The 112,916-nt window shown below is 49.1% G+C and carries 129 protein-coding genes, 1 rRNA gene and 1 riboswitch (1 of these 131 running past the window's edge); of the genes, 94 read left to right on the top strand and 36 right to left on the bottom strand.

All coding sequences use genetic code 11. The annotated features are described in order from the left end of the window. Both LPW40_RS10665 and LPW40_RS10660 read left to right on the top strand, forming a co-directional pair. Positions 1-270 carry the end of an ABC transporter substrate-binding protein gene (locus LPW40_RS10665; RefSeq protein ID WP_230822229.1) on the top strand. Its footprint begins 687 nt before the window's first position, so 270 of the gene's 957 nt are visible here — the last part of the coding sequence; the start codon falls outside the window, past its left edge; it ends in the stop codon at positions 268-270. Positions 271-273: 3 nt separating this feature from the next. Next, positions 274-1,032, top strand: a complete 759-nt coding sequence (locus tag LPW40_RS10660) for an ABC transporter permease (protein ID WP_230822228.1) — start codon at positions 274-276, stop codon at positions 1,030-1,032. Between the two features lie 19 nt (positions 1,033-1,051). Here the strand turns inward: LPW40_RS10660 and LPW40_RS10655 are convergent, their stop codons facing one another. Beyond that, positions 1,052-1,480, bottom strand: a complete 429-nt coding sequence (locus LPW40_RS10655; RefSeq protein ID WP_230822227.1) for a winged helix-turn-helix transcriptional regulator — start codon at positions 1,478-1,480, stop codon at positions 1,052-1,054. A gap of 172 nt (positions 1,481-1,652) precedes the next feature. On the opposite strand from LPW40_RS10655, the gene LPW40_RS10650 reads away from it, so the two are divergent. Together LPW40_RS10650 and LPW40_RS10645 are read left to right on the top strand one after the other, a co-directional pair. Continuing rightward, entirely contained in the window at positions 1,653-2,183 is a 531-nt protein-coding gene (locus tag LPW40_RS10650; RefSeq protein WP_230822226.1) for a DUF4242 domain-containing protein, read from the top strand. Between the two features lie 54 nt (positions 2,184-2,237). After that, positions 2,238-3,332 carry an acyl-CoA dehydrogenase family protein gene (locus tag LPW40_RS10645; RefSeq protein ID WP_230822225.1) on the top strand — a complete coding sequence of 365 codons (1,095 nt, stop codon included), beginning with the start codon at positions 2,238-2,240 and terminating at the stop codon, positions 3,330-3,332. A 211-nt stretch (positions 3,333-3,543) separates the two neighbouring features. Here the strand turns inward: LPW40_RS10645 and LPW40_RS10640 are convergent, their stop codons facing one another. Genes LPW40_RS10640 through LPW40_RS10630 form a run of 3 tightly spaced genes read right to left on the bottom strand, consistent with a single transcriptional unit; the run spans position 3,544 to position 6,879 of the window. Beyond that, positions 3,544-4,734 (bottom strand): hypothetical protein, encoded by a 1,191-nt coding sequence (locus tag LPW40_RS10640; protein ID WP_230822224.1) that lies wholly within the window; start codon positions 4,732-4,734, stop codon positions 3,544-3,546. Beyond that, positions 4,731-5,930, bottom strand: a complete 1,200-nt coding sequence (locus tag LPW40_RS10635) for a DUF58 domain-containing protein (RefSeq protein ID WP_230822358.1) — start codon at positions 5,928-5,930, stop codon at positions 4,731-4,733. The genes LPW40_RS10640 and LPW40_RS10635 overlap by 4 nt, the downstream gene beginning before the upstream one ends. After that, positions 5,920-6,879, bottom strand: coding sequence for an AAA family ATPase (locus tag LPW40_RS10630; RefSeq protein WP_230822223.1), 960 nt, complete (start codon positions 6,877-6,879; stop codon positions 5,920-5,922). The genes LPW40_RS10635 and LPW40_RS10630 overlap by 11 nt, the downstream gene beginning before the upstream one ends. 153 nt (positions 6,880-7,032) lie before the next feature. Between LPW40_RS10630 and LPW40_RS10625 the strand changes: the two genes are divergently transcribed. Further along, positions 7,033-8,127, top strand: coding sequence for an HAD family hydrolase (locus tag LPW40_RS10625; RefSeq protein WP_230822222.1), 1,095 nt, complete (start codon positions 7,033-7,035; stop codon positions 8,125-8,127). 299 nt (positions 8,128-8,426) lie between these two features. Here the strand turns inward: LPW40_RS10625 and serA are convergent, their stop codons facing one another. The 3 genes from serA to LPW40_RS10610 form a co-directional block, all read right to left on the bottom strand. Beyond that, positions 8,427-10,019 carry a phosphoglycerate dehydrogenase gene (serA, locus tag LPW40_RS10620; RefSeq protein ID WP_230822221.1) on the bottom strand — a complete coding sequence of 531 codons (1,593 nt, stop codon included), beginning with the start codon at positions 10,017-10,019 and terminating at the stop codon, positions 8,427-8,429. Further along, positions 10,009-11,145 carry a pyridoxal-phosphate-dependent aminotransferase family protein gene (locus LPW40_RS10615; RefSeq protein ID WP_230822357.1) on the bottom strand — a complete coding sequence of 379 codons (1,137 nt, stop codon included), beginning with the start codon at positions 11,143-11,145 and terminating at the stop codon, positions 10,009-10,011. Before LPW40_RS10615 ends, serA begins: the two co-directional genes overlap by 11 nt. An 82-nt stretch (positions 11,146-11,227) precedes the next feature. Further along, positions 11,228-12,283 (bottom strand): AAA family ATPase, encoded by a 1,056-nt coding sequence (locus LPW40_RS10610; protein WP_230822220.1) that lies wholly within the window; start codon positions 12,281-12,283, stop codon positions 11,228-11,230. Between the two features lie 128 nt (positions 12,284-12,411). Here LPW40_RS10610 and LPW40_RS10605 point away from each other — a divergent pair, with 128 nt between their 5' ends. From LPW40_RS10605 to LPW40_RS10590, 4 genes are all read left to right on the top strand, one after another. After that, on the top strand, positions 12,412-13,278 hold the full coding sequence (locus LPW40_RS10605) for a DUF368 domain-containing protein (protein ID WP_230822219.1): 867 nt from the start codon (positions 12,412-12,414) through the stop codon (positions 13,276-13,278). Between the two features lie 12 nt (positions 13,279-13,290). After that, the gene (locus LPW40_RS10600) at positions 13,291-14,343 is read left to right on the top strand and encodes a GTPase domain-containing protein (protein WP_230822218.1); all 1,053 of its coding nucleotides are present in this window, start codon (positions 13,291-13,293) and stop codon (positions 14,341-14,343) included. A gap of 37 nt (positions 14,344-14,380) precedes the next feature. Further along, entirely contained in the window at positions 14,381-15,541 is a 1,161-nt protein-coding gene (locus LPW40_RS10595; protein ID WP_230822217.1) for an ABC transporter ATP-binding protein, read from the top strand. 94 nt (positions 15,542-15,635) lie between these two features. Further along, entirely contained in the window at positions 15,636-16,322 is a 687-nt protein-coding gene (locus LPW40_RS10590) for a VOC family protein (RefSeq protein WP_230822216.1), read from the top strand. Here the strand turns inward: LPW40_RS10590 and LPW40_RS10585 are convergent. Beyond that, positions 16,307-16,552 (bottom strand): hypothetical protein, encoded by a 246-nt coding sequence (locus tag LPW40_RS10585; protein ID WP_097040801.1) that lies wholly within the window; start codon positions 16,550-16,552, stop codon positions 16,307-16,309. The genes LPW40_RS10590 and LPW40_RS10585 overlap by 16 nt on opposite strands. A 59-nt stretch (positions 16,553-16,611) precedes the next feature. Here LPW40_RS10585 and LPW40_RS10580 point away from each other — a divergent pair, with 59 nt between their 5' ends. Further along, positions 16,612-17,880: a lipid II:glycine glycyltransferase FemX gene (locus LPW40_RS10580; protein WP_230822215.1), complete on the top strand. Its 1,269-nt coding sequence runs from the start codon at positions 16,612-16,614 to the stop codon at positions 17,878-17,880. Between the two features lie 52 nt (positions 17,881-17,932). Here the strand turns inward: LPW40_RS10580 and LPW40_RS10575 are convergent, their stop codons facing one another. Genes LPW40_RS10575 through LPW40_RS10560 form a run of 4 tightly spaced genes read right to left on the bottom strand, consistent with a single transcriptional unit; the run spans position 17,933 to position 19,879 of the window. Beyond that, a complete protein-coding gene (locus tag LPW40_RS10575; RefSeq protein WP_230822214.1) occupies positions 17,933-18,208 on the bottom strand; it encodes a hypothetical protein in 276 nt (91 codons plus the stop codon). Positions 18,209-18,224: 16 nt separating this feature from the next. After that, positions 18,225-18,536, bottom strand: coding sequence for a membrane stabilizing protein MspA (mspA, locus tag LPW40_RS10570; RefSeq protein ID WP_230822213.1), 312 nt, complete (start codon positions 18,534-18,536; stop codon positions 18,225-18,227). Further along, complete coding sequence (locus LPW40_RS10565) at positions 18,533-19,687, bottom strand: MFS transporter (protein WP_230822212.1); 1,155 nt, start codon at positions 19,685-19,687, stop codon at positions 18,533-18,535. The genes mspA and LPW40_RS10565 overlap by 4 nt, the downstream gene beginning before the upstream one ends. Positions 19,688-19,708: 21 nt before the next feature. Continuing rightward, a complete protein-coding gene (locus tag LPW40_RS10560) occupies positions 19,709-19,879 on the bottom strand; it encodes an SE1832 family protein (RefSeq protein ID WP_230822211.1) in 171 nt (56 codons plus the stop codon). Positions 19,880-19,996: 117 nt separating this feature from the next. On the opposite strand from LPW40_RS10560, the gene LPW40_RS10555 reads away from it, so the two are divergent. Continuing rightward, the gene (locus LPW40_RS10555) at positions 19,997-20,683 is read left to right on the top strand and encodes a phosphotransferase (RefSeq protein WP_230822210.1); all 687 of its coding nucleotides are present in this window, start codon (positions 19,997-19,999) and stop codon (positions 20,681-20,683) included. Between the two features lie 33 nt (positions 20,684-20,716). On the opposite strand, the gene LPW40_RS10550 is transcribed toward LPW40_RS10555, so the two are convergent. Further along, the gene (locus tag LPW40_RS10550) at positions 20,717-21,955 is read right to left on the bottom strand and encodes a helix-turn-helix domain-containing protein (RefSeq protein WP_230822209.1); all 1,239 of its coding nucleotides are present in this window, start codon (positions 21,953-21,955) and stop codon (positions 20,717-20,719) included. Positions 21,956-22,061: 106 nt separating this feature from the next. Between LPW40_RS10550 and LPW40_RS10545 the strand changes: the two genes are divergently transcribed. The 6 genes from LPW40_RS10545 to LPW40_RS10520 all read left to right on the top strand — a co-directional run bounded on the left by LPW40_RS10545 (position 22,062) and on the right by LPW40_RS10520 (position 28,605). Further along, complete coding sequence (locus LPW40_RS10545; protein ID WP_230822208.1) at positions 22,062-23,432, top strand: MFS transporter; 1,371 nt, start codon at positions 22,062-22,064, stop codon at positions 23,430-23,432. Positions 23,433-23,727: 295 nt separating this feature from the next. Next, entirely contained in the window at positions 23,728-24,648 is a 921-nt protein-coding gene (gene ehuB / locus LPW40_RS10540) for an ectoine/hydroxyectoine ABC transporter substrate-binding protein EhuB (protein WP_413776007.1), read from the top strand. 70 nt (positions 24,649-24,718) lie between these two features. Next, the gene (locus tag LPW40_RS10535) at positions 24,719-25,381 is read left to right on the top strand and encodes an amino acid ABC transporter permease (protein WP_097040814.1); all 663 of its coding nucleotides are present in this window, start codon (positions 24,719-24,721) and stop codon (positions 25,379-25,381) included. Continuing rightward, complete coding sequence (locus tag LPW40_RS10530) at positions 25,381-26,082, top strand: amino acid ABC transporter permease (RefSeq protein WP_230822206.1); 702 nt, start codon at positions 25,381-25,383, stop codon at positions 26,080-26,082. The genes LPW40_RS10535 and LPW40_RS10530 overlap by 1 nt, the downstream gene beginning before the upstream one ends. Further along, the gene (locus LPW40_RS10525; RefSeq protein ID WP_230822205.1) at positions 26,079-26,849 is read left to right on the top strand and encodes an amino acid ABC transporter ATP-binding protein; all 771 of its coding nucleotides are present in this window, start codon (positions 26,079-26,081) and stop codon (positions 26,847-26,849) included. The genes LPW40_RS10530 and LPW40_RS10525 overlap by 4 nt, the downstream gene beginning before the upstream one ends. 156 nt (positions 26,850-27,005) lie before the next feature. Then, a riboswitch (SAM riboswitch) is annotated at positions 27,006-27,110 on the top strand. Between the two features lie 121 nt (positions 27,111-27,231). Then, positions 27,232-28,605, top strand: a complete 1,374-nt coding sequence (locus LPW40_RS10520; RefSeq protein WP_230822204.1) for an LLM class flavin-dependent oxidoreductase — start codon at positions 27,232-27,234, stop codon at positions 28,603-28,605. A 444-nt stretch (positions 28,606-29,049) separates the two neighbouring features. On the opposite strand, the gene LPW40_RS10515 is transcribed toward LPW40_RS10520, so the two are convergent. After that, entirely contained in the window at positions 29,050-29,850 is an 801-nt protein-coding gene (locus LPW40_RS10515; protein WP_230822203.1) for a PepSY domain-containing protein, read from the bottom strand. Positions 29,851-29,891: 41 nt separating this feature from the next. Further along, positions 29,892-30,137, bottom strand: a complete 246-nt coding sequence (locus LPW40_RS10510) for a hypothetical protein (protein ID WP_230822202.1) — start codon at positions 30,135-30,137, stop codon at positions 29,892-29,894. 171 nt (positions 30,138-30,308) lie between these two features. Here LPW40_RS10510 and LPW40_RS10505 point away from each other — a divergent pair, with 171 nt between their 5' ends. The 37 genes from LPW40_RS10505 (at position 30,309) to rpsI (ending at position 50,972) form a co-directional block, all read left to right on the top strand. Further along, entirely contained in the window at positions 30,309-30,947 is a 639-nt protein-coding gene (locus LPW40_RS10505; RefSeq protein ID WP_230822201.1) for a YczE/YyaS/YitT family protein, read from the top strand. A 65-nt stretch (positions 30,948-31,012) separates the two neighbouring features. After that, a complete protein-coding gene (locus tag LPW40_RS10500; RefSeq protein WP_230822200.1) occupies positions 31,013-32,347 on the top strand; it encodes an NCS2 family permease in 1,335 nt (444 codons plus the stop codon). 312 nt (positions 32,348-32,659) lie between these two features. Beyond that, positions 32,660-32,968 carry a 30S ribosomal protein S10 gene (gene rpsJ / locus LPW40_RS10495; RefSeq protein ID WP_230822199.1) on the top strand — a complete coding sequence of 103 codons (309 nt, stop codon included), beginning with the start codon at positions 32,660-32,662 and terminating at the stop codon, positions 32,966-32,968. Between the two features lie 24 nt (positions 32,969-32,992). After that, complete coding sequence (gene rplC / locus LPW40_RS10490; RefSeq protein WP_230822198.1) at positions 32,993-33,655, top strand: 50S ribosomal protein L3; 663 nt, start codon at positions 32,993-32,995, stop codon at positions 33,653-33,655. 30 nt (positions 33,656-33,685) lie between these two features. Beyond that, positions 33,686-34,306, top strand: coding sequence for a 50S ribosomal protein L4 (rplD, locus tag LPW40_RS10485; protein WP_230822197.1), 621 nt, complete (start codon positions 33,686-33,688; stop codon positions 34,304-34,306). Beyond that, a complete protein-coding gene (gene rplW / locus LPW40_RS10480; protein WP_230822196.1) occupies positions 34,306-34,578 on the top strand; it encodes a 50S ribosomal protein L23 in 273 nt (90 codons plus the stop codon). The genes rplD and rplW overlap by 1 nt, the downstream gene beginning before the upstream one ends. Positions 34,579-34,609: 31 nt before the next feature. After that, the gene (gene rplB / locus LPW40_RS10475) at positions 34,610-35,443 is read left to right on the top strand and encodes a 50S ribosomal protein L2 (RefSeq protein WP_230822195.1); all 834 of its coding nucleotides are present in this window, start codon (positions 34,610-34,612) and stop codon (positions 35,441-35,443) included. A gap of 61 nt (positions 35,444-35,504) precedes the next feature. Next, complete coding sequence (gene rpsS / locus LPW40_RS10470) at positions 35,505-35,783, top strand: 30S ribosomal protein S19 (protein WP_097040838.1); 279 nt, start codon at positions 35,505-35,507, stop codon at positions 35,781-35,783. A 33-nt stretch (positions 35,784-35,816) separates the two neighbouring features. Next, entirely contained in the window at positions 35,817-36,212 is a 396-nt protein-coding gene (rplV, locus tag LPW40_RS10465; protein WP_230822194.1) for a 50S ribosomal protein L22, read from the top strand. 20 nt (positions 36,213-36,232) lie between these two features. Beyond that, positions 36,233-36,877, top strand: a complete 645-nt coding sequence (rpsC, locus tag LPW40_RS10460) for a 30S ribosomal protein S3 (protein WP_230822193.1) — start codon at positions 36,233-36,235, stop codon at positions 36,875-36,877. A gap of 15 nt (positions 36,878-36,892) precedes the next feature. Continuing rightward, positions 36,893-37,327: a 50S ribosomal protein L16 gene (gene rplP, locus LPW40_RS10455; RefSeq protein ID WP_097040844.1), complete on the top strand. Its 435-nt coding sequence runs from the start codon at positions 36,893-36,895 to the stop codon at positions 37,325-37,327. Beyond that, the gene (rpmC, locus tag LPW40_RS10450) at positions 37,317-37,526 is read left to right on the top strand and encodes a 50S ribosomal protein L29 (protein ID WP_230822192.1); all 210 of its coding nucleotides are present in this window, start codon (positions 37,317-37,319) and stop codon (positions 37,524-37,526) included. The genes rplP and rpmC overlap by 11 nt, the downstream gene beginning before the upstream one ends. An 18-nt stretch (positions 37,527-37,544) precedes the next feature. Further along, positions 37,545-37,808 (top strand): 30S ribosomal protein S17, encoded by a 264-nt coding sequence (rpsQ, locus tag LPW40_RS10445; protein ID WP_097040847.1) that lies wholly within the window; start codon positions 37,545-37,547, stop codon positions 37,806-37,808. Positions 37,809-37,837: 29 nt separating this feature from the next. Beyond that, a complete protein-coding gene (gene rplN, locus LPW40_RS10440) occupies positions 37,838-38,206 on the top strand; it encodes a 50S ribosomal protein L14 (RefSeq protein ID WP_097040849.1) in 369 nt (122 codons plus the stop codon). 30 nt (positions 38,207-38,236) lie between these two features. Further along, the gene (rplX, locus tag LPW40_RS10435; protein WP_230822191.1) at positions 38,237-38,563 is read left to right on the top strand and encodes a 50S ribosomal protein L24; all 327 of its coding nucleotides are present in this window, start codon (positions 38,237-38,239) and stop codon (positions 38,561-38,563) included. A gap of 27 nt (positions 38,564-38,590) precedes the next feature. Further along, positions 38,591-39,130, top strand: a complete 540-nt coding sequence (gene rplE, locus LPW40_RS10430) for a 50S ribosomal protein L5 (RefSeq protein WP_097040853.1) — start codon at positions 38,591-38,593, stop codon at positions 39,128-39,130. 20 nt (positions 39,131-39,150) lie between these two features. Next, positions 39,151-39,336 (top strand): type Z 30S ribosomal protein S14, encoded by a 186-nt coding sequence (locus tag LPW40_RS10425; RefSeq protein ID WP_097040855.1) that lies wholly within the window; start codon positions 39,151-39,153, stop codon positions 39,334-39,336. Positions 39,337-39,366: 30 nt separating this feature from the next. After that, positions 39,367-39,765 carry a 30S ribosomal protein S8 gene (rpsH, locus tag LPW40_RS10420; protein ID WP_097040857.1) on the top strand — a complete coding sequence of 133 codons (399 nt, stop codon included), beginning with the start codon at positions 39,367-39,369 and terminating at the stop codon, positions 39,763-39,765. 24 nt (positions 39,766-39,789) lie between these two features. After that, positions 39,790-40,326: a 50S ribosomal protein L6 gene (rplF, locus tag LPW40_RS10415; protein WP_230822190.1), complete on the top strand. Its 537-nt coding sequence runs from the start codon at positions 39,790-39,792 to the stop codon at positions 40,324-40,326. A 25-nt stretch (positions 40,327-40,351) separates the two neighbouring features. Continuing rightward, a complete protein-coding gene (rplR, locus tag LPW40_RS10410; RefSeq protein ID WP_230822189.1) occupies positions 40,352-40,714 on the top strand; it encodes a 50S ribosomal protein L18 in 363 nt (120 codons plus the stop codon). Between the two features lie 20 nt (positions 40,715-40,734). Next, a complete protein-coding gene (gene rpsE, locus LPW40_RS10405) occupies positions 40,735-41,235 on the top strand; it encodes a 30S ribosomal protein S5 (RefSeq protein WP_230822188.1) in 501 nt (166 codons plus the stop codon). 15 nt (positions 41,236-41,250) lie between these two features. Beyond that, positions 41,251-41,430 carry a 50S ribosomal protein L30 gene (rpmD, locus tag LPW40_RS10400; protein WP_230822187.1) on the top strand — a complete coding sequence of 60 codons (180 nt, stop codon included), beginning with the start codon at positions 41,251-41,253 and terminating at the stop codon, positions 41,428-41,430. Between the two features lie 27 nt (positions 41,431-41,457). Next, positions 41,458-41,898 (top strand): 50S ribosomal protein L15, encoded by a 441-nt coding sequence (gene rplO / locus LPW40_RS10395; protein ID WP_230822186.1) that lies wholly within the window; start codon positions 41,458-41,460, stop codon positions 41,896-41,898. Further along, positions 41,898-43,196, top strand: a complete 1,299-nt coding sequence (secY, locus tag LPW40_RS10390) for a preprotein translocase subunit SecY (RefSeq protein WP_230822185.1) — start codon at positions 41,898-41,900, stop codon at positions 43,194-43,196. Before rplO ends, secY begins: the two co-directional genes overlap by 1 nt. Positions 43,197-43,209: 13 nt before the next feature. Continuing rightward, positions 43,210-43,857, top strand: coding sequence for an adenylate kinase (locus tag LPW40_RS10385; protein ID WP_230822184.1), 648 nt, complete (start codon positions 43,210-43,212; stop codon positions 43,855-43,857). Positions 43,858-44,008: 151 nt separating this feature from the next. Beyond that, positions 44,009-44,227, top strand: coding sequence for a translation initiation factor IF-1 (infA, locus tag LPW40_RS10380; RefSeq protein ID WP_017547668.1), 219 nt, complete (start codon positions 44,009-44,011; stop codon positions 44,225-44,227). A 30-nt stretch (positions 44,228-44,257) separates the two neighbouring features. After that, complete coding sequence (rpmJ, locus tag LPW40_RS10375; RefSeq protein ID WP_017473641.1) at positions 44,258-44,371, top strand: 50S ribosomal protein L36; 114 nt, start codon at positions 44,258-44,260, stop codon at positions 44,369-44,371. 20 nt (positions 44,372-44,391) lie between these two features. Beyond that, positions 44,392-44,757 carry a 30S ribosomal protein S13 gene (gene rpsM, locus LPW40_RS10370; protein WP_230822183.1) on the top strand — a complete coding sequence of 122 codons (366 nt, stop codon included), beginning with the start codon at positions 44,392-44,394 and terminating at the stop codon, positions 44,755-44,757. A 23-nt stretch (positions 44,758-44,780) separates the two neighbouring features. Beyond that, positions 44,781-45,173: a 30S ribosomal protein S11 gene (gene rpsK / locus LPW40_RS10365; RefSeq protein ID WP_097040875.1), complete on the top strand. Its 393-nt coding sequence runs from the start codon at positions 44,781-44,783 to the stop codon at positions 45,171-45,173. An 86-nt stretch (positions 45,174-45,259) separates the two neighbouring features. Continuing rightward, entirely contained in the window at positions 45,260-46,201 is a 942-nt protein-coding gene (locus tag LPW40_RS10360; protein ID WP_230822182.1) for a DNA-directed RNA polymerase subunit alpha, read from the top strand. A gap of 18 nt (positions 46,202-46,219) precedes the next feature. After that, entirely contained in the window at positions 46,220-46,621 is a 402-nt protein-coding gene (rplQ, locus tag LPW40_RS10355; RefSeq protein ID WP_230822181.1) for a 50S ribosomal protein L17, read from the top strand. 140 nt (positions 46,622-46,761) lie between these two features. Then, entirely contained in the window at positions 46,762-47,550 is a 789-nt protein-coding gene (locus tag LPW40_RS10350; RefSeq protein ID WP_230822180.1) for an energy-coupling factor transporter ATPase, read from the top strand. Next, positions 47,547-48,410 (top strand): energy-coupling factor transporter ATPase, encoded by an 864-nt coding sequence (locus tag LPW40_RS10345; protein WP_230822179.1) that lies wholly within the window; start codon positions 47,547-47,549, stop codon positions 48,408-48,410. The genes LPW40_RS10350 and LPW40_RS10345 overlap by 4 nt, the downstream gene beginning before the upstream one ends. Next, entirely contained in the window at positions 48,400-49,197 is a 798-nt protein-coding gene (locus LPW40_RS10340) for an energy-coupling factor transporter transmembrane component T family protein (protein WP_230822178.1), read from the top strand. Before LPW40_RS10345 ends, LPW40_RS10340 begins: the two co-directional genes overlap by 11 nt. A 3-nt stretch (positions 49,198-49,200) precedes the next feature. Continuing rightward, positions 49,201-49,947, top strand: a complete 747-nt coding sequence (truA, locus tag LPW40_RS10335; RefSeq protein ID WP_230822177.1) for a tRNA pseudouridine(38-40) synthase TruA — start codon at positions 49,201-49,203, stop codon at positions 49,945-49,947. A 173-nt stretch (positions 49,948-50,120) separates the two neighbouring features. Continuing rightward, entirely contained in the window at positions 50,121-50,558 is a 438-nt protein-coding gene (rplM, locus tag LPW40_RS10330; protein ID WP_097040886.1) for a 50S ribosomal protein L13, read from the top strand. 21 nt (positions 50,559-50,579) lie between these two features. After that, entirely contained in the window at positions 50,580-50,972 is a 393-nt protein-coding gene (gene rpsI, locus LPW40_RS10325; protein ID WP_230822176.1) for a 30S ribosomal protein S9, read from the top strand. A gap of 147 nt (positions 50,973-51,119) precedes the next feature. Here the strand turns inward: rpsI and LPW40_RS10320 are convergent, their stop codons facing one another. Then, a complete protein-coding gene (locus LPW40_RS10320; protein WP_230822175.1) occupies positions 51,120-51,716 on the bottom strand; it encodes a nitroreductase family protein in 597 nt (198 codons plus the stop codon). Positions 51,717-51,952: 236 nt separating this feature from the next. Between LPW40_RS10320 and LPW40_RS10315 the strand changes: the two genes are divergently transcribed. The 3 genes from LPW40_RS10315 (at position 51,953) to LPW40_RS10305 (ending at position 54,119) form a co-directional block, all read left to right on the top strand. Then, positions 51,953-52,318, top strand: a complete 366-nt coding sequence (locus tag LPW40_RS10315) for a 4-fold beta flower protein (RefSeq protein WP_230822174.1) — start codon at positions 51,953-51,955, stop codon at positions 52,316-52,318. A gap of 191 nt (positions 52,319-52,509) precedes the next feature. Beyond that, positions 52,510-53,340: a 6-bladed beta-propeller gene (locus tag LPW40_RS10310; protein ID WP_230822173.1), complete on the top strand. Its 831-nt coding sequence runs from the start codon at positions 52,510-52,512 to the stop codon at positions 53,338-53,340. A gap of 29 nt (positions 53,341-53,369) precedes the next feature. Further along, complete coding sequence (locus LPW40_RS10305) at positions 53,370-54,119, top strand: arylamine N-acetyltransferase family protein (protein WP_230822172.1); 750 nt, start codon at positions 53,370-53,372, stop codon at positions 54,117-54,119. 50 nt (positions 54,120-54,169) lie between these two features. On the opposite strand, the gene LPW40_RS10300 is transcribed toward LPW40_RS10305, so the two are convergent. The 3 genes from LPW40_RS10300 to LPW40_RS10290 form a co-directional block, all read right to left on the bottom strand. Continuing rightward, complete coding sequence (locus LPW40_RS10300; protein ID WP_230822171.1) at positions 54,170-54,976, bottom strand: aldo/keto reductase family protein; 807 nt, start codon at positions 54,974-54,976, stop codon at positions 54,170-54,172. A gap of 202 nt (positions 54,977-55,178) precedes the next feature. Continuing rightward, complete coding sequence (locus LPW40_RS10295; RefSeq protein ID WP_230822170.1) at positions 55,179-55,316, bottom strand: hypothetical protein; 138 nt, start codon at positions 55,314-55,316, stop codon at positions 55,179-55,181. 131 nt (positions 55,317-55,447) lie between these two features. After that, positions 55,448-55,885 carry an ASCH domain-containing protein gene (locus LPW40_RS10290; protein ID WP_230822169.1) on the bottom strand — a complete coding sequence of 146 codons (438 nt, stop codon included), beginning with the start codon at positions 55,883-55,885 and terminating at the stop codon, positions 55,448-55,450. 116 nt (positions 55,886-56,001) lie between these two features. On the opposite strand from LPW40_RS10290, the gene LPW40_RS10285 reads away from it, so the two are divergent. The 3 genes from LPW40_RS10285 to LPW40_RS10275 all read left to right on the top strand — a co-directional run bounded on the left by LPW40_RS10285 (position 56,002) and on the right by LPW40_RS10275 (position 58,992). Beyond that, positions 56,002-56,604 (top strand): LysE/ArgO family amino acid transporter, encoded by a 603-nt coding sequence (locus LPW40_RS10285; RefSeq protein ID WP_230822168.1) that lies wholly within the window; start codon positions 56,002-56,004, stop codon positions 56,602-56,604. A gap of 462 nt (positions 56,605-57,066) precedes the next feature. Beyond that, positions 57,067-57,933, top strand: a complete 867-nt coding sequence (locus tag LPW40_RS10280; protein WP_230822167.1) for a PPK2 family polyphosphate kinase — start codon at positions 57,067-57,069, stop codon at positions 57,931-57,933. Between the two features lie 186 nt (positions 57,934-58,119). Next, a complete protein-coding gene (locus LPW40_RS10275; RefSeq protein WP_230822166.1) occupies positions 58,120-58,992 on the top strand; it encodes a prolipoprotein diacylglyceryl transferase in 873 nt (290 codons plus the stop codon). 83 nt (positions 58,993-59,075) lie between these two features. On the opposite strand, the gene LPW40_RS10270 is transcribed toward LPW40_RS10275, so the two are convergent. Continuing rightward, positions 59,076-59,792 carry a 3-ketoacyl-ACP reductase gene (locus tag LPW40_RS10270; protein ID WP_230822165.1) on the bottom strand — a complete coding sequence of 239 codons (717 nt, stop codon included), beginning with the start codon at positions 59,790-59,792 and terminating at the stop codon, positions 59,076-59,078. 317 nt (positions 59,793-60,109) lie between these two features. Here LPW40_RS10270 and LPW40_RS10265 point away from each other — a divergent pair, with 317 nt between their 5' ends. The 4 genes from LPW40_RS10265 (at position 60,110) to LPW40_RS10250 (ending at position 65,455) form a co-directional block, all read left to right on the top strand. Continuing rightward, positions 60,110-61,150, top strand: a complete 1,041-nt coding sequence (locus LPW40_RS10265; RefSeq protein WP_230822164.1) for a M14 family zinc carboxypeptidase — start codon at positions 60,110-60,112, stop codon at positions 61,148-61,150. 277 nt (positions 61,151-61,427) lie between these two features. Further along, positions 61,428-62,945: a BCCT family transporter gene (locus tag LPW40_RS10260; protein ID WP_230822163.1), complete on the top strand. Its 1,518-nt coding sequence runs from the start codon at positions 61,428-61,430 to the stop codon at positions 62,943-62,945. Next, positions 62,946-64,949 carry a CocE/NonD family hydrolase gene (locus LPW40_RS10255; protein WP_230822162.1) on the top strand — a complete coding sequence of 668 codons (2,004 nt, stop codon included), beginning with the start codon at positions 62,946-62,948 and terminating at the stop codon, positions 64,947-64,949. Between the two features lie 80 nt (positions 64,950-65,029). Continuing rightward, positions 65,030-65,455: an Ohr family peroxiredoxin gene (locus tag LPW40_RS10250; RefSeq protein WP_230822356.1), complete on the top strand. Its 426-nt coding sequence runs from the start codon at positions 65,030-65,032 to the stop codon at positions 65,453-65,455. 39 nt (positions 65,456-65,494) lie between these two features. Here the strand turns inward: LPW40_RS10250 and LPW40_RS10245 are convergent, their stop codons facing one another. After that, positions 65,495-66,871 (bottom strand): hypothetical protein, encoded by a 1,377-nt coding sequence (locus LPW40_RS10245; protein ID WP_230822161.1) that lies wholly within the window; start codon positions 66,869-66,871, stop codon positions 65,495-65,497. Between the two features lie 192 nt (positions 66,872-67,063). Here LPW40_RS10245 and LPW40_RS10240 point away from each other — a divergent pair, with 192 nt between their 5' ends. Next, positions 67,064-68,401, top strand: a complete 1,338-nt coding sequence (locus LPW40_RS10240; RefSeq protein ID WP_230822160.1) for a hypothetical protein — start codon at positions 67,064-67,066, stop codon at positions 68,399-68,401. A gap of 48 nt (positions 68,402-68,449) precedes the next feature. On the opposite strand, the gene LPW40_RS10235 is transcribed toward LPW40_RS10240, so the two are convergent. Beyond that, positions 68,450-69,628, bottom strand: coding sequence for a M20 family metallopeptidase (locus tag LPW40_RS10235; protein WP_230822159.1), 1,179 nt, complete (start codon positions 69,626-69,628; stop codon positions 68,450-68,452). Between the two features lie 138 nt (positions 69,629-69,766). On the opposite strand from LPW40_RS10235, the gene LPW40_RS10230 reads away from it, so the two are divergent. Both LPW40_RS10230 and LPW40_RS10225 read left to right on the top strand, forming a co-directional pair. Further along, the gene (locus tag LPW40_RS10230; protein WP_230822158.1) at positions 69,767-70,351 is read left to right on the top strand and encodes a 3'-5' exonuclease; all 585 of its coding nucleotides are present in this window, start codon (positions 69,767-69,769) and stop codon (positions 70,349-70,351) included. 77 nt (positions 70,352-70,428) lie between these two features. Next, complete coding sequence (locus LPW40_RS10225; protein WP_230822157.1) at positions 70,429-70,677, top strand: DUF2188 domain-containing protein; 249 nt, start codon at positions 70,429-70,431, stop codon at positions 70,675-70,677. An 86-nt stretch (positions 70,678-70,763) separates the two neighbouring features. Here LPW40_RS10225 and LPW40_RS10220 read toward each other — a convergent pair whose 3' ends face one another. Further along, entirely contained in the window at positions 70,764-72,701 is a 1,938-nt protein-coding gene (locus tag LPW40_RS10220; protein WP_230822156.1) for an aconitate hydratase, read from the bottom strand. A 570-nt stretch (positions 72,702-73,271) separates the two neighbouring features. Here LPW40_RS10220 and LPW40_RS10215 point away from each other — a divergent pair. The 3 genes from LPW40_RS10215 (at position 73,272) to LPW40_RS10205 (ending at position 76,243) form a co-directional block, all read left to right on the top strand. Then, positions 73,272-73,718: a DUF4385 domain-containing protein gene (locus LPW40_RS10215; protein ID WP_230822355.1), complete on the top strand. Its 447-nt coding sequence runs from the start codon at positions 73,272-73,274 to the stop codon at positions 73,716-73,718. Positions 73,719-74,025: 307 nt separating this feature from the next. Beyond that, the gene (locus LPW40_RS10210; RefSeq protein ID WP_230822155.1) at positions 74,026-75,585 is read left to right on the top strand and encodes an alanine/glycine:cation symporter family protein; all 1,560 of its coding nucleotides are present in this window, start codon (positions 74,026-74,028) and stop codon (positions 75,583-75,585) included. Between the two features lie 151 nt (positions 75,586-75,736). Then, positions 75,737-76,243 carry a ferritin gene (locus tag LPW40_RS10205; protein ID WP_230822154.1) on the top strand — a complete coding sequence of 169 codons (507 nt, stop codon included), beginning with the start codon at positions 75,737-75,739 and terminating at the stop codon, positions 76,241-76,243. A gap of 316 nt (positions 76,244-76,559) precedes the next feature. Here LPW40_RS10205 and LPW40_RS10200 read toward each other — a convergent pair whose 3' ends face one another. After that, entirely contained in the window at positions 76,560-78,149 is a 1,590-nt protein-coding gene (locus tag LPW40_RS10200; RefSeq protein WP_230822354.1) for a catalase, read from the bottom strand. 666 nt (positions 78,150-78,815) lie between these two features. Here LPW40_RS10200 and LPW40_RS10195 point away from each other — a divergent pair. From LPW40_RS10195 to LPW40_RS10175, 5 genes are all read left to right on the top strand, one after another. Further along, positions 78,816-80,219 (top strand): anthranilate synthase component I, encoded by a 1,404-nt coding sequence (locus LPW40_RS10195; protein WP_230822153.1) that lies wholly within the window; start codon positions 78,816-78,818, stop codon positions 80,217-80,219. Then, positions 80,216-80,806: an anthranilate synthase component II gene (locus tag LPW40_RS10190; protein WP_230822152.1), complete on the top strand. Its 591-nt coding sequence runs from the start codon at positions 80,216-80,218 to the stop codon at positions 80,804-80,806. Before LPW40_RS10195 ends, LPW40_RS10190 begins: the two co-directional genes overlap by 4 nt. 19 nt (positions 80,807-80,825) lie before the next feature. Beyond that, positions 80,826-81,086 (top strand): hypothetical protein, encoded by a 261-nt coding sequence (locus LPW40_RS10185; RefSeq protein ID WP_097040942.1) that lies wholly within the window; start codon positions 80,826-80,828, stop codon positions 81,084-81,086. Positions 81,087-81,192: 106 nt separating this feature from the next. After that, positions 81,193-83,343, top strand: coding sequence for a DNA topoisomerase III (locus LPW40_RS10180; RefSeq protein ID WP_230822151.1), 2,151 nt, complete (start codon positions 81,193-81,195; stop codon positions 83,341-83,343). A gap of 296 nt (positions 83,344-83,639) precedes the next feature. After that, positions 83,640-84,086, top strand: a complete 447-nt coding sequence (locus LPW40_RS10175) for a YaiI/YqxD family protein (protein WP_230822150.1) — start codon at positions 83,640-83,642, stop codon at positions 84,084-84,086. Between the two features lie 34 nt (positions 84,087-84,120). On the opposite strand, the gene LPW40_RS10170 is transcribed toward LPW40_RS10175, so the two are convergent. From LPW40_RS10170 to LPW40_RS10160, 3 genes are all read right to left on the bottom strand, one after another. After that, positions 84,121-84,432 carry a HesB/YadR/YfhF family protein gene (locus tag LPW40_RS10170; RefSeq protein WP_230822149.1) on the bottom strand — a complete coding sequence of 104 codons (312 nt, stop codon included), beginning with the start codon at positions 84,430-84,432 and terminating at the stop codon, positions 84,121-84,123. 87 nt (positions 84,433-84,519) lie between these two features. Then, positions 84,520-84,741, bottom strand: coding sequence for a helix-turn-helix domain-containing protein (locus LPW40_RS10165; RefSeq protein WP_330166192.1), 222 nt, complete (start codon positions 84,739-84,741; stop codon positions 84,520-84,522). Between the two features lie 14 nt (positions 84,742-84,755). Then, the gene (locus tag LPW40_RS10160; RefSeq protein WP_230822148.1) at positions 84,756-85,403 is read right to left on the bottom strand and encodes a DUF2975 domain-containing protein; all 648 of its coding nucleotides are present in this window, start codon (positions 85,401-85,403) and stop codon (positions 84,756-84,758) included. A 252-nt stretch (positions 85,404-85,655) separates the two neighbouring features. On the opposite strand from LPW40_RS10160, the gene chrA reads away from it, so the two are divergent. The 4 genes from chrA (at position 85,656) to LPW40_RS10140 (ending at position 88,707) form a co-directional block, all read left to right on the top strand. Then, complete coding sequence (gene chrA / locus LPW40_RS10155; protein WP_230822147.1) at positions 85,656-86,873, top strand: chromate efflux transporter; 1,218 nt, start codon at positions 85,656-85,658, stop codon at positions 86,871-86,873. Positions 86,874-86,903: 30 nt separating this feature from the next. Next, a complete protein-coding gene (locus LPW40_RS10150) occupies positions 86,904-87,314 on the top strand; it encodes a hypothetical protein (protein WP_230822146.1) in 411 nt (136 codons plus the stop codon). A 22-nt stretch (positions 87,315-87,336) separates the two neighbouring features. Beyond that, complete coding sequence (locus LPW40_RS10145; protein ID WP_230822145.1) at positions 87,337-88,119, top strand: Cof-type HAD-IIB family hydrolase; 783 nt, start codon at positions 87,337-87,339, stop codon at positions 88,117-88,119. A 120-nt stretch (positions 88,120-88,239) separates the two neighbouring features. Next, positions 88,240-88,707, top strand: a complete 468-nt coding sequence (locus LPW40_RS10140; RefSeq protein WP_230822144.1) for a Dps family protein — start codon at positions 88,240-88,242, stop codon at positions 88,705-88,707. A gap of 42 nt (positions 88,708-88,749) precedes the next feature. Here the strand turns inward: LPW40_RS10140 and LPW40_RS10135 are convergent, their stop codons facing one another. From LPW40_RS10135 to LPW40_RS10100, 8 genes are all read right to left on the bottom strand, one after another. Further along, positions 88,750-89,412, bottom strand: coding sequence for a metal-dependent transcriptional regulator (locus tag LPW40_RS10135; RefSeq protein ID WP_230822143.1), 663 nt, complete (start codon positions 89,410-89,412; stop codon positions 88,750-88,752). 41 nt (positions 89,413-89,453) lie between these two features. Beyond that, on the bottom strand, positions 89,454-90,548 hold the full coding sequence (locus LPW40_RS10130) for a metal ABC transporter permease (RefSeq protein WP_230822142.1): 1,095 nt from the start codon (positions 90,546-90,548) through the stop codon (positions 89,454-89,456). Beyond that, a complete protein-coding gene (locus LPW40_RS10125; protein ID WP_230822141.1) occupies positions 90,545-91,414 on the bottom strand; it encodes a metal ABC transporter permease in 870 nt (289 codons plus the stop codon). The genes LPW40_RS10130 and LPW40_RS10125 overlap by 4 nt, the downstream gene beginning before the upstream one ends. Then, positions 91,414-92,136 (bottom strand): metal ABC transporter ATP-binding protein, encoded by a 723-nt coding sequence (locus tag LPW40_RS10120; protein ID WP_230822140.1) that lies wholly within the window; start codon positions 92,134-92,136, stop codon positions 91,414-91,416. The genes LPW40_RS10125 and LPW40_RS10120 overlap by 1 nt, the downstream gene beginning before the upstream one ends. 11 nt (positions 92,137-92,147) lie before the next feature. Next, a complete protein-coding gene (locus tag LPW40_RS10115) occupies positions 92,148-93,071 on the bottom strand; it encodes a metal ABC transporter solute-binding protein, Zn/Mn family (protein WP_230822139.1) in 924 nt (307 codons plus the stop codon). Between the two features lie 579 nt (positions 93,072-93,650). Continuing rightward, the gene (locus tag LPW40_RS10110) at positions 93,651-95,213 is read right to left on the bottom strand and encodes a BCCT family transporter (RefSeq protein ID WP_413776006.1); all 1,563 of its coding nucleotides are present in this window, start codon (positions 95,211-95,213) and stop codon (positions 93,651-93,653) included. Positions 95,214-95,295: 82 nt separating this feature from the next. Beyond that, a complete protein-coding gene (locus tag LPW40_RS10105) occupies positions 95,296-95,721 on the bottom strand; it encodes a hypothetical protein (protein ID WP_230822137.1) in 426 nt (141 codons plus the stop codon). An 18-nt stretch (positions 95,722-95,739) separates the two neighbouring features. Beyond that, a complete protein-coding gene (locus LPW40_RS10100; protein WP_230822136.1) occupies positions 95,740-96,486 on the bottom strand; it encodes a 3-ketoacyl-ACP reductase in 747 nt (248 codons plus the stop codon). Between the two features lie 94 nt (positions 96,487-96,580). Here LPW40_RS10100 and kynU point away from each other — a divergent pair, with 94 nt between their 5' ends. The 12 genes from kynU to LPW40_RS13710 all read left to right on the top strand — a co-directional run bounded on the left by kynU (position 96,581) and on the right by LPW40_RS13710 (position 108,899). Further along, on the top strand, positions 96,581-97,846 hold the full coding sequence (kynU, locus tag LPW40_RS10095; RefSeq protein WP_230822135.1) for a kynureninase: 1,266 nt from the start codon (positions 96,581-96,583) through the stop codon (positions 97,844-97,846). Further along, positions 97,843-98,466, top strand: a complete 624-nt coding sequence (locus LPW40_RS10090) for a cyclase family protein (protein ID WP_230822134.1) — start codon at positions 97,843-97,845, stop codon at positions 98,464-98,466. Before kynU ends, LPW40_RS10090 begins: the two co-directional genes overlap by 4 nt. Positions 98,467-98,468: 2 nt before the next feature. Further along, the gene (locus tag LPW40_RS10085; protein ID WP_097040981.1) at positions 98,469-99,311 is read left to right on the top strand and encodes a tryptophan 2,3-dioxygenase; all 843 of its coding nucleotides are present in this window, start codon (positions 98,469-98,471) and stop codon (positions 99,309-99,311) included. Between the two features lie 15 nt (positions 99,312-99,326). Further along, positions 99,327-99,647, top strand: a complete 321-nt coding sequence (locus tag LPW40_RS10080) for a hypothetical protein (protein WP_097040983.1) — start codon at positions 99,327-99,329, stop codon at positions 99,645-99,647. Between the two features lie 179 nt (positions 99,648-99,826). Further along, the gene (locus tag LPW40_RS10075) at positions 99,827-100,975 is read left to right on the top strand and encodes an NAD-dependent epimerase/dehydratase family protein (RefSeq protein ID WP_230822133.1); all 1,149 of its coding nucleotides are present in this window, start codon (positions 99,827-99,829) and stop codon (positions 100,973-100,975) included. A gap of 29 nt (positions 100,976-101,004) precedes the next feature. Beyond that, complete coding sequence (locus tag LPW40_RS10070) at positions 101,005-102,138, top strand: glycosyltransferase family 4 protein (protein WP_230822132.1); 1,134 nt, start codon at positions 101,005-101,007, stop codon at positions 102,136-102,138. Between the two features lie 18 nt (positions 102,139-102,156). Continuing rightward, positions 102,157-103,458 carry a pyrimidine-nucleoside phosphorylase gene (locus tag LPW40_RS10065; RefSeq protein WP_230822131.1) on the top strand — a complete coding sequence of 434 codons (1,302 nt, stop codon included), beginning with the start codon at positions 102,157-102,159 and terminating at the stop codon, positions 103,456-103,458. 19 nt (positions 103,459-103,477) lie between these two features. Further along, positions 103,478-104,632, top strand: coding sequence for a UTP--glucose-1-phosphate uridylyltransferase (locus LPW40_RS10060; RefSeq protein ID WP_230822130.1), 1,155 nt, complete (start codon positions 103,478-103,480; stop codon positions 104,630-104,632). Then, positions 104,632-105,327 (top strand): PAQR family membrane homeostasis protein TrhA, encoded by a 696-nt coding sequence (gene trhA / locus LPW40_RS10055; RefSeq protein WP_230822129.1) that lies wholly within the window; start codon positions 104,632-104,634, stop codon positions 105,325-105,327. The genes LPW40_RS10060 and trhA overlap by 1 nt, the downstream gene beginning before the upstream one ends. Before the next feature lie 76 nt (positions 105,328-105,403). Next, a complete protein-coding gene (gene proC / locus LPW40_RS10050; RefSeq protein WP_230822128.1) occupies positions 105,404-106,213 on the top strand; it encodes a pyrroline-5-carboxylate reductase in 810 nt (269 codons plus the stop codon). A gap of 55 nt (positions 106,214-106,268) precedes the next feature. Beyond that, complete coding sequence (locus LPW40_RS10045) at positions 106,269-107,819, top strand: amidohydrolase (RefSeq protein ID WP_230822127.1); 1,551 nt, start codon at positions 106,269-106,271, stop codon at positions 107,817-107,819. Then, positions 107,820-108,899 carry an NAD/NADP-dependent octopine/nopaline dehydrogenase family protein gene (locus LPW40_RS13710; protein WP_230822126.1) on the top strand — a complete coding sequence of 360 codons (1,080 nt, stop codon included), beginning with the start codon at positions 107,820-107,822 and terminating at the stop codon, positions 108,897-108,899. A 68-nt stretch (positions 108,900-108,967) separates the two neighbouring features. Here LPW40_RS13710 and LPW40_RS10035 read toward each other — a convergent pair whose 3' ends face one another. Beyond that, positions 108,968-110,344, bottom strand: a complete 1,377-nt coding sequence (locus tag LPW40_RS10035; protein WP_230822125.1) for an alanine/glycine:cation symporter family protein — start codon at positions 110,342-110,344, stop codon at positions 108,968-108,970. A 243-nt stretch (positions 110,345-110,587) separates the two neighbouring features. On the opposite strand from LPW40_RS10035, the gene LPW40_RS10030 reads away from it, so the two are divergent. The 3 genes from LPW40_RS10030 to LPW40_RS10020 all read left to right on the top strand — a co-directional run. Further along, the gene (locus LPW40_RS10030) at positions 110,588-111,637 is read left to right on the top strand and encodes an Mrp/NBP35 family ATP-binding protein (protein WP_230822124.1); all 1,050 of its coding nucleotides are present in this window, start codon (positions 110,588-110,590) and stop codon (positions 111,635-111,637) included. A 14-nt stretch (positions 111,638-111,651) separates the two neighbouring features. Further along, on the top strand, positions 111,652-112,437 hold the full coding sequence (locus tag LPW40_RS10025) for a KinB-signaling pathway activation protein (protein WP_230822123.1): 786 nt from the start codon (positions 111,652-111,654) through the stop codon (positions 112,435-112,437). A 420-nt stretch (positions 112,438-112,857) separates the two neighbouring features. Next, positions 112,858-112,916 (top strand): 16S ribosomal RNA (locus LPW40_RS10020); the annotation flags it as partial.

Here is a 112,916-nt window from a genome sequence, read left to right as displayed (position 1 = left end):
CTGGCGCAGGATTTTATGAGTGATTATTTAAAAGCGGCCGCTCAGTCTGATGAGAAAGACGAGCATGTTCACCAAGTTTCCTCTGAATTCATGCAAGTGGATGAAGAAGTGATGGATTTATCAATGGATTGGATTTCCTATGATGAGTTAAAGATCGACGAAGATTCATATAATGACTTAAGAGTGTATATGCAGGAGATGGGATTATCTGAAAATCCGCCAACTTACGAGGAATTTGTAGATGTATCACTGTGGGATGAGGTTGGATAAATAATGAAGGTACTGAATAAATCCATGAATGTCATTTATGCTGTCGTGGCCGTCGTTGTTATATGGCAGGTGGCGATTTGGATGACGGATATTGAGGAAGCATTATTCCCGCCGCCATTAACTGTCGCGCAGGCGATTGTTTCTTTAGTTGCTGATGGGTCCTTATTTGAGCATCTGAATATAAGTATGTTCAGGTTTTTAACCGGATATCTTTCAGCAGCAATCATCGCTATACTACTGGGTCTGTTCCTGGGAAGGATGACTCGCTTATGGAATGTCGTCGACCCTGTTGTTCAAGTGCTGAGACCCGTTGCACCAATTGCATGGTCGCCCTTTATCGTCCTGTGGTTTGGTATTGGGAGTGCACCGGCCATAGTAATCATCTTTATCGCCGCTTTTTTCCCGATACTGCTGACTACTGTATCCGGTGTAAAAAGTGTGGATGAAACATATTTGAAGTTAGCCAAAAATTTAGAAATAAAGCAGCCATACTTAATGTGGAAGGTGATTTTACCTGCCGCTTTTCCTTCTATAGCGAACGGGCTTCATATCGGTGTGGGGACAGCTTGGATATTCCTTGTTTCAGGAGAAATGGTCGGTGCCCAATCCGGACTCGGTTACTTGATTGTAGATGCAAGAAACCTATTGCGGTTAGATTTAGTGCTCGCCGGGATAATCTTCATCGGGGTCAGTGGCTTATTGTTGGACAGACTGATCCGCCTGTTGGAAAAATGGATCGAAAAGCAATGGGGGATGGCATAGGGAGCTGAATCAATCGGCATTAGTCCCTCACTTTAACCACAGACAAGTCATTTGTATTTTCATCACAATGCGCACAGTAGTATGTAATTTCAACGCTGTGACCGCATTTTTCATGTACAAGGTTCTTATAGCATTTTTTCAAATGCTGCTCTCCCCAGAGAATCATGGAATTAAAAACATGTTCAAGTTCTCTGCCGCTTTCGGTCAATGTATATTTATAGCGGGGAGGATGGGCGGAATATAAATTGGATTCAATCAGACCAGTCTCTTCCAGGTATTTCAACCTATCTGAAAGCAAGTTGGAAGAGATGCCCTTCAAATTGTTCTTGATACTGGTGAATGTCATATTTCCTACCAAAATTTCATGGGCAATCAGAAGTGTCCATCTATCACCGAGGATATTTAATGTCTGTGCAATATTACAAGGTAAATCATATGTAGTCTTCACAATTATTCCCTCCAAATCTACTGGTAATTTAAATCATATCATAAAAAAGATATTTTAATTCTAAGTAATAAGTTGATTTTTTGAAGTTAGTATAATAAACTAACCTTAAAGTTAAAACCAAGTTAAATAGTATGAATTAAATTACTGAATTTTCTATAAGGAGAGGTCATTGATGCCACTATTTTTAATTGAAGCAGAATTTAACCGCCCGGTTGACAGCAAAAGTGATTTTGAGAAGAAAGTATCGGTTATGCAAGAAATTCTGCAAAAAAATAATCTCAACCTGATTGAAGTGCAGGTTTCTAAAGATTTTTCCAGAGTTTTCTTCATTCTTGAGGGAGAAGATGCCGAGACTGTTGAGAGAAGCTTGAAAGGACAGGATGTTGTCATCCAGCTCGTCAAAGAAGTGAGACTGGTGGGCAAAGACCTTGAAGAAGTGAAAAAACAAGCAGAGCAGGTCAATTACCTTGTCGAGTGGAATATTCCGGCAGAGCTTACTATGGATGATTATTTAAATCGCAAAAAGAAAAATTCTGTTCACTATTCAGAAGTACCTGAAGTTTCCTTTTCCAGAACATACGTGTGCGAAGATATGTCAAAGTGTCTGTGTTTCTATGATGCCCCGGATGAAGAATCTGTAGTAAGGGCACGCAAAGCGGTTAAAACACCAATTGATTCCATTACAGAAATTAATGACGCGTAGATGTTAACGTAATTCATATGTTAGACAGGTAAGTCAAAGGGGGTGGGGATGAGTATGGTTATTGAAGAAAATCAAACCGAAGATGTTTTAGATTCGATTATAAAGTCCTATCTAAAACCGGTGGTTAAGAAAATAGATGCCGATGCATATTATGCAGAAGATTATTTGCTTGAGCTGGGCAAAGCCGGGTTATACAGATCGGATAATTTAACAAAAAATGAATTACTTGCCAGAGAAATATTGATCGTCGAAAAAACTGCTGAAACATGTATGACCACCGCATTCAATTTATGGTGTCATCTCGCTGCTCTGACTTACTTGCGGAACAGTGATAACCAATATTTAAAGAACGAAATATTGCCTTCACTTGAGAGAGGAGATTTCCTTGGTGCAACGGGGCTCTCAAATCCTATGAAGTATTATTCGGGTTTAGAGCCGCTTCATTTAAGAGCCCAAAGACAGGCCAACGGCTATGTGATTTCGGGTGGATTGCCATCTGTTTCAAACTTAAATGAAAATCATTGGTTCGGCGCCGTGGCCTCATTAGATGAGAACAGCGAAGTCATGGTTTTTGTGCCATCTAATGCAGATGGATTAAAGTTAAAAGAGAAAAGGGGTTATATGGGTGTAAACGGAAGTGCGACTTATGGCTGCAGGTTCGATGAAGTATTTATCCCTGACGAGTGGGTAATTGCTGCAGAGGTCTCAGATTTTATAGATAAGATCCGGCCATTTTTCGTTCTTTATCAGACACCACTCGGTTTAGGAGTGATTAAAGCTGCCATTAAATCAATGTGGAAAGCGCCAAAGAGACAAGGGGACATTAACGAGTATCTGCCAGTGCAACCAGAGGATATAAAGCGGCAATGGGACGAATTAAAATATCAATTGGAGATTTTGCTGAGAACAGATGACCTTGGAAATGATTTAAAAGCATTATTGCAACTAAAACTTGATATAAGTAATTTAGCTGTCAAGGCAGCCCATGGGGATATGATGTATTATGGAGGAGCCGGGTATCTGCAGGGCAGTCATCCATCCAGGAGGCTGAGGGAAACTTATTTTCTCTTAAACTTGACACCAACATTAAAACATCTTGAAAAGGAGTTGGCCACATATAAGGATCCGATGCCGAGCTTTCCAGGATAGATTATAAAAATAATAGGGCTTTAATTGACGGTACAGACAATTTAAAGGTTTTTATTTAGAAATTTCCTTAACGTATAAATAAGGACGACTTCAAATGGATTATCAATTTGAAGTCGCCTTTTTTCTCTTTGACAATTACATTCTTATCAACAAAACATGTTGACCATAGAATGGGATAAATGCTTTCTAATGATTTTTTCCATGTCCTATATCATATTACTTTCTTATGAATTATATCTTTAAATTCTTTGATGCACGACTTTAAAAACTGGAGTTCTTCGTGTGTCAATTCTTTATCCTTATAACGCATGGCTTGGTAATGCCCGAGATTTGATATGGAAGTGTGCTCGTGGAGCCGGAGCCGTTTGAACCACTGCTCGATCGTCTCATCGGTGTACCTGCCGTATCCTTTTGAAGCGGCCCATTTCTCAAAATCAAAGTACATCCTGCGGGCTTTGCCGGGAGGCGCTTTTTTGGATGCCGGCGCACTCACGGGCTTATGGTCCACCGTGTGCGGCGTCTCTTGTACATGCATTTCCCGGGTGCGGGCTTCCCGCTTCCTGAAATATGAATAGACGGCGAAGATGACTGCAGCCGCCACCAGCGTGAGGATGATCATCCCAAAGGGGATGCCGAGCACCTGGCCCGCCTCTGAGGTCACTTCATCCGGTGTCTGATAGCCGTCGAGTTCCGCTTCCTCCTCCTGGAAGGCATCTTCCGGGTAATCCAGTTCCACGCCTTCCAGAAAGTCAAAAAACGGCCTCAGCATGAACACCATTGCATTAAGGAGGAAGATGACCGCATAGCTCAAAGTGAACACAGCAAACCGGTACACCTGCATCAGTACAATGCTCAGGGTTATGAAGGCCAGGATGAAGAACGAAGTCAGCCTGATAAAAGGCCGCTTACCGTACCCGCTGTCCAACGCTAATGTAAGGATCCTCCCTGCAACGTATCCTGCAAGTGAGGCGATGAATATGATATTGAAAGTATCGATGTGCGCACCGGTTTCGGGCGTGGAGATCATCGTGATGATGATGAGCCAGAGGAGACCGGCGATCACCGTGCCGGGGGCAACTGATTCATCCAGGCTGTAGTGCAGCTGTTCAAGGCGCCACACCGGAATGGTGCTGATGAGCAGTGCGGATAAGAAATAATCACCGCTGAAGAGCGCGGCAGCGAGGGTTATGGGCACCAGTAAATAAATATATTTCACCGGCAGCCTTGCTGCAATCAGATGGCCTGCGATGTACTGGCTCAGCACAACAGCGAGGAAGAACAGCACATGGTTCCGGTCGCCGGGCAAATTATGGATGTTCAAAAAGAGATATACCGATAACAGCAATGCCATTTCGACAAGGAAGGCATGCAGAAATGAAGCGTGGTATTTTATCCTGCTCACGTCACCGCCTCCTTCCTGCCATATTTGAATGGTTCGAGGCCATGTGCATCCAGCTGGTAGACGGCTGTCCCCTTTTCTATGTAATATTTGAGCTCCGCCATGATGAGAGGATCCGCTTCACCTGTGAAAATGAGGTGGGTGGGCATCTTTTCAGACTGCTTAACGAATTTCAGGAATCGGTCGAAGCTGATCGTGTAGGTGACGGTCTTTATTCTCGCGAGCGCCTCCAGGGCATGACGATAATGGAGTTTTCCGGAACTTTCGTCCAGCGTGAAAAACTGGTGGCGGTCGAAAGTGCGCATATTGGCCATCAGCCTGTACGGTATGCCGTCTTCGGCCATCAACCCGAAGATGAAGGCAAGCTTTTCGAAAGTGACCTCTATATCGGCAGGCGGGGCGAACGACTTATCAGAGCGCAGGTTGATGAGGAAGAGCCATGACATATGCGTCGTCTTCTCATATTCCCGCGTCATCAGTTCGCCGCTGCGGGCGCTCAATTTCCAGTGGACGTCCCTGAGGGCGTCGGTCGTCTCATACGGCCGGCTGCCGGTGATGAGGAGCGGATCGTGGAAAAATGTGTTTTCATCCCTGTATGCGCCCTGTTCAATCTTTGCCTTCAGAGGCCGGTTATGCAGTGCGTAGCGGTCCGGATAAATCAGTATTTCATGATTTGCGGAGCTGGCCTGCTCAAGCTTGATATGACCGAAACCGAATATGCGCGGCACGGCGATTTTGGTTTCGATGATTTTGCTGGTGCCCCTGTGGACGGCTTTGAAGGGGATTTCGATGGTCGTCGATTTCCCGGGAAATACTGAAAAAATACGGGAGGTCTCTGTGACATTCCTGATTTTCAATGCCTCATCATTATAAAAGGAAATATCGTCCCCGGCAGTGATGGTGATCTCTGCGGACAGCACCGGCAGGCGGCCGCGCTGGGTGGCTTGCAGATAGAGAACGTCTTCCTGCCCCTTATATTTCCTGAGTGCCTTCGGCAGCACCTCGACGGTGAGGTGCTTTGCGACATTTCTTTCATAAAATAAATTCAACAGGGCCATTGCGGCGGTGATTCCGATGACGAGCTGCAGCCATGCATTCAGCTGTGCAGTATACAGCAGATCGAAGATGACCATGATGGCGATGATGGAGAAAAGGGCCGATGCCATCTTCGATTCGGTGTGCTGCCTCTTATACTTCATCTCTTTCAACCCCGTATTCGACCGGCACTTCCGTACTCCTGAGGATGCGCTCCATGACCTCTTTTTCCGAAGTAAGCGTCATCCCTTCGATGTTCAAAACGATGCGGTGTGTCAGCACGTAAGGTGCAATGTATTTCACATCATCCGGCGTGACGTAGTCCCGTCCATTGATCAGCGCAGCACCGATTGCCGCCTGCATCAGCGCGATCGTCCCGCGCGGTGAGGCACCGAGTGCGATATGTTCATGGGACCTCGTCCGGTGGATGAGGTTGATGATGTAATCCTTGACCGTCCGGTTGATATGTATTTTTTCAGCTTCAGCCTGCACTTCCCTGATGATATCGAGCGAGAGGACCTGATTGACGGCATCGCGGGGACCGTCCCCCCTGTGCAGGTCGAGCATCATCCTTTCATTTTCGAAAGAGGGATAGCCCAGGTCGATTTTCAGGAAGAAGCGGTCCATCTGCGCTTCAGGGAGGTCGAAGGTGCCCTGCTTCGATTCGATCGGGTTCTGGGTGGCGAGCACGATGAAAGGTGAATCGACCGGATGGGTGACGCCGTCGATCGTGACCTGCCCCTCCTCCATCACTTCAAGGAGGGCCGACTGTGTCCTCGGGGTGGCGCGGTTTATTTCATCGTCAAGGAGGATGTTCGTCATGACCGGGCCGCGGTTCAATTCGAACGCCTGCGTCTTCGGATTATAGATGTTCATCCCCGTTATATCTGTCGGCAGGACATCCGGCGTGAACTGCACCCTTGAAAAGTCGCCGCCGAGCACTTTGGAGATCGACTTTGCGAGCACGGTCTTTCCGGTCCCGGGCACACTTTCAAATAAAATATGCCCCTTCTGGATGATGCTGATGAAGATGAGGTCGATCACCTCCTCCTGTCCGACGAGCACTTTGCCTATTTCCTGCTTCAAATCATTCAGATAACCAGCCACTGACATGTGAATTCCCCTTTATTTGTAAATTTAGTTGATATTATACCAAACATGGGACTATAAAGAATGAATAATTGGATTAGTGTTCGACTTTTTGTCGCTTCTATGAGAAAATTTAGTTAATCATGACGAAAAAACCCGCTTTGAAGGAGGCGCATTATGTCCGTTGTAATTTTTGATGTTGACGGTGTATTTTTGAGTGAGGAAAGGTGTTTTGATGTATCTGCTTTATCCGTGCATGAACTGCTTTTCAATCCGAGGTATTTGAACCTGACCCAGGAAAAATTCAAAACGTCCTATACGGATGAGGAGATTGCAGAAATCAGAAGTAAAATCTTTCTGGATGATGAAGTTTTAAGCCGCTATAAGGAAATGGGACTGAACTCGAATTGGGATATGCTCTATATCACGTTCTCAATCGTGTATATCAATTTACTTAAAGACTCGGGTATCAATATAAGCAATGTGGATATCAACGACTTGTACGGCATCGGTGAGATGCTTGGCGATGTCGAGCCCGATTATGGAAAAGTCCTGGAATTCCTTGACGGCGATGAATACACTAAAGAGACGATTTACGAAGGTCTCGTCAACTATGCGACATCTTTGAAATTTTTGAATGAAGAGGACGACTTCAGGACGAACAGCACACTGTGGCTGCTCGGACAGCACGTCTATCAGGAATGGTACCTCGGCAGTGAGCGTATGAAGGGCAGCACGCTGCCGATTGAGGGCGACAAGGAAGGCTTCCTCCACCAGGAAGAATGGCTTGCGCCGATCGAAGATCTTGAAAAGATGCTTCAGAACCTGATTGACCGGGATCTCACGATCGGAATCGCGACCGGCCGCTCAAGGGAAGAGACGCTCATACCTTTCGAGGCGGCAGGACTGCTTCAGTACTTCAAAGATGAGAGGATTTCCACCGCCTCCGAAGTGAAAGAGGCAGAAGCCGTGGAAGGTGTGGAACGCCAGCTCTCCAAGCCGCATCCGTACAGCTATTTATGGACGCTGTATGCCCAGGATGAAAAATATTTCGAAAAAGCCGTGAAAGGCGAAAACATCTCCGATGAGAAAGTATACGTCGTCGGCGACTCCGTTGCAGACTTTTTCTGTGCAGACAAGATGGAAGTTGAATTCATCGGTACACTCACCGGCCTGACCGGCGATGACATCATTCCGACATTCACCGGACTCGGTGTCGCACGCGAGAACCTCGTGCCGGATGTACTCGCTGTTGAAAATATGGTTAAATGATTGGATGAATAAAGACCGCTGAAGACCTGAATAAGGTCTCCGGCGGTCTTTTATTTGCTCCCAGGGTATTGGGGATTTTCTAATCCGATTTCGATGGGTCTTCAGGCGGTACCAAATCGGATTACGAATCAGAATCCGATCTCCCAGCGCGTTTCGAGGCCTCCAAATCGGAATCCGGTCCCAAATCCGATTTCAGCCCCTATCTCAGAGCCCGCAAATCGGCCGCCCACTCCAGCCTCAGACAACAAAAAAAGAGAAGTTCGCCGTGAACTTCTCTTTTCCATATCATTCATTCAAAATCAGATCTGCAGATCCACCTGTTTAACATCCCTGAAGCCTTTTATTTTACTGAGCTCGTCCAGGGCCTGATCGCTCACCCGTGAGTCGAGTGAGAGTGACAGCAATGCGGCACCGCCTTCGTTTGAACGGCCAAGCTGCATGCTTGCGATATTGACCTGGTGTTTGCCGAGGATCATGCCCATATCGCCGATGATGCCGGGACGGTCGATATGATTGATGACAAGGATATGCTGGGTCGGTTTGATGTCGACCTGGTAATCATCGAGTTTCACGATACGTTCGCCGTAGCCGTCGAGGACGCTTGCCCCGAGCACAAGGGACTCGTCAGCGTTCGTGAGTTCGACTTCCAGATAGTTGTTGTATCCTTTGGTCTTGCCTTTCTTCTCGACTTTATATGTGACATCCTGCTCCTGGAGGAAATAAAGCGCATTGATGATATTGACGCTTTCCCCGAAATGCGGACGGAGCATGCTCGCGATGAACGAGCGGGTCAGCATGCTTGTGTCGTCAACAGCGATATCGCCATGATACTTCAACCGTATCTCATTCGGCGGCTTATTCATCAGCTGGATGCCGACAGAGCCCATATGGCTCGCAATATTGATGTAGGGCTGCAGTTCCTTGTTGATGTTCTCACTCATGCGCGGTGCGTTGACTGCATGTATGATCGTATTGTTTTCAAGTATTTCGATGATTTCCCGGGAAACACTCACTGCGACTTTCTCCTGGGCCTCGATTGTGGACGCACCAAGATGCGGCGTCACAACGACGGATGGATGAGACAGCAGTTCCATATTGGTCGGAGGTTCCTCTTCAAATACATCGAGCGCTGCACCGCCGATTTTATCGGCCTTCAATGCCTCGAGCAGGTCGGCTTCATCGATGATGCCGCCGCGTGCGACGTTGACAAGGCGCAGGCCGGGCTTGCAGTTTTCGAAGAAGGATTTGCCGACGATGCCTTTGGTCTGCGGTGTGAGCGGTGTATGGACGGTGACGAAATCCGCCACTTCAGCGATCTGGTCCACTTCGAGCTTCTCGATTCCGGACTCTTTTGCCTTTTCATCGGAAAGGTACGGATCGAAAGCGACGACATTCATGCCGAACACCTGGGCACGGCGTGCGACCCCGAAGCCGATTTTGCCGACACCGATGATGCCGAGCGTTTTGCCGTAGAGCTCGACCCCCTTATGTGCACCGCGGTTCCACGTACCCTCGGAAAGCTCTTTGTGTGCTTCCGGGATGTCACGAGACAATGACAGCATCATCGCCATCGTATGTTCTGTAGCGGAGATGGTGTTGCCGTCCGGGGCGTTGATCACGATCACGCCGAATTTTGTGGCTGCATCAATATCTATATTATCCACGCCGACGCCCGCGCGTGCGATCACCTTCAAGTTACGTGCGCGCTGAATGATGTTTTCGGTGATTTTCGTCTGGCTGCGTACGACGATTGCATGATAATCGTAGATGATTTCTATGATCTCATCTTCTGTAAGACCGGTGTTGACGTCCACCTGATAATTGGGATGTTCAAGCAGTTCGCTGATGCCATCCTCACTTACCGGGTCCAGGACAAGAACTTTATAAGTCATTGAAAAATACCTCCTGAGCTTCCTTGATTGCTTTTCCATAATAGTCATTTTGTCTGTATTTGGATAATATGCCTTCCAGCGCACCGAGCACGACGATGATATCGGAAGGGAACATATATCCCATATGGCCGATGCGGAGGATTTGGCCTTTCAGGTGTTTCTGGCCGCCGGCTATCGTTATTCCGAAGTTATTCTTAAGTTCATCTTTGATGTGCGAAAGCTCGTCAGACGTGGATTTGAACGCCGTAACGGTAGGCGATGCATATTCATCTTCGACGAGCAGTTCGAGGTCCAGTGCCCTGAGGCCTGCCCTCAGCATATCCCGCATTTTGGCATGTCTGTCATAAACATTTTCAAGCCCTTCCTCCGCAACTGAATCGAGTACGGCTTCAAGTCCCTGAATCAGGGAGACCGCCGGAGTGAAAGGTGTCGTATCTTTATCGAGTGAATCGAAGTACTGGTTCAGATCGAGGTAGAACCTTGGAAGGTCATTGTCTTTCATCTTCTGGCGCGCATTTTGATTCATCGCGACGAATGCGAGTCCCGGAGGCAGCATCAGTGCTTTCTGGCTGCCTGAGATCAGGCAGTCGATCTTCGACTCCGCCATATTGAACTTCATGCCGCCGACGCTGCTCACGCCGTCCACGATGAACAATGCCTCCTCATCATAGTCTTTGACGATTTCACCGAGCTCGGTCACCGGATGGAGCACAGCAGTCGACGTTTCACAAGCCTGTGAGACGACGACCTTAACATCATCCAGTGAATTCAGGAAGTCCTTGAAGTCGGCAGGGTCCGCCGCTTCGCCCCATTCCACTTCGTAAGTGTGCACATTGTATGGATAGGTTTTCGCTATGGCTTCAAAACGCGCACCGAACGCACCACTCACGATGACGACGACATTTTCATCCTTCGCCGCGAGGTTCACCATTGCAGCTTCAAGCGAGCTCGTCCCGCTGGAGGACAGGATGGCGACATCATCTTTCGTGCCGAAAACATCTTTGATCTTCGGCTTGATGCGGCGCATCAGCTCGGAGAAATCTCCGGACCTGTGTCCAATCATGCCTTCTGCCATGCGCTGGTTCACTTTTTCTGGAATCGGGGTGGGGCCGGGTGTCATAAGCATCTTCTTATACAAACTGAATTCCTCCTATGTAATTTACTAAGTTCCATAATATCGCAATTTTACGAAAATATAAAATGATTATTCAATTATCTTTGCCTTCTGCGAGCATTTCGTCGACCAGTGAATGTGCCTCACGGTAAATATCCCTATATGAATCCCCTTTCAATTCATGGGTGACGGCAGTGAGATTGTTATGCTCAATCTCTTCCTTCAGTGCCTGGTAAAGTGTATGGCCATACTCATCGTCCTTTGCCGGCGGAAGCAGCAGGATGAGCGCCCAGTTCTGGAGCTGGATGTAATAATCGAATACTTCGTAGAGCTTCCTTGATGCTTCATTCGAATCGGAAAGCTGCGTCATCACCTTCGCCGTCATGACATCGGTATCTGCGAAAAAGGCTTTACGTGTAGCAGGAGAGTGTATGTGCCTGCGGTTCAGATCGAACTGGCCGATGCCGATTGCATGGAAATCCTTGGCGTCCAGCTCATCTTCGCCCACCTGGTGTGCCTTCAAGTACTCCTTCTTATATTCGACGGAATAACTCGTTGAATAACGGCGCGCGAGATCTTTGACGAGCATCGATTTGCCTGTCCCGGGCGCCCCTAGGACGAGGACGTTCTGGACGAAAAAACGGCGGAACGGACGTGTTACATAATCCCAGTTGATGAGCGCCGCTTCACGGATGTTCGTGCCGCTGATCCGGAGCAGCGCCCTGTCCACAAGCGTGACACTTACCGGAACGTCTTCCCATTCCTGGGAATAAAAGTCCTCGAGCGGCCTGATGTACTCCTCCTCACCGACGTAGAACGTCAGTGAGCCGAAATCTTCGGCATGCTGCGGCGTCCCTTCCCGTATGAGGTCCGCCATCATTTCAAGCCACAGCCTCCACCCTTCAGGATAGCGGGGGATATCCGTTTCATCGAGCTTCAGCACCGTCACATTCTCATCCCCGGCACACAGCTGCCGCATCGCCTTCACCCTGTGGTTCAAAGACATACCGTATTCGTCCCCGCGGTCGCCTGCGTAGCCGCTGACGATGACGAGCGCGTGATCGTTCTCCCTTTTGGCACGGATGATCTGTTCGAAATGGCCCACATGGCATGGTGCGAATGTACCGAAATAAACGCCCAGTTTTTTCATATGTACAACTCCTGTTCATTGATAATCGCATCCACCCTCCATTATACGCATAATTTCTGAAAAATTGAGTCTATTTATGCTACAATCGTTCTATAATGGAATCAATAAATGCATCATGAGGAGACTTCATGATCGAATGGCGGGGCAGAGAGATGTTTAGATGGACGAACCTCTTCAGAGGATTTTTAATGGGGATATGCGAAATCATCCCGGGTGTCAGCAGCGGTACGATGGCACTGCTTTTAGGTATATATGAACAATTTCTCGGGGCGATCAGCCGCATCGTCTCCAGGCACTTCAAGACTGCGGTGTTATATCTGCTGCCCCTTGTCATCGGCATGGGTGTCGCGATACTGACGATGTCGTCCCTGATGGACTACCTGCTGACCGAGCATATGGTTCCGACGCACTGGTTCTTCATCGGCATGGTGCTTGGCGTCATCCCGATGATGTTCAGCATTTCGAGCTATAAAACCGAGTTCAGGCCGGCCCACTACATAGTGATCGGACTGGTGATCGTCCTCCTGTACTGGATGTCGACGGTCAATGATACTGCAGCGCCGGCGGAGAGCATTGAAATTTCGATACCGGTGTTGATAGGATTGTTCTTCAGCGGCATGCTTGCTTCAGCCGTCATGCTGCTGCCGGGCATATCAGGTTCGCTCATGCTGCTGATCCTCGGCGCCTATCCCGTCATCATGAGGGCCATCAGCGAGTTCACTTCCCTCAACTTCGAGGTGCTGCCGATCCTGATTGCAACAGGACTCGGCATCGTCTCCGGCCTGCTGCTCGCGAGCAGGGGGATCCAGTTCCTGCTCAGGAATTACACCTACATCATGTATGCAGCCATCATCGGCCTCCTGTTCGGTTCGGTCTTCCCGCTCTATCCCGGATTGCCGGATGCTGCCGGCACATGGATCGCTTCAATTGTTTCACTTGCTGCCGGATTGTCAATAAGTACATATATGGGCGGCAAAAATAAAGAAACTATATGATGGGGTGACATGATGACACAGCAACATCCGTTGGTGGAAGAATTTCATGATTATATACGCGGGACGATAGATTACCGCATTGCGGTCGCGGGACAGGTGGACGCCGGGAAGAGCGCGCTGATCCATGCGCTGACGGGCGGGGATCCCCATATATCGACGGAAACCGATGCGACAAGGGATGTCGCAGGCTACCGCTACGGCGGACATAGTGAGCTGCTGGATTTCCCGGGCGTCGGCACAACGGAATTCTCGCCTGCGCAATATAAGAAACTGCTGAAAAAGCATAAGGTGAAGCATGTATTGTATGTATTTTCTTCGAAGATCAGGGAAGCGGATGAAAAGGTGATCAGGTTCCTTGCCAAAAATAAAACCAAAATCACTTTCGTATACAGCAAGCTGGATGCACTCATCGACGTATCCGGCGCCTACGACCGCGAACTGCTCAAGCAGGAGAAGAATTCAGAGCTGCATGTTACATTCAAGAAAATCATCAAGGACCCTCTTAAATATCATTTCGTCAGCGTCAAGAACGGTACCGGCATCGATGCGCTCAAAGAAGACATCGACGCGTACTTCGATTCAAAGGATGAAGAATTCCAAAAAAGGCTTGAAGACTCCAGATATTTCGATAAATTCCTCAATAAAAAGAGCAGTACGCTCGGTGCGAGGCTGCTCACTCCGGGCTTTAAGGACCTGATTTTGAGCAGGGAGTTCAAAGCCATCGAACAGAAGACAGCAGGCCATTTCCATCTGGATGAGGAAGATGCCGGGTTCATCGGCATGCCGATGCCGAGAGTCAAAGAATTCGTCAACCAGGCGAAGGATACAGGTAAAGTGGCAGGCAACTACAGGAAGATGATCGGCCCGCTCACGACACTCATATCCACTGTGCTGAAAGTGCGTAAGCTGAATGTCATCACATTCGTCCTCTCGACTTTCGGTGAGGCCGGCATCAGGACGGTCTATCCCGTGCTCCGGGGTGTCTTTGAATACGTCCGCGCCATGAACGATATGGCGGGGGATGTACTGGCGAAGCACTTGAAGGAAGCCGGGGGACAATCATAAGTAAATGCTTTTTATAATATAATAAGGGGATTATAATATGGCAGAGTTGAAGCTCGAAAATATCAGAAAAGTGTATGATAACGGCCCGGAAGTCGTGCGGGACTTCAATCTCACGATCGGCGACGGGGAGTTCATCGTCTTCGTCGGCCCGTCAGGCTGCGGGAAGTCGACGACGCTCCGGATGATTGCAGGGCTTGAGGAAATCACCGACGGTGACCTCTACATCAACGGCAAAAGGATGAATGATGTCGAACCGAAGAACAGGGATATTGCGATGGTCTTCCAGAACTATGCGCTGTATCCGCATATGAGCGTGTATGACAATATGGCCTTCGGCCTGAAGCTCAGGAAGACGCCGAAGAAGGATATCAAGGCACAGGTCCATGAAGCGGCGGAAATACTCGGGCTCACAAAGTACCTCGACCGGAAGCCGAAAGCATTGTCGGGCGGCCAGCGGCAGCGTGTCGCACTCGGCAGGGCGATTGTGCGTGATGCCGGGGTTTTCCTGATGGATGAACCTTTATCCAACCTCGATGCAAAGCTCCGCGTCCAGATGCGTGCCGAGATCACCAAACTGCACAAGCGTCTTGAGACGACGACGATCTACGTCACCCACGATCAGACAGAGGCACTGACGATGGCGACAAGGATCGTCGTGCTGAACGAGGGCAACATCATGCAGGTCGGTACGCCGAAAGAAGTCTATGATCTGCCTGAGAACGTCTTTGTTGCCGAATTCATCGGCTCTCCTGCAATGAACATCTTCGACGGCCGCATGGACGGCGGTGTTCTGACCATCGGGGATGCCCGTTTTGAAATCCCCCGGGATAAAAGGGAGATGCTGCTGGATGAAGGGTACGACGGGAAGCCGGTCAAATTCGGCATCCGCCCGGAAGACATCCGGGATGAGGCGGAATATGTCAAAGCATCGAAAGCAAGTTTTGATGTCGAGATCCGCGTGAGCGAGATGCATGGCTCGGAAACCATGCTCTATGCGGATTATGAAGGTCAGGAATTCATCGCAAGAGTGGATGCCAGGCATAATATAATGGCCGGCGACCGGGTGAAGTTCGCATTCGATATTGAGAATGGCCACTTCTTCGACGCTGAGACAGGGGACAGGATAGTGAGCCAGGATTACCGCGCCAAGGAAGCGGAGCGGCTCAAAGAAGGCCGATCGGACATCATCAAAGTCTGAATGGAAACGGGCCGGTATGGGATGCTGCGGTATTCATGCCGGCTTTTATTGTCAGGAACGGCACGACCATACTAAAAGCTTGAGGGGGCAGAACATGATCCAGTTCGACCATATCATCCATTATGTCAACAGTCTGGAAGCAGCACGGGAAGAGGCGCCGCTCGATATACATTCCGGCGGCGTGCACCAGCGCCTCGGTACGGAGAACCTGTTATCCTATATCGATATGCGCTACATCGAATACCTTGCGATACGGGACCGCGACTTATTTCATGATCATCTGCGTGAAGCGGAGGATTCCTTCGCCAAGGCAATCCATAAATGCAATTATAAGGAAGGGTTCATCCGCTATGCGCTGGCAACCGACGATATCGTAAAGCTTTCCGAACGTTACCGGGCACAAGGGTTCAAGACATTCGGCCCATTGTATATGGAGCGTGTGACCGGCGGGGAGACATTGCGCTGGTCGCTGCTTTATATATTGCACGATCAGCATATGTTTCCTTTTTTCATACAGTGGGAAGAGGATGATGATGCAAGAAGGGAACGCATCAAAGGTTTCGGGGCATCAATGGAGCCGGCGCTGCTCAGGATACGGCAGACCGTGAGGGACACTGCCGAGTGGCAGGCTTTCTTCGATGTCATCGGCATCTGGCAGGGAAATATCGATGACCATACGGTGATCGAGCTAGAAGAAGGCAATCAGCCGGCCATGTCGATCGAAATCGGTACAGCCGGTGAAAGCGGTGAGTATCTGGGTGCGGACTATAAGTTTATATAAAGCATGAAGACGAGATGCGAAAGGGCGATGAGGGCCGTCACGATGCCGGTGAGCTTCAAAGCTTTCGTGCCGCCGACCAGGAGGTACACGATGGATAAAATTAATGAAATCACGGCAAGGATGATACGGACGCTCAACAGCTGGATGAAGCCTGAATCGAAGTACTGACCCATTTCGATCATGCTGACCGCATTGAGCAGTATTAAAATGCTTAATATGATGATTCTCATAAAGTTACGCCACCTTTCATAAATGGAATTATAACAGATTTTTTGGATTGGAGATAATTATGTATAAACGATTGCATTTAAGTGAAGAAGAACATAACCGGTTCATAGAAAATCATCCGAACGGCGACCTGCTCCAACTGACGGACTGGGCGGCGTCCAAGAAGCTGACGGGTTGGTATTTCAGACGGTTCGCACTTGCGGATGAATCTTCGGAGACGAGGGGCGCTGCGACACTTCTGTTCAAGAAGGTGCCTAAATTGAATGCGACGCTGTGCTACATATCCCGAGGTTTCGTATGCGACTATCACGATCATGCGCTTGTCGAGGCGATGCTTCGGGAAGCTGTCGTCATCGCAAAGGAAGAGAAGGCCTACGCGATTAAAATCGACCCGGATATTCCGGTGTCGGAATATGAAGATGCGCTTGAGAACCTTAAGGTCCTCGGCTTCAAGCACCGCGGCTTTCATGACGGCATGAGCAAGGATGCGATCCAGCCGCGCCAGACGATGGTGTCGGACATCGATAAAGATGATGAAGCGCTGCTGCAGAGTTTTGAGCGCAACAACCGCACGAAGGTGCGCAATGCCCTGAAGAAAGGGACGGAAGTGTACAAAGCATCGCGCGGGGACTTGCCAGCCTTTGTCGATCTCATGAAGGAGACGGGGGAGCGTGACGGCTTCCTCACGCGTGACATCACTTATTTCGAATCGATGTATGACCATCTGAATCCGAACGGCCATATGGAACTGTTCCTCGTCCGCCTCAACCCTTCAAAAGTGGAGGATTCCGTAAAATCGGACCTCGCAAAGCTGGATAAGGAAACCGTGAAGGCAGAGAAGAAGAAAGACGGCACTAAAAAAGACAATCAACTGAAGGACCTTCAGAACAGGAAAGCAAAGCTCGAGGGTCAGCTCAAAGAAGCACAGGAGCTGAAGGATGAGCATCCAGAGGGCATCATCTTATCTGGTGCCCTGCTCGCACTGTCCGGGCACAAGGCGTATTATTTATACGGTGCCTCTTCAAACGACTACCGGGATTATCTGCCGAACCATCATATGCAGTTTGTCATGATGCAGTATGCAAGGGATAAAGGTGCAAAAACCTATGACTTTGGCGGGGTGAGCGTGATGCCTGAAGAGGATTCTCCTCATTTCGGCCTCTGGCAGTTCAAAAAAGTATGGGGTACGGAAGTGTCCGAGAAAATCGGGGAATTCGACTTCATATTGAGGCGCCCTTTATATATGGCTGCGGAAGTCGGTGTGCCGGTCTTCCAGAAAGGCAAAATCAGGCTGAACCAGCTGAGGAAAGAGAAAAAAGGCAGGAAATGAAAAGACACCGGGCAGAATGACTCTGTCCGGTGTCTTTGTTGTGTGCGCCTGCCTACAGAAGATAAGGCCTCGCGATGATGAGCATCAGTATGAAGATGATCGATGCGGCGCTCACGACGGAGAGGGAGATGCGCATGGTCATGTAAAGCTTCTCGCTTTCATACATATGGGGCGCATTGCTCCACAGCCGGTAGCTGACGAACGCGCCGAAAAGTGCCGTAAAAATCCATAAATACAGATTCAGCTGCATGATGCTGTCATTGATGAAATAGTTGATGAAGAACAGCAGCTGCATCAGGATCAGCAGAACAGATATGACTCTTCTCATGTTTCCACCTTCCCACTCAATTCATAAGAACCACTATGACCAAAACAGCTGAAAACATTGCTGTGAATGCGTAGATTAAAAATACATGATCACGGTCATCTTTATTTTCCTTGAATGCGGCTATTTCAATGGACAGCATCAGGGACAGGCCGAGCACGAATACGATGACCGCATCCGGATTGGGCAGTGAGAGGCTGTAGACCAGGATCAGCAGAAGGAAAGCGACACCGGAAATCAGCCTCATGGCATCGAGTGTGCGGCTCCTCATCACCATGACGGTGGCGTACCCGATGACGAGATATATAAGCAGCATCAGTATGACGATCATTGAATCACCCGCTTTCCTTTACGATAATACTGGAAGATGAAAAATGTGGCAAATACGGTCACTGCAGCACCAAACCAGAATGGCGTCCCCGGGCTGATGAGGAACAGCAGGTTGAAGACGATCGGGCCGAAGATCCTGCCGAGGCTGTCCATGGAATACGTCGTTGAAGTCATCCGTCCCATTTCACCCGCCTGTGCCTCTTTGGTGATCTGTGAAGTGATGAGTGTCCGGACAAGGGCATTGCCCACCATCAGGAACACGATGCAGAACCCGGCGTAGACGAGCCCGTTCATGAACGGCAGCATGATGAATGCAATCAGGGTGAACACCTGGCCCGCAATCATGAACGGCAGCTCCTGGCCGTCTTTCAATCTGCGGATCACGCCGCCCTGGACGATGGCATTGAATATGCCCCCGATGAAGAATAAAATACCCATCTCCGCCGGAGTGATGCTGATCCTTTCGATGCCGAGCAGCTGGAATGTACTCTCCATGCCGCTGTTGATGAACATGACGAGGAACGTACATACGAGCAGTATGCCGACCGGCTGAAGAAGATACTCCGTCGGCAGGGTGATATTTTTATTGACCGTCGTCGTCGGGCGGTATGTCTCTTCGATTTTGAATATCGCCACGACCAGAGTCACCAAAATGACGAAAGTGGTCATGAAATAAGCGAGGCTCAGACTGATGCCGGCAAGCAGGCCGCCGATGCCCGGTCCGAATATGAAGCCCATGCCGACCGCCATGCCGACGAGCCCCATATATTTCGTGCGGGTTTCCCGCGTGGTGATGTCCGCGACCATGCTTGTCGTTGCAGTATAGAGTGCACCAGAGGCTGCACCACCGAGTATGCGGCTTATGTAGAGTATCAAAAGATTGTCGATGAACACACCGAATATGAAAAAGCTCAATGCGAAAGCGAACAACCCATAAAGCAGTATTTTGCGCCGCCCGTACTTGTCACTGAGGCGCCCGAAATAGGGTGCCGACAGGAAGCTCGCCAGTGAGTAGATTGCAAGCAGCCATCCCATATGAGTCGTGGAGGCATCAAGTTCCGTGACGATTTCCGGAATGACGGGGATGATCATACTGAAACCGAAGTAAATCAGGAACTGAATGATCATGATTACGGTTATCATTCTTTTCATTTCATGCACTTCCTGATTACATTATTTTTGTTGCCTGATTTTATTTTTCGTTTCTGTAATTTCATTTTCTATATCGACGAGCTGTTTTTCGAGGCTGTCGGTATTATGACCGGTCGACTCGACTTTTTCCAGGTCAGCCTGGATACGGACATAATCATGTTTAAGCTCTTTTAATTTATATTCCAAGTCCATGTTCACACCACCTTAAATACTGATTGTATCATATCATAAAGTTCCAATATTAGGGGAATCACTGAATGACATTTCCACTGCGCCTCAGGTATGATTATAAGGAATGGAGGAGAAGTCATGCACACCTTTGAAATCTATGAGGAGTATTACAAGTGGCACCCGCTCGAAGGGCAATCCGCGACTGAAATATACTGTCTTGAATATGGCAAGGATGACCCGCCGAACCAGTACGAACCGACCGAGCCGCTGATCGCCAAATCTTATACGGATGACATCAAGAAGACGCGGCGTGAACATAAACGTCAGCTTTGGCTAGAACTGAACGGTGTGAACGGCGTGCCGAAACCCGTCACGTATTACCAGGAGGACTATGCATACCTTTTCTACATCGCCCTGCCCGGCGTCGGAGCGGATGTATTCCTGAAAGAGGCGGACGATGGAACGCGTGCATCGATTTTGAAGCAGGCGGGACGTTATTTAAGTGCATTACATAAGACGAAAGTGTCAGACTGCCCGTTCATCTTCTATGATGAGGCTGGCGGGATGCACGATGATATCGTCTTCGGGCATGGTGATTTCGTGCTTTCCAATATCATTGTCAATGAAAGCTACATCACCGGCAGCGTCGACGTCATCAATATCGGGATGCGCGACCGTTACATCGATATCGCAAGCATGGCTAAAAGCATCGAATCCCACATTGGGTCTGAATATGTCGATCACTTCTTCGACGGCTACCGAATTTTAGGAAAAGTTGATGAAGGCAAGCTTGAATATTTCAAGGGACACAGAGACGTCCAGTGATATTTACATCGACGGCACGCCGGCTGCGTGCCGTCAATTTTTGAATATGATTTCCCTCACCTGATGGAACTCACCGGTGAATATGGAGTCCCTGATATCGGCGATCGAGTCTTCCAGCTTTTTGAACGCCGCCCTCGCTTCATCCACCCTGCCGCTCCTGAAGAGGCTCAACGGATAGACGGTTGCACGTGTCGCAATCCATATCCTGTCGAGCGGAAACTGCGCGACCTCCCGTTCATATAGGGAGGGGTTGAAATGATCTGCTACATAAGAGTAGTTACCGCTGTGATAATTGACCTCAAGATCCAGCATCTCGACGATATTTGAATAGTTCTTAACATATCTTGGATCCTCGCTTTCGGTCGAAATGACCTTCTCCCTGTACTGCTCCAGCTGCTCCAGATGCCTCTCACTGTCTTCGACAAGTACGAAGGCCAGCATGATCGGCTGTTCTTCACTGAAAATCTCCAGATTATAATAAGCATTCGGATTGAAATCCAAATATTTTTTCACGTTCCTGCTGTATTCCTTATACTTATCATGATCACCGATTGTCCCGTAATAAAATCCGAAAAGTACATTCTGGGTGAAATAATATTTGAAATTCTCATATTCGAACGATTTGTCGATGAGGGCGGTGCCGTATTCTATGAAGTCCGCTTCATCGAATTCGAGTGCGAGCCCGCTTCTCCAGTACAGGTAATCGAGCTCAAGGCCCGGGTCATATTCCTTGAATTCACCGACTTCCCCTTCCAGCTTCAGAAATTTCCTGTAGCCTTCCTCATAATCCCTGCTGTACAGCATCGACAGGGCATCGTTCATCTTATCTTTCAAAGCGAGGTTGCGGAGCCCCGTCTGTTCATAAAATCCGGTGACTTTTTCCGTCACCTGATCGGCCGGTTCATGCCTGCCAGTGTACCGGTAATACATCCGAATAATATGATAAAGCCGCATCCCCGCCTGCGAAGAGGCGATCTTTTCCATATTGGGCAGGATGTTATTCTCCACAAATTCTGTGGGGAAGTCATATAAATTATAGAAGATTTCATGTTCAGCCATCTCCCGTGTCCACTCCTCATCGCCTTCCTGCATCAGGTAACTCACCGGCACCTCCAGTGATTTTGCGATATGTTCAAGCGTCTCCATTGAAGGCTTTGATTTTTCATTCTCGATCAGGCTGAGCATGCCCTTTGTGATTTCACTGCCTGCGAGTTCGGCCAGGGTCATTTTCTTCTCTTTCCTCAATTTCCTTATGCGCTCACCAAGTCCCATTCTGAATCACTCCTTCTTATGTTTAATTATATTAAACTTTTTCTTGACAATCAAGAGGAGATATTTTACACTAAGTTTAATTAAATTAAACAAAGGGTGTGGGAAAATGACATTTACAGAGAAAATGCCATTCCGTGAAAAACAGAACTTCGCCGTATACCTCTTCAGCCGCATGATGCTCGGCATCGGTGATTATGTGTACTTGTTCGCAGTTTCGTACTTCATACTTTACGAAACTGGATCTTCACTGTATTTTTCCATCAATCTTGCGATTTCGATCCTGGTTTCCGTCATACTGCTTCCATTTTCCGGGCTGCTGAGCGACCGGGGCAATAAACGGCGGATCGTCATTACGGGCGAGGTGATGTTCACTCTGGTACTGTTCGGTTTATTCATCTACTCATACTTCGTCGGCATCAGCCTGCCTGCGATTTACACGGCGACATTCCTGATGTCGCTGATCAGCCCATTCATAGAAAATGCCCTGCAGGCGTCGATGACGGAACTCTTCCATAAGGACCGCATCCAGAAGATCATGGGATATGTCTCGGCCATGCTGTCGGCATCCATCATCGCAGGGCCGGTCCTCGGCGGCATCCTTTTCGGGCTCTTCAGCTTTTATCAGATCATACTCGTCTATCTCATGCTGTTCATGATATCCACCATCATGGACTTCCTGCTCAAGTTCAACCTCTACTTTGACAGCAAAAACTATGAGGAGGAAGCAGCGGACGGCAGGACGGTTTCAGGCTTCAAAAAAGACATCACCGAAGGTTTGAATTTCATCAGGAAGAATGACGTATTGAAGCGGGTGCTCATAATGGCGGCCTTCATCAATTTCGTCGGGGCGACACTGTCGATCCTTCCGGAGAAGATGATGATCACAGAGCTCAATTTTGAGCCGGCGCTCGTCGGATATGCCAATGCGTGCCTCGGAGCGGGGATGATCATCGGCGGGCTTCTGCTCGGCAGTGCCAAAAAGATGAAGAACCCGCTCGCCATCGAAAAGAAGGGGCTCATATTCCTGGCCGTACTCACGATGCTCTATCCACTGCCGATCTACCTCGGCATGAGTGTCGTGCCGAACTTCATATATGTCGGCCTGCTCGGATTCATGCTTGCAGTCAGCCTGCAGTTCATCAACATCCCGTTCGGCATATACCTGCAGCTCATCGTGCCGCAGAAGATCAAGGGGCGGGTGCTGTCGACGATGGCACTGGTCGCTTCAAGCCTGATGCCGCTCGGTACCATCATTTACGGCGTGCTTTACGATTTGGGCGGGTATTGGATCATCAATCTCACAAGCGGCGGTTCGATTGCAGTGATCACTGTACTGCTGCTGAATAAAGAAATTCTCAAGAAATCCGGGAAGTCGTACGGAGAAGCGGTGAACGGCGCTGACATCCCTGAGGAGAAAAGGCCGGAGAGGGAAAGGGCGGCAGAACCTCTGCTGCCGGAAGCGGAGGCACATATTTAATATGTGTCTCTATTTATTTCTAAATATTCAGATTTATATAGAAAGTGCATCCGTTATGTTGTAAAATGGAATTAAATCCAATTTGTATGGGAGCTTTTACACTTTAACTGTTACAAATTTGTGTCGCCTATAGTACCATACGGATATGGTTTTATTTTTCCATACAACATATATTGTGTGGAAAGCAGTTTCATTTCCTCAGCACCCATTATTATACATCAAGAACTTACTTAAACACTTGTCTGCAGGCCATGCGGATGAGGCGCAAAACCAAAAATCACAGGGGGAGATCATTTTGAAGAAACTCACGATGTTACTTACTTTGGCCATGGTGCTTGTTCTTGCCGCATGCGGCAACGGAAACGGCGATGGCGGCGGTGAAGAAGGAAACGGCGAAACGGGGGGCGACGAAGGCGAAGGCCGGGTGGCCGAGCTGCAGGAAGCAGGCACGGTCAACGTCGGCTTTGCCAATGAACCGCCTTATGCGTTCCAGAATTCAGAGTCCGGGGAGCTTGAGGGTGCGAGCATAGAAATCGCAAAAGCGGTGTTCCAGGAGATGGGCATCGAGGAAGTGAACGGACACCTGACGGACTGGGGCGAATTGATCCCGGGTGTACAGGCGGGCCAGTATGATGTCATCACCGCGGGTATGGCAATCCTGCCGGACAGATGTGAAAATGCACTGTTCTCAGAACCTGAAATGCAGTACGGTGAAGGGCTTGTTGTCGCAGCAGGCAACCCGTACGATATCCACAGCTATGCTGATATTGCGGATAACCCGGATGTCACGCTTGCGCTGATGGAAGGCACGACGCAGTTCGATTTTGTAGCACAGGAAGGCGTATCGGATGATCAGATCATGTCCGTGTCGGATATCCCGGGCCAGCTGTCTGCTGTCCAGTCCGGAAACGCGGACGTTGCAGCAGCCACGGAAGCGACGCTCAGGGCTGCATATGAATCACTCGGCAGCGATGATGTCGAGCTTGTTGAAGATTTCGAGCAGCCGGACATCGACGGTGTGCCGAGTTACGGTGCAGCAGCATTCAACATGGAAGATGAAGAGCTGCGCGATGCTTATAATGAAGCACTGGAGACATTAAAAGAAGATGGAACGATCGATGGCATTCTGGATGATGCTGAAGGATTCGAAGCGGAAGCGAACAGGGTCGAAGTGGGAGAAATGACTGCTGAGGAGCTTTGCGCAGGGGAAGAATAAAAGATTTATGGGTCCAGTGATTCCGGTGGAAGAACTGGGCCCTTTCATTTGAATACAGGGGAGTGAGTCTATGTTTGAAACGGGCTGGAACATCCTGAACTATCTGACCCAGGGTCTCGGCACCACTTTGAGTATATTTTTGACGGCCACGGCATTTTCTTTTCTGATGGCTTTCATCGCCGGACTTTCGAGGTTATCGGGTAATATCCTCATCAGGGGCGTCACTGCTGTATATGTTGAAGTTTTCAGGGGGACCTCCCTGATCGTACAACTTTTCTGGTTATATTATGCGGTTCCGATGCTGTTTAATATAAACCTGGGGAGCAACTGGTGGGTCGGGGTCATTGCAATCGCATTGAATTACGGCGCCTATATGTCGGAAGTGGTGAGGACATCTGTGCTTTCCGTCGATAAAGGGCAGACGGAGGCAAGCATCGCACTGAACCTGACGCGTTACCAAAGGATGAAGGAAGTCATACTGCCGCAGGCGTTCAGACTGATGCTGCCTGAATTCGGCAACTATTCGATCCAGATCCTGAAAGGGACGGCACTTGTCTCACTGATCGGATTGACGGACATACTGTACTTCGGTGACATCTACCGTTCGACGAACCTTTCAGAAGGGCCGCTTGCATATCTGATGGTGCTCATCATGTACTTCATCATTGCGCTGCCGCTGATCTGGCTGTCCAAAAAAGGTGAGAAAATCGCAAGAAGAGGGGTGGCGAGCTGATGACCTACTGGAGCTGGGAAACATTTTTCGATGCATTTCCAATCATCATCACAGGAATCAACGTGACGCTCGGGCTGACGGTGGTCAGCTTCCTGCTTGCACTCGCTGCGGGGTTCATATGGCTGCTGCTTGAGTCGACACCCTTCAAGGCTTTCAATTTCATCATCTACTGGATCAGGGAATTCATCCGGTCCACGCCGCCGATCGTACAGATTTTCTTCCTGTACTTCGCGTGGCCGATGGTGCCTTATATCGGCATGTCATTCACGCCGTTCGTGGCAGCCATGCTCGCCCTCGGCATCCACTTTTCCACATATATCAGCGAAGTGTACCGTTCCGGTATAGAGAGCGTGGACAAGGGGCAGTGGGAAGCTGCGACGGCACTCAATTTCTCCGTGAAGGACAAGTGGTTCAGCATCGTGCTGCCGCAGGCGATCCCGCCGACGATCCCGATGCTCGGGAACTACTTGATCATACTGTTCAAGGAAGTGCCGCTCGCAGCCACCATCGGTGTCGTCGGCATCCTGAGCATCGCGAGGAGTTACGGTGCCCAGACCTGGTCGTACCTGGAACCGCTGACGATCGTGGCAATCCTGTTCCTGATATTGAGTTATCCTTCCGCACTTCTTGTAAGGGCACTGGAGAAAAAAATGAACCGGCAATTCGATAAAAAGAACACGAAAGTGAAGGTGACGGAATGATGGAGCCAATCGTCCAATATAAAAATGTCCATAAATCGTTTGGGGACACCCATGTTTTGAAAGGCATCAACCTGGATATCAACCCGGGTGAGAAGATCGCAATCATCGGGCCGAGTGGTTCGGGGAAGACGACGATCATCCGGCTGCTGATGACATTGGAGGAGCCGACGGATGGCGATATATACGTCGCAGGCAAGAACTTATGGAAGATAGAGAAGAACGGGAAGAAGATGCCGGCGAACGAGAGACATCTTGCAAGTGTCAGAAAAGACATCGGCATGGTCTTCCAGCACTTCAACCTCTTCCCGCATAAGACGATACTCGACAACTGCGCCATGCCGCTCATCAAAGTGAAGAAGATGAAAAAGAGCGAGGCGCGTGAGATGTCGAAGCAGATGCTTGACCGCGTGGGGCTAGGGGATAAATATGATGCGTATCCATCGAACTTATCCGGCGGTCAGAAGCAGCGTGTCGCGATGGCCCGGGCACTCGTCATGCGGCCGAAGATCATGCTCTTCGACGAAGTCACTTCGGCCCTCGACCCGGAGCTTGTCGGCGAGGTGCTGGAAGTCATCAGGGATCTCGCGGAGAACGCCTCGATGGCGATGGTCCTCGTCACCCATGAGATGGACTTCGCCCTGGAGATCGCAGACCGCGTGCTGTTCCTAGACGAAGGCATCATCGCAGAGTCAGGCACAGCAGATGAAGTCATCAACAAATCCGACAACCCAAGATTGCAGAACTTCCTGAAACGATTCAGGGCATGACGGGACGCGGGGCATGCGGACAGAATTGTTTCCGCGCCCCGCACGCCTTCGTCTTCATACTGCTTTCCAACATGAGGAGGGTGAAAAATGAAAATCGATTACCTACTTGACTTGTCGGATATACTAGAATAGACTGGATATTATAACAATTCAATAATCTTATTCAGAGAAGCGGAGGGACTGGCCCTATGAAGCTTCAGCAACCCTGGCATGTCCAGATAGGTGCTAATTCCAGCGAGAAAACCTCTCGGGAGATAAGAAACATATATCCGGCTCAATGGTCAGATGCCTCTTTTCTCTTCGGGAGAAAGGAGGCTTTTATTTTACGGCATTTTTTTGTTCCAGCATCGGACCAACTATTAAAATCATTGGAGGAGATATCATGAACAACAAAAGAATTTATCTGAACGCCTTTGTAATGAATACACCGGGACATATGTCCGCAGGGCTGTGGACGCATCCGGATAATGATGCTTCAGGATACAGGAAAAGTGAGTATTGGATCAAGCTGGCCAGGCTTTTGGAGAAAGGGAGGTTTGATGCAGTATTTCTTGCGGATGTCCTCGGTACTTATGATGTGTACAGAGGATCAAGAGACCCCGCTGTCCGCCGGGGTGCCCAAGCACCGGTGAATGATCCATCCTACATTGTACCTCTGATGTCTGCAGTGACCAACCATCTGGGTTTCGGTCTAACAGCTTCTGTGACTCATGAACATCCTTATACATTTGCCCGCCGGATGACGACCCTTGACCACCTGACGAATGGACGTGTCGGATGGAATATTGTCACTTCTTACCTGAATAGTGCCGCAGTCAATATCGGACTGGACAAACAGATTGGTCATGATGAACGGTATGATATTGCCCAGGAATATCTGGAAGTATGTTATAAGCTATGGGAAGAGAGCTGGGAGGAAGATGCTGTCGTTGCGGATAAGGAAACCGGGATTTATGCCAATCCTGAGAAGGTTCATGATATCCATCATGAAGGCAAGTACTACAAAGTGCCGGGAGCGCATCTCAGTGAGCCTTCGCCACAGCGTACACCGGTGCTTTTCCAGGCCGGGGCGTCACCCAGAGGAAGGGAATTCGCCTCGAAGAATGCTGAACTTGTCTTTATTAATGCACCTTCGATAGAGGCGGGAAGAGAGACGGTGAAGAGATTGCGGGCCGATTTCGAAAAAAATGGAAGAAAGCCTGAAGACATAAAGATATTGACAATGCTTACACCAATCATCGGGGAAACGGAAGAGAGCGCCCATCAGAAACTGGAGGAATTCAAAAAGCATATCAGCCACGAAGGCGCCTTCGCCCTGTTCGGTGGATGGACAGGCATTGATCTTTCAGAGTTTGATGACGACGATGTCTTGACCTATGTGGAGAACGACTCCATGCGTTCCGTAATAGAAGTGCTGACAAGAGTTGACCCGGACAAGCAGTGGACCATCAAAGAACTCAGGGATTTCATCGGTATTGGAGGAATCAGTGCCTATGTCGTCGGCTCGCCTGAACAGGTTGCAGACGAGTTGGAGCAATGGATGGAAGAAGCTGGAGTGGATGGTTTCAATCTGGCGCATACTACGAGTCCCGGGACGTTCAAGGAGTTCATTGAACATGTTGTTCCAATCCTGCAGGAAAGAGGACGGGTGCCAAAGGAATATGAAGGTGCAACGTTGAGAGATAATCTATTCGGTCAAGGGGATAGACTACCTGAAGATCATCCCGGGAAAAGCACAAGGAAGGTCCGCTTCTAATAAAATTCTCTGCATATTATTGCCGGTATCCATTTGATGCCGGCTTTCGTTTTGTAAACAGAATAAGCCTGCATCACCAAAGATTCAACTCTCCATTTCAGATTGTAAATTGCTGATGACGTTGAGCGTATGTCCCGCCCATTTCTGTTTCTGTTTGCATCTAGATATATCCTGAAAATCCGGACAGGACGGCGATCGAGACTTCCCATGTCCGTATAAGCGCCGGGAATCCGGATAGCACCCCGCGCCAGGCCCCCTCCGTCCGGATAAACGCCGGGAATCCAGATGGCGCTCCGTGCCCGGCAGTCTCCGTCCGGATAATCGCTGAAAATCCAGATAGCGCGCCGCCTCAAGCCTCCTCCATCCGGATAAGTGTCGAAAGCCCGGCCGGCGCAGCACAAAAAAAGAGCAGGACCCCCATGACCCTGCTCTTCAAACTCAATATTAGTCGTCTGTTTCAAGAATTTCGCCGGATTCGGCATTGATCTTCACTTCTGCATCGCCGCCGGCATCCGTGTTCATGAGCTCGATTTCGTATTCAAGTTGGCCGTCATCTTTATCGAGTGTCCAGCCTTCGAGTTCACCGCCGACTTCGTCCATTGCAGTCCGGACTGCTTCATCGTGCGGGATGGCGTCTTCATATGCAAAGACGTCATTTGCGTCCATGCCGTCATTGCTTTCTGTTTCTTCACTGATGACGGACAGGTCTTCTGCGAGCATCTTGGCTTCATACTCCTCGGATTCATTTTCCATTGAGACCTTATATACCCAGTCCCCGTCTTCCTGATCGAGTTCAAGCTCCATCAGTTCACCGTCAAAGTTCTCCTGGGCGGCACTTACGGCTTCTTCAGGAGTGGAGCCGAGCTGATCCAATACCGCAACTCCGGTAGGTTCGGTTGTTTCGGTGTCCTCATCGGCTTCACCCTCAGTGGATTCTGTTTCTTCTGACTCGCTGGTCGAGTCGGTGTTGTCCGATGATGTATCAGTCGTCGTATCTGATGTATCTTCCATGTCATCCGTGCTTTCTCCTGCAGAATCATCTGATGTATCCGCTTCTTCGGCGGCATCATCAGAAGTATCGGTGCTTTGATCGGTGGTGCCTGTACCTTCATCTTCTTCCACGGCAGTATCCGCAACTTCTTCAGGATCCTCCGGAGCCTGAGCTTCTTCTTCACCGCCGCATGCACCGAGCAGCAGCCCTGTGGATAAAACGAGTGTTGCCAATTTATATCTATGGGATTTCATTTAAAAACAGCTCCTTTATATTAAACTACTGATCGACCGGCTTATTCAGTGTCGGCCTCATCTTCGTCAGTACCATCAACCGTGCTTTCGCCGGTGGTGTCATCTGTGCCGTCGTCTGATGCTTCATCTGACGTATCCGCGTCTTCATTCATTTCTACTGAGGTATCTTCATTACCTTCCTCAACGACATCCCCTGCAGGGTCGGCTTCATCTTCGCCGCCGCATGCGCCGAGCAGCAGCCCCGTGGATAAAACGAGCGTGGCCAGCCCATATCTGTGGGATTTCAATATAACCACTCCTTCATATTCTCATACTGTTTTATTCATCAGTAATTTACCTTTTAAGAAGCGGCTTCAAACATCCCGGCAGAATTTTAATGAAAACATGCTGAATTTGTCTATTGTCATTTCCGGGGTACAGCTATAAAATGAGTCTATATATGGATAGGAGGAAAATGATTGAGGAATTCGATATTCAAACGCTGGCTCTTCTTCGTCGGGGGCATGATCATACTTTCCCTGGGCGTCGCCCTGACCATCAAGGGACGCATGTACGGACTCGGCCCGTGGGATGTCTTCCATTACGGCTTATGGGACACTTTCGGCCTCACGATCGGATCATGGTCCATCATAGTCGGAGCGGTCATCGTCCTGTTCACGGCGGTGGCGTTGAAGCGGCTGCCTAAGCTTGGCGTATACATAAACATGTTCACAATCGGCATCTTCATAGATGTCTTCAACTTCCTGCTCCCGGAAGTCGAAGGGTGGGTGATGCACGGGATTGCGTTCACGGCCGGTGTGATCGTCATGGCCTTCGGCATTGCATTTTACATCACACCGAACCTCGGTGCGGGCCCGCGTGATACATTGATGCTGTTTTTCATCGAGAAGTTCAATATGAAACTCTCCAGTGCCCGCAACTTAATGGAAGCTTTTGCGCTCGTCGGAGGATTCCTGCTCGGCGGTCCGGTATTCATCGGAAGCTTCCTCATCGTCTTCCTGCTCGGTAAACTGATAGAGAACTTCCTGCCGGTCACACGCCGCCTGCTCGTCAAGTTCATCGGGCACGACCATCCGGACATCATCAAAGTGATATGACGGATCCATCCTCCCGCTCCATTCATCAGGAACCGGCACGAAAATAAAAAGATCGGAGAAATGTAATGAAAAAATACTTTGATTTCAAAGGTCATAACACGACATACCGCCGCGAAATAATCGGCGGACTGACGACGTTCCTTTCCATGGCGTATGTTCTTGCAGTCAACCCGGCGATGCTGTCCCTCCAGGGCATCGACGGTGTGCCGGATGACATGAAGATGGATATGAATGCGGTCTTCGTTGCAACGGCGCTTGCAGCGTTCGTCGGCACCCTGATCATGGGTGTATTTGCAAAGTATCCGATTGCGCTCGCCCCGGGCATGGGCCTGAATGCCTTCTTCGCATTCTCCGTGGTGCTCACCATGGGCATCCCGTGGCAGACCGCGCTCACCGGAGTTTTATTCTCGGGGATCATATTCGTCATACTGACGCTGTCCGGTGTACGTGAATACATAATCAACGCAATCCCCATGGAGATGAAGATGGCCGTCAGTGCCGGAATCGGCTTCTTCATCACTTTCGTCGGCCTGCAGGGCGCAGGCATCATCACATCAGATGAAGCGACGCTCGTCAGCCTCGGGCCGGTCCATGACCCCGGTGTGCTGCTTGCGGGCTTTGGGCTGCTCGTCACCGTCATACTGATGGCGAAAAAGGTGCCGGGTGCGATATTCTTCGGGATGATCATAACGGCCGTCACAGGTGTCATCTTCAGCCTCGTGCCGATGCCCGAAGGCATCGTCAGCGCAGCGCCGAGCATGGCGCCGACATTCGGAGCCGCATTCGAAGCATTTGCAGAACCATCCCAATTGTTCAATACACAGTTCCTGATCGTCGTCCTCACATTCCTGTTCGTCGACTTCTTCGATACGGCGGGCACGCTTGTGGGCGTGGCATCCCAGGCGAACCTGATCCGGGACAATAAACTCCCGCGGGCAGGGCGTGCACTGCTCTCGGATGCATTCGCGACAATTTCGGGTGCGATCTTCGGTACATCGACGACCACCTCCTATGTGGAATCGACGGCGGGTGTCGCCGCGGGTGCACGGACGGGATTCGCAAGCGTGGTGAGTGCCTTCCTGTTCTTATCGGCGATATTCTTCTCGCCGCTGCTCGTCACCTTCACATCGGAAGTGACGGCACCCGCCCTGATCATCGTCGGGGCGCTCATGGCATCGAACTTGAGCAAGATACCGTTCAACCAGTTCGAAATCGCGGTGCCGGCATTCCTGACGGTGTTCCTAATGCCGCTCTCCTACAGCATAGCGACCGGTATTGCGATCGGCTTCATATTCTATCCGGTGACGATGATCATGGCGGGGCGGAGGAAAGAAATCCATCCGATGATGTACGGACTGTTCATCATCTTCATACTCTATTTCGTGTTCGTCTCGGAATAGCATTGTAATTTACAGCTGAATAAAGTATAATGATGGGGTCGAAAATTCCCATCGGAAAAAAGAGTGGAAAAATCTTAGGTTATCTATTGATTTTTTCGCTCTTTTCGTGTATTATATCTAACGTTGGACTAAAAAGGCGGGGAACCCCGTCTTGAAGAAGAAAAGTGCCTGGAACGCTGATGTTCCGGCTTTTCGATATCTGTGAAGCGAGAGGTTACCGACACACCCGGCCGCATTGCCATGGCAATGTGTTGGAGAATTTTCGTGGAGAAGTCTATCAAACAATGATGACGACCAAAGGAGGTACTAATAATGGCAAAACAAAAAATTCGTATTCGTTTAAAAGCGTATGACCACAGAGTGTTGGATCAGTCAGCGGAGAAGATCGTTGAAACGGCAAAGCGTTCAGGCGCAGATGTTTCAGGGCCGATCCCACTTCCGACTGAGAAGACGATCTACACGATCCTGCGTGCGGTCCATAAGTACAAGGATTCGCGTGAGCAGTTCGAACAGCGTACGCATAAACGTCTTATCGACATTTTAAACCCTACACCTAAAACAGTGGATGCTCTCATGGGCTTGAACTTACCATCTGGTGTAGACATCGAAATCAAATTATAATTTTTCACAGGAGGTGGACTTTCGATGACCAAAGGAATCTTAGGTAAAAAAGTTGGAATGACTCAGGTTTTCGGTGAAAACGGCGAGTTGATTCCCGTAACGGTAGTAGAAACAGCAGGTAACGTGGTAGTACAGAAGAAAGTTGAAGAGACTGACGGCTATAATGCGGTTCAGATCGGCTTTGACGACAAGCGTGAATACTTTGAAGGTGCAAGATCCAACAAGTATGCGAACAAAGCTGAAACAGGACATGCAAAAGCTTCAGGAGTACTCCCTAAGCGCTTCATTCGCGAATTCAAGAACTTGAACGTTGAAGAATTCGAAATCGGTCAAGAAGTCACTGCAGATACATTTGAAGCAGGGGACTTTGTAGATGTGACAGGAACTTCAAAAGGTAAAGGTTTCCAGGGTGCAATCAAGCGTCATAACCAGTCGCGCGGCCCGATGAGCCACGGTTCCCATTTCCACAGGTCACCTGGTGCGATGGCGGCAGCTGCAGACCCGGCAAGAGTTTTCAAAGGTAAGAAATTGCCAGGTCAAATGGGCGGTCAGACCATCACATTGCAAAATCTTGAAATCGTACGTGTGGATGCCGAGCGCAACGTGTTACTCATTAAAGGTAACGTGCCGGGCCCTCGTAAAGGATATGTAAAAATTTCAGCAGCAACTAAAAAAAGTGTTAAATAAATAAAAATTCAAGAAGGGAGGATTTAACACATGGCAATCGATGTTTTATCTAAAGACGGAACTAAAGTGAATTCAATCGAATTGAACCAGGAGATATTTGGTATCGAACCAAATCAGCACGTGCTTTTCGAAGCGGTTCAGTTGCAGCAGGCTTCACAGCGCCGTGGCACGCATGCGGTGAAAAACCGTTCAGCGGTCCGTGGCGGAGGCAGGAAGCCATTCAGACAAAAAGGAACAGGTAATGCGCGTCAGGGTACCATCCGTGCGCCGCAGTTCAGAGGCGGTGGCGTAGTATTCGGACCGACGCCAAGAAGCTATTCCTACAAGATGCCGAGAAAGATGCGCCGTCTGGCACTCCGTTCAGCGTTGTCGGCAAAAGTGAATGAAGATGTCCTGACAGTAGTGGACAACATTTCATTAGACGCACCGAAAACAAAAGATTTCCTCGCAATTCTGGAAAATCTTGAGGCAGACAGAAAAGTCCTGTTAGTCCTTGAAAATGAAGATGTCAACGTACAGCTTTCATCCCGCAACCTGCAGGGTGTGACGGTGCTTACACCGGAAGGGCTCAACGTACTGGATATCCTTTCTGCTGACCGTGTTATCTTTACGGAAGGTGCAATCACTAAAGCAGAGGAGGTACTTCTGTAATGGATGCTCGTGATATTATCAAACGTCCGGTCATTACTGAACGTTCAGCAGATTTGATGCAGATGGACAAGTACACATTCGATGTGGACGTCAAAGCGAACAAAACGCAAGTCAAATACGCGATCGAAGAAATCTTCGGCGTCAAAGTTGACAAAGTGAACATAATGAACGTCAAACCGAAGAAAAAACGTATGGGTCGCTATGAAGGCTATACTAATAGAAGAAGAAAAGCGATCGTAACATTAAAAGAAGGCTCCATAGACATATTCTAGGAGCGACTTACCATTAAGGAGGTAAAACGAGATGGCAATAAAAAAGTACAAGCCAACCACAAACGCTCGTCGTAATATGACTGGCTCGGATTTTGCCGAAGTCACTTCGACGACTCCGGAACGGTCACTATTACAGCCGCTGCCGAAAAAAGCGGGCCGTAACAACCAGGGCCGGATGACCGTACGCCATAAAGGCGGCGGACATAAGCGCCAGTACAGAGTGATCGACTTCAAACGTATTAAAGACGGCGTTCCTGGTAAAGTGGCAACAATCGAGTATGACCCGAACCGTTCAGCGAACATTGCACTTGTGCACTACGCAGACGGCGAAAAAAAATACATCATCGCACCTAAAGGTGTAACGGTGGGCACTGAAATCATGAGTGGTCCGGATGCGGATATCAAACCTGGTAACGCATTGGCACTTCAGGACATTCCTGTTGGTACCATGGTCCACAACATCGAGCTTAAACCAGGCCGCGGCGGCCAGCTGGCAAGATCAGCAGGCGCACGTGCACAGGTTCTCGGTAAAGAGGGCAAATACGTTCTCGTCAGACTGAAATCCGGTGAAGTGAGAATGATCCTTGCGACTTGCCGTGCAACAGTCGGTGCAGTCGGCAACGAACAGCACGAACTGATCAACATCGGTAAAGCAGGCCGTTCAAGATGGAAAGGCGAACGCCCTACAGTACGTGGTTCCGTCATGAACCCTAACGACCACCCACACGGTGGTGGTGAAGGCCGTGCACCTATCGGACGTCCGTCACCTATGTCTCCATGGGGCAAACCGACCCTTGGCAAGAAGACAAGAAGAGGCAAAAACCGTTCGAATAAGCTGATCGTCAGAAGCCGTAAGAAAAAATAAATTAAATTAAAAATTGTGCGGACTCAGTTCCGCACACAATTTTGATAAAGGAGGCGCCCTAATGACTCGCAGTCTTAAAAAAGGACCTTTCGTCGATGATCATTTGATGAAGAAGGTTGAAAACTTAAATGAAACGAGCAAGAAGAGCGTTATAAAAACATGGTCACGCCGTTCAACAATTTTCCCTAATTTTATTGGACACACAATTGCAGTGTACGATGGCCGCAAACATGTACCGGTTTATATTACAGAAGATATGGTCGGACATAAGCTCGGAGAGTTCGCACCGACAAGGACTTTCAAAGGTCACGGCAATAATGATAAGAGAACAGGCAGATAATAGAAATAATCCGCTATAAAGGAGGAACCGAACATGCAAGCGAAAGCAGTTGCTAAAACAGTCAGGATTGCACCACGTAAAGTCAGACTTGTCATGGATCTGATCCGCGGCAAAGAAGTCGGGGAAGCAATCTCAATACTGAAGCATACAAATAAAAGAACAGCGCCGATCGTCGAAAAGCTGATCAACTCGGCAGTGGCGAACGCAGAACATAACTATGATATGGACATCGATCACCTGATCGTATCTGAAGCATATGCAGACGAAGGTCCGACTCTTAAACGTTTCCGTCCCCGTGCACAAGGCCGTGCGACGAAGATCAACAAACGTACAAGCCACATCACAGTAGTTGTCGCAGAGCCGGCAGCGATTGAAGATGATGCGGCAGTTGAAACTGAAGAGAACGAAAAAGTTGAAGAGAAAGCTTAAAAACTAAGGAGGGAATTAATTTGGGTCAAAAGATTAATCCAATTGGTCTTCGTACAGGCATCATCCGTGATTGGGAAGCGAAATGGTATGCAGATAAAGACTTTGCAGACCTCTTGCATGAAGACTTGAGAATACGTGAATATATCGAGACAAATCTTAAAGACGCGTCCATTTCAAAAGTTGAAATCGAACGTGCGGCAAACCGAGTTAATATAGCTGTTCATACAGGCAAGCCTGGTATGGTCATTGGTAAAGGCGGCAGCGAGATAGATAAACTGCGTTCAGCTTTATCCAAATTAACCGGCAAAAGAGTACACATCAACGTAGTTGAAGTTAAGAAAATTGATATGGATGCCAAACTGGTTGCAGAAAGCATCGCACGCCAGCTTGAAAACCGTGTGTCATTCCGTAGAGCTCAAAAGCAGGCGCTTGGAAGAGCGATCAAAGCAGGTGCCAAAGGAATCAGAACACAAGTTTCCGGCCGTTTGGGCGGCGCAGATATCGCGCGTTCAGAAGGTTACAGCGAAGGAACGGTTCCACTTCATACTCTCCGTGCAGACATTGATTATGCACACGAAGAAGCAGACACGACTTATGGTAAGCTCGGCGTCAAAGTATGGATCTACCGTGGAGAAGTTCTTCCTGTCAAAAAAGATAACAAGTAAAGGAGGAAATTGATAATGTTATTACCTAAAAGAGTAAAGTACCGTCGTCAGCACCGTCCGGATACAAAAGGTCAGTCAAAAGGCGGTAATCAAGTATCATTTGGTGAATATGGACTGCAGGCGACAACGACTGCATGGATCACTTCAAGACAGATCGAATCAGCACGTATCGCAATGACACGTTATATGAAGCGTGGCGGTAAAGTATGGATCAACATTTTCCCGCATACACCGTACACGAAGAAACCTTTGGAAGTACGTATGGGTTCAGGTAAAGGTGCAGTTGAAGGATGGATTGCAGTAGTAAAACCTGGCCGTGTAATGTTTGAAGTTTCTGGTGTTGAAGAAGAGGTAGCTAAAGAGGCACTTCGTCTGGCGAGCCACAAGCTTCCGGTAAAAACAAAAATCGTAAGACGTGAAGAATTAGGTGGTGATACGAATGAAAGCTAAAGAAATCCGTGATTTAACGACATCAGAAATTGAAGAAAACGTTAAAGAATTGAAAGAAGAACTTTTCAACCTACGCTTTCAGCTAGCTACAGGTCAGCTAGAGAACACTGCTCGTATCAAACAAGTCAGAAAATCTATCGCTAGAATGAAAACAACTGTACGTGAGAGAGAGCTTGAGGAAGCAAGAGCCAATCAATAATATAGGAGGGTTAAAATAGTGGAAACAAAAAATGAACGTAAAGTTTACCAGGGCCGCGTAGTATCCGACAAGATGGATAAAACGATCACGGTACTTGTTGAAACTTACAAAAGACACCCTATCATCAACAAACGTGTTAAATATTCCAAGAAATATAAAACGCACGATGAAAAGAACAGTGCGAAAATGGGCGATGTGGTCCGTATCGAAGAAACACGTCCGTTATCAAAAACTAAGCGTTTCCGTTTAGTGGAAATCGTTGAAGAATCAGTAATTATTTAAACTATCGAAGATAAAGGAGGTCCATTCGCATGATCCAACAGGAATCCCGCTTGAAAGTTGCAGATAACTCAGGTGCGCGTGAAGTATTAACCATCAAAGTATTGGGTGGTACGGGACGTAAAACTGCGAATATCGGTGATGTCATCGTTGCGACAGTCAAAAATGCAACACCAGGTGGCGTTGTCAAAAAAGGTGAAGTAGTCAGAGCTGTCATCGTCAGAACCAAAACAGGCGTCCGCCGTGAAGATGGTTCATACATCAAATTTGATGAAAATGCATGTGTTATCATTCGTGATGATAAAGGTCCAAGAGGTACACGTATCTTCGGTCCGGTTGCCCGTGAACTGCGCGAAGGCAATTTCATGAAGATCATTTCACTTGCACCAGAAGTATTATAATCCCAATTTATATAAGGAGGTGCAATTTTCATGCACGTAAGAACTGGTGATAAAGTCGTCGTAATCAGCGGTAAGGACAAAGGCAAAGAAGGAACTATCCTTAAGGCGATCCCTGCAAAAGAGAGAGTCGTTGTCGAAGGTGTCAATATCGTCAAGAAACATCAAAAACCTTCACAGATGAACCCGGAAGGCGGAATTCTGGAAACTGAAGCACCGATCCATGTGTCGAATGTAATGCACATCGATCCGGACTCAGGTGAACGTACTCGTATTCGTTATGAGGTCAAAGAGGACGGAACGAAAGTACGGGTAGCAGTAAAATCCGGTAAAGAAATACCGGCAGTTGAGAACAACTAATCAGTATAAGTGAAAGGAGGATTTCAAGTGGCTCGTTTAAAAGAAAGATTCAACGAATCAATCAAAACAGAACTTGTAAATAAATTTAATTATTCTTCTGTAATGGAAGTGCCTGAAATAGAGAAAATCGTCGTCAACATGGGTGTGGGTGACGCAGTACAGAACGCAAAAGTACTGGATACTGCAGTGGAAGAGCTTGAAGCGATCACCGGCCAGAAGCCGATCATCACTAAAGCGAAGAGATCAATCGCGACTTTCAGATTGCGTGAAGGTATGCCGATCGGTGCGAAAGTGACACTGCGCGGAGAAAGAATGTATGAATTCCTGGATAAGCTCATCTCCGTTTCCCTGCCACGTGTAAGAGACTTCAGAGGCGTTTCGAAGAAAGCGTTCGACGGCCGCGGCAACTATACGCTCGGTGTCAAAGAACAGCTGATCTTCCCTGAAATCGACTATGATAAAGTATCGAAAGTCAGAGGTATGGATATCGTTATCGTAACTACTGCAAACACAGACGAAGAGGCAAGAGAACTGTTGACTCAGTTTGGAATGCCGTTCCAAAAGTAAGTTAATAAGGAGGCGAAAATGTGGCTAAAAAATCAATGATTGCTAAACAGCAAAAAGAACAAAAGTTTAAAGTGAGAGAATACACGCGTTGTGAAAGATGTGGACGTCCGCATTCAGTAATTCGTCAATTCAGACTATGCCGTATATGTTTCCGTGAACTTGCTTATAAAGGCCAGATCCCTGGTGTCAAAAAAGCAAGCTGGTAATCGCCATAAATTGAAAGGAGGCAAATTTAAATGACAGTATCAGATCCAATTGCAGATATGCTGACACGCATCAGAAATGCGAACATGGTCAGACATGAATCATTAGAAATCCCTGCATCAAACATTAAAAAAGAGATCGCTTCTATCCTGAAAGCGGAAGGATTCGTCAAGAACGTCGAATTCATAGAAGATGAAAAGCAAGGCGTCATCCGCATGTTTTTGAAATATGGAGGTAATAACGAAAGAGTTATTACAGGTCTGAAACGTATTTCAAAGCCAGGCCTTAGAGTGTACGCTCAAAGGGAAGAACTTCCAAAAGTCCTGAACGGTCTTGGAATCGCCCTGATCTCAACATCAGAAGGTGTTTTGACAGATAAAGAAGCACGTAAAAGAAATATCGGCGGGGAAGTACTCGCATACGTTTGGTAATTTATTTTAGGAGGTGTAATCGAGATGAGTCGTGTTGGTAAACGTATTATTGAAATTCCAAAAGATGTAACTATAGATATCGACGGTTCAACAGTTACGGTCAAAGGGCCGAAAGGTGAACTCGTTGACACATTCAATGAAGACATGTCATTTGAACTGGAAGAGAACACACTTCAGGTCGTCCGCCCGAGTGAGTCCAAGGAGCACCGTACAGTACACGGAACAACCCGTGCATTGATCAATAACATGGTGGTGGGTGTATCCGAAGGTTTCAGCAAGGAGCTTGAGCTTGTAGGTGTCGGTTACCGTGCACAGATGCAGGGTAAAAAGCTTGTATTGAGCGTAGGACTTTCTCACCCGGTTGAGTTTGAACCTTCTGATGAGCTGACGATTTCAGTTGATGGCAACACTAAAGTCAAGGTGGAAGGTATCAACAAGGAGTATGTCGGAGCACTGGCTTCGAAAATCCGTTCTGTACGTCCGCCGGAGCCTTACAAAGGTAAAGGTATCCGTTACAAAGACGAACTTGTTCGTCGTAAAGAAGGTAAAACCGGTAAATAATTAAACAAGTGAGGAGTGAACATCAATGATCTCTAAAGTGGATAAAAACAAAGTGCGTCTTAAGAGACACCAGCGTATACGTAAAGATCTGGCTGGCACAAGCGAAAAGCCACGCCTGAACGTATACCGTTCAAATAAGCACATTTACGCACAACTGATCGATGACAGCAGTGAAACGACGCTTGTCAGCGCGTCATCCCAGGATCCAGAGTTCAAAATGGAAGTCGGATCCAACAAAGATGCAGCTGCAGAAGTCGGCACTTTGATCGCAAAACGTGCGAAAGATAAAGGCATTGAAAATGTAGTATTTGACCGTGGCGGTTATTTGTATCACGGGCGTGTGAAAGCACTCGCTGATGCGGCACGTGAAAACGGCTTACAATTTTAATAGAAGGAGGTAAAATATAAATGGCTCGTAGAGATGATAGAGTACAAGAATTCGAAGAGCGCGTTGTGACGATCAACCGTATTGCTAAAGTTGTAAAAGGTGGACGTCGTTTCCGTTTCTCGGCACTGGTAGTAGTCGGAGACAGAAAAGGCCGTGTAGGTTTCGGTACAGGTAAAGCACAGGAAGTGCCTGAAGCGATCAAGAAAGCAGTTGAAGCTGCGAAGAAAGATCTGGTACAGGTGCCAATGGTGGACGGTACGATCCCACACGAAATTATAGGCAGATTCAGCTCTGGTCAAGTGTTCATGAAGCCGGCAGCGCCTGGTACAGGTGTTATCGCAGGTGGACCGGTGCGTGCGGTGCTTGAGCTTGCCGGAATCACGGACATCCTCAGCAAATCACTTGGTGCAAATACGCCGATCAACGTTGTGCGTGCGACACTTCAAGGTATTTCAGAACTTAAGAGTGCTGAAGAAGTGGCGAAGCTTCGTGGAAAAACTGTAGAAGAGATTACTAATTAAGGAGGGAAAAGATAAATGGCAAAGATAAAAATCACCCTCAAAAGAAGTGTTATCGGAAAACCTGAGACACAGAAGAAGACTGTGGCATCTCTTGGTTTGAGAAAAGTCAACCAGACAGTTGAACATGAAGATACGCCTCAGATCAGAGGACAAGTCGAAAAAGTCAGCCACCTGGTTACTGTAGAAGAAAATTAATGATATTATAAAAGAGGAGGTGCGATGATGAAATTACACGAATTGAAACCAGTTGAAGGCGCCCGCAAATCACGTAAGCGTGTTGGACGCGGTATGTCTTCAGGTAACGGTAAAACAGCAGGCCGCGGTCATGATGGACAAAACTCCCGTTCAGGCGGTGGCGTAGGTCTGACATTTGAAGGTGGACAGCTTCCTTTATTCCGTCGTATTCCAAAACGTGGTTTCACGAATGTCAATCGCAAGGAATATGCGATCGTCAATTTGAGTGACCTTAACCGTTTTGAAGACGGCACGGAAGTGACTCCGGAGCTTTTGGCTGAAAATGGTATTGTTAAGAATGAAAAATCTGGTGTAAAAGTGCTGGGCAACGGTACTCTGGAAAAGAAATTAACAATTAAAGCTCATAAGTTTTCTGGCTCAGCTGCCAAAGCAATTGAGGAACAGGGCGGAAACTACGAGGTGATTTAATGTTAGGGACTATCACCAATTTCTTTAGGATTAAAGAGATTCGTAATAAGATATTCTTTACTTTGATCATGCTGGTCATTTTCAAGATCGGGACTTATATCCCTGTGCCGGGCGTGGACCCGGGCGTCTTTGATATGAATCAAGGGCAGCAGGGTGTACTCGACCTTATGAACACATTCGGAGGCGGGGCGCTGATGAACTTCTCCATCCTGGCGATGGGGATCATGCCTTACATCACGGCTTCAATCGTCGTCCAGCTCCTGCAGATGGATGTGGTCCCTAAATTTGCCGAGTGGGCAAGGCAGGGCGAGGTCGGAAGACGTAAGCTTGCCCAGTTCACGAGGTATTTCACGATTGTATTGGCGTTTATCCAATCCATCGGTATGAGCTATGCTTTCAACCAGATGTTCGGCGGCGCGCTCATAGATGACAACAACATCGCTTCATACCTGTTGATTGCACTCGTGCTCACGACAGGTACGGCATTCCTGATGTGGCTTGGTGAGCAGATCACAGAGCATGGTGTCGGCAACGGCATCTCGATCATCATATTTGCGGGTATATTATCCGTATTGCCGAGTGCACTGATCCAGTTGTACCAGCAGAGGTTCACAGGCGGTCAGGACACTACGATGGCAATTCTTGAGATGGTCGGCCTGATTGCATTCCTGCTGCTGCTCACGGCATTTGCGGTCTTCGTACTGCAGGCTGTCCGTAAAATCCCGATACAGTATGCGAAGCGTCAGAGGACATCATCACAGCTTTCACCGCAGTCGACTTTCCTTCCTTTGAAAGTCAACCCGGCAGGCGTGATCCCGGTCATCTTCGCGATGGCATTCTTCATGCTGCCTCAGACATTCACACTGTTCTTCCCGGATGCGGACTGGGCCCAGACACTGGCGCGTTTTTCAGATCCCACCAACTATGCAGGTATGGTCTTCTACATGTTGATCATCATAGCATTTACGTATTTCTACTCATTTGTCCAGGTCAACCCTGAAAAGATGGCAGACAATTTGAAGAAACAGGGCAGTTATGTACCCGGCATCAGACCCGGGAAAGCGACTCAGGATTATATTACAAGCGTGCTCTACAGGCTTGTATTCGTGGGTTCACTGTTCCTTGCGGTGGTTGCAATCATACCTCTTGTAGTGACGAATATCATGGACCTGCCGCCTGCAATTCAGGTTGGTGGTACGAGTCTGCTCATCGTCATCGGTGTGGCACTGGAAACCATGAAGCAATTGGAAGCACAAGCAAACCAAAGAGAATACCGCGGTTTCAGAAAACGCAGGTAGGAGGATTATTTGGATGAATATCATATTGATGGGCTTGCCCGGTGCAGGTAAAGGGACTCAGGCCTCAAAGATTATCAAAAAATACCCGATCCCTCATATTTCCACTGGTGATATGTTCCGCCTGGCTATAAAAAATGAAACAGAGCTTGGCATGGAAGCCAAATCCTATATGGATGAAGGCGGACTTGTTCCGGATTCGGTGACGATCGGCATCGTCAGGGAGCGTCTGTCACAGAGTGACGCAAAAGACGGCTTCCTGCTCGACGGCTTCCCGCGCACTGTGGAACAGGCTGAAGCTTTGAATGAAATAATGGACGAATTCGGGACCAAAATCGACCGGACGATCAATGTCGATGTGGACGAAGAAGAACTGATCAACCGGTTGACCGGCAGACGCATCTGCGAAGTGTGCGGCACGGCATACCACCTGGTCTTCAACCCGCCGAAACAGGAAGGCGTGTGCGACCTGGATGGCGGCAAGCTGTACCAGCGCGAAGATGACAACCCGGAAACGGTCGCAAACCGTCTTGAAGTGAACTTGAAACAGACACAGCCATTACTGGACTTCTATAAAGATCAAGGCATCCTCCTAAACGTGGATGGCTCGAAGGACATCGACGATGTCTTTGTTGAAATCGATGAGATTTTACAAAATTTATAGTATTCACCTCCAGACAGTACTTTTAGGTGAATAAGGCAAGACGCAGTTTAAAAATATATGAGTTCAATATTTTGATTTGACGTTAAGTGAATGCGATCTTCACCTGAAGTGTATTTCGATAGAAATATGAAACTGTAAAGGGGGAATTGAAGTGAGTAAACAGGATGTAATTGAACTTGAAGGTACAGTACTTGATACTTTACCGAATGCAATGTTTAAAGTTGAACTGGAAAATGGACATGAGATTTTGGCGCATGTCTCAGGTAAAATCCGTATGAACTATATACGTATTCTTCCTGGCGATAAAGTTACAGTTGAAATGTCACCGTACGATCTGACGCGTGGCAGGATCACTTATCGTTTTAAATAATGGACTCCACATTTTAAGGAGGTAATACTCGTGAAAGTAAGACCATCAGTGAAGCCGATCTGTGAAAAATGCAAAGTCATACGCAGAAACGGTAAAGTCATGGTAATCTGTGAGAACCCTAAGCATAAACAGAAGCAAGGATAAAATAAACGGAGGTGTAACATATGGCTCGTATAGCAGGAGTTGACGTACCACGTGACAAACGTGTCGTTATTTCTTTAACTTATATTTTCGGTATCGGTAATACAAGAGCGCAGCAGATCCTGGCAGAAGCCGGCGTTTCTGAGCAGACTCGCGTAAAAGACCTGACTGAAGAAGAACTGAACAAGATCCGTGAAGTCGTTGACGGTTATAAAGTGGAAGGTGACCTTCGCCGTGAGCAGAACCTGAACGTCAAGCGTTTGATGGAGATTGCTTCATACAGAGGAATCCGTCACCGTCGTGGTCTTCCGGTACGCGGACAGCATACAAAGAACAATGCCCGTACACGTAAAGGACCAATCAAGACAGTAGCTAACAAAAGGAAATAATTTAAAGTAAAGGAGGAGTAATCATGGCTCGTAGACAACAACAAAGTCGTAAGCGTAAGGTGAAAAAGAATATAGACGCAGGAGTTGCGCATATCCGCTCAACTTTCAACAATACGATCGTAACGATCACAGATGAATTCGGCAATGCTTTATCATGGTCATCTGCAGGTGCGTTAGGATTCAAAGGCTCTAAGAAATCAACACCATTCGCAGCTCAAATGGCTTCCGAAACTGCTTCCAAAGCGGCTATGGAACACGGACTGAAAACAGTTGAAGTAACAGTCAAAGGTCCAGGTGCCGGTCGTGAAGCAGCAATCCGTGCATTGCAATCTGCAGGTCTGGAAATCACAGCAATCAAAGATGTGACACCTGTACCTCACAATGGTTGCCGTCCACCTAAACGCCGCCGTGTGTAAGTGCTTAATTTGTAACGTCAAATCAGTTATAATAGAACACATGGTTGTATAATATTTTCGGCGTTTAAAGGGAGGAAAAGAAACGAATGATTGAAATCGAAAAACCTAGAATTGAAACAGTCGAAGTGTCGGAAGATTCTAAGTTTGGTAAGTTTGTTGTTGAACCATTGGAACGCGGTTATGGAACAACACTTGGAAACTCCTTACGTCGCATTCTATTGTCATCTTTACCAGGTGCGGCTGTAAAAACGATTGAAATAGAAAATGTACTGCATGAATTCTCAACGATTGAGAACGTGGTTGAAGATGTGACCACGATCATTACAAACGTTAAGCAACTCGCACTCAAAATTTATTCTGAAGAAGAAAAAACATTGGAAATCGATGTTTCAGGTGAAGGTGAAGTGAAAGCTTCCGATATCACTCACGACAGTGATGTGGAAATCCTGAACCCTGACCTTAAGATAGCGACTGTCGCAAGCGGCGGACAGTTGAAGATAAGGATGATCGCCGACCGCGGCCGTGGTTACACCATGTCCGATGACAACAAGAATGAATTGTCAATTGGCGTCATTCCGGTGGATTCGATTTACACACCTGTTGAACGGGTGAACTACACTGTGGAGAACACACGTGTCGGCCAGATGACCAATTTCGACAAGCTCACGCTTGACGTATGGACTGATGGATCGATCACACCGCAGGAAGCAGTATCTTTATCCGCTAAAATCATGACCGAGCACTTGAACATCTTCGTCGATATGACGGATGAAGCTCAAAATGTCGAAATCATGATTGAAAAGGAAGAGAACCAGAAAGAGAAAGTGCTTGAAATGTCCATCGAGGAGCTGGATCTTTCCGTGCGTTCATACAACTGTCTGAAGCGTGCAGGGATCAATTCCGTCCAGGAGCTTACTGATAAATCAGAAGCGGACATGATGAAAGTCAGAAACCTTGGGCGCAAGTCCTTGGAAGAAGTTAAATTCAAGCTGGAAGACCTTGGACTGGGTCTCCGCAAAGAAGACTGATAAAGGAGGTTATTTCACATGGGCTACAGAAAATTAGGCCGTACTTCAAGCCAGAGGAAAGCGATGCTGAGAGACCTTGCGACTTCATTGATCGTAAGCGAGCGCATCACTACGACTGAAGCACGTGCAAAAGAACTGCGCAGCATCGTCGATAAACTTGTCACACTCGGTAAGCGTGGAGATGTCACAGCAAGACGCCGTGCAGGCCGTACAGTACGTGACGTCCAGATCCTTAACGAAGACGGAACGACTCAGGATGCACTTCAAAAATTATTTGATGATATCGCACCGCGTTTCGAAGACCGTCAAGGTGGATATACAAGCATCAAAAAATTGGGCGAACGCCGTGGTGACGGTGCTGAACTTGTCATCATCGAATTCGTTGAAGGTGCAGTGGCAGCTTCAGAAGATGCTGAATAATTAAAAGCAGTAGGAGTGTTACGATAGGGAGCCAAGTCTCCTTGTCTAGCTCTACGTATCCTGCAGGCTATAAATGAATGATCGCGCGGCTCTATGCAGGGTACGCGCTTTTTTTTACATATAAAATGGTGGTGGAGCATATGATAAAAATCGACAATCTAACTTATCGTTATCAGGCGGACGGTCCCACGGCGCTTGATGAAATCTCCCTATCATTCAACAAAGGGGACTGGGTATCGGTCATCGGGCATAACGGCTCGGGCAAGAGCACGCTCGTCAAAATACTGATGGGCATACTCGAAGGCTATACAGGTAATATCACCGTGGACGGTGAAGCACTCACCCAGGATAATATCCAGGATTTCCGTGAAAGGTTTGCGATCGTCTTCCAGAACCCGGACAACCAGTTCGTCGGGGCGACGGTCGAGGATGATGTGGCCTTTGGCCTTGAGAACCAGGGGCTGCCCCGGGAAGTGATGATCGAGAGGACGGAAAAGGCGCTCTCTGCCGTCAATATGCTCGCATATAGGCGCCATGCCCCGGCAAGGCTTTCCGGCGGGCAGAAGCAGCGTGTGGCAATCGCAGGGGCGCTTGCGATGGAACCTGACGTGCTTATCCTGGATGAAGCGACTTCCATGCTCGATCCGGAGGGACGGAATGACATACTCGCCATACTGGATGAGATCCATAAGACGCGGACCACCACGCTCATCTACATCACCCATGATCTGAGCGAAATCGAGAAGAGCGATTACGCCGTGATCATGAAGGATGGCAGAGTCATCAATGAAGGGTCGATCGAGCATATATTCAGCGATACGGACATATTGATCGAGAGCAGGCTTGTGCTGCCTTATCAGATGCAGATATCAAGGGCGTTCCTCGATGGCAGGTATGTCACACATGATGAGCTGGTGGCTCGCCTATGAAAATCACAGTGGACGGCCTCACCAGCATTTACCACAACAACACGCCGTTTGAGCATACTGCATTGAATAATTTCACGACGTCATTCGAACCCGGAAAATATTATGCCGTCATCGGACGGACCGGCAGCGGCAAATCGACGCTGATCCAGCATCTGAACGGCCTCCTGCTGCCAACGAGGGGCATCGTCCAGGTCGGTGACCTCACATTGAAGCACAGGACGAAGCAGCGCATCATCCATCAGGTGAAGAAGCATGTCGGCATGGTATTCCAGTTCCCGGAGCACCAGCTGTTCGATGAAACGATTTTGAAGGACGTCATGTTCGGGCCGCTCAATATGGGGCTCACTGAGGAAGAAGCGGAAGCACGGGCGGAGAAGTACCTGTCCCTGCTCGGCGTGCCGGAACGCGCCTTCGGCCGTTCACCGTTTGATCTGTCGGGCGGCCAGATGCGTAAAATCGCCATCGCCGGCATACTCGCGATGGAACCTGAAGTACTGATCGTGGACGAACCGACGGCGGGGCTTGATCCGAAGAGCCATATTGAAGTGATGGATCTCTTCAAGCAGATCCAGGAAGATTTCAATATTACGATCATCCTCGTCACACATGATATGAACGATGTGTTCGAATATGCGGATGAAGTGAAGCTCCTTGCCGGAGGCCAGTTGATCCGGGAAGGCAGGACTGAAGACATACTCACCGATGAAAAACTTTTGACCGACCACCATCTCGAAATACCGGATATCGTGAGGCTTGTGCATGATCTGGAGCGTAAAGGAGTGGTGTTCGAAGGGATGCCCCGCAATACGGATGCGTTCATCACGTCGTACCGGGAATGGAGGGCTCTGCATGCTCAGTAATATGCTGCTCGGCCGTTATATCCCCGGGGACAGCGTGATCCACCGGCTCGATCCGCGTGCCAAGATCGTCTCCGTACTTTTGATGATGGTCATCATCTTCTTTGCGAACCACTGGGTGGGTTATGGACTCCTGGTGCTGTTCGTGCTTGGCATCATCAGAGTTGCACAGATCAATCTGTTCTTCCTGTTCAACGGATTGAAGATCTTATTGTTCATACTGATCTTCACGTTCCTCCTTCATATATTCTTCACAAGGGGCGGGACGACGCTGTTCGAATGGGGTTTCATACAGATTGATTCGGAAGGGCTCATCACGGGGATATACATCACCGTTCGGCTCGTCATGCTGCTGGTCATCACGACGATACTGACGCTCACGACAAGCCCGATCGAGCTGACGGATGCCATCGAGAAGCTGGGCGCACCGCTTAAGAAAATCAAAATCCCCATGCATGAACTTGCCATGATGATCTCCATCAGCCTCCGGTTCATACCGACGCTGATGGATGAGACGGAGAAGATCATCAAAGCACAGAGCGCAAGGGGCTCGACATTCATGACCGGCAGGCTGAAATCACGGATCAATGCACTCATCCCCATCTTCATACCGCTCTTCATCTCCGCCTTCAAGAGGGCCGAAGAGATGGCGGTCGCGATGGAAGTCAGGGGTTACACGGGCGAAGCGGGCCGTACGAGCTACCGCGAGCTCAACTGGCATCTGCGGGATACGGCAGCACTCATCGTCATCATTGCTTTCGGCGTATTATTATTTCTTGTGAGGATGTGACACATGCGTATACTACTCAAGATGAGCTACAACGGGAAGGACTTCCACGGCTTCCAGTACCAGCACAACTACCGTACCGTGCAGGGCGTGATCGAAGCGGCCCTCACGAAGATGCACAAAAGGCAGATGCGCATCCATCCCGCATCCCGCACCGACCGCGGCGTCCATGCACTTGAACAGTACTGCCATTTCGACACGGACCTCACTCTCACGGTGGACAAATGGCACTATATACTGAACAGGAACCTGCCTGCAGACATCAGCATCAACGAAGTCGCCGAGATTCCCGAGTACTTCCATGTGAGGTACCACTCTAAAGGCAAGACGTACAGATACAGCATCTATACGGCAGACACCGTGAATCCATTCTTTTACGGGCTCAAGACCCATTACCCGCATGAATTGGACAAGGAACGGATGCTTGCCGCCATGCAGCCGTTCCTCGGCACACATGACTTTACAAGCTTCTCGAGCGCCAAGGCGGAAATCGTCAATAAAGTCCGCACCATCACGGAATTCCGCATCGAGGAGACGGAGGCAGGCTTCGACTTCATCATCTCGGGCTCTGGCTTCCTGTACAACATGGTCCGGATCATCGTCGCCTATATCGTCGAAGTCGGCGCAGGCAGACGGGAACCGGAGACCGAGGCCATCATCCGGCAAAAGGACCGGACAATTGTTCCGAGGACCGCTCCGGCGGAAGGATTGTACCTCGAGAAAGTCCACTTCGACGGAGCTTTTGAAAAGTAACAAAATCCACAATTCATATTGACAAAATGCAGGATTAGTAGTATTATAAACAACGGTATAATTTTATATCATTCCAACGATAAGCCCCGGAAACTTATTGTGAAGTGTATATAGAGTATAAACGAGATTTTTTTATTTAAAGGGAAATTTTTGTGTAAACAGGAGGAAAAATTATGCGTCAGACATTCATGGCAAATGAAGCGAACATTGAGCGCAAATGGTATGTAATCGATGCTGAAGGGCAGACACTCGGTCGCCTCTCATCAGAAGTGGCATCCATCTTACGCGGTAAATATAAACCAACGTACACACCACATGTCGACACTGGTGATTATGTAATCATTCTTAACGCTGGTAAAATCGAAATGACAGGTAACAAGGCACAGGACAAGATGTACTACAGACACACTGGATATATCGGTAACATGAAATCAATTTCAGCCGGTGAACTCAGGGAGAAAAACCCTGTACGTCTTCTGGAGAAATCCATCAAAGGCATGCTTCCAAAAACGTCACTTGGACGTAAGCAGGCTAAAAAACTTTTTGTGTATGCTGAAGACAGCCATCCACACGAAGCACAACAACCAGAAAGCTATACGCTTCGCGGATAAGAATAGGAGGGAATTGATTAAATGGCTAAAGTAGAATATTATGGAACAGGTCGTCGTAAAACATCAGTTGCACGTGTACGTTTAGTACCGGGAGAAGGAAATGTTACGGTCAATGGCCGCGACATGAGAGATTACCTCCCATTCGAAAGTCTGATCCTTGACTTGAACCAACCTTTCACAGTTACGGAAACAGAAGGTAACTATGATGTGAAAGTCAACGTCAACGGCGGTGGATTCACAGGACAGGCACAGGCAATCCGTCACGGAATCGCAAGAGCACTCCTTGAAGCGGACCCTGAGTACCGCGGACCTCTTAAGAGAGCAGGACTCCTTACACGTGACCCACGTATGGTTGAGCGTAAGAAGCCAGGTCTTAAAAAGGCACGTCGTTCACCACAGTTCTCAAAACGTTAATATATCACTATATATTGCAGGACCCCTTTTCGAAGGGGTCTTTTTTTATTCTAGACAAAAAAGAGCCCGGTCATCTTGTAAGATCAACCGGGCTCTGATTTCAATTATATTTGCATGTTGAGTTTAAACATTTTCCATCAGGCAAAATTATGTTAAAACTTTCACCTGTACTTCTGTATCGATATGCTCTTTTTCACCGATCTCCTGCTCAACCGAGCCGAACGGCATTTGTGCAAGCATCTCATATGATTCCGGCAGGTTGAACATTTCTTTCGTACCTTTGTCGAAGCCCTGCTCATAGCCGACGTTGAAGTGCTGCAGGCTTGCACCTAGATCCATTTCAGCCAGAGCGAGCCAAACAGCGTATTGAGCGTTCGCATTGTTGTTCTGCTTGTATGCATCCTGACGCGCACCCTGTGCAGGCATTACTTCGACGGCTTCTTTATCTTCGAAGAATAGGACTGTGCCGATGCCTTTCTTGGCACCGGTCATGACGCCTGACATCATATCCCACATTTCACCTTCAAGGACATTTTTTTGAACATCATATATATGGTCCCAGAATTTATCATTCGCTTCATCGAATAACACAACGACCCTTGTTGTCTGGATGTTGAAAGCTGTAGGAACCTGCTTCACGATTTCGCGGATTCTATTTTCAATATCTTCTTTTGAATACTCACTGTCCGTCCCCAGTGCATAGACTGTACGGCGTTTTTCCACTAAATCTAAAAATGTCGACATTTTCATTCTCCTTTTGTATTAAAGTGATGATTTTTATAAATTGAAACGGAATAAATGTATCCCGTCCACATTAACAGTTTAGGACAATATAAAATACATATCAAAGTAATTAACTCGGGTTTCATTAAATGAAACTTTTTAAATACTGAAAAAATTTTGGTTTTATGTCATAATACTTAGAAACGTGGATATTTCATTTAAAATATCCAGGGGAAAACAATAATGGGAGTGTAAGAGTGGATAATATCAGTTTTTATAATTGTGAAGGAAAGCCTGTAGCTTATACAGATGATGAGGAGCATATATACTTATTTTCCGGTGAGCCTGTAGCTTACTTCAAGGATGAATCTGTTTATGGATTTAACGGAAAGCATCTGGGACGTATCAGTGATGGATGGATCAGGGATAACAAAGGATGCTGTGTATTCTTTGCCGATGAAACTTGCGGCTCGGGGCCGACCAGGCCGGTGAAGCAGCTTGAACCAGTGAAGAGTGTCCAGAGTATCAGGCCTGTTAAATCGGCTGAACAGAGCAAGCCATTCAGGCCGGCGGAGTCTTTAAGCTGGTCTCCCATATCCTCCGAAAAATTTTTCTACCAGTAATGTTGAAAAGGGATATATCCATTTCCTGAAACGTAATAAGTAGTGAAGACTCCTGTTGAAGGGGTCTTTTTTACTGTCAACATGGGGAAAATTATAAGCTGTATCAATTTGAGGAATAAAAGGCTCCCACAGTTTGTGATAGTATGAAATTAATCGGATAAAACAAAAGTAGTCAGAGGGGGACTGTAAGTATGTCTGATATGGTATTCAGGCTGGGGAAGAAGAAATACAGGGTGGACAGCAGCTGGGCTGAAGACGCGGCACAATACATCAAAAACGTATCGGCTGTTTCATATAACGACGGATATATCTACGTGCTGCAGAGGAGTGATCCGTTCATGCTCGTCTTCACGACCGGCGGTGAGCTGGTGGACCGATGGCATGATGCAGCGGTGACGGATGCTCATTACCTTGAAGTGGGGCCGGGCGGCGAAGTTCATGTAGTGGAAAGGGACCGCCACAGGATCCTCGTCTTCAATAAGCAGGGTGAATTGCTCCGTACTATGGGTGGTGAGACCGAACCGGGTGAGGTGGGGGAACCGTTCAACCACCCGTCGGATATCGCCTTTTCAAAGGATGGTGATATATTTGTCGCGGACGGCTACGGTAATGCACATGTGCATCATTTCAATGGTACAGGTAAACTGCTTAACACGTGGGGCGGCCTCGGAATGGAGGCAGGGCGTTTCATGACACCTCATGCCATTCTGGTCGACCAAAAAGAGAGGGTGCTGGTGACGGACCGCGAGAACAACCGTGTGCAGATCTTTGACCAGGACGGAAATTATTTGAAGGAATTGACGAATGTTTTCCATCCGATGGATATATGTGAAGATGATGATGGTTTCATCTACGTCACGGATCAGGTGCCGTCCCTTCATGTTTTCAACACGGAAGATGAATTCATCGGCAGATGCCGGACACTCGGCACTTTCGGTCACGGCATCACAGTCGATGCACAGGGTGACATTTATATTGCGGAGATGCTGCCGGACGGCCTGACTAAACTTACAGGGCTTTGATTCATATAATATCTTCAGGGGGTCAGATCATGATCAATGAAATGGATCGGTTTTTGGGCCATCCTTCGGGCGGCCTCGATGGTTTTATTTCAAGCTATATGGAGCGGGTGCCTTTTGAGAATATCGACGTTCAGAATAAAGTGCCCATATCAGTCGAGCTGGAGGACATATTCGATAAAATCATTACACGCGGGCGCGGCGGCTTCTGTTATGAGATGAATACATTGTTCAGATACTACTTGAATGCGAAGGGGCATGATGCTTATAATGTATCGGCGACGGTGAAGAATCCGGATGGCTGGACGCGCGAAGGAAGCCATATGTCGACACTGGTGAGGTCGGATGGATTATATGTGGCCGATGTCGGCTTTGGCGATCTGCCTGTAAAAGCCATGCCGATCCGGCCGGCTGAAGAAGCGATCGTCGTTGATGATGTGAACGGTCGATACCGTGCAGTTGAAGCGTATGATGGTTTTGAAGTGCAGAAGGATTATGGCAATGGCTTTGAGACATTGTACAGGGGCGGTTTCACGCCGCGTAAAACAGAAGAGTTCCACGACAACCTGATGTACAATCAGCAGCATCCGGATTCAATCTTCGTCAGAAAGCTGCTCATCACGATGCCGAAGTCATACGGCCGTGTATCGATGTCGGAAAACAACCTGACGATTACAAAAGATGGTAAGAAAGAGAAGTTTGAAGTGGACAGCGGCAATTATAGAAAGTTTTTAAAAGAACACTTCGATCTTGATGTTGAAATAAAGAGGCTCGAAAAATGAATGAAGCGCACCTGCCCAAGAGGCGGATGCGCTTTTTATATTGTTCATGATTAAAGTGAGCTGATGCGCTCATGGTCTTCTGCCGTCAATTCAAAGTCGAAGATGTCGAGGCTCTGTGCCTGACGGTCTTTATTGTGTGACTTCGGGATGACGATGACTTCACGTTCGATCTGATAGCGCAGCACGACCTGTTCGGCTGTCTTGCCGTATTGTTCGCCGATTTCTGAGAGCATCTGCTCCGCTTCACCTTCGATGCCGCCGAGCGGACCCCATGCGACGGTCGCGATGCCGTTCTTGTAATTATGGCCGATCAATTCATCATTCCAGTTTCCGACGTTGGACTTGATCTGGTTCACAACCGGTCTGATGTTCCCTTTTTCAAGGATCAGGTCGATGTGCGCCTGCTCGAAGTTGGAGATGCCGATCGACTTGAATACGCCGCGCTTGTAGTAGTCCTCCAAAATGCCCCATGCTTCGAGGATTTCATCATCATTGTCCCACGGGAAATGGATCAGGAAAGAATCGAAATAATCGGTCTGGAGTTTCTCCAGGCTCTTTTCAATCTCCGCATGTGCCCACTCGGCGCCCTTATAGCCGTCCATCGTGTTGAGCTTCGTTGTGATGAAAAATTCCTCACGGGGGACCGAAGACTTCGCGAGGCCCTCCCCAACGACTTCCTCATTGTTGTAAAGCTGAGCAGAATCGAAATGACGGTAGCCGTTTTCAATCGCCCAGTCGACTTCCTTTGTGTCGCCGCGCAGGGCGCCTGAGAATTTGTTGTCTTCTTTGCCGTATGTGTTCGTGCCGCTGCCGATGATCGGGATTTTCACTTCGTCATTCAATTTAATGTGTTTCATCTTATTCCTCCTATGTCATAACTTTCACATTAGCGCTACCCCGAAATGGATTCAAGCAATCTGTTCAACAGCTTTTGTAAGTAGATAGAAACAGAATAAAGGCCGCCTGCCCAATGCTGAAACTCATATTCAGCTTTGCAGTGAATCATGACTAAAAAAGATGCCTCGTTTCCCTGCAGGAATCGAAACACCATTCTAGAGGTTATGAGGAGGGGTTCTGGTTCTTCAACGCATCTAATTCTTTTTTCACCGTAAAGTGATGGTATATGGTCAGCATAAGGATCTTCGCAAGGAGCACATTGGATAGAATCGTGCCGCATACGAGTATTTTATTGATCATCAGATTTCACCTCTTTTGATATGATTTGAGTAGGGGAATGGCATGTATCCTTAAAGTACCCGGCTCAAGTGAAATTAACCATGGTTGCAGGTGAATGTTTATCTTTATAGAGACAGCATTCCGGCAGGACTTCAATAAACCCTTTCAAACTCCTCGCACACCACTTTGATTTTTTCATTGAATGACATGCCGTGCCTGGCATATTCCTCTTCAAAAAATTCGGTGTGGACTTTGCGCCAGTACTGGAGCGAGCGGTCGCCTTCGCCCTCTTTCCATGCAAAATCAGCTGTCACCTCATCGAACGGCACGACATCGATGCGGGTCGTCCTTATGATGCAGACGGCTTCCCCTGTCGAGTCCAGTATGATGCTGAAATCTTCGGGTTCCGGCACCGGTTCGTTCTCCAGTTCATACAGCTCATATGCCGAAGCGGTGGCTGTCTTGATGCCTTTCTGTGTCAGCTCCGCAAGCTCGTTGGGTACGGAACCGTAAGGCCATGCCATGTACTCTTCGTCTTTATACTCCGGATGCTTTGCGGTAAACTCACGCCATAACTCTTCTACCTTCATCATTTTTCCTCTTTCCGGGATTCTTTTTTATTTGAGTGTAATAATATATGGCAATGATATCACTGCTTCGTATATGATGGTATTAGTTTTTATCGTATAAAAAAGGAGTGTAGCCCATGGAAGCGGTGCTTCATGGCATCATACTGGCATTCGGTCTCATCCTGCCTCTTGGCGTTCAGAATGTCTTCATCTTTTCCCAGGGGGCGACGCAGCCGAACCTCGTCCGGGCGCTCCCGGCGACGGTCACGGCGGCTTTATGTGATACATTGATGATCCTGCTCGCGATTTTGGGCCTGTCTGCCATCGTGATGCAGTTTGAATGGCTGCGTGTCGGTCTGATGGGGGCAGGGGTAATATTTTTGATTTATATGGGTTTTGCGATCTGGCGGTCGGAACCGCCGGCAGCCGGCACAGGGGCACCATTGCCCGCCTGTCAGCAGATCATTTTCGCCCTGTCCGTCTCCCTGCTCAATCCTCATGCCATAGTGGATATCGTCGGCGTCATCGGCACCAATGCCTTGAAATATATCGGCACCGACCTCGCTCTGTTTACGACGGCATGCATCGCGGTTTCCGTGATATGGTTTTTTGGTCTGATGCTGTCGGGTTCCATCATGAAGCGGCTGGATGGTACAGGCCGACTAATGCGTATCTTTAACAAATTTTCCGCGCTCTTCATATGGGGCACGGCCATCTACCTCTTTGCCGGCCTGGTGTGATTTCAATACATATAATAGGAGAATCAGAATCGTTAGTTGTAAAATTACTCTAAGAGCGTATAATAGAAAGACGGACTTATTGTAAGCAGGATATTTTGCCCTGAAAATTTTCTGTGCGGGAGGGGTGATGATATGGGAGCAGCTTCATGGATGGCAATTGCCATCGCAGTGGCGGCAGCAATCGGACTTTTCGGAAAAAAGAAGAAGAAATGATGAGAACGCTCGAATCCTCCGAGGAAAATATGACGGGGCTTAATTATATTTGAATGATTGAGATTTCATCTTTGCGACAAAAGTAGTACTTTCAAAATGAATTGACTGGTCGGGGAGGGGCTTCTTCAGCTGCAGAGTACTGATAAGGCATTCATGTATTGGGATTACTTTTTCGAATCTAATGAAACTACGTTTCATATATTCTGAGCGTGGAATACTTAAGCATATCGATATGAAGAGGTGCTTAAGGTGAAAATTAATACTGATGATTATAAAGTGGTTTCAAATGAAAGCTTCACCCTGAAAGATTATTCATCAAAAATAGATCCTGGCCTTCCGGAAGGTGAGACCAAAGAAAGGATCATCCCGGAGCTGGTGAAGCAGTTGAAAGAATGGCACTTGAAGCTTTTTGCTGAAGAGAAGGCGGGCATCATGGTCGTCCTTCAGGCATTGGATGCTGCAGGGAAGGACGAAGCAATCAGCTTCGTATTCTCAAACCTGAATGCGCAGGGACTCAGGACGATGTCCTTCAGCAAACCGAGCGAGGAGGAGCGGAAGCACGATTACTTGTGGCGGATGCATGCCGGGACTCCGGAGCGGGGTGAGGTTTCCCTGCTGAACCGCTCGTATTACGAGGAAGTCATCTACAGGCAGGTCCATGAGGATCTCGAAGAGGATGAATATCCGGCTGATACAGAACCTGAAGATATATGGGCGGTGCGGTACCGTCAAATCAATGATTATGAAAGATATCTTCACGAGAACAACATGCACATCATCAAGTTCTTCTTCAATGTCAGCAAAGACGAGCAGAAGGAGCGCCTGCTCAAACGGATGAAAACGGAAGACAGGCAGTGGGAATTCTCCTTCAACGATGTGAAGGAAAGGGAGCATTGGGATGAATATCAGGAAGTGTTCCAGGATGTGCTGAGTGAGACGGCGAGCGAACACGCCCCGTGGTATGTACTACCTGCCGATAATCACTGGTACTCCAGAGCCGTCATCGCGAAAGTGATGATTGAAAAGCTTGAGGAAATCAATCCGGAATTTCCGACGATCAGTGAGGATCAGAAGGCGGAACTGGATGAATATATAGAGAAACTTGAAAATGAATAGAAGATCATTAATATATGAAGAAGCATTTCCCGTTTGGGAAGTGCTTCTTTGTGTTTTCACATGTTTTTTTAAACTGACTTAATTAAATTTATCTTAATACTCTGTAAATATTATGATTAATGGAGTACAGTCGTGGTAGAGGGAAATGTATTATCAATTTTGGTGATACTGAAGGAGGATATTTATATGAAGATGAGAAGATCACTTATGAAAATTACAGCACCCGCTCTGGCACTCGGATTGGCGGCAACCGTCCACGGAGGGGATGCAGAAGCGGCAAATCCGAATGCCAACATTAATGGACAAATCAATTCCAATGCAAATGCCCAGGCAGCCCAGCAAAACGGTGCGAGTCTGGATCACCGCCTGTCCCCGGTCATCGACAGGACCCAGTCGGTTGAGCTTGAGGCAAGTTTCTTGGCTTCAGGACTTGCGGAGAGCACCGCATTGATACCGGAGGAATATTTGATTTACGAAGAAGAACTGGAGTCACTCCTTAACCGTCTGAATGCTTCAACAAATCAGTTGGCGGCAATCACTAGACAATTCGACAGCAATGCCCCACAAATATTGGCTGTAGAAACTGATATTAATGAAGCGACGGCATTTATACTTGATACACAGGATCTGCTGTCTACGATTGAAATAGTACCAGAAGCAGATGAGTCGGAGGCTGATGCACCAGAAGCAGGTGGACCAGAAGCAGGTGGACCAGAAGCAGGTGGACCAGAAGCAGGTGGACCAGAAGCAGGTGGACCAGAAGCTGATGAGTCAGAGGCTGATGAACCAGAAGCGGATGAACCAGAGGCAGATGAACCAGAAGCAGATGAGCCAGAGGCAGATGAGCCTGAAGCGGATGAACCGGAAGCGGATGAGCCTGAAGCGGATGAACCGGAAGCCGATGAGCTGGAAGCGGATGAACCAGAGGCTGATGAACCTGAAGCGGGTGAGCTTGAAGCCGATGAGCCAGAAACTGACGCACCAGAGACTGATGCACCAGAAGCAGACGAACCGGAAGCTGACACATCTGAAGAAGAGGCCGACAATAACGAACTATAATCAATCACTAATTGAAGGGGCGAAATATCAGCTCTTTCAAAATAATGAAGAAGCACTTCCCATCCGGGAAGTGCTTCTTTGTGTTATGGGTTGTTCGACCAGAGGCCGGCATTTTTCAAGACAACACGCGGATTCAGCTTCAACTGGGCGACCATCAGTTCAGCCATATCTTCCGGCTGCATAACTTTTTCTGGATTGCCATCGGTCAGATTCAGTTCGACTGCCATATCTGTCGCAACTGTACTTGGTGTGAGTGTTGTAACGCGGATATTCTTCTTTCGCACTTCCATCATCAGAGATTCGCTCAATCCGATGACCGCCGCTTTGGAAGCGGAGTAAGCACTTGTGACCGGTCCGCCTTTTTGTCCGGCTGTGGACGAAATGTTGATGATGTCACCGGTTTCGCGCTCCAACATTTCAGGCAGCACCGCACGCGTCGTGTAGTATAAGCCGTTCACATTGACGTTGATGATGTTCGTCCATTCTTCAGGGGTGAGTTCCATGAAACTTCCGAATTTTGAAATGCCGGCATTGTTCACCAGTATATCAATCGGCCCGAGTGCTTCCCGGATGGATTCGACCGCCGCAGTGATGGATTCGAGATCCGAGACATCCGCTGAAGCGGTTGCGACTTTCACGTCGTACTCTTTCAATTCTTTAGCGACACGCTCCAAGTTTTCAGGCGTCCGCCCGACAAGTCCGACGTGGATCCCCTCTTTGGCGAAGGCGATTGCCGTTGCACGGCCGATGCCGCGTCCTGCGCCAGTGATGAGTGCTGTTTTACCTTCTATATTCTGCATATATTCTGCTCCTTTGACATGTTGGTTCCAAGTATATCTAATCACAAATATCAAATATTGTGAAGAATAAACGCCGTTTAAGATGTTATGCGCTTATAAGGGCTGTAAACTTTATAATGCAAAATCACTCCCTGAATCACTAAATTTTTTCGGATTATATTTATCTGAAATATCCCATTTTAGTGGATTTTATTTAATAGTCCTGTATTTTTAAACATCATTGACTGAAAATTCAACTAATGGTAATTTGTAAGAGGAGATGGGCATCATTTACATATATGTGTCAATTTCTAAAAAACAGAGGAGGAAGTGGATTTATGAAGAAAAGCTTTATCGCAATACTGGTTTTCCTGCTGGCATTTCCGGTGTTTGGTTCATCAGCAGAGGCCGTAGGCCAGGGACCAAACTACAATGGGAATGAGACGGTGAAAGGTGAACGGTTGACGAGTCAGGAGGATTTACTGGCAGAAGTCCACCGCGCAGCCGATCGCTCACAATTCATTGAAACGGAAATAATTGGACAGTCAGTGCAGGGCAGGGACATTCCGCTGGTGAAATTCGGCACCAACCCGGACAGCCCGACCATTTTGTTTTTGACCCAGCAGCACGGAAATGAAGTGATGACGACGGAAGCAGCACTCGACGTCATTAAGGGGCTTTCAAACAACAGTAAACATAATAGGGAACTTGCAGAGGAAATCAACGTATTCTTTCTTCCGCGGCTTAACCCTGACGGCGCAGTGGGCGACGTGAATTTTGATATTTCGGATCATGTCGGCGGCGGTATCGCAACGCGTGCGAATGCAAATAACGTCGACCTGAACCGCGATCACAATACATTATCACAGCCTGAAACATTGGCTTTGCATAATAATGTGCTTCGGGCTTACGACATTGACTACCTGGTGGATTTCCATCATCAGGGTGCCCGTTCGGGAATTGACGGAGAGCTGGTGTCCGGCTCGATCCTGTATCCAACGAACGAAGCAGTGAATCCTGAGGTGAGGGAGATGTCCCAGCGTCTTGGATCAGTGATGTATAATGCTGTGGAGGACCGGGGCTTTGGATTGCTGGCAAGGTACAATGGCGGCACTGCCAATACCATTGCTAGAAACGGTCTGGCTGTCGAATATGACATCGCAACCCTGCTTTTTGAGATGCGGGGCATGATCGACCACTCTAATCCGAATCAGGTACTTGGTCAAAAAAGTAACGGCTACCTGATACAGCAGGGTGTCGTTTCGATGGAAGCTGCAATCAATGCGATAGCGTACGGCGGCATTAATGAAGCGGATATCACTTTCTGGGAGACCCTGGAAGTGCAGAGCTTTGTTGAAGGCGAAGAGGAAACTGAATAAAAATTGGAGAGAGGGTCCCAAAGGCAATCATTGCCTTTGGGATCTTTTACATTAAAGGAGAGGAGATAGATTTTTTACTTTTATATAAAAGCATTTATTTCACCGGAGGGGGTATGGTTAAATACATATAAAAAGCCGCATGAAGGCGTTTTAATCGGTTTTAACCCTTACATCCTTCTGATATCTATGTTAGTTTGATTAGGTGCGCTTTCTGAAAGAAAATGACAGAGTCATTCATTTCAGGGTATACATAAAAAATATTCTATGGAGGGATTCAATGAAAGAAAGAGCGAGGTTGGACCATTTGATATTCTGGCCGTCTATCGTCGTGCTGTTAACGCTCACAGTGCTTTTAATCATTTTCCAGTCATCCGCAGAACCGTTTTTAAATACTATCTTATCTGAGATCACCACCCAGATGGACTGGATTTTCCAATTCATGACTTTCGGGCTTTTCATATTACTGTTATGGATTTCATTCGGAAGGTACGGAATGGTGAAGATGGGGGATGGAAGACCGAGATTCAACAACTTCAGTTACGGGGCGATGCTGTTCTGTGCCGGCATGGGTACGAGCATCATGTTCTGGTCGATCATCGAACCGATGTATTATTTCCAGGGGCCGCCGTTCGGCATCGAACCGGGCAGCGACACTGCAGGTGGGTGGGCCGTGGCATACGGCATGTTCCACTGGGGGATTTCCGCATGGTGCATCTATGCGTTTCCGACGATCGTCATCGCGTATTCATTTTATAATAAACAGAACAAATCACTTAAAGTCAGCCAGGCCGTCAAAGGGGCACTCGGCAAGTATTCTGACGGAATCGTCGGTAAAATCATCGATATCCTCGTCATCTGGAGCCTTGTCGGCGGTCTCGGTACATCACTCGGGCTCGGGGTGCCGATGGTTTCAGCCGGTATCGGCCACCTTTTCGGCGTGGAACAGTCGATTGCACTCAGCATCTTCATCATGGTCATCTGGGCAATCATTTACATCACCAGTGCTTCGCTCGGACTGGATAAAGGTATACGCAGGCTGAGTAACCTGAACGTCTATCTGGCTCTGGCACTCGCAATCTTCGTCATCCTTGCCGGACCGACGGGATTCATACTGACATATTTCACTGACAGCTTTGGCATCATGGCCCAGAACTTCCTGAGGATGAGTTTCTATACTGACCCGATCACCGGAGGCGGCTTCCCGCAGGCATGGACAGTCTTCTACTGGGCATGGTTTGCAGCCACTGCGCTGTTCATGGGACTTTTCATTGCGCGTATCTCAAAAGGGCGCACATTGAAGAGCATGATCCTGCATATACTCGGTTGGGGATCACTCGGCAGCTGGCTTTATTTTGCAGTATTCGGCGGCTACACGATGAACCTGCAGCAGACGGGTGAACTGGACGTCACCGGCAGCATGGCTGAAAACGGGGACGCAGCGACCATCATCAATGTACTTCAAACGCTGCCTGCGAGCTATTTTGCGATCCTGTTTTTCGTCATACTTGGATTCATATTCCTTGCGACCTCACTGGACTCGGCATCCTATATACTCGCATCGACCGCATCGATTAAAGTTGGTGACGGCATTGAGCCGCCGGCATGGCATACCATCCTTTGGGGACTTATCATGGCACTCCTGTCCATTTCACTCCTGCTGATCGGCGGATTGAATGTGGTTCAGACATCGGCCGTGGTGGTTGCGATTCCAGTCGTCATCATTTATCTTCTGCTGTTAATTTCACTGATGAAATGGCTGAAGAACGACGAACATATTTACGAGGAGGAGAAATAATTGGGTGTATTCGACGTAGATTATAATAAAATCCAGGAAAGGACGGACTTTCCTTATGAAGTGGAGATCATCCACCATACATGGATAGAGATGTCCGACGGCACTAAGCTTTCAGCGAAACTGTGGCAGCCGAAAAATATGGATAAGACGAAGGGGGCGGTACTCGAATACCTCCCTTACAGGAAGGATGAATTCACGGCACTCCGTGATGAAATCCGCCATAAATATTTTGCGGGGATGGGGTATACGTCCATCCGTGTGGACATCAGGGGGACCGGCGACTCCGAAGGGATCATCGAGGATGAATATCCGAAGCAGGAGCAGGATGACGCGCTCGATATCATTGCATGGATCGAGAACCAGGAATGGTCGAACGGCTCTGTTGCGATGATCGGAAAGTCATGGGGCGGATTCAACGGCCTCCAGCTCGCGGCACTGCAGCCGAAGGCGCTGAAGACGATCATCACTTTATGTTCGACAGATGACCGTTATGCAGACGACGTCCATTATAAGGGCGGTACGATGATGGCATCCGACATGCTCTGGTGGGCGTCGACGATGTTCGCATATAATGGCAGACCGCCGTTTCCAAAATACGTCGGTGAGCGTTGGTATGACACGTGGCTCGACCGCATGGAAAACACCCCGCCGTTCGTGGAAGAATGGGTCTCCCACCAGACGCGCGATGACTATTGGAAACACGGCTCGGTGGGAGAGGACTACAGTGCCATCAAAATACCTGTCTTAACTATGGGTGGCTGGGCGGACGGCTATACGAATGCGCTGTTCCGCCTGATGGACAACCTTGACGTGCCGAAAAGGGGCATCGTCGGACCGTGGGCGCATGAGTTCCCGGATATGGCGATACCGGGCCCGCAGATGGGCTACCTTCAGGAAGTCACCGAATGGCTCGACCGCTGGATGACCGATGAAGGCGATCAGGAAAATCATAAGGATGAGTTCCTGGTCTATGTGCAGGACGGCGTGAAGCCTGCCACGACTTACGACTACAGGGAAGGCAGATGGCTGAACCTGTATGATGAAGAAGCGGAGACCGTGGATATTTTGAATGATCTCACGGGTGAGGTGAATCTCATCAACCGCCAGCATCACGGCCTGTACTCGGGCGTATTCTGCCCGTTCGGCCAGGAAGGCGACCTGCCGGATGACCAGGTCATCGATAACGCACTGGCAACGTCATTCATGCTGCCGGCGCAGAACGAGGCCACGAATATCGTCGGCCAGCCGGTCGCAAAAGTCCGGGTGAAATCCGAACAGGCGAAGGCGAACCTCCATGTGAGGGTGTCCGATGTGCACCCGACAGGGGAGAAGACGCTCGTGACAAAAGGTCAGCTCAACCTGAACCATTATAAGAGCCATGAATTTCCTGAAGATCTGCCGGCCGGCGAATACATCGATGTGGAAATACCGCTTGATGTCATCGGCTACCAGATTGAGGCAGGCCACAACATCGAAGTCTCCATTTCACCAACGTACTGGCCGCAGGTATGGCCGGACGCGGAGCTTGCAGACCTCACCGTCGACCTCGACCGTTCGTCACTCCTTCTACCGGTCATCAACGACTTCAAGGAAGTGCGATTGAAATATGAGCAGTCGGAGACCGCTTCACCGCTTGAGAAGGAGATTCTGAGGGAAGGTTACAGGACGCGCAATGTCATCAAGAAGCTCACTACGGGCGAATGGGTGCTCGATGACTTCTCCGATGAAGGACTGCGCACATTGACGGAATCCAACATCACGTACGGCTCGACGAACCACAACGTCTATACGATCAAGGAGAACGATCCATTATCCGCAAAAGTCGAATGTGACTGGACCGTCGTTGTGAAGGATGACGATATCGACACTGAAGTCGTCACAAAAAGCATCATGAGCTGTGACGCAGACAATTACTATCTCTTCAATGAAATGACTGGCTACAACAACAGTGAGGAATGCTTCCATAAAACGTGGGAGAAAACAGTGCCGAGGTACTATACGTAAAGCAGGGGATTCAATTTATTTGAGACCCGGATAAAACTCCAATAGAATGAAGGCAGACTATAAAAGGAGTTGAGCTTTTGATGGAACCTTTGTATGAGACAACGATGATCAACACAGGCGGCAGGGACGGCGAAGTACACAGCGAAGACAAGTCATTTTCATTGAATGTCAAACAGCCGAAGCAGATGAGCGGGGAAGACACGAAAGAGACGAACCCGGAACAACTTTTCGCGGCAGCATACAGTGCGTGTTTCAACAGCGCCCTTGATGGTGTCCTAAAGAAAGCGAGAGTTGAAAACACCGGCCGTGTGGTCAAAGCGACCGCCAGACTCCTGAAAGATGAAGGAGACGGCAGCTTCAAGCTTGGTGCTTCGATAGAAGTGGAATTTGAAGACGTGGATACGGACAAGGCCCAGCAGTATGTAGAAGATGCGCATAAATTATGCCCGTATTCCAAGATGGCCCGCGACGGTATTGAAGTGGAATTGAAAGGTACAACTAAATAATAAGAAATGGAAAAGAGGAATCCGGTGGATTCCTCTTTTTTATATCATAAGTGCGATCATCGCAATCAGGATGCCGGTGAGGCCCATCCTGATCGAGAAGCCGATATTCATTTTTGTGATCCTGTATGGATTGATGCCCATGCTCTGTGCGGTCATGGTCGCGTTGACGCCGTAAGGCGCAGCGGCGGATATGCTCATGCCGCAGACGACCATGGCAATGCTGATGGAAAGTGCATTTTCAGGCGTCAGGACAGGGACCAGCACTTCCGCAAGTATTGCGAGCGCCGCGACCGGATGAACCCCAATCATGGCGAGGCCGTAGATCACAGCCATGATCAGCAGAAGTATCAGTATCAGGAATGAATCGACATAACCGAAGACCTGCTGCATCATCTCCGGGACGGCACTGCTGTTGAAGCCGCCGGAGAAGATGCCGAGCGACAGGAATAAAACAGAGAAGTTCTGCATGTGGTTGTTGTGGTTCTTCCACGTTTTCCAGCCGGTCTTCATGAAGATTGGCAGCCGCTTCATTACAAATGCCGCAGCGAAGGAGAATGGGAGGATGATCAAAGCGATCGTCATGACGAAATCGAGGTCGGAGTTCACGTTGAAGAACATCACGACAGCGAGGAAGCTGACCAGCAGAATCACCATTTTGATGATGGAACTGCGGAGTGCCCTGCTGTTGATCTCATCGAATGGCGCGTCGATCGTCATGCCTTTGAACTCACGACGCGTCAGCAGAATCTCGGTCAGGCCGACGATGACCGATGTCAGAAGCAGCCATGGAAGCAGGGTGAAGTAGGAGACACCCGTCGAGTCGACCGTAAGGCCGACGATCACTTCGAGCGGACTCCATATGACCGCAAGTGCGAAAGCCCGCAGTGTCGCTTTAATGATGAATTGGTTCATGAAGCTGACCGACTCATTTTTGAACAAGTCACGCAGTATATTCTGGATGATATATATGGCGGATATGTTCAGGAAGATTGCCAGAAAGTAAGATGTCACGACACTTCTGCCGTAGATTTTCTCCACTTTGTTTGCCTCATCCTGAATCATCTGCGTGACGCTTTGATCCAGCCCTCCGACTTTTACGACCACACCGATCCATGGAAGGAGGCTGAAGAACAAAAGAAGCGGGAGATTGCTTGTCGTGTTGCTGATGATTTCACCGACACTTCCGCCGGCTGTAAGCATGAAAATGGCCCCCGCCGCAACAAAAAGGCCGCCGATCATTTTAAAGAGCCTTGAGGCGAAGAGCCAGGAAATGATCAGCACGCCGGCCGCCAGGTAATTCACGAGTTGTCCAAGCACCCCAATACCGCTGAAGAAATAGATGAGGAATAGGACGAACAGAGTGGCATATATGTAAAAGAAGTTCCTTAATAGGGCCTGATTATTTAAGATATTCAATGTAAAACCCGCTTTCACGATGAATGTGAGATGTATATTCTTTAATTATATGATAGATATACGGACTATGCCAAAGCGATTCAGTTATTCCAAAATAATATGACATGAAATTGTCATAATTCATCTGTCTGAGACCCATTGTCCTTCCAAATGCGATATGATTAGGGTAAAAGCTGATTAAGGAAGATACATATGAAATTTAAATTCTTCAGGCCGTTTTTCGTCCTGGGCATGGGGATCATGTTCCTCACATCATTATTCGTCGATATACCGGGCATCGAAGTCGCGATTGCCATCTTCACCGCGCTGACGCTGTTCAGTTATCTGCCGTACTTGAGCAGGGTGCCGCTCACGGTCGTCATCATACTGAACGCGACCGCCGTAATTTTATATATCATCGGCGGCACTGTGGATGATGTGATTGAAGGGCTCCTGATGAACACGGCGGTGCTCATGATTTTCATATTCGTGCCGCTCCTGTCCATCCCGATCACATCACAGAGATACTTGAAGGACATCACGGGGATAATGAAAACATCTTTTAAAAGTACGAAGGAGTCCTACAACGCTTTGAAGCTTGGTACATTTTCCATCGGGGCGGTGCTGAATGTCGGTACGCTGCCGATACTCTACTATCTGACCGACACGGAGCAGTTCAAGGATCACAAAGTGATGCGCATGGCGGCGCTGAACCGCGGATTTGCGCTCTTATTCGCCTGGTCGCCGTACTTCATCTCCATTGCGGTCGTCCTGTCGTACTTCGAAGTCCAGTGGGTCACCATCGCAGCTTACGGGCTCGCGCTCTCGGTGATCAGCATCACGGCTGAATGGTTTTTATTCAATAAAAATAAATACCCTGAGATGCCGTCATCGCCTCCGGCTTACTACAATAAACGCCGGCTGATCGAACTCAGTGTCATAATGGTCGGCATGACCGGACTGATCATCGCACTTGATGTATTCAGCGATTTTGCCATCGTCAACATCATCCCGCTCGTTGCGATCATCCTGTTCTTCATATGGACGCCCATCATCGGCGGCGTCGAGAAAGTGGTGAAGGGGCTGAAGAGTTATACTCAGGAGCGGATACCGAAGATGGGTAACGAGCTGCTCGTCTTCATCAGTGCCGGCGTATTCGGGACGTCACTCCTCGTCGTCGGTTTCGATACGCTCCTGATCAATGCGCTGGAAGCGGCAGGCGTGGATCATGTACTGCTGCTCATCCCGATATTCGCTGTGATGATCATCGGGCTCGCTTTCCTGAGCGTGCATCCGATCATCTCGATCACGATCGCATCCCTCGCCGTGCTCAGCATGGACATGGATGTGAGCGACCATTATTATATCGCCGTCGGTTTGCTGCTCAACTGGAGCGTGACGGTCAATTTGTCACCGTTCACCGGTATCAACCTGCTGATATCAAGCCTTGCCGACCGGAGCATATTCACGTTGCCGAAGCATAACGTTCTGTACAGCCTGGGCATCTGGGCAGCGGGTTATGCACTGCTTGTTGTTCTGTACTTTATATAAAAAATGTACCTCTAATGGATAGAGGTACATTTTTTTTATTGTCTGATATCATGAATGTCTGTTCATATACTCCACTGCGGATTTTGACAGGATTTTGGCGGCGATCAACAGAGCTTCTTCATCGATATCAAATTTGGGATGGTGGTGCGGGTAGGCCTCTGTTGCATCTCTCGGCCTCGCTCCGGTGAAGAAGTAAGTGCCTTTGACCTTCTGCAGATAGTAAGAGTAGTCTTCGGCGCCCATGAAAGGTTCGGTGATCTTGATTTCTTCCACTCCGGGGACATCTTTTGCGATTTCCATCACAAATTCCGCTTCTTCCTTATGATTCACCGTGACGGGGTAGCCCCTCGTATAGTTGTATTCATATGAAGCATTTGACAGCAGGCATGTCCCTTTGACCACCTGCTCGATCTCCTCTTCGATTTTTGTGCGCACCTCCTCATTCAGCGCCCTGGATGTTCCGATGAGGGTCGCTGTATCGGCTATCACATTATACGGACCTCTGGCATCAAATGAGCAGACGGATATGACTGCGGCATCCAGCGGGCTCACCCGCCGGCTGACGATCTGCTGGAGGTTCGTGACGACCTGGGAAGCAATCAATATGCTGTCTTTCGTCTCTTCCGGGACGGCGCCATGGCCGCCTTTCCCCTGGATGGTGATTTCAAATCTATCAGCCGAAGCCTGGAGTGCATCTGGGCGGTATTGGATTTCGTGCAGCGGGACCTGTGCCTGGAGATGTGTACCGAAAATCACATCGACACCGTCGAGGCATCCATCTTCAATCATGGCTTTGGCACCGCCGGGCGGCAGTTCCTCGGCGTGCTGATGGATGAAGACGATATTGCCCTTCAGTTCGCTCTTCAATTTGTTGAGCGCTTTTGCCACACCGAGCAGGGTGGCTGTATGACCGTCATGTCCGCAGGCATGCATCACGCCTTCATGCACCGACTTGAAATCAAAATCATTCTCCTCCGTGATTGGCAGCGCATCGAAGTCCGCCCTGAGGGCGACGGTCGGCCCTTTCAGATCCCCTTCTAGAGTCGCAACGACACCGTTCCCCCCGATCTGCTCCCTCACTTTGTGGCCGAGTTTCCTGTGATATTCTGCAATATACTTCGCTGTCTCGACTTCTTCAAACGATAATTCCGGATGCTTGTGCAGATGACGTCTGATTTCGACAATTTCCCCGTAAAGTGTATCCAAATGCGAAAATAGCTTCTCCATGGACAGGCCCCCTTTGCTTTTATCAGTAAAATTATACCATTATCAAAATATTTCGACAACGGAAAGATAAGAGGTTTTATGCTAATAAAATTCATGCGGGAGATGTTATAATAAGACATTATGAACAGGAGGCGGCTTATGAAATATGTGGCGCTTGATATAGAAACGGCCAACCGCGAAAGAAGTTCTATCTGTTCGATCGGTATGGTCAAGTTTGAAGAAGGACAGATCGTTGATGAATATTATACACTGATCAATCCGGAGGAATATTTCTCCTATGCAAATATAGAAATACACGGCATCACGGAAGCGGATGTCAAAGGCGAACCGACTTTCCCTGAAGTGAACAGGGACATTGAGTCATTCATCGGTGACCAGATAATGGTCGCACACTTTTCCCAGTTCGACATGTACGGCATCCAGGATGCCTACAGGAAATACAATATAACGATACCGCCGCTCAATTACATCTGTTCCTACAGACTCTCGAAGGCGATGTACCGGCTGCCGAACCATAAACTTGTGAACATGGCGAAATACTTCAATGTGGCCGCCGACAACCACCATAATGCATTGGCGGATGCGAGAATGGCAGGACACATCACATACAATATCCTTAGAGACAATAATTTGAGCATAGAAGAGTTCAATGCGTATCACAATTATCAGCTGGGCACACTCGGCAGGAACGGCTATACGAAGAAGAGAAGATCAAGGTATTGAACATTCTCCTGCCTGTTTAAATATAATCCTCCCGGGTAACATGATAACTGTATACTTCAAAACGAGGAGGCATATATATGGCAGATGAACGCGGCAATTATTTCGAGAAGCGGGCCGGTACGGATGATGCGCGCTACCATGTCGTGCCCGGCGACAAGAAGGACTGGGCAGTGAAGGAAGAAGGCAAAAACCCACCCCTCAACACTTTCGACAATAAGAATGAGGCCATTGAGGATGCGAAGAAGCGGGCGGAGGAAGCCGGCTCAAAAGCGATCATCCATAGTGACAGCGGGGAGATCGAAGACCAGATCGAGTATGATCAGTAAAAATGGCAGACCGTATGCTTTCATGGGCATACGGTTTTTATTTTTCACAAAAAGAAAAGGCCCAAAAGGGCCTTTCATGGTAAGGTCTAGCTTCTCTGTTTCACCCAGTTGATGATGCCGCCGGCAAGCATGATGTCGAGGTGCCTTTGTGTCATGCTGTGCCTGACCGGGATTTTCCTGCCGGATTCCTTCAGGGTGACTTCGAATGTATCGCTGTTCTTTATGTTGTCATGGACATTCCTGAATTCGATGATGTCTCCATCTTCAATCAGTTCGTGATCTTCCGGGTTGACGAAGGTGAGCGGCAGTATGCCGAAGTTGATGAGGTTCTGCAGGTGGATCCGTGCAAAGTCCTTCACCAGGGCGACTTTCATGCCGAGGTAGCGCGGTGCGAGCACGGCGTGTTCACGGCTGGAGCCCTGTCCGTAGTTATGGCCGGCGACGATCATATGGCCGCCTTCGTCACGTATTTCCATTGCGCGGTCATTGTACGTCTCATCGACACCTTCGAAAGTGAATGTACTGATCATCTCGATGTTACTGCGGTACGGGAGGACTCTTGAACCGCCTGCAAGAATCTCATCGGTCGAGATGTTATCTCCCATTTTGAGGATGACCGGCACATCGAAGTTGTTTTCGATCGGTTCAAAATCAGGGATTTTCGAGATGTTCGGGCCTTTTTTGATTTCGACGCTTTGGTTGTCCTCTGGCGGTGCTTCAAGCATCTCGAGCCCTTTTTCAGGTATTGCCGGCTCCTCGATTTCAGGATATGGAATATCAAGCGTCCTCGGGTCTGTGATGACACCGGTCAAAGCTGAAGCGGCTGCGGTTTCCGGACTGCACAGAAAGACGCTGTCCTCCCTTGTACCGGAACGTCCGGGGAAGTTCCTCGGCGTCGTGCGGAGACTGTTCTGGCCTGAAGCCGGCGCCTGTCCCATGCCGATACAGCCATTACAGCCTGCCTGGTGGAGACGCCCGGATGCGGATAGGAGATTCGCGATATGACCGTTTTCAACGAGCTGCTGGAGCTGCTGCCTGGAGGTTGGGTTGATGTCGAATGAAATGCCGTTCGCCACCTGCCTGCCTTCCACGATCTTGCTTGCAATCGCAAAGTCGCGGTAACCCGGGTTTGCTGATGAACCGATATAGGACTGGTAGATCGGATCCCCTTCGATTTCAGTCACCGGTACGACGTTATCGGGACTTGTCGGTTTTGCGATGAGCGGAACCAGTTCGGATAAGTTCACTTCATCATGATCATCATATTCGGCACCTTCGTCCGCTTTCAGTTCCACCCATTCATGTTCACGCTTCTGTGTCGTCATAAAGCGCTTCACTTCATCATCCGACGGGAACACCGATGCGGTCGCGCCGAGCTCTGCGCCCATGTTCGCAATCACATGACGGTCCATTGCGGATAAGCTGTCGAGCCCCGGTCCGTAATACTCGATGATTTTACCGACACCGCCCTTGACGCTGTGACGGCGGAGCAGTTCCAAAATGACATCTTTTGCGCTGACCCACTCAGGCAGCTCGCCGGTGAGTTTGACACCCATAATGCGCGGCATCGTGATATGGTACGTTTCACCCGCCATGGCCATTGCGACGTCGATTCCGCCGGCACCCATCGCAAGCATACCCATGCATCCGTTTGCGCATGTATGACTGTCCGAGCCGAGGAGAGTCTTGCCTGGTATGGCGAGGTCCTGCATATGCACAGGGTGGCTCACCCCGTTACCCGGCCTGCTGTAGTAGACGCCGAACCGCTGTGCGGCACTTCTTAGGAATATGTGGTCATCGGGGTTACGGTGGTCATCCTGGATCAGGTTATGGTCGACGTACTGGGCGGACACTTCGGTCTTCACCCGGTCAAGTTCCATCGCTTCCAGCTCCAGCATCACCATCGTCCCCGTCGCATCCTGCGTGAGCGTCTGATCGATCTTAAGGCCGATTTCCGAACCCGGCGTCATCTCACCGGATACCAGATGGTCCTTGATTAACTTTTGTGAAACATTCAACTGCATTTCATACCCCTCCTGTAATATTCGCTTACGCTGTCGAAAAACCGCTTGTACATATACTATTGCACTAAACCGGGAAAGGTAAACTGAAAACTTGGAATTTTCATTGATTCGCCTCCAAAAAATAACCCCCTTTACAGCGGGATGCCTTCCCGGCCATAAAGGGGTGTTCATGCTCTTATATAATTACTGTCCAAAGACATTCTGATAAAGATTGTTTACAGTCAGATGAACCACTGATTATAAACTGCTTCCTTGGCAGCACCTATATATTCAATGCCGCCTCCGGGCAGCAGGACTTCCGTGTTGCCGACGCGATCCGCAGTCATGACCCAAATTATGATAAATATAACAACGAGAAGAAGAAACATCCCCACTATCCACAACAAACCTTTCACCCATATCACCCTTGTCTGCTTTTTCTTAATTGTAGTGCAACGCCGGGTTGGTGTAAATGTAATAATTTCCACTCCTGCATTCTCACTGGTTTTCACCTGCAGTTTTCAGGTTCAGAGACTGGGCATCGGGGTAAAAGATAAGATGATATATCAAAAGAGTACTGGAGGGGACACGATGGCGTTCGACTATGACCTCGATTTCGATTCGATTGATTTCAGGGAAAATCCGGAACTCTACCGCGTCGGGCGGGGCGAGCAGGGTGTGCTGCTCGTCGAGCCCTATAAAAGTGAAATCCTGCCGCACTGGCGGTTCAAGACTCCGGATATTGCGCGCGAGTCATCGGATAAGATTTATAAGATGTACGAGGAATATAAGAAGGATGATGATTTCGTCGGCATGGACATGGCGAGGAAGTTCCTGCAGATGGGCTATACACGCTCCCGACGCTACGCGAATTATAAAGGCGGACGGAAATATGATGAAGACGGTGAAGTGAAAGAGCGGCAGATTGATGAGGAGAAGGCGGAGTCTGCACGGATATTCGAAGAGAAATGGATCAAAGTCCGTGAGGATGAAGAGTATTTGAAGCTGAAGAGGAAGCATCAAAAAGAATATGGGTGAATTAATACAGACAGCCGGTTCAAATATGATCCGGTTGTATTTTTACATCAATTTATGCAGTAGTGCATATATTTTGCGATTAAATCTGTTTATCTATGTAATTTATCTGATTATAAAGATAAATCCAATAATTTATAAGTTTATGCATAAATACATACAACCCCTTATGTACCATGGACTTACTATAAGCACTGATATGAAGGCTTTGTAAGCGGTTGAAATTTCTGAAAATAATAGTAGACAAGCGGGCATAAATATACTATATTTATCTCAGCTTACAGAGTTGAAAAACAAAGGGGATGTTTAAATGGAAGCTATTGTGACGTTTTTGAATGATATTGTCTGGAGCGCGGCACTCGTCATCCTGCTCGTTGTCGTCGGTCTTTATTTCTCACTCAGGATGAAGTTTTTCCAGGTGCGGTATGTCATAGATATGGTGCGCCTGATGCTCGGCGGTCAGAAGTCTGCAGAAGGGATCTCAAGTTTCCAGGCCATCGCGGTGTCACTTGCAGGACGCGTCGGCACGGGTAACATCGTGGGTGTGGCTACAGCAATTTTCCTTGGGGGTCCGGGTGCAATTTTCTGGATGTGGCTTATCGCATTTTTAGGCGCAGGCAGTGCATTCGTCGAGTCGACGCTTGCACAGATTTATAAACAGAGGCAGGACGGTCAGTACCGTGGGGGACCTGCCTACTACATCGAAAAGGGGATCGGCGGCACATTCGGCAAGTACTACGCACTACTTTTCGCAGTGGTGACGGTCATTGCCTGCGGTATTTTGCTTCCGGGCATCCAGGCAAACTCGATATCGGGTTCTGCAACCAATGCATTCCCAATTGAACCTTGGATGGTCGGCATCTTCCTGGTCATCATACTTGGAGCGGTAGTCTTCGGGGGGATCAGGGCGATCGCGAATGTTGCGACTGCAATCGTGCCGTTCATGGCCATCGCATACATCATCGTTGCGGGTATCATCGTCATCATGAACATCGAACAGGTGCCCGGACTTTTTGCACTGATCTTCAGAAGTGCATTCGGCCTTGAACAGACATTCGGCGGCATCGTCGGTGCCATGATCATGATCGGTGTCAAACGGGGGCTTTATTCGAATGAAGCTGGTCAGGGTACCGGCGCACATGCTGCGGGTGCGGCTGAAGTTTCCCACCCGGCGAAACAGGGGCTTGTGCAGGCGTTCTCCGTATATATCGATACGTTATTCGTATGTACGGCAACAGCGCTGATGATCCTCATCACCGGCATGTACAACGTATCGGATGGTGCGGACGGACTGCTCATAGATAACAACGTCTATCAGGAAGCGGGTGACGGCACGCGGGATGTCAGCGGTACGGTAGCTTTCACACAGGCGAGTGTTGACAAAGCGTTCCACGGTCTGGAAGGGTTCACACCTGATTTCATCGGCTTCGGCACATACTTTGTCGCATTTGCACTGCTGTTCTTCTGCTATACGACATTGCTCGCATACTACTATATCGCAGAGACGAACCTCGTCTACATCACGAAGAACAAGATACCTCTCGCCAAACCGCTGCTCGGTATCGCGCTGATCGCTTCAGCGTACTACGGCACAGTTTCCACGGCGGGTCTTGCATGGCAGTTCGGTGACCTCGGTGTCGGACTCATGGCGTGGATCAACATCATCGCCATACTGCTCCTGCAGAAACCGGCCTTACGCGCATTCAAGGATTACGAACGGCAGTACAAACTCAAAAAACAGGGGAAAATTGAAGAAATCATCTATACACCGGATAAGGATATGAAGGGTGCGGACTTCTGGACAGTGGAATATCCGAAGCGGAACGACCCGGAATATAGATATTCTGATGAGGTCGAAGAAGGTAAATAAAAAGATATGCAGCTCCTGCATCCCGGATGGAATGAGAATCTGGTATGCAGGAGTTTTTCTGTTCCGGTACGGAAATTTCTGAAGCCGGGTCAATCTTTTGATATTGTGTTAAGGGAATCGATATAATAGGTGGTGAAAGGGAGGTTCTAAAATGTTATCAGATAAGTTGAAACAAGCTTTGATCGACCAGATGAACCATGAATTTGCAGCAGCGCATGAGTACCTGGCAATGGCATCGTATTGCGAAAACAAGAGTTACGACGGCTTTGCGAACTTCTATAAACAGCAGGCAAAAGAGGAGCGGTACCACGGCACCAAAATCTATAACTATTTGAACGACCGTGGTGTACATGCAAAATTCCAGAGCATCCCCGAACCGAAAAACGATTATGATTCCCTGCTCGACACTTTCAGGCAGGGGCTTGAACAGGAGAAGACGGTGACCAGGAATTTCTATGAGATTTCCGATATCGCCACCGAAGACCGCGAGCATATGACATTGTCATTCGTCAGGTGGTTCCTCGATGAGCAGGTGGAAGAAGAAGCGATGTTCGAAACACACCTCGATTACATCGGCCGGCTGAAAGATGACGGCAATGCATTGTATGTATATGAGCGTGAGCTTGCCAAAAGGCAATTCGACGTACCGGAAGAATGAACATCTATTTCCCGGGAAATGGCTTTCGGGGATAATGACTAGAGGTTGGGAGAGGTGCCCGGCCTCTTTTTCATGTGGAAATCCAGGGTTTTGACGCCCCTGCTTATCCGAGGGAGAATTTAAAGGTGAATGAGCAGAATTTCTTTTGTTCTGCTCATTCGATGGTGATTTTGAGGATGAGTGAGCAGAATTCCTTTAAGCCTGCTCATCCAAGTCTTGTTTCCATAACGAATGAGCAGCCGCTCAGCCGCTCATCAGAATAAAACCTCTCAATTAAAAATAAGGCGGGACAGAAGTCCCGCCTTGTTCAATAATTTTAATAAGGATCGGCTTCGTGGCCTTTGTCCACTGCGTCCTGTGACGCCTCCTGCTGTTTCTGGGTGCCTGCACCGAATTTGGATTTCTGTCCGGCTTCACGGCCAGGTACACCTTCGTCTTCCATCTGTTCCATTTCTTTCACTTTGGCTTCGATGCCTTCTTTGACACGTCTGCCGTAGTCTTCATCGGCCTGTGTGAAGTGATATACCATCGCTTCCTGGATGCGCTCGTCACTCTGTGCGAGGACATTGGACAGGTTCTTGATGAGTTCATCACGTTCCCAGTCCTCGAAGTTGCGGTACGTCTCGCCGGCCTGTCCGTAGTTGTTCGGGCGGTCGATCGGCTTCCTCAATGCTTCCGCATTGTAAGTCGGCTGATGCGGTTTGCCTCTCTCTTCCGCTTCTTCCAGGCCGCCGCGCATCGAAGGCTCATAGTTGATGCTCGGATCGTCACCCATTTCGCTTGGGTCACGGTGATCGAGCTGGCCGCGGTGCTGGTTCGTACGGACTTTCGTCTTCGGTCTGTTGACCGGCACCTGCAGATAGTTTGCACCGACACGGTAACGCTGTGTATCAGAGTAGGAGAAGGTCCTTCCGATCAGCATCTTGTCGTCGGAGAAGTCCATACCGTCGACAAGCACGCCGGTACCGAATGACGCTTGCTCGATCTGTGCATGGAAGTCCGTCGGATTTTCGTTGAGGACCATCTTGCCGACCGGCAGCCAAGGGAATTTATCCTCCGGCCAGAGTTTCGTGTCATCGAGCGGATCGAAATCAAGCTCCTCATGATAGCCGTCTTCCATGATCTGGACGAACAGCTCCCATTCCGGATAATCTCCGCGCTCGATTGCCAAATACAGGTCTTCCGTCGCATGAGCCACGGTTTTCGACTGGATTTCATCCGCTTCTTCCTGCGTCAGGTTGCGGATGCCCTGTTTCGGTTCCCAGTGATATTTGACGAGCACCGCTTCACCTTCGTCGTTCACCCATTTGTAAGTGTTAACACCTGAGCCCTGCATATGGCGGTACGTTGCAGGGATGCCCCACGGTGAGAAAAGGAAGGTGATCATATGAATCGCTTCCGGTGAGCGGGAGACGAAGTCGAACATCCTTGTCGGATCCGGAATGTTCGATGCCGGATCGGGCTTGAATGCATGGATCATATCCGGGAATTTCATCGCATCACGGATGAAGAAAATCTTCAGGTTGTTGCCGACGAGGTCCCAGTTCCCGTCCTCGGTATACATTTTTACAGCGAAACCTCTCGGATCACGCTCCGTTTCAGGGGAGTCCTTCGCGCCTGCCACAGTGGAGTAGCGCACCATCAGAGGTGTCCGCTTTCCTGCGCCTGAGAACACTTTGGCACGTGTATATTTCTCGACCGGCTCATCGCCGACCTTGCCGTAAGTTTCGAAATAGCCGAATGCACCGGTTCCGCGAGCGTGGACGACGCGTTCCGGTACTTCTTCACGGTCGAAGTGCGACATCTTCTCAAGAAAATGATAGTTTTCCATCGTCGCAGGGCCGCGGTCGCCGATTGTGCGCATGTTCTGGTTATCCGTCACCGGATGGCCCTGACGGGTCGTCATCGGTTCACGATCTGCTTCTTTTTCGCGAGGAATTTCATTTTCCTTCTGATAATTCTTATCTGCCAAAATAAAAACCTCCTGTAAATTTTTCCGCTTCAATCTATATAAGTGATATATTTACTGAGTGCCAAAAGTCCATTCAGTTTACATGTAAAGCTTACCCGGATGGCGGAGCCGGTAAACATTGAACGGGAGAGGAAACAAGAGGGAAATGCAAATATTTAGAATTAACAGTTGACTTATCTGCTGAACCGCTATATATTATTAGATATTCAGTAGCAAATATACGATGTAGCAAAAGAAAGCTGATGGGTGATGCAAATCAGCACACGATATTTGTGAATTGGGCGGAAAGTAAAATTTAAAATGTATTTTTAAGAGTGAACATTCATTAATGTTAATTAAGGTGGCACCACGGTGACGCGTCCTTGAGGCGTTGCTGTGGTGCTTTTTTATTCAGGTGGGAATGAGTAATCCGGTGTTTTTATTTCAGAAAGTCGGTGGTTGATGCGAACCGATATGGATGCCGGATGAATTGGGTTCTGCCGGTGTATAATTCGATATCAGTCAAGTGGGGGACTTTGTCCCCAATTTAGGTGGCACCGCGTGTAAGCGTCCTATTCGTTTAGGAGGCTTATTTTTTTATTTTAAAAAGGGGGATTCAGGATGGAAATCATATATGAAACATTGAATGCGGAAGTGACGCCGGAGGCGCTTGCGCAGATGAGGGAGAAGAAGGTCATTTTTGAAAGTGCGTCTCAGCACGAAATGAAAGGCAGGTATTCGATGCTTGCATTCGATCATCAAGGGAAAGTGACGCTTGACAGCCATAGGCTGACAGTCGAGTATCCGGACACCATTTTCAGCTACGGCACCGATCCGTATAAAAAGCTTAAAAATCTGCTGAATGAATATAAGGCGGAAATCGATGATCCGGTGCTTGCGGATCTGCCGCTCGTCTCAGGGTTTGTCGGCAGCTGCAGCTTCGACCTTGTGCGCCATGCATTCAAAAAACTGCAGGAGATCGAGATTGAAAATACGACCGATGACCTGGTGTTCTATATGGTGGAGAGCCTGTATGTGTTCGATCATTACAAGGAGAAGATCCATGTGATCACGTCGAACCTGTTTTCGAATGCGGGGCGGAAAGAGCTTGAAGCACGCCTTGAAAGTATGGTCGGGGAACTCAAGTCGGTCCGGCTCTATCATCCGGTGATCGATTATGACAATAAAAACCGGGAAATTGAGACGAACATCACCGAGGCGGACTTCATGGACACCGTGTCCTATTTCAAGTCATTGATCCAGAAGGGCGATATGTTCCAGGCCGTGCCTTCACGAATCTACAAATACCGCCATGCATTCGGGCATGAGCGGAATGTACTAACTTTCCAGCTGTATAAAAATTTGAAACGGCAGAATCCGAGTCCGTACATGTACTATTTGAACTTCGATGATCCGATCATCGTCGGCAGCTCTCCTGAGAGCTTCGTGAAGGTCGAGAAGGGCAAGGTGATCACGAATCCAATCGCCGGCACGATCAAGCGCGGGCGTGATGCAGAGGAGGATTCAGTGAATGCAGAATTGCTTTCCAGTGACGAGAAGGAGCTCAGCGAACACCGCATGCTCGTCGACCTCGGGCGCAATGATGTGAACCGCGTGAGCGAGCAGGGGAGCGTCAGGCTTGAACGTCTCATGGAGATCGAGAAGTATGAGCACGTCATGCATATCGTGAGCGTCGTGACGGGTGATGTGAAAAAAGATATCTCACCGATTGATGTCGTGACCAGCCTGCTGCCGACCGGCACCGTATCGGGTGCGCCGAAGCTCCGCGCAATCGAGCGCATATACGAAGTACGTCCGGAGAAGCGGGGCATATACTCAGGCGGTGTGGGCTACATCAACTGCAACCAGGAACTCGATTTCGCACTTGCGATACGGACGATGCTCGTCGACGACGAGTATGTGAATGTGGAAGCCGGCTGCGGTGTCGTCTATGACTCCGTGCCGGAAAAGGAACTGGAAGAGACGAAGCTGAAAGTGAAGAGCCTTTTGGAGGTGCACCCATGATACTTGTAATCGACAATTATGATTCATTCACCTATAATCTGATCGATATGCTGGAGGAATATGATGAAGTGGTCGTGAGATACCCTGATGACGCGGATGTGCTTGATCTTGCAGTCGACGGACTTGTGATCTCCCCGGGACCGGGACATCCGCTGGATAACGGACATCTGACGGCGATCATCCGTGCTTATGAGGATAAGCCGATACTCGGCATCTGCCTGGGCTCGCAGGCGCTGACCTGCCATTACGGCGGTGAGGTCGTGGAAGGTACTGTCGTAAAACACGGCAAGATGGATGAGATGCGTGTGGTCGGGGATTCAAAGCTTTATAAAGGCCTCGGAGACACGATCGAAATCATGCGGTACCATTCCCTCGTGAGCGACCGGGGAACATTTCCTGCGGACTTGAGGGTGACCGGTGAGACTCGGGATTCAATCCAGTCTTTTGAACATATCGAAAAGCCCCACTTCGGCATCCAATATCACCCCGAGTCCTTTGCATGCGACGCCGGGAGTGATATCATAAGGAACTATATTGAAGTGATGAAAAACAGCAGAATGGCGCCGGTGCAGGAGGCGCGGAGCTGATTCATAAGGAGCGTTGAATATGGATTTACTGACGATGGGGCTTATACTGCTCGTCTTTGCGGGAGTGACGATCATCTTCGCCCAGCGCAAGGAGCTTGCACACCTGAGGGAGAAGATCGAAAAGCTCGAGGCGCCGCCCGCCGAAGAGAAATGGGTCGTGGAGGCAAGAGATAAGCTCGAGACCCAGGGGGCCGGCAAAGCGGTGAAGTACGTAAGGAATGTCACCGGCATGTCTCAGGCCGAAGCGAAACAGTTTGTGAACGGGCTCGAGGAGAAATGATGCATGGGGACTGTCCATATGGGCAGTCCTTTTTCAATGGCTTTATTCCGGAGGGGAAAAGCAGTATAATTGAATGATGAATTGTGAACGAGAGAGGATGAATATTTTGGCAAAAAGTGTAGTGCTTGCTGAAAAGCCTTCGGTCGCCCGGGACATCGCCCGCGTGCTGAAGTGCAGTAAAAAAGGGAACGGTTTCCTTGAAGGGGATAAATATATTGTGACATGGGCGCTCGGCCACCTGGTGACCCTGCAGGACCCGGAGCGTTACGATAAGAAATACCAGAAGTGGAACCTGGCGGATCTGCCGATGCTGCCGGAGCCATTGAAGCTCACGCATATACCGCAGACGACAAAGCAGTTCAAGGCGGTGCAGACGCAGCTGAAGCGGAAAGATGTGGATGAAATCATCATCGCGACAGACGCCGGACGTGAAGGCGAGCTCGTAGCCCGCTGGATCATCGACTACGTGAAGGTGAACAAACCGATTAAACGTCTGTGGATATCTTCCGTCACCGACAAGGCGATTTCGGAAGGATTCAAAAATCTGAAGCCCGGCAATAAATACCGCAACCTGTATCAGGCGGCCGTTGCGAGGAGTGAGGCGGACTGGTATGTCGGGCTGAACGCGACCCGTGCGCTGACGACGAAGTTCAACGCACAGCTGAACTGCGGGCGCGTCCAGACACCGACGCTTGCAATCATCGCAGCGCGCGATGAAGAGATCAAAAACTTCAAGCCGAAAACATACTACGGTCTTGAGGTTGCGACGGATAAGCTGAAGTTCAAGTGGAAGGACGGCAATAGCTTCTCGACTTTCAATGAAGACAAAGTAGATGCCATCGAGAAGAAATTGAAGGCGGATCAATTAACCGTGAAAGATGTCGTCAAAAAGAAAAAGAAGCAGTTCGCACCGGGCCTGTATGACCTGACCGAACTGCAGCGGGATGCGAACAAGATTTATGGCCTGTCGGCAAAAGAGACGCTGCAGACGATGCAGGGACTGTACGAAAGGCATAAAGTGCTGACGTATCCGCGGACCGACTCGAAGTTTATTTCCGAGGATATCGTGCCAACTTTGAAGGAACGTGTCCAGGCGAGCGGCATCGGCAATTTCCGAAAAGTCGCAACCCATATTCTGCGCGCGCCGATCAAAGGGAACGGTTCGTTCGTCAACGACAAAAAAGTGAGCGACCACCATGCGATCATCCCGACCGAGAGCACTGTGCATTACAGTGATTTCAGCGAGCGGGAAAAGCGTGTATATGACCTGGTCATCCAGCGTTTCATGGGCGTCCTGCTGCCGCCTTATGAGTATGAGGAGACAACGGTGACCGCCGAAGTGAACGGTGAGGTGCTCGAGACGAAGTACAACCGCGTACTGAAGCAGGGCTTCAAGATCGCTTATACAGAAGAAGCGGAAGGGAAGACCGTGGATGTCGAAAAGGGTGAGATGCTTAAAATTAAGAGTGTGAACAAGACGACCGGTGAAACGACACCGCCGCCAAGGTTCACTGAAGCATCCCTCCTGCAGGCGATGGAGAATCCGGCTAAATATTTCAGCATGGACAAGACCCACAGCAAAACACTGAGCGAGTCCGGCGGGCTCGGGACGGTTGCGACACGTGCGGATATCATCGATAAACTGTTCAACACGTTTTATCTTGAGAAGAACGGCCAGGCGATCAGGATCACCTCGAAAGGCAGGCAGCTGCTCGACCTTGCGCCGGAAATTTTGAAATCCCCGGTGACGACGGCGGTATGGGAGAAGCAGCTCGAGCGTATCGAGCGCGGAGAGCTGGATAAGCAGAAATTCATTGATAATATGAAGAAGCATACGAAAGACATCGTCGCTGAAGTGAAGGCAAGCGATAAGACATTCAAGCACGATAACATTTCCGGCCGTGATTGCCCGGACTGCGGCAAACCGCTGCTTGAAGTGAACGGCAAGAAAGGCAAGATGCTCGTCTGCCAGGACCGCGAATGCGGCCACAGGAAGAATGTCGCGAAGATCACGAACGCCAGATGCCCTAAATGTAAGAAGAAGCTCACATTGAGCGGCTCGGGCGACGCCCAGATATTCACATGCGTATGCGGCCACCGCGAAAAATTATCAAGCTTCGAAGCGCGCAGGAAAAAGGAAAGTAAAGGCCGCGTCGATAAGCGCACCGTGAACAAATATCTGAAGAAGGATGAAGAAGCGGAACCGATCAACAACGCCCTCGCCGAACAGTTGAAGAAACTGAAGCTTGGGGAGTAGCTGGGGTTACCTTTATCGGCCAAATGGGAGTCGGTTCGGCCGATAGAACGACCCCATCGGCCAAGTGGGAGTCGGTTCGGCCGATAGGATAGCCCCATCGGCCAAGAAGAAGTCGGTTCGGCCGATAGAAGAGCCCTATCGGCCAAATGAAAGTTGGTTCGACCGATAGAAGAGCTCCATCGGCCAAGCGGGAGTCGGTTCGGCCGATAGAAGAGCCCCATCGGTCAAATGGAAATTAGTTTGGCCGATAGCCAGCCGCAGCACATATTCAAATCATGAAAGGCGGGTACGAATATATGAAAGTCATCGTTGATGCGGATGCCTGTCCGGTGAAGGATATCATCTTCAAAGAGACGGCTCATGAGAATATCCCGGTCACCCTGGTATCGAGCATTTCACATTTCTCCAACCAGGATGTGCCCGCCCATGTTGAGACGATTTATGTGGATGCGGGCCGGGATGCGGCGGATTTCAAGATCGTTGCGCTCACAAAAAAAGACGACATCGTCGTCACGCAGGATTACGGGCTTGCATCCCTGCTCCTGCCGAAGGGTGCGAAAGTACTGCACCATAAAGGGTTCGAGTATGATGCGATGAACATCGACCACCTGCTCGACACGCGCCATATGAGCGCTGCAATCCGGCAGGCGGGCGGCAGGACGAAAGGCCCGAAGCCGTTTTCAAAAGAGGACCGGGAGACATTCCGGGAATTGTTCCGTAAAATAATAAAACCCTCCGATTGAGGAGGGTTTACTTAATCAGGACAGGCGGGGAAGATCACGCCTGTCTTTCTTTTTCTCTTATATAGTTGAAGACGACTTCATCCTTCTCTTCATCGTACTCCACGGAGAGGTCATGGTCGTCGAAGAACCATACATCCGTTTCATTGACGTAAAACTCGATGCCGTCCTTCTCATATTCGACTGCCTTTTTCCTGTCATCTTTATCTAAAGTAAAAGCGAGTGAATAACCTTCGCGTACGGCGCTGTCGCCGTAAATCTGGACAAAGAAACGCACTTTGTCGCCGGATTCCAGTTCCACATCATCTTTAAACCACTTAAGTGCCGCGTCTGTTACTTTTAATTTCATATTACACTCTCCCTTTGATTGATGACATATTTAAATCATTTCCTCAATCCTATATCTATTTACGGAAAAGTGCAAATATTTCGCTATTTAAATTTCATCTTCCGGTTCATCCGGCGCATATTCCAAAATATCCCCCGGCTGGCAGTCGAGTGCCCTGCATATCGCATCAAGCGTCGAGAACCTCACGGCCTTCACTTTACCAGTCTTCAGATTGGAGAGGTTGACGATGGATACGCCGATTTCGTCGGCCAGTTTTCCGAGCGGCATCTTCCTGTCCGCAAGCACCCTGTCGAGTCTGACTATAATCACATTAATCACCCCTCCTAAACTGTCGCATCATATTCTTCCTGCAGGAAAGCACCGTATTTGAACACTTTGGCGAGTATCCATATGATGATGCCGCTGAACAGGAGCATCAGGTTGAATTCGATGCTCAGCTGGTCGACGCCGAATACCAGCTGTTCGTTCAATTCTGATGAAATTTCCGCCAATGAAAATGTCTGCATCATCAAATATCCGACGGCCAGATCGGCCAATGCATCAATCACAGTCAAAATAATCACGGTGTAGGCGGCAATCTCTATGAAGCGGCTGTTTCTGACCGTGAAAATATTGCCCTGCTTCAAGTTGTACAGCCATCTGTTGACGGAAAACAATATTACTGCGATGGCTGCAAGATAAAGCAGAAAGGCAGCGAGTGTGAGCAGGATTGCCGTCTGATCCAGTGCAATCGTCTCAAGATAGGCGTCGGTGACCTCGAGTGTGAGACCTGTCGTTTCATATGTGCCGGTCACGGGCAGGTCCGTCAGCCTGTTTTCGATGGCGGCGAAAGGAATGAACGGCACGGCAATGATGCCTCCAAGCAATACAAGGATGCCGAGCGCAACGAATGCGAGTGGGATGTAGGAAAGCACGTAGAGCACATTGACCATGGTCTTGAAACGTTTGTGGATGAGCGTGTGATCTGCCATCGGTAATTCCTCCTTATGGTTTGTGGTTACATTATACACCGAAATTTAACATAAGGCAATAAATATTTAATGATAAACATTAAATATTTTATCTAATGCATTAAAGAAAGGATACGAATAAAGTACTTAGGATTTCATATCGGCGGCCAGGGGCCTGAAATGTTAAGAATTGATTAATTGCCGCCATGCTATGGATTTCATATGAAAATCCTGTTAACTTTAGACTACAAAACTATTATTATGGAGGCTTCTATGTCTAACGAATCTCAATCAAGAGTGAACAGGAACCGGGGGCAGGGTAATCTGCTTGAAATCCTGCTGACGTCACTCCGCCTGGGCCTCACCTCTTTCGGCGGGCCGGTGGCGCATCTTGCATATTTCAAGGATGAATATGTCAATAAAAAGAAGTGGCTGGATGATAAATTATATGCGGACATCATCGCCGTCTGCCAGTTCCTGCCGGGGCCGGCGAGTTCGCAGGTCGGCATATCGATCGGGATGCTGCGGGGCGGCATACCGGGCGGGATACTCTCGTTCCTCGGCTTCACCGTACCGTCGGTCATCGTGCTGATCATCTTCGCATTGATGTACCAGACGTTCGATCTGGAAGGTGCTGTCTTCATCAACAGCCTGAAAATCGTGGCAGTCGCAGTCGTGCTGCACGCTTTGATCGGCATGGGACAGAACCTCGCACCGGACATACCAAGGATGCTGATCGCAATCGGTGCCGCGGGTCTCATGCTCATATATCCGAACGCGTGGATCCAGATTTTGACCATCGCTATAGGAGGCGTCGCCGGTTACATACTCTTCAGGGACAAGGCGGAAAATAAACTCACGGACTTCAAATTCAATCTGACACGGAACATCGGCATCATCTCATTTGTCACGCTCATCGGACTGTTGATCCTGCTGCCGATATTGAATTCTTTGTTCGACAATGAGTACTTGAACATATTCGACATCTTCTTCCGAGTCGGTTCGATCGTCTTCGGCGGCGGGCATGTGGTGCTCCCGATGATTGAGCGTGAAGTCGTGCCGACGGGCCTCGTCACGGCCGACCAGTTCCTTGCGGGCTACGGTATGGCGCAGGCGGTGCCGGGTCCTTTATTCACGTTCGCAAGCTACCTCGGCACGGTGATGCTCGGTACGACGGGCGGCATCATTGCGACAATCGCGATGTTCCTGCCGTCATTCCTGCTCGTGATGAGCGCACTGCCTTTTCTGAATGTGCTGCGCGGAAATAAAAAGTTTCAGAGCGTCCTGATGGGCGTCAATGCCGCTGTCGTCGGCATCCTGCTCGCGGCGTTCTATAATCCGGTGTTCACGAGCGGCATCAATTCGGGTGCTGACTTCTTTTTGGCGCTGTTGCTGTTCTTCATGCTGTTCAAGATGAAGATGCCCGCCTGGATGATCGTTATCCTTGGTGTTGTAGTGGGATATCTATTACAATTATTACCGGGCATTTAACAATTTGAGACCAGAGAAGGACTGAAGATTTTGTATATACTATTATTCGTTTTATTTGCAGGCTTGATCCTGAAGTCATTCCATACACACTATATATCGAAGACGAAGCGTTATTTTTCCTTCGATGACAGAAGATATACCGGGGAGGATGATTTCCTGAAGATCAGCGAGTTGAACATCAAACAGCTTGAGCGCATCTTTCTGTATCTTATGCTCGTGACGTATCTTCTCGCCCTGGTGATCTTCATCTTCACGGGGAGTGAAGTTGCGATATGGGTGCTTGCGACGGTGCTCGCATGGCAGTTCGTGCTCAGTGCGCTCGTCGACTTGAAGCTGTATTCAGCATTTCATGATAAAGGTCATCTGTTCATGGTGGTCATATGGCTCGTCCTGATCATCGTGCTTTACTACGGCTTATCGCGGATTGACATCGTTTTATAAATTATGAATGGAGCAATGTTTAATGAGCAGTCAGAAGATTATTTTCTTTGATATTGACGGGACGCTTTACAATGATGAAAAAGTGGTGCCTGCCTCCACGAAGGAAGCGGTGAAGGCGGCGCAGGACGCCGGGCATATCGCAGCCATCGCGACGGGGCGTTCGCCTTTCATGTATGAAGATCTCCGTGCGGAGCTCGGCATCAGCACGTTCGTCAGCATGAACGGCAACTATGTGGTGTTCGAGGATGAACTGATCCACACCAATCCGCTGGATGCAAAAAGGCTCGAGGACATCACGGCGGTGGCGATGGAGAATGACCATCCGATCGTCTACCTGGATGATGAGAATATGCATTCGAATGTGCCGGAGCATGATTATATGACTGAAGGCATCGCATCCCTGAAGCTCGGCTACATGCCGGGCCATGACCCGGAGTATCATATCGGGCGCAGCATCTACCAGTCGCTATTGTTCTGCCCGAAAGGGGAGGAGGGTGTCTATCAGGAGCATTTCACCGATGCATTCCAGTTCATCAGATGGCACACCTATTCGATGGATGTTTCACCGAAGAACGGCTCCAAAGCCGAAGGCATCAAAAAAATCGTCGAGAAAATGGATGTCGACATCAAGGACGTCTATGCATTCGGCGACGGGGCGAATGACGTCGAGATGCTCAGGTATGTGCCGAACAGTTTTGCGATGGGCAATGCGCGCGAGGAGATCAAGGCGCACGCAAGGCATGTGACCTCAAGCGTGGATTCGGACGGCATCATGAACGGCCTCCAGAAGGCGGACCTGATCTGATATAAGATCTTTTATGTTTAAACCCATGATTACCGGGAAAAATAATAGTGTGACGCTACGATGGATAAAGATAGATATTGAACCGTACGCTATAAATTATCATTGAGGAAAGGTGATTTCATGGTACAGGTAACTGAAAAGAACAAAGTGATCGAATCATTGAACAGACAGCTAGCGAACCACACGGTGTTATGGGGCAAACTCCATAACTTCCACTGGTATGTAAAAGGCGCACATTTCTTCTCGCTGCATGCGAAGTTCGAGGAACTGTATGAATCGACTGCAGTCATTGTGGACGATCTTGCAGAGAGGATCCTTGCTATCGGCGGACAGCCGATCGGTAAACTGGCGGAGGCGCTTGAAGAAGCAGGCATTGCCGAAGCGGAATACGGCCTGGACGAAGGTGCCATGGTCAAGCAGCTGATCGACGATTATGAACTGATCAAAGAAGAGCTGAAAAGCGGTGTGAAAGAAGCAGAAGACGTGGGCGATGACGCAACGGCCGATATGTTCATCGGATATATCAAGGACATCGAGAAGAACAACTGGATGCTTCAGGCTTATATGGGTGAAGAAGTCAAAAAGTAAATATCTCCACGAAAAAAGGGAAGCGGATGCTTCCCTCTTTTTTTATATGGATTCGACGAACAGGTACTTCCCGAGCGTCATGCTGATCTGGATTTCATCCCCATTCTTCACGATGACGAGAGTGATCAGGTCGATGTCCGCGTCCACCTCTTTGACAATCACTTCATCACCGATGTTCAAATGCTGGTTCCTGAAATAGTTCACCAGCTTCTCATCATCGACGATCCTTGAAATCATGAACTTTCTGCCGGGTTCGGCATCGGAGATGGTGATGGTCCGGTCTTCCTGGACATCCATCTGACTGGTCCGGATGGCACCGCCGTGCGGGCAGAACTCCGGATAATCCAGGTACGCCTCCAGTTTCCGGGCGACTGCGTCACTTGTGGAATGTTCGAGCAGTTCCGCTTCCCTGTGGACATCGTGGATGCCGAAACCGAGATTCTCGAACAGGAAGACTTCCCATAACCGGTGTTTCCGGATGATCTGCTTGGCACGTTCCGTGCCTTCCTCCGTTAAAATGCTGCCTTTGTAGGGCATATAATCCACCCAGCCGACTTTGACGAGGCTGTGCATCATTTCCGTGACGGTGGGCGGGGATATCTGCAGGCGGCCTGCAACTTCCTTATTCGGGACGCGCATGAAACGGCCGCCGAGCTCGAATAATATTTTGATATAATCTTCTTTTGTAGGACTCAAAGCGTACACCTCCGCTGTACAACACTCTCTTTATCATCTTACCGCTAAAACTAATGAGCTTTCAAACCATATTTTATGCGGGAGTAGTGCGTGAACTCCTCCCCCCTGACGGTCAGTCTGTAGCGGTCTTCCGCCCTTGTGACGTAACCTTCCACTTCGAGTGTTTCCAGCTGCTTTTTAGTCTCCGGTTCCGTGAGGCTGAAATGTCTGGAAATCTCCCCCGGGGTGACTGTTTCGTGTTCGTCTTCATTCATCAGCATCAGAATCATCGCATGCATGAATTCCTTCCTCTGCCTGCGTTTCTTTATTTTCAGGACGATGTAGCCGTCCGGTTTGAATAAAAACACGATCGTGAAGATGATGAAGGCGACTGACGCGGTCGCACCCGACATGGAGAGATCAAGGTTGTACCCGATCAGATAGCCGAGCGTGCTGTTCAGCACGGCGAACAGGGCGGTCAGATAAATCAGATGGTCCAGCCGTTTCACGATCAGATAGGCCGTCAGCACCGGTGCCACAAAGAAGTTGATGACGAGTATCGCACCGACGGCATCGAATGCGGCAACCGCGGTGATGGATACGAGCGTCATCAGCATATAGTAGATGAGCGTCGTGCTGAAACCGATGACGTAGGCGAATTTCGGGTCGAATGAAGAGACCTTCAGTTCCTTGTAGAACAATGCCACAAAGGCGCCGTTCACGATCAGCAGTATGCCGAGCTGCCAGAGCGCCCTCGGGATGCTGAAGCCGAACACTTCTATCCGGTTCAGCGGGGCGAATAAAACCTCGCCGGCAATGACGACATCGATGTCCAGATGGACATGGTCGGCATATCTCGAGATCAGGATGACCGCGAGGGCGAAAAGTGCGGTGAAGACGATGCCGATCGAGGCATCATTTTTTATCAGGTCCGTCTGGTTGATCAGCTGTATCAGGTAGACGGTGAGCACCCCGACAAGTGCGGCACCGATGATCAAAAGCGGTGAACGTATATCCTGTGTGATGAAGAATGCGAGCACGATGCCGAGCAGTATCGTATGGCTGATCGCATCCGTCGTCATGGCCTGATTCCTTAAAACCAAGAAGACGCCGAGGATGCTTGTGGCGAGCGATGCGATGATCAGTACTATCAGAACTTCGATCATGTAGCATCACCCCGCAAATTGAATTTCCTTGTGACAAGGCCTCTTTTTCCAAACATCATGGAAATGAAGACGAGGACGCTCATCACCAGAATGATCGACGGGCCGGTTGCGAAACCGGCGTAGGCCGTGCTGATATATGTGCCGATGAATGCGGAGACCGCACCGGATAATCCGGCAATCAGCAGGACGATATTGAAGCGGTCCGACCATAAGAGTCCGATCACACCGGGGGCGATCAGCAGGTTGACGATCAATATTGCACCGACCGCCTTCAGGCCGACAGCGATCAGCAGTATGGTCATCGACAGCACAAGCACGTTGACGAGTGCCGGGTTGATGCCGATCGTCGAGCTGTAGACGGGGTCGAACGTGTATATCCTGATCTGCTGATAGAAGATCATGAACAGGAGCAGGCTCGCAACCGATGCGATGATGATCAGCCAGACATCGAGCCTCAGCATATAGGCGGCCTGGCCGAAGATGTAATCATCGATGCCCTGGGTGTTGCTGAACCCGGGGTTGCCTTGGACATAGCTTTTCAGCGCCATGCCGAAACCGAAAAATGATGACAATATCAGGGCGAGCGCCCCGTCGAGCGTCACTTTCGAATGGTTTGTGATCAACTGTATGAAGAAGAAAGCAATGACGCCGAAAATGATTGCACCTATGGTGAGCGGTAACGTATCCGTGACACCGACAAGCATGAATGCAAGGATGACGCCGGGGAATGTGGCATGCCCGATCGCATCGCCGATCAGGCTCTGCCCCTTGATGACACTGACGGTGCCGATCACTCCCGCGGCAAAGGACAGTATCGTCGTCCCGATCGCCACGATCAGGAATGTATAACTCGACAGCAGTTCCATCAGCCCGCACCCATTTCCATATAGGCTTTATCGATGTTTTCCTTTGTCCACACATCCTGTATGTCACCGGCGGCGATGACGGACTTGTTCATGATCACGGCATGGTCGAAGTACTCTTCGACGGTGTCGAGGTTGTGGTGCACAATCAGGAATGTCTTGCCTTCCTGCTGCAGCGACTTGATCGTTTTGATGATCAATTTTTCGGTGGTGATGTCGATGCCCTGGAGCGGCTCATCCATGATATAGATTCCGGCATTCTGGCAGATCGCACGGGCGAGGAAGACGCGCTGGCGCTGTCCGCCCGACAGTTCACTGATCTGGCGGTTTCTGAATGCTTCCATCTTCATCACCCTGAGGGCGGACATCGCAATCTCACGGTCTTTTTTATTCGGCCGTTTCAGCCAGCCTTTGTGCACGTACCTTCCCATCATGACGACATCGAGCACGGTCGTCGGGAAATCCCAGTTGACTTCGCCTTTCTGGGGCACATATGCAATTTCCTTAAGCGCCTTCCTGCTTTTTGAACCATTGATCCAGACTTCCCCGGATACCGGTTTGATCAACTGCATGATCGATTTGATCAGCGTCGATTTGCCGGCACCGTTCGGTCCGACGATCGCAGTGATGCTGTTTTCCTTTAAAGCCATGTTCAAGTGCCATATGGCAGGTTCGTCATCATATGCGACGATGAGGTCATTCACTTTAATAATATCCTTATCCATATAATAACTCCCTATTTCAGATTATCGACGATCGTATCGATGTTGTGTTTATACATGCTGATATATGTGTCACCCGGCGACCCGGCAGGGGCGAGTGAATCGGACAGGAGCGCTTCATCGTCCCCGCTGATCACTTCGACTTCACCACCGGCCGAAGTGACGATTTCCTGCAGGCGGGTCATGCGGTCTGGGTTGGTGGTCGATTCGAGGAATATGGCATTGATGTCATTTTCCAGGATCAGGTTCGCCGTCTGCTGGATCTGGTTGTTGGACACTTCCGAATCGGTCGAGAACCCCTGCGGCGCATGCACTTCTATGTCATAGCTTGCGGCGAGGTAGCCGAATGCATCATGCGGCGTGATCAGGATGCGCGATTCTTCGGGGATTTCCTCAATGCGGTCTTCGACATAATTATCGAGGTCATCAAGTTCCTCAAAGTAATCTTCGAGATTCTCCCGGTACTGCGCTTCATCACCCGGGTTCTTCTCGATCAGGACATTCATTACATTGGTCATCGCCTCTTTATAGAGGCCGATGTTGAACCAGAAATGGGGATCCACTTCGACCTCCCCTTCCTCTTCCATCGTTTCAAGTGATGAAGTGTCCAGATCATCGGCAATGGGAATGCCCGTCTCGAGCAGGTCAATCATCCGCCCCTCGAAGTTGAGCCCCTGGTACATGATGAAATCCGATTCGTTGATCTTGATCAGATCACTTGCCTTCGGCTGGTATACGTGGGGATCCTCCCCGGCGGGGATGATCAGTTCGACGTTGAAATGATCAACATCCTCCTCCAGCACCGAAACCATGTCATACAAAAATGTCGTGGTGACTGCAAACTGCGGCCTGCCGTCGTCCGAGGCACTACCGCTTGTGCTGCCGCATGCGGTGAGCAGTATTGTCAAACCTGTAAGCAATAAAAAAATCCCTCTCATAAGGAAACCTCCCTCCATTAAATATGGGTTATCTAATTTATAAGTTAGGATACCCTAAACTCACGGACGGGTCAACTGAAAACATGGAGGGAGGAGGAAGAGGAGAGAGCGCGTCGGCAACGTTGAGTGTTGAAATCGGCGAAGGTTACGAAAAAGGGGCGCGGATCCGCAACCTTGACCCGGAAATTGACAGGAGGTTACGAAACTGGGGTGTGGATTCGCAACTTTGATCTGGAAACCGACAGAGGGTTGCGAAAAAGAAGGTTGAATCCACAACGTTGACCCGGAAACTGACAGGAGGTTACGAAAGTGGGGTGTGGATTCGCAACGTTGACCCGGAAACTGACAGGAGGTTACGAAACTGGGGTGTGGATTCGCAACGTTGACCCGGAAATTGACAGAAGGTTACGAAACTGGGGTGTGGATTCGCAACGTTGACTCAGAAAGCGGCGGAGGGTTACGAAAAAGGGGTGCCGATCCGCAACCTTGACCTCGAAACCAACAAAGGGTTACGAAACAAGCTGACAACACAAAAAAGCCGCTGCAGATCAACAGTCTGCAGCGGCCCTGAATTTTATTCTAGTCGTCTTTCCTGATGTTGTATTTCCAGGCTTTGTCCCTGTCCATCATTCTGATGGCGGCATAGACGAGGATGAACTGGATCGCAATGATCGGTATGCCCATCATGCCGGAAATCACTTCGAGCGGTGCGAGTCCGCCGATCTGCATCAGCACAAGTGCGAGTGCCGTAATGATGACGGCCACCAGTATGCGGACGAATTTCGACGGGTCCTGCTTACTCATATTCTCCTTACTTGTGTAGGCGGCAATGGTGAACGTCGTCGAATCAAGCGTGGTGATCAGGAAGATCGTCGCGATGATGATGAAGAGCACCATGATGATCGTCGACAGCGGCAGCGTTTCAAGGATGACCGGTATGATTGAAGTCGGATCATTTTCATCCGCGAGCGAAAGCACATCGATGTTTCCGGTCAGCTGACCATGGACGCCGATTCCGCCGAGGATGCCGGTTGCCACCCATGAGAGTGCGGTCGGTGCCACCATATAGGTCAAAATCATTTCCTTCACCGTGCGTCCTCTTGAAATCCTTGCCGCAAAGACGCTGTGCAGCATCGCCCATGTGGCGTTGTAGGCAAACCAGAACACCAGATGGTTTTTGATGAACGATGTCTGTTCGATTGCGGTGGCTTCTGTAAAGAATGAGAACGTCAAATAGTTTCTGAGCACATGCCCGACGGTTTCCGTGAAGAAGTCCATGATGAATATCCCGGGTCCGACGATCAGTATGAATAGGGCGAGTGCCGCTGCCAGGTAGATGTTGGCGATACTCAGCCGCTTGATGCCTTTCTCGATCCCGACGTATGCACTGATTGAAAACAGGAAGACCCAGATGATCGTGACGATCATCGTCATGGTGAATGTCACTTCCGTATCCAGGAGTGCAGCAAGGTTCGTCGTGATGATCGGTGTTCCGAGCCCGAGAGTGACCGCAGCACCGGAAAGTATGCTCACAAGGAATAGAATATCGAGCAGGGTGCCGCCGAGGCCGTCGGTGAACTTATCCCCGAATAAAATTCTCGTCGCTTCGGAAATGCGCATCATCGGCCGCTTTTTAACATGGACGATATAAGCGATCGCCGGAGCGGCCATGACGAAGACGGAGAAAGTCTGGAGGCTCCATATGAACATCCCGTAGGAGTTGCCCCATAACATCGATTCCGGAGAACCCGCTTCAATGCCGACAGGCGGATTGTTGGCGATATCCGCCCACTGGATCATCCCCGTCCTCATGATCGTGGAGCCGAGCCCCATCGCAATAAGTAAAGCTGAATACTGGAACAGTGTGAAATCCGGCTTTTCCGCAGGGTCACCGAGCACGACTTTCCCGTATTTCGAGAAAGCCAGATAGAGTCCGATGAACACCAGGATGTTTGCATACCATATGTATCCCCAGCCGAAGTTCGTGACGATCGCATCGAATATGCTGTTCAGCAATTCGAGTGATTCCGACTCGTACAGTCCAAAGGGGATGCTGATGAGTATGATAATGATTACAGAAGGAATTAATATGCGTTTCTCCACCAATTTCCATCGGTTTTCTTTTCCATTCAAATCTCCCACTCCCTTTTTACTCTCGTATTCCCAGATTGTCACACATTAAACAAAAATAAGAAAACACGCCTCACCGGCGTGCTTTGGTCAATCATTTTTCAAGCAGTGCTTCTTCCTCGTCCCGGGAATGGATTTCATTGATTATGATGACTGAATTTGCAAAATCGATCAACTGCCGGTAATCGGGCTTCTCCCTGCCCAGTTCATCCTTCATCTTACCGGCGATGACCCGCATCAGGTCATGATCGCGGATCAGATGCTGGACTTTATCATGCAGGCCGGGATCATTCTTCACCGCAATGGTGTACAGCCCCTCATCCTCTTCTTCAGTATCTGCATGGACGATGATCTTGCCCTCCACAAATTCGATGAAGGATTCGATTTCTTCGGCCAGATGATCATACTCCTTCTTCTCCAAAAGCTCCCTCATGCCTTCGATCCTTTCTTTTGCGCCGCCGAGCCCGGCGTCATGGATCGCTTTATGTGAATCGAACTTCCTCAAAGCCGGTCCTACCATCTCAAACACTCCAATCTTTTATTTTTCCAGCGGGTTCGTTGCCCACATTTCTGTGTTTTTAACGAGTGTGCGCGGGTGGATCTTCAAGTTGTTGACGATGATGTCCGCGATGTCTTCAGGCTGGGTCATGGTCTCTTCCTGCAACTTCGTGTTGCCGATCAGCGATGTGTTGACCGCAGAAGGCGTCAGGTAGGACACCCGGATGTTGTGCGGGCGCATCTCTTTCAGCAGCCCCTCGGTCATGCCGACGACGGCAAACTTCGTCGCGGAATAAAGTGACCCGCCCGGCCCGGAACGGAGCCCCGATACGGAAGCGACATTGACGACGTCGCCGCTCTTCTGCTCCACCATGCCCGGCAGCACGGCCTGCAGCATATGGTACATGCCGAAGACGTTCACCTGCATCATCTTCTCGAAATCTTCCGTCTTCGATTCAAGGAAAGGCCCACTGCCCATCATGCCGGCATTGTTGATCAGAATATCGATGGCATCGAACTTCTCCCTCACTTCTTTGACGGCTGACTGTACGCCGCCTTCATCGGAGACGTCCGCACTAATAGCGATGACTTCCACGCCTGTTTTGGCGATTTCTGATTTCGCTTCTTCCAGTGCTTTTTCGTCACGCCCCATGATGGCGACGTTGACCCCTTCTTTTGCGAGGTTCAATGCGGTATGGAAGCCGATGCCGCGGCTGCCCCCCGTGATGATTGCGTTTTTACCTTCTAAGTTCTGCATATATACACTCCATTCCTCATTTACTGCCATTGTACCAAAGCGGACACTGTCAATCATTGATAAAGCCCGTCAATTTCTATAAAATGAACTTAAGCGCTTACACTTGACGACAGGAGAGATAGGAATGGAAAAATGGCTGGAAACCGCAAGGCGGTACGATGCGGACGATCAACTCAGGAAATACAGGGATGAATTCTATATCGGTGAAAATTTATATTATATGGACGGAAACTCCCTCGGACTGATGAGCCGCCGTGCCGAGGCGAGTGTGCTGGATGTTATGGACGACTGGAAGACACTCGGCATCGACGGCTGGACGGAGGGTGAGCGGCCGTGGTTCTACATGTCAGAGCGCATCGGTGAACTGATGGCGGGCCTCGTCGGGGCAGACGCCGCGTCGGTGCTTGCGACCAATTCCACGACGGTCAACATCCATCAGACTGTAAGGACCTTGTATCAGCCGACGGAAGACAGGTATAAGATCCTGGTGGATGAACTGAATTTCCCTTCGGACATCTACGCGGTCCAGGCCGTGCTGGATGACTGTGGTCACGGCGACGGCCTGTTGAAGGCAGAGAGCCGCGACGGGCATAATCTGGAGACGGAAGACATCATCGATCTCATGGATGAGAGCGTGGCACTCATCCTGCTGCCGGCTGTGCTGTACAGGAGCGGCCAGATACTGGATATGGAGCGGCTGACGAGGGCTGCCCATGAGAAAGGGATCATCATCGGTTTTGATTTATGCCATTCAATCGGCGCGATACCGCACGAATTGAAAGACTGGGGTGTGGACTTTGCGGTATGGTGCACCTATAAACATCTGAATGGCGGTCCTGGATCCGTTGCAGGTCTCTATGTCCATCCAAAGCACCATCATAAGCAGGTCTCTTTGAAAGGCTGGTTCGGCAACAATAAAGAAAGCCAGTTCGATATGGATCATACATTCGACCCGGCGGCGGACATCAGCCAGTATCAGATCGGCACGCCCCATATACTGTCGATGGCGCCTTTACTCGGCGCGCTCGAAATATTCAATGAAGCGGGCATTGCGGATGTGAGGGAAAAATCACTGAAGCTGACCGGCTTTATGCTTGAGATGCTGGATGCCGAATTCGAAAAATACGGCTTTGAGATCGTCACACCCCGCTCAGCTGATGCGCGGGGCGGACACGTGCTCATCGGCCATGAGAATGCAGCGGGCATCAATGCGGCATTGAAATCAAGGGGCGTCATTCCCGACTTCAGGGCGCCAAGCTTTGTGAGGATTGCACCGGTCGCGCTGTACAACAGTTTCGAAGATGTTTATCATGCGCTTAAGATATTAAAAGAGATCATGGATGACGGGACCTACAAAAAATTCGGCAACCGGCGGGGTGTGGTGGCATGACATGGATCGACATCTCACAGACTCTGACGGATGACACAGCACATTGGCCGGAGGACGCACCGTTCAGTTTCGAGCTGCCGGTCACGAAGGCGGAAACGGGCTCGGTGAACATCGGGAAGATCACGACGAGCACACATACCGGCACGCATATCGATGCGCCTTTCCATTTCGATGAAGCGGGCGGCACCGTGGAAACGCTCGATATCAACCGGTATATCGGGGATGCGACGATCATTTCGGTATATGATACAGAAGTGATCACAAAACCCATGCTCTCGAGTTTTGAAATCAAAGGTACGATACTGCTCATAAAAACGCAGGATGCCTACGATACGGAGACATTCCCCGAAACGGTGCCGGTGCTGGACGGGGATGCAGTGGAATACCTTGCATCAGCCGGCATCAAGTTATTCGGCATCGATGTACCTTCCGTGGACGCCCTCGATTCGAAAGATTTAACGATACATCACAAATTGCACCAAAATGATATCATGATCATCGAGAATGTCGTGCTGGCGGGGACGCCGGACGGATTCTACGATTTCATCGCCCTGCCTTTAAAAATCAAAGGCGGAGACGGCTCGCCCGTCCGGGCGGCCGTCAAAGCCAAGGGGGAGTAGGAATGTCAGAATACCAGGACAAGACGCTGAGCGGGGAAAATGTAAAAACGGACTTCAATAAGGATATGACCTACGGGGAATATTTATCTCTGGAGCAGGTGCTGACGGCACAGAAGCCGTTATCCGATGAGCACGATGAGCAGCTGTTCATCATCATCCACCATGTTTCGGAATTATGGATGAAACTGATGATCCATGAACTGAACTCGGCAATCCAGGATATAGGGGCGGACGATTTCAGGGTGGCGTTCAAAAAACTTGCGCGGGTGGCGAACGCCCAGCAGCAGATCATCTCTTCATGGGATGTCCTTGCGACCCTGACGCCGAGCGATTACCTGAAATTCAGGGATGTGCTTGCGAATGCCTCAGGCTTCCAATCCTACCAGAACCGCATGATGGAATACTGCCTCGGCTACAAGACGACGCACGCTTTGAAGATCTATGAAAAAGATCCGGAAATATACGGACGGCTGAAACGCCAGCTCGAGACGCCGAGCATATATGATGCGACGATCCATGCGGTCCACAGGGCCGGGTTCCATATCGATAAAGCCGTGCTGGAGAGGGACGTTACAAAAGATTATGAGGCGAATGATTCGGTCAAGGAAGCGTTCAGGCAGATCTATTTGAATTCCGATGAATATTTCGTGTTATATGAACTTCTGGAGAAGCTTGTCGATATTGAGGACAGGTACAGCCAGTGGCGTTTCAGGCATATGAAGACGGTGGAGCGGATCATCGGTTTCAAGACGGGCACGGGCGGCAGTTCCGGCGTGAACTATTTGAAGCGGGTGATCGACAAATATTTCTTCAAGGAGTTATGGGAACTGCGGACCGAACTATAAAAGGAGGGACTGGATGTGGTGGATTACGGACAGACGAATATTTTCGATGATGTAATCAAAGAGGACGAGACGTTCGTCATCGTCGTGCAGGAGATCATGGATCAGCCGGGCGGCCTGCAGAAAAAGGTGCTCAGGGAATATCCAAGCCTGAAGATGGATCAGATGAAGAATTTATTTGCCCATCTGAAAGATTTCTACCTGGAGGAGGAGCTGTCCGACACGGGCAGGTACTTCGACATAACGGTATACACGAACGAGGAGTACGCAGGCGAGAACATATATGCCCATATCAAGCGGCACCGGGGCAGCAAAGGCTGGACGACGAGCACGAAATGAAGAGGGGCGGGCAGTTCCAAAAAGGACTGCCCGTCAATTTTTCTTGTCCGCATGGAATTTACAAACATATTACATTTGCATTTATATAAAAAGTTTGTGACTCTGATGATTAATATTTATAATAGAAGTGTATACATAAGTATACCTAAAATATTCGTAGCGAATCGGAGGATGTTCAAATGAGAATTATTGTAGCTGGAGGAGACGGCTTTTGTGGATGGCCGACTGCACTCTACTTATCTGAAAAGGGTCATGAAGTGACTATAGTGGACAATCTGGTCAGAAGGAAATATGATGAGGAGCTCAATTCCAACTCGGTCACGCCGATTGCATCACTGGAAGAGCGTGTTGCTAAATGGAATGAAATCACCGGCAAAGAGATCAAGGTATACGAAGGTGATTTGAATCATTATGATTTCCTGAGCCTGGTGTTCAAACAGGAGCGACCTGAAGCATTTGTACATTTTGCGGAACAGCGTTCGGCACCATACTCCATGATCGACCGCGAGCATGCTGTCTATACACATCAGAACAACGTCATCGGCAACTTGAATGTGCTGTATGCGATCAAGGAATTCGAACCGGACTGCCATCTGATCAAGCTTGGCACGATGGGTGAATACGGACAGCCGAACATTGACATCGAAGAAGGATATATCGAAGTTGAACATAAAGGCAGGAAGGATGTCCTGCCATACCCGAAACAGCCGGGCTCTTTCTACCATCTTACGAAAGTGCATGATACGGACAACATCATGTTCGCATGTAAAATCTGGGGCATCCGTGCAACGGATCTGAACCAGGGTGTCGTATACGGGCTGAACACTGAAGAGACGCTGAAGGACCCGGTCCTCGTCAACCGCCTCGACTACGATGCGATCTTCGGAACGGCATTGAACCGCTTCATCACACAGGCGGCGATCGGCCACGATATGACTGTCTACGGTGCTGGCGGCCAGACGAGAGGTTACCTGAACATCAAAGATACTGTGCGCTGTGTTGAAATTGCTGCTGAAAATCCGGCGGACAAAGGTGAGTTCAGGGTGTTCAACCAGTTCACCGAATCATTCTCCGTTCTGGAACTTGCACAAAAAGTCCAGGAAGTCGCAAAAGATCTCGGCATCGACGTAGAAGTTTCAAACGTTGAAAACCCGCGTGTCGAAAAAGAGGAACATTATTACAACGCAGTCAACACTGCACTGATCGACCTGGGTCTTGAACCGCACCTTCTGACGGACGATGTCCTGAAGGAAATCCTCGAGCACTGCCTGCAGCATAAGGACAGGATCATCGTGGATAACGTACTGCCTAAAGTCACTTGGAAATAATTAGTTGGAAAGCTGGAGGCTGCTGATGCATGAAAATCGCGATTGTAACAGAGACATTCCTGCCATCCACGGATGGCATCGTAACAAGACTGAAAAAAGCGATCGATTATTTTTTGGATGAAGGCCACGAAGTGCTGGTCATCGCTCCGGATCTCGGCGTCACGGACTACAAGGGTGCGAAAGTGACCGGCGTGAAGCCGGTCACTTTCCCTTTTTACAGATACAGGAAATGGGGTTTCCCATCACGCAAAGTCCACCGGGAGTTGAAGAAATTCGGCCCGGATGTGGTGCATGCCGTCAATCCGCTGCTGCTTGCCACGAGTGCGGTGATCGCTGCACAGAAACTGGATGTGCCGCTCGTATCTTCATACCATACCCATCTGCCGAAGTACCTTGATTTTTATTCGGTGTACAAACCGGCAAAACCCCTGCTCTGGTGGTATATCAGGCGGCAGCATAAAAATGCCGATGTCAACCTGGTCACATCACAGTCGATGTATGATGAACTCGACCGTGAAGGCGTTAAAAGGCTGTCGATCATCCCGCGCGGTGTGGATATTGAAAAGCGCCACCCGAAATTCCGTGACGAAAAGATGCGGGAGTACCTGACAGGCGGCAGGCCGGACAATAAACTGCTCGTCTTCATAGGAAGGCTTGCGATAGAAAAAGAAATACATAAGCTTTTGCCGATGCTGGAAGCAAGATCCGACATCAGTCTGGCAATCGTCGGCGACGGGCCGGCAAGGAAAGAACTTGAGAGGACGTTTGCAGGCACAGGTACGGTATTCACGGGCTTCCTGCATGGTGAGGAGCTGTCAAAAGCTTATGCATCGAGCGATGCTTTCATATTCCCGAGCATTTCGGAAACGCTCGGCCTTGTCATACTTGAAGGCATGGCATCAGGACTTCCGGTCATCGCCGCAAAAAGCGGGCCGACGATGGAGCAGGTCACCCATGGGGAAAATGGCATGCTCTTTGAAAATGAAAATCTGGACAGCCTCCTTGAAGCGGTCGAAGTGATCGATGACGAGGAGAAGTTCAACAGGATCAGGGAAGAGGCGAGGGAGGAAGCGCTCAAATACTCCTGGGAGAATGCTTCGAAACGCCTGCTCGATTATTACAAGGATGCAAGGGACAGACATTCCGTGGGCAGGAGTGACTGATTTACAGGAGGGATTCATATGAGAATGGTGGATATTATTGCGAAGAAGCGTGACGGAGAGCCGCTTACAAAAGAAGAGATCGACTTTGTGGTGGAAGGGTATACGAAGGATGAAATACCGGATTACCAAGTATCAAGCCTGATGATGGCGATCTTCTTCAATGATATGAATGATGCGGAACGTGCAGACCTCACGATGGCGATGGTGGCTTCCGGCGATCAGATCGACTTGTCGGAAATCGACGGCGTGAAAGTCGACAAGCATTCCACAGGAGGCGTCGGCGATACGACGACGCTCGTTTTGGCACCACTTGTCGCAGCACTCGGTGTGCCGGTTGCGAAGATGAGCGGACGCGGCCTCGGGCACACCGGGGGGACAATCGATAAGCTTGAAGCGGTGGAAGGGTTCCACGTGGAAATCACGGAACGTGAATTCATTGATATCGTTAACCGGGACAAAGTAGCGGTCATCGGCCAGTCGGGCAACCTGACACCGGCGGATAAAAAGCTCTATGCCCTCCGGGATGTGACGGCCACGGTCAACTCCATCCCGCTGATCGCAAGCTCCATCATGAGCAAGAAGATCGCGGCAGGTGCGGATGCCATCGTGCTTGATGTCAAAGTCGGCGACGGCGCCTTCATGAAGACGGAAGAAGACGCCGCAGAACTCGCAAAAGCGATGGTCACGATCGGCAATGATGTCGGCCGCAGGACGATGGCAATCATTTCAAGCATGGAAGAGCCGCTCGGACGCGCCATCGGCAATGCACTCGAAGTGCAGGAAGCGATAGAGACGCTGAAAGGTGAGGGGCCGGAAGATCTGACGGAACTGAGCCTCGAGCTCGGCAGCCAGATGGCGGTGCTCGGCGGCGCGGCGGAGACGCTCGAAGAGGCACGTGAGAAGCTTCAGGGCGTCATCGATGACGGCAGCGCACTTGAAAAATTCAAAGTGTTCCTCAAGAACCAGGGCGGTGACGCCTCCATCGTCGATGATGTGAGTAGACTGCCCCAGGCGGAATTCAAGTATGAAGTGGAGTCGACTGAGTCCGGATATGTCGAAGAGATCGGCTCAGAAGCGATGGGCATCGCATCCAGCATGCTCGGTGCCGGCCGTCAGACGAAAGACGATGAAATCGACCTCGCCGTCGGTCTCATGTTGAACAAAAAGGTCGGAGACCGCGTTGAGGCGGGCGAATCCCTTGTGACCATCCACAGCAACACCGAAGATGTCGAAGCCGTCAAAACGAAGGTTCTTGAAAACTACAAGATCGGCGGGGATGAAAAAGACATCCCGCTCATCCGTAAAATGATCACCGAATAATATGATGAGGAGTAAAACCATGATTGAAGAATGGATTCCGCAATATAATAAACTCACTACGGCAGAGCAGCAGCGTCTGGCTGAAACATTCGAAGCACTTGATATCGATGAGATAGAGAAAGTGTACCAGGAGGCTTATCTCAATCCGCAGCCGGTCGATATGGAGAAAATCGAGGAGATTCCATACGTTTCAGCCGAATCACTTGATGATTCCCAAAAAGAAGCGCTCGGGGAACGGGCTGAAGAGGCTGTCAGGAAAGGGGAGTTCGCCGTCCTATTGATGGCGGGCGGGCAGGGCACACGCCTTGAACATCCCGGCCCGAAGGGCACGTTCTCATTTGACGGTGTATCTTTGTTCGAGCTCCAGGCGCGCCAGCTTAAGAAGTATGAGACTGGGGAAGGCCTGCCGGTGCACTGGTACATCATGACGAGTGACATCAACCATGCTGAAACACTGGATTTCTTCAAGGTCAACGATTATTTCGGCCTGCCTGAAGAAAATGTGCACTTCTTCAAACAGGAACATTTCCCGCCTGTCGGGAAGGACAAGACACTGCTGCTGACCGCCGACAGGAAGATCATGATGACGCCGAACGGCAACGGCGGCGTGTTCTCTTCATTATATGAATCGGGCATGCTCGAAGATATGAAGGCACGCGGCGTCATGCATGTCTTCATGAACAATGTGGACAATGCGGTCGTCAAAGTGCTGGACCCTCTGCTTGCCGGCCTGCATCTGGAGGAAGGCAGCGAGGTGACATCGAAATCAATCGTCCCGAAACCCGGTGAGAGTGTCGGCCGATTGAGCCTTGTGGACGGTGCCAAGGCGGTGGTCGAGTATACGGAACTGCCTGAAGGGACGGACCGCGAATTCCTGAACGGAAATATCGGCATCCATATTTTCACAACGGATTTTCTGGACAAGGCCGGAAAAGTCGAGATGCCTTATCATCTTGCTTTGAAGAAGCTTGAATTCCTCGATGCAGAACTTGATGAAGTGAAAGAGGAAGTGCTGAAGTTCGAGAAGTTTTATTTCGATGCTTTCAAGCATGCAGAATCCCACCATACGCTGCAGGTGGACAGGAAGGGCGAATTTTCGCCGCTTAAAAACAAAGAAGGTAAAGACAGCATAGAAACGGCGTATCATGACCTTAAATCCGAAGGACTGATCTGATGGCTAAAAATGACGGGACGGTCAAGGCATACAACGAGAAAGCGCACAAGAGCACGATGCGCCATATGATCCCGTTATCTTTCGGGGAGGAAGTCGGCAACAGTGTGAGTCACGGGGTGGCGGCGATCATCTTCATCATGCTGCTGCCGTTCACATCCGTGTACATGTACCTGGAGGGCGGGACGGCGCATGCCGTCGGCGGATCCATCTATGTCATCAGCATACTGTTCATGTTCCTCACCTCGACGCTGTACCACTCCGTGCCGCACAACACCAGGCACAAATACATCATGCGCCTGCTTGACCACAGTCTGATCTACGTTGCAATCGCAGGTACATACACACCGATCGCAATTTCCGTCATCGGCGGGTTCTGGGGGACTTTCACACTCATCATCCAATGGACCGCGGCCGTGGGCGGCATACTGTATAAAGTGTTGAGCCCGAAAGTCAGCTCCAGGGTCAGCATGATCTTTTATCTTCTGATGGGCTGGATGGCCGTATTGTTCGCGCCGCTGATCATCAGTGAGACGAACTGGGTATTCATCAGCCTGATTGCGCTCGGGGGCATCAGTTATACGGTGGGTGCATGGTTTTATTCTCAGAAAGAGCGTAAATACTTTCATATGATATGGCATTTCTTCATCATCGCTGCAAGTGCAATGCATTACGTCGCCATCGTATTTTATATTTAATGAGGATTAACCTTCACATTTCCAATCAGTTTGTTAAGATGAAGCCTGGGTCAAAAATATTTATGGAGTTGATTTGATGAAGATTGTCTTTTACGGTGCAGGAAACATGGCAAGTGCGATTTTTATCGGCATGATAGAAAATCGTGTTGTCGAGCCTTCTGATATATACTTGACCAGCAGAAGCATGCAGGAGAAAATCATGTTCTTTAAAGAAAAACTGGGCGTCAACGTTTCTTATGATGACCAGGAATTGCTGAAAGATGCAGATTACGTGATACTCGCGAGTAAACCGCAGAGTTTTCCTGCTGTTGCGGAACGGATCAGGCCGTATCTTGAACCGAAGACAAAAGTCGTTTCAGTCATGGCAGGGACCCAGATCAAGACAATCCGGCGGGAACTCAAAACTGAAAACCCGATTGCGAGAATCATGCCGAATACCAATGCAATGGTCCGCCATTCAGTGAACGGCATATCATATTCCGAAAACTTTACGGACAGGGATGAACTGATAGAACTGATGGAGAGTTTCGGCACCACCGTCACTGTCGGGGAAGATGAGATGCATAACATCACCGCTGCGACGGGCTCAGGTTCCGCTTTCCTCTATTATATATATGAAATGTATGCAGAAAGCCTGATGGAACTCGGCTTCGATGAAGAAGAGGCGATGTTTTTGACAAGGAACCTCGTCATCGGTGCAGGCAAGATGGTCGAAGATTCAGAGCTGTCCTTCAGTGATCTGCGTAAGAATATCACGTCGAAGCACGGTACGACGGAAGCAGGCCTCAATGCCCTGGACGGCGAGGGCCTGAAGAAGATATTGGTCACGACCCTGAATGCTGCAGCAAGCCGCAGCGAAGAGCTGAGCCAGGATGAGGATGAATGATAAGCGATACTTCATATTACAGTTAATATGAAGTATTTTTTTAAGGAGGCAGTCTATGAAGACATTATATAAAAACGGCAGGATATACAGCATGGCTTCTCATGATGAAGTGTTTGAAAGCATCCTGACAGAGGACGGCAGGGTGATTGCAGTGGATCCGGGGGATGTGGACGCTGACCGGGTGATCGATCTTGGGGGCGGTGCGATGCTGCCCGGGCTGAACGATACGCACCTCCATCTCGTGATGGTGGGCAAAAGGCTGAAGTCGCTTGTTTTATACGATGAAGACGATGTGGATCGTGTAAAAGAACTGATTAAAAATCACAGCTCCGACCGCAAGTGGGATATGATACTCGGATATGATGAGAATAACTTCAAAGATGCATACCGGATCAACCGTCATGAGCTGGACGAACTGACGGATAAGCCGACACTCATAGCCAGGGTCTGCCAGCATGCAGGCATCGTCAACACTAAAGCCCTTGAAGCCCTCGGCATCGATGCTTCGGTGGAAGATCCCGAAGGCGGTTCATATGAACGGGATGAAAACGGTGAACTGACAGGCTGGGTGTATGATACGGCCTTCGATAAATTCAGGGCGGCCCAGGTGGAAGACACAATCGAATCGGTCAGCGATGACATCACGGTCGCGGTTGAACACCTGTATACACTCGGTGTTACAGGCGTACATACCGAAGATATGGCATATTACGGTGAAAATGATGTGCCGCTGAATGCCTACTTGAACACGATCGGCGAGGATGCTTTGAAGTTCAGGGTGAACCTGCTCAGGCATGAGTCCGTTTATGAAGAGATGGTGGAGAAAGATCCGAAATATAAAAAGGACTGGGTAGAGAAAGATGCGATGAAAATATTCGCAGACGGCGCCTTCGGCGGCCGGACCGCCCTGATGAAAGAACCGTATGAAGACAGTGATGAGAGTGGTCTTAGGATACATAAGAGTGAAAACCTGGGAGCGCTCGTCCAAAAAGCGAGGCGGAACGGGGACGCGGTCGCTGTCCATGTGATCGGTGACAGGGCAGTCGAGATGGTGCTCGATGCGATTGAGAAATATCCTGCACCGGAAGGGCTGCACGACCGCCTCATCCATGTCAGCCTGCTCGATGAGGATTTGATTGAACGCATGTCCAGACTGAGTGTCATCTGCGATGTCCAGCCGACGTTCCTGACATCCGACATGCCGTGGGTGGAGGACTATATCGGTGAAGAACGTGCTGCACGGCTCTATAATTTCAAGACGATGCAGGACAACGGGCTGCTGCTCGGCGGTGGATCGGATGCACCAATCGAGGATGTCAATCCGCTTCCGGGCATCCATGCGCTGGTTACACGGGAAGGCAAAACGGGTGTATATAATGAAGGGGAAAGGGTCGGCGTCTTCCAGGCATTCCAAATGTATACCAAGAATGCGGCGGAAATCGTCTACCGCGGGGACCGTTCAGGCCTGATCAAAGAAGGCTACTATGCGGATTTCGCAGTGTTCGACCGGGATGTCATGAACATTGAAGCGGACGAATTGCTGGAGGCGGAAGTTTTATATACGATTATAGAAGATGAAGTGGTTTATCAAAAAGGAGGAATTTAAGTGACATTAAAAGTTGGTATTTTTGGTGCCGGACACGGCGGAGTGACGGCTGCGGCCGATTTGACGAAAAAAGGGTACACGGTTACGCTTTATCAGTCCCCGGATTCGAAAAGTGATTTGAGCAAACTGAGTGAAAGCAATGAAATCATTTTGAACGGGGAACCGGTCAAAATACATGCATTCACCCGTGATGTGAAAGAAGCGGTCAGTGGACAGGATGTACTGATGCTCGCAATCCCCGCACCAGCTGTGGAAAAAGTGGCTGAGAACATCGGCCCGCATATCGAAGACGGACAGCACATCTACATCAACAGTGCGAGTGCCATGTGCAGCATCAGGTTCCGTAATGTGATGGACAAACTGGGCATCGACAAAGACATCAAAGTGGGCGAATCCATGTCGCTGACATATGCTTCAAGGTATAATGCAGAAACGAATGAAGCAAACCTGATCGGCTACAATAAATACAACCTCTTTGCGGCCTACCCGGCCAAAGATACCGATGAGATGCTGGAAGTCCTCGGCGGAATGTATGATTTCGTCAAAGCGGACACCATCATTGAAGTCACTTTGAATAACGGCAACCCGGAAAGCCATCCCGGTCCGTCAATCCTCAATGCGGGCCGCATCGACTATGCCGGCGACAGTTTCTACTTATACAAGGAAGGCATCACTGAACATACGGTCAACGTGGTGCACAAGATAGATGAGGAACGTCAGGAAATATGCAGGAAGCTCGGCTATGACGCGGTCGACAAATCGGCGCGCAGCGTGCGCAGCGGATACTTCGAAGAAGGCAAGCCACTGCTGAAGCAGTTCAATGAATCCCCGATGCTCAGGGATATACTCGGTCCGACACATCTGGAAAACCGTTATATCACCGAAGACGTCGAAAGCGGCCTCGTCCTGTGGGCAAGCATCGGTGATGCGGTCGGTGTGGAGACGCCGGTGATGGATGCGGTCATCACACTGACGGGCGTCCTTCTTGAGAGGGACTACTTTAAAATCGGCCTTACACTGGACAAGCTCGGCATCGAGATCAAAGACGCCGAAGAACTGAACCAGGTCATGACCGGATGAACGAAACAACAAAAAACCCGTACGCAGTCCCTAAGGGACGGTGTACGGGTTTTTCATGTGTGAACTTTTTATTCAATATCTTTTTTATAATATTTGCCTTCAGTATGGAAGAATTCGTTGTACAGCTGAATAATTTTAGGTGACAACAGCAGCACCGCAATCAAGTTCGGCAACACTACAAAGAACAGTGTGAGGTCGAGCAGTGACCATAAGAAGGTCGCCCCGCCGACAGCACCGATAACGATTGAAATGATGTAGACGACCTTGATGGCCGTTCCGGCCCATAATCCGAATAAAAACTCCGCCTGCCTTGCGCCGTAAAAGATGACGACTGTGATTGTGGAGAAGACGAATAATACTAAAGCCAAGGCCACCACGCTGCTGCCGATGGTGTCGAATGTCTCCTCGAACGCGCGTGCAGTCAGTGCTTCACGTACGCTGTCCTCATGAGCGTCGCCGTGCTGCCATACACCTGTAATCAATACGACGAATCCGGTGATGGTACAGATGATGAGTGTGTCGACGACAATCTGGATGACCGCCCAGAACGCCTGCCTGATTGGGTGGTCGGTCTGTGCAGCCGCATGGGCGATCGGTGATGTACCGAGCCCGGCTTCGTTACTGTATATGCCGCGCGCAAATCCCCAGCGGATTGATTCCGCGAGGACCACACCGGCGCCTCCGCCGAGCGCGGCGGTCGGATTGAAAGCTTCCGTGAAGATAAGTGCGAAAATTTCAGGCACCATATCAACATGGATGAAAATGATGATGAGCCCTGCGATGATATATAATAAAGCCATCACAGGAACGAGATAGGAAGTGACCCGGCCGATGCGCCTGACGCCGCCGAAAACGACGATGCCCGCGAATATGGCGATGAATATGCCGGTGAATATCGGTGGTATGGAGAAGCTGTCGGTGATGGTGCTTGCAACGGAGTTGCTCTGCACCATGATGCTCGGTATCAGTTCTATCATCAGGAAGAACGCGTACCAGACGGCGAGGATCTTCCCGATCATCGGCCATTTGATTCCTTTCTGCATGTAGTACATGGGACCGCCGACATATTCCCCGAGGGCGTTTTTCTCACGGTAATGGACACCGAGTGCGGTTTCCCCGAATTTCAGGGCCATGCCGATGAAAGCGATGACCCACATCCAGAACAATGCGCCCGGGCCCCCGAGCATGATTGCAACAGGCACCCCGACGATGTTGGCGGCACCGATTGTGGAAGACAGCGCGATGGTCAGTGTCTGAAACGGTGTGACGGTCCCCTTGCCCCGCGTCTTTTTACCGACCTGTCCGATGGTCTGCTGAAATATGTAAAGCGGTCTTCTGAACTGGAAGAATTTCAGCCGGAATGTCAGATACACACTCACGACCAAAAGTGCAATGATGATCGGGTAACCCCAGAGGAAGTCGGATATTGTTGTAATCATTTCCATACATCTCATCCCCAATATTTAGTTTTTTTGGAACTTAAATAAATATTATTAGAACTAAAGGCAAAAGGCAATATGAAGTTAGAATATTTTAAATTCTTCAATGGAGGTTTTTTCCGTTTGATGAGATGGATGATAAAGAAAAATTCGTGGACTTATCATAAATTCAAGGTTAATTCTTAAATTATTATATAGTGGTTATGTTATGATTATTATATTGAATTTTACAGACAAAGGAGTAATACAATGCTATCAAATAAAGAAGTAGAAGAGCTTCTCGGTGAAATCAACGATCCAATACTGAATGTCCCTCTGAAGGACACTGAAGGGATCGTCGAAGTCAAGGTGAAAGAAGAGAAGGAACACGTCAGTGTCAAGCTTGCCATTGGACGCATGGGCGGCCAGGAACAGCTGGACCTGCAGATGACGGTGGTCGACCTGCTCAAAGAAAAAGGTTTTGCCACAGTCGGGATCCGCTTTGAGGAGTTGGAAGATGACCTGATCAATGAGCACAGGGGCAGCGAAGCCTCCGAGATAGAAAGCAAGATCAACGACGGCAAGACGGAGTTCATTGCCATCGCTTCCGGCAAAGGCGGCGTCGGCAAATCGACGGTTGCGGTCAACATTGCCGTCTCACTTGCAAATGCCGGCAAAAAAGTCGGCATCATCGATGCGGATATATACGGGTTCAGTGTACCGGATATGATGGGTATAATGGAGAAACCTGCCGTTGAAGGGGAAAAGATCATCCCTGTAAACCGTTACGGCGTTCAAGTCATCTCCATGGCGTTCTTCGTGGAGGAGAACACACCTGTCATCTGGCGCGGGCCGATGCTCGGTAAAATGCTGACGAGCTTCTTCAATGAAGTGCAGTGGGGCGAACTGGACTATCTGATCCTCGACCTGCCGCCTGGAACAGGCGACATCGCACTTGATGTCCATCAGATGCTCCCGTCCAGTAAAGAAATCATCGTCACGACACCGCATCCTACTGCAGCATTCGTTGCAGCACGTGCAGGTTCCATGGCACTTCATACTGACCATGAAATCATCGGTGTCATTGAAAACATGAGCTACTTCGAAAGTGAAACGACAGGTCAGAGAGAGTACGTATTCGGTACGGGCGGTGGAGAAAAGCTCGCCGCAGACCTCGAAGTGCCACTGCTCGGACAAGTGCCGCTCGGTCAGCCGAAGTGGGATCACGACGATTTCGCACCATCCATCTATAAAGAAGGCGAAATCAGCGAGATCTACAGAAATATAGCCAACAACATCATCGAACAGAGTAATGACTAGTAGGAGAAAGTGTCATGACATCAAAATATCTGGTTAAGTTTTATTTTACTACTTTACTCATCGGGACGGTCATATCGACCGTCATCAGCCTGATCCTGGAATATGAAAATGTCACGAGTTACCTGTTCAGAGGTGAAATCGGTGAATTTCTGGCAGGTCTGGTCTGGTTCATCACCTTCGGTCTGTTGATAGCGACGATCAGTCAGGTGGCATTTTTCGTATACCTGTTCGTCCATCCGCTTGGTATGGGGATATTCAGAAGTTTCTGGCCGTACATCCAGCTGCTGCTCATAATCTATGCAATCTTTGACCTCTTCTATTTCAGGTTTTATGAAGTGGGTGTGGATCAGGGTTCCGTTTGGGGCTTCATGTGGATACCGATCATGATGATTGTATTCGGTGTCCTTGTGGCAAGGTATAAGAATCAGCAGGTCAAAGAGGCGAACGTCTTCATACCTTCATTATTCTTCATGGTTTTCATCACAGCGATCACAATGATACCTTTCATTGTGGTGGATGACACGTCCTGGATTTTCAGATCCGTATTCGCAATCCTTGTGATGAATGCATATCAGCTTATCAAGCTGCCGGACTACATAGAGGCATCACAGCAGGAGAAGGAGGCACGCGGAAGGATCACCAAAAGTGATATCAATGATAAGAAGCGTGCGGAACTGAGAAAAGAGCGGGATGATAAAGCCCGTCAGGAAAAAATTGCAAAGCAACAGAAGAAGAAAGCGAAAAACGATGAGAAGAAGGCGGTCAAGAACCGCAAAAGGGGCAGCGTCAAAGAACGGTGACATGCCTTACGCCCGGTGCCTCTGCAGGCGCCGGGCGGTTTTTTATATACAGCGGAAGAAGAGATCAAGAGGGTGGTTTGTAAAAGTACAATAAAAGATGTGGGGAAGTTGTTGACGTTCATCCGGAAACTTGGTATTCTATAAAAGTCGCTTAAAGAGCTAAGCAACGCAGCAGAAAATCAAATATTAATTTTGTTAAATTCATATTAAATTACTGTTGCAAAGAAATAAAAGCTATGTTAAGATATTTAAGCAACACAGCAAAAAAACAAAACACTAAAGAACATTGAAAACTGAATGACAATATGTCAACGTTAATTCCGATAAAAGAAGTCTTCCATTATGGAAGCAGTTGAGGCGGACAACTCAAAACGCAATTGATACTGTCAGTATCATAACGAGCTCAAGATGAGCTTTCCATTTATGGAGAGTTTGATCCTGGCTCAGGATGAACGCTGGCGGCGTGCCTAATACATGCA

This window comes from Salinicoccus halitifaciens, from assembly GCF_021026095.1.
Taxonomy (GTDB): Bacteria; Bacillota; Bacilli; order Staphylococcales; family Salinicoccaceae; genus Lacicoccus; species Lacicoccus halitifaciens.
This window is presented reverse-complemented; position numbering and strand designations above follow the sequence as displayed.

Excerpts from the sequence above, each read along its gene's own strand:
- LPW40_RS10350 (WP_230822180.1), top strand. The coding sequence starts at position 46,762 with ATGATAAAAATCGACAATCTAACTTATCGTTATCAGGCGGACGGTCCC.
- LPW40_RS10215 (WP_230822355.1), top strand. The coding sequence starts at position 73,272 with ATGGCGTTCGACTATGACCTCGATTTCGATTCGATTGATTTCAGGGAA.
- kynU (WP_230822135.1), top strand. The coding sequence starts at position 96,581 with ATGGAAAAATGGCTGGAAACCGCAAGGCGGTACGATGCGGACGATCAA.
- rplW (WP_230822196.1), top strand. The coding sequence starts at position 34,306 with ATGGATGCTCGTGATATTATCAAACGTCCGGTCATTACTGAACGTTCA.
- LPW40_RS10590 (WP_230822216.1), top strand. The coding sequence starts at position 15,636 with ATGATCCAGTTCGACCATATCATCCATTATGTCAACAGTCTGGAAGCA.
- rplP (WP_097040844.1), top strand. The coding sequence starts at position 36,893 with ATGTTATTACCTAAAAGAGTAAAGTACCGTCGTCAGCACCGTCCGGAT.
- LPW40_RS10190 (WP_230822152.1), top strand. The coding sequence starts at position 80,216 with ATGATACTTGTAATCGACAATTATGATTCATTCACCTATAATCTGATC.
- LPW40_RS10140 (WP_230822144.1), top strand. The coding sequence starts at position 88,240 with ATGGTACAGGTAACTGAAAAGAACAAAGTGATCGAATCATTGAACAGA.
- LPW40_RS10645 (WP_230822225.1), top strand. The coding sequence starts at position 2,238 with ATGGTTATTGAAGAAAATCAAACCGAAGATGTTTTAGATTCGATTATA.
- rplR (WP_230822189.1), top strand. The coding sequence starts at position 40,352 with ATGATCTCTAAAGTGGATAAAAACAAAGTGCGTCTTAAGAGACACCAG.
- LPW40_RS10565 (WP_230822212.1), bottom strand. The coding sequence starts at position 19,687 with ATGAAAAGAATGATAACCGTAATCATGATCATTCAGTTCCTGATTTAC.
- rpmD (WP_230822187.1), top strand. The coding sequence starts at position 41,251 with ATGGCAAAGATAAAAATCACCCTCAAAAGAAGTGTTATCGGAAAACCT.
- LPW40_RS10545 (WP_230822208.1), top strand. The coding sequence starts at position 22,062 with ATGACATTTACAGAGAAAATGCCATTCCGTGAAAAACAGAACTTCGCC.
- rplX (WP_230822191.1), top strand. The coding sequence starts at position 38,237 with ATGCACGTAAGAACTGGTGATAAAGTCGTCGTAATCAGCGGTAAGGAC.
- LPW40_RS10045 (WP_230822127.1), top strand. The coding sequence starts at position 106,269 with ATGAAGACATTATATAAAAACGGCAGGATATACAGCATGGCTTCTCAT.
- LPW40_RS10285 (WP_230822168.1), top strand. The coding sequence starts at position 56,002 with ATGGAAGCGGTGCTTCATGGCATCATACTGGCATTCGGTCTCATCCTG.
- LPW40_RS10090 (WP_230822134.1), top strand. The coding sequence starts at position 97,843 with ATGACATGGATCGACATCTCACAGACTCTGACGGATGACACAGCACAT.
- truA (WP_230822177.1), top strand. The coding sequence starts at position 49,201 with ATGCGTATACTACTCAAGATGAGCTACAACGGGAAGGACTTCCACGGC.
- LPW40_RS10030 (WP_230822124.1), top strand. The coding sequence starts at position 110,588 with ATGCTATCAAATAAAGAAGTAGAAGAGCTTCTCGGTGAAATCAACGAT.
- serA (WP_230822221.1), bottom strand. The coding sequence starts at position 10,019 with ATGACTTATAAAGTTCTTGTCCTGGACCCGGTAAGTGAGGATGGCATC.
- LPW40_RS10250 (WP_230822356.1), top strand. The coding sequence starts at position 65,030 with ATGGAACCTTTGTATGAGACAACGATGATCAACACAGGCGGCAGGGAC.
- rpsS (WP_097040838.1), top strand. The coding sequence starts at position 35,505 with ATGACTCGCAGTCTTAAAAAAGGACCTTTCGTCGATGATCATTTGATG.
- rpsE (WP_230822188.1), top strand. The coding sequence starts at position 40,735 with ATGGCTCGTAGAGATGATAGAGTACAAGAATTCGAAGAGCGCGTTGTG.
- LPW40_RS10145 (WP_230822145.1), top strand. The coding sequence starts at position 87,337 with ATGAGCAGTCAGAAGATTATTTTCTTTGATATTGACGGGACGCTTTAC.
- rplM (WP_097040886.1), top strand. The coding sequence starts at position 50,121 with ATGCGTCAGACATTCATGGCAAATGAAGCGAACATTGAGCGCAAATGG.
- LPW40_RS10600 (WP_230822218.1), top strand. The coding sequence starts at position 13,291 with ATGACACAGCAACATCCGTTGGTGGAAGAATTTCATGATTATATACGC.
- rplQ (WP_230822181.1), top strand. The coding sequence starts at position 46,220 with ATGGGCTACAGAAAATTAGGCCGTACTTCAAGCCAGAGGAAAGCGATG.
- LPW40_RS10650 (WP_230822226.1), top strand. The coding sequence starts at position 1,653 with ATGCCACTATTTTTAATTGAAGCAGAATTTAACCGCCCGGTTGACAGC.
- LPW40_RS10100 (WP_230822136.1), bottom strand. The coding sequence starts at position 96,486 with ATGGCAGTAAATGAGGAATGGAGTGTATATATGCAGAACTTAGAAGGT.
- LPW40_RS10630 (WP_230822223.1), bottom strand. The coding sequence starts at position 6,879 with ATGTCAGTGGCTGGTTATCTGAATGATTTGAAGCAGGAAATAGGCAAA.
- LPW40_RS10230 (WP_230822158.1), top strand. The coding sequence starts at position 69,767 with ATGAAATATGTGGCGCTTGATATAGAAACGGCCAACCGCGAAAGAAGT.
- LPW40_RS10035 (WP_230822125.1), bottom strand. The coding sequence starts at position 110,344 with ATGGAAATGATTACAACAATATCCGACTTCCTCTGGGGTTACCCGATC.
- LPW40_RS10360 (WP_230822182.1), top strand. The coding sequence starts at position 45,260 with ATGATTGAAATCGAAAAACCTAGAATTGAAACAGTCGAAGTGTCGGAA.
- LPW40_RS10290 (WP_230822169.1), bottom strand. The coding sequence starts at position 55,885 with ATGAAGGTAGAAGAGTTATGGCGTGAGTTTACCGCAAAGCATCCGGAG.
- LPW40_RS10115 (WP_230822139.1), bottom strand. The coding sequence starts at position 93,071 with ATGAGAGGGATTTTTTTATTGCTTACAGGTTTGACAATACTGCTCACC.
- LPW40_RS10175 (WP_230822150.1), top strand. The coding sequence starts at position 83,640 with ATGAAAGTCATCGTTGATGCGGATGCCTGTCCGGTGAAGGATATCATC.
- LPW40_RS10515 (WP_230822203.1), bottom strand. The coding sequence starts at position 29,850 with ATGAAATCCCATAGATATAAATTGGCAACACTCGTTTTATCCACAGGG.
- LPW40_RS10635 (WP_230822358.1), bottom strand. The coding sequence starts at position 5,930 with ATGAAGTATAAGAGGCAGCACACCGAATCGAAGATGGCATCGGCCCTT.
- LPW40_RS10195 (WP_230822153.1), top strand. The coding sequence starts at position 78,816 with ATGGAAATCATATATGAAACATTGAATGCGGAAGTGACGCCGGAGGCG.
- LPW40_RS10025 (WP_230822123.1), top strand. The coding sequence starts at position 111,652 with ATGACATCAAAATATCTGGTTAAGTTTTATTTTACTACTTTACTCATC.
- rplO (WP_230822186.1), top strand. The coding sequence starts at position 41,458 with ATGAAATTACACGAATTGAAACCAGTTGAAGGCGCCCGCAAATCACGT.
- LPW40_RS10295 (WP_230822170.1), bottom strand. The coding sequence starts at position 55,316 with ATGATCAATAAAATACTCGTATGCGGCACGATTCTATCCAATGTGCTC.
- LPW40_RS10320 (WP_230822175.1), bottom strand. The coding sequence starts at position 51,716 with ATGTCGACATTTTTAGATTTAGTGGAAAAACGCCGTACAGTCTATGCA.
- LPW40_RS10065 (WP_230822131.1), top strand. The coding sequence starts at position 102,157 with ATGAGAATGGTGGATATTATTGCGAAGAAGCGTGACGGAGAGCCGCTT.
- secY (WP_230822185.1), top strand. The coding sequence starts at position 41,898 with ATGTTAGGGACTATCACCAATTTCTTTAGGATTAAAGAGATTCGTAAT.
- rpsI (WP_230822176.1), top strand. The coding sequence starts at position 50,580 with ATGGCTAAAGTAGAATATTATGGAACAGGTCGTCGTAAAACATCAGTT.
- LPW40_RS10200 (WP_230822354.1), bottom strand. The coding sequence starts at position 78,149 with ATGACGACCCGTCAGGGCCATCCGGTGACGGATAACCAGAACATGCGC.
- LPW40_RS10580 (WP_230822215.1), top strand. The coding sequence starts at position 16,612 with ATGTATAAACGATTGCATTTAAGTGAAGAAGAACATAACCGGTTCATA.
- LPW40_RS10300 (WP_230822171.1), bottom strand. The coding sequence starts at position 54,976 with ATGAAACACATTAAATTGAATGACGAAGTGAAAATCCCGATCATCGGC.
- LPW40_RS10075 (WP_230822133.1), top strand. The coding sequence starts at position 99,827 with ATGAGAATTATTGTAGCTGGAGGAGACGGCTTTTGTGGATGGCCGACT.
- LPW40_RS10660 (WP_230822228.1), top strand. The coding sequence starts at position 274 with ATGAAGGTACTGAATAAATCCATGAATGTCATTTATGCTGTCGTGGCC.
- trhA (WP_230822129.1), top strand. The coding sequence starts at position 104,632 with ATGGCTAAAAATGACGGGACGGTCAAGGCATACAACGAGAAAGCGCAC.
- LPW40_RS10120 (WP_230822140.1), bottom strand. The coding sequence starts at position 92,136 with ATGGATAAGGATATTATTAAAGTGAATGACCTCATCGTCGCATATGAT.
- LPW40_RS10595 (WP_230822217.1), top strand. The coding sequence starts at position 14,381 with ATGGCAGAGTTGAAGCTCGAAAATATCAGAAAAGTGTATGATAACGGC.
- chrA (WP_230822147.1), top strand. The coding sequence starts at position 85,656 with ATGTCTAACGAATCTCAATCAAGAGTGAACAGGAACCGGGGGCAGGGT.
- LPW40_RS10585 (WP_097040801.1), bottom strand. The coding sequence starts at position 16,552 with ATGAGAATCATCATATTAAGCATTTTAATACTGCTCAATGCGGTCAGC.
- LPW40_RS10225 (WP_230822157.1), top strand. The coding sequence starts at position 70,429 with ATGGCAGATGAACGCGGCAATTATTTCGAGAAGCGGGCCGGTACGGAT.
- LPW40_RS10085 (WP_097040981.1), top strand. The coding sequence starts at position 98,469 with ATGTCAGAATACCAGGACAAGACGCTGAGCGGGGAAAATGTAAAAACG.
- LPW40_RS10345 (WP_230822179.1), top strand. The coding sequence starts at position 47,547 with ATGAAAATCACAGTGGACGGCCTCACCAGCATTTACCACAACAACACG.
- LPW40_RS10105 (WP_230822137.1), bottom strand. The coding sequence starts at position 95,721 with ATGGTAGGACCGGCTTTGAGGAAGTTCGATTCACATAAAGCGATCCAT.
- rplF (WP_230822190.1), top strand. The coding sequence starts at position 39,790 with ATGAGTCGTGTTGGTAAACGTATTATTGAAATTCCAAAAGATGTAACT.
- LPW40_RS10525 (WP_230822205.1), top strand. The coding sequence starts at position 26,079 with ATGATGGAGCCAATCGTCCAATATAAAAATGTCCATAAATCGTTTGGG.
- LPW40_RS10550 (WP_230822209.1), bottom strand. The coding sequence starts at position 21,955 with ATGGGACTTGGTGAGCGCATAAGGAAATTGAGGAAAGAGAAGAAAATG.
- rpmC (WP_230822192.1), top strand. The coding sequence starts at position 37,317 with ATGAAAGCTAAAGAAATCCGTGATTTAACGACATCAGAAATTGAAGAA.
- LPW40_RS10185 (WP_097040942.1), top strand. The coding sequence starts at position 80,826 with ATGGATTTACTGACGATGGGGCTTATACTGCTCGTCTTTGCGGGAGTG.
- rplN (WP_097040849.1), top strand. The coding sequence starts at position 37,838 with ATGATCCAACAGGAATCCCGCTTGAAAGTTGCAGATAACTCAGGTGCG.
- LPW40_RS10310 (WP_230822173.1), top strand. The coding sequence starts at position 52,510 with ATGTCTGATATGGTATTCAGGCTGGGGAAGAAGAAATACAGGGTGGAC.
- LPW40_RS10535 (WP_097040814.1), top strand. The coding sequence starts at position 24,719 with ATGTTTGAAACGGGCTGGAACATCCTGAACTATCTGACCCAGGGTCTC.
- rpsM (WP_230822183.1), top strand. The coding sequence starts at position 44,392 with ATGGCTCGTATAGCAGGAGTTGACGTACCACGTGACAAACGTGTCGTT.
- LPW40_RS10125 (WP_230822141.1), bottom strand. The coding sequence starts at position 91,414 with ATGGAACTGCTGTCGAGTTATACATTCCTGATCGTGGCGATCGGGACG.
- rpsJ (WP_230822199.1), top strand. The coding sequence starts at position 32,660 with ATGGCAAAACAAAAAATTCGTATTCGTTTAAAAGCGTATGACCACAGA.
- LPW40_RS10160 (WP_230822148.1), bottom strand. The coding sequence starts at position 85,403 with ATGGCAGATCACACGCTCATCCACAAACGTTTCAAGACCATGGTCAAT.
- LPW40_RS10170 (WP_230822149.1), bottom strand. The coding sequence starts at position 84,432 with ATGAAATTAAAAGTAACAGACGCGGCACTTAAGTGGTTTAAAGATGAT.
- mspA (WP_230822213.1), bottom strand. The coding sequence starts at position 18,536 with ATGATCGTCATACTGATGCTGCTTATATATCTCGTCATCGGGTACGCC.
- LPW40_RS10615 (WP_230822357.1), bottom strand. The coding sequence starts at position 11,145 with ATGCTTATGACACCCGGCCCCACCCCGATTCCAGAAAAAGTGAACCAG.
- rpsH (WP_097040857.1), top strand. The coding sequence starts at position 39,367 with ATGACAGTATCAGATCCAATTGCAGATATGCTGACACGCATCAGAAAT.
- LPW40_RS10210 (WP_230822155.1), top strand. The coding sequence starts at position 74,026 with ATGGAAGCTATTGTGACGTTTTTGAATGATATTGTCTGGAGCGCGGCA.
- LPW40_RS10575 (WP_230822214.1), bottom strand. The coding sequence starts at position 18,208 with ATGAGAAGAGTCATATCTGTTCTGCTGATCCTGATGCAGCTGCTGTTC.
- LPW40_RS10275 (WP_230822166.1), top strand. The coding sequence starts at position 58,120 with ATGAAGATGAGAAGATCACTTATGAAAATTACAGCACCCGCTCTGGCA.
- LPW40_RS10265 (WP_230822164.1), top strand. The coding sequence starts at position 60,110 with ATGAAGAAAAGCTTTATCGCAATACTGGTTTTCCTGCTGGCATTTCCG.
- LPW40_RS10530 (WP_230822206.1), top strand. The coding sequence starts at position 25,381 with ATGACCTACTGGAGCTGGGAAACATTTTTCGATGCATTTCCAATCATC.
- LPW40_RS10130 (WP_230822142.1), bottom strand. The coding sequence starts at position 90,548 with ATGATCGAAGTTCTGATAGTACTGATCATCGCATCGCTCGCCACAAGC.
- LPW40_RS10270 (WP_230822165.1), bottom strand. The coding sequence starts at position 59,792 with ATGCAGAATATAGAAGGTAAAACAGCACTCATCACTGGCGCAGGACGC.
- rpsK (WP_097040875.1), top strand. The coding sequence starts at position 44,781 with ATGGCTCGTAGACAACAACAAAGTCGTAAGCGTAAGGTGAAAAAGAAT.
- LPW40_RS10260 (WP_230822163.1), top strand. The coding sequence starts at position 61,428 with ATGAAAGAAAGAGCGAGGTTGGACCATTTGATATTCTGGCCGTCTATC.
- LPW40_RS10220 (WP_230822156.1), bottom strand. The coding sequence starts at position 72,701 with ATGCAGTTGAATGTTTCACAAAAGTTAATCAAGGACCATCTGGTATCC.
- LPW40_RS10560 (WP_230822211.1), bottom strand. The coding sequence starts at position 19,879 with ATGGACTTGGAATATAAATTAAAAGAGCTTAAACATGATTATGTCCGT.
- LPW40_RS10385 (WP_230822184.1), top strand. The coding sequence starts at position 43,210 with ATGAATATCATATTGATGGGCTTGCCCGGTGCAGGTAAAGGGACTCAG.
- LPW40_RS10520 (WP_230822204.1), top strand. The coding sequence starts at position 27,232 with ATGAACAACAAAAGAATTTATCTGAACGCCTTTGTAATGAATACACCG.
- LPW40_RS10240 (WP_230822160.1), top strand. The coding sequence starts at position 67,064 with ATGAAATTTAAATTCTTCAGGCCGTTTTTCGTCCTGGGCATGGGGATC.
- LPW40_RS10205 (WP_230822154.1), top strand. The coding sequence starts at position 75,737 with ATGTTATCAGATAAGTTGAAACAAGCTTTGATCGACCAGATGAACCAT.
- LPW40_RS10235 (WP_230822159.1), bottom strand. The coding sequence starts at position 69,628 with ATGGAGAAGCTATTTTCGCATTTGGATACACTTTACGGGGAAATTGTC.
- LPW40_RS10070 (WP_230822132.1), top strand. The coding sequence starts at position 101,005 with ATGAAAATCGCGATTGTAACAGAGACATTCCTGCCATCCACGGATGGC.
- LPW40_RS10305 (WP_230822172.1), top strand. The coding sequence starts at position 53,370 with ATGATCAATGAAATGGATCGGTTTTTGGGCCATCCTTCGGGCGGCCTC.
- LPW40_RS10605 (WP_230822219.1), top strand. The coding sequence starts at position 12,412 with ATGATCGAATGGCGGGGCAGAGAGATGTTTAGATGGACGAACCTCTTC.
- LPW40_RS10555 (WP_230822210.1), top strand. The coding sequence starts at position 19,997 with ATGCACACCTTTGAAATCTATGAGGAGTATTACAAGTGGCACCCGCTC.
- rplC (WP_230822198.1), top strand. The coding sequence starts at position 32,993 with ATGACCAAAGGAATCTTAGGTAAAAAAGTTGGAATGACTCAGGTTTTC.
- LPW40_RS10500 (WP_230822200.1), top strand. The coding sequence starts at position 31,013 with ATGAAAAAATACTTTGATTTCAAAGGTCATAACACGACATACCGCCGC.
- proC (WP_230822128.1), top strand. The coding sequence starts at position 105,404 with ATGAAGATTGTCTTTTACGGTGCAGGAAACATGGCAAGTGCGATTTTT.
- rplV (WP_230822194.1), top strand. The coding sequence starts at position 35,817 with ATGCAAGCGAAAGCAGTTGCTAAAACAGTCAGGATTGCACCACGTAAA.
- LPW40_RS10340 (WP_230822178.1), top strand. The coding sequence starts at position 48,400 with ATGCTCAGTAATATGCTGCTCGGCCGTTATATCCCCGGGGACAGCGTG.
- LPW40_RS10060 (WP_230822130.1), top strand. The coding sequence starts at position 103,478 with ATGATTGAAGAATGGATTCCGCAATATAATAAACTCACTACGGCAGAG.
- LPW40_RS10610 (WP_230822220.1), bottom strand. The coding sequence starts at position 12,283 with ATGAAAAAACTGGGCGTTTATTTCGGTACATTCGCACCATGCCATGTG.
- LPW40_RS10625 (WP_230822222.1), top strand. The coding sequence starts at position 7,033 with ATGTCCGTTGTAATTTTTGATGTTGACGGTGTATTTTTGAGTGAGGAA.
- rplB (WP_230822195.1), top strand. The coding sequence starts at position 34,610 with ATGGCAATAAAAAAGTACAAGCCAACCACAAACGCTCGTCGTAATATG.
- rplD (WP_230822197.1), top strand. The coding sequence starts at position 33,686 with ATGGCAATCGATGTTTTATCTAAAGACGGAACTAAAGTGAATTCAATC.